At 38.9% G+C, this 115,343-nt stretch carries 76 protein-coding genes, 22 tRNA genes, 1 rRNA gene, 7 pseudogenes, 1 riboswitch and 1 other annotated feature; of the genes and pseudogenes, 38 read left to right on the top strand and 68 right to left on the bottom strand.

Annotated elements, in window-relative coordinates; all coding sequences use genetic code 11:
• Positions 1-508 precede the first annotated feature (508 nt).
• The 3 genes from BLR86_RS21370 to BLR86_RS21360 all read right to left on the bottom strand — a co-directional run bounded on the left by BLR86_RS21370 (position 509) and on the right by BLR86_RS21360 (position 8,953).
• A complete protein-coding gene (locus BLR86_RS21370; protein ID WP_090766446.1) occupies positions 509-6,394 on the bottom strand; it encodes a cadherin-like beta sandwich domain-containing protein in 5,886 nt (1,961 codons plus the stop codon).
• 93 nt (positions 6,395-6,487) lie between these two features.
• A complete protein-coding gene (locus tag BLR86_RS26255; protein WP_090766443.1) occupies positions 6,488-6,673 on the bottom strand; it encodes a hypothetical protein in 186 nt (61 codons plus the stop codon).
• A gap of 348 nt (positions 6,674-7,021) precedes the next feature.
• Complete coding sequence (locus BLR86_RS21360; RefSeq protein ID WP_090766525.1) at positions 7,022-8,953, bottom strand: heavy metal translocating P-type ATPase; 1,932 nt, start codon at positions 8,951-8,953, stop codon at positions 7,022-7,024.
• Positions 8,954-9,363: 410 nt separating this feature from the next.
• Here BLR86_RS21360 and BLR86_RS21355 point away from each other — a divergent pair, with 410 nt between their 5' ends.
• From BLR86_RS21355 to BLR86_RS21320, 8 genes are all read left to right on the top strand, one after another.
• The gene (locus BLR86_RS21355; protein ID WP_090766439.1) at positions 9,364-10,698 is read left to right on the top strand and encodes an Nramp family divalent metal transporter; all 1,335 of its coding nucleotides are present in this window, start codon (positions 9,364-9,366) and stop codon (positions 10,696-10,698) included.
• 288 nt (positions 10,699-10,986) lie between these two features.
• Complete coding sequence (locus BLR86_RS21350; protein WP_090766436.1) at positions 10,987-11,475, top strand: sigma-70 family RNA polymerase sigma factor; 489 nt, start codon at positions 10,987-10,989, stop codon at positions 11,473-11,475.
• A 391-nt stretch (positions 11,476-11,866) separates the two neighbouring features.
• Complete coding sequence (locus tag BLR86_RS21345) at positions 11,867-12,394, top strand: competence protein ComK (RefSeq protein ID WP_090766433.1); 528 nt, start codon at positions 11,867-11,869, stop codon at positions 12,392-12,394.
• Positions 12,395-12,753: 359 nt separating this feature from the next.
• Complete coding sequence (locus BLR86_RS21340; protein WP_139185684.1) at positions 12,754-12,945, top strand: hypothetical protein; 192 nt, start codon at positions 12,754-12,756, stop codon at positions 12,943-12,945.
• Complete coding sequence (locus tag BLR86_RS21335) at positions 12,938-13,162, top strand: helix-turn-helix domain-containing protein (protein WP_090766427.1); 225 nt, start codon at positions 12,938-12,940, stop codon at positions 13,160-13,162. The genes BLR86_RS21340 and BLR86_RS21335 overlap by 8 nt, the downstream gene beginning before the upstream one ends.
• Positions 13,163-13,520: 358 nt before the next feature.
• Entirely contained in the window at positions 13,521-14,621 is a 1,101-nt protein-coding gene (locus BLR86_RS21330; RefSeq protein WP_090766425.1) for a CotS family spore coat protein, read from the top strand.
• Positions 14,618-16,096 (top strand): glycosyltransferase family 4 protein, encoded by a 1,479-nt coding sequence (locus tag BLR86_RS21325; RefSeq protein ID WP_090766422.1) that lies wholly within the window; start codon positions 14,618-14,620, stop codon positions 16,094-16,096. Before BLR86_RS21330 ends, BLR86_RS21325 begins: the two co-directional genes overlap by 4 nt.
• Before the next feature lie 255 nt (positions 16,097-16,351).
• Positions 16,352-17,365, top strand: coding sequence for an NAD-dependent epimerase (locus BLR86_RS21320; RefSeq protein WP_090766419.1), 1,014 nt, complete (start codon positions 16,352-16,354; stop codon positions 17,363-17,365).
• 700 nt (positions 17,366-18,065) lie between these two features.
• Here the strand turns inward: BLR86_RS21320 and BLR86_RS21315 are convergent.
• Together BLR86_RS21315 and BLR86_RS21310 are read right to left on the bottom strand one after the other, a co-directional pair.
• Positions 18,066-19,310 carry a LysM peptidoglycan-binding domain-containing protein gene (locus tag BLR86_RS21315; protein WP_175492999.1) on the bottom strand — a complete coding sequence of 415 codons (1,245 nt, stop codon included), beginning with the start codon at positions 19,308-19,310 and terminating at the stop codon, positions 18,066-18,068.
• 403 nt (positions 19,311-19,713) lie between these two features.
• A pseudogene (locus BLR86_RS21310) lies at positions 19,714-20,130 on the bottom strand (exosporium protein C); the annotation flags it as partial.
• A gap of 1,410 nt (positions 20,131-21,540) precedes the next feature.
• On the opposite strand from BLR86_RS21310, the pseudogene BLR86_RS21305 reads away from it, so the two are divergent.
• A pseudogene (locus BLR86_RS21305) lies at positions 21,541-22,074 on the top strand (ROK family protein); the annotation flags it as partial.
• Between the two features lie 303 nt (positions 22,075-22,377).
• On the opposite strand, the gene BLR86_RS21300 reads toward BLR86_RS21305, so the two are convergent.
• The 3 genes from BLR86_RS21300 to BLR86_RS26250 form a co-directional block, all read right to left on the bottom strand.
• Positions 22,378-28,203: a lamin tail domain-containing protein gene (locus tag BLR86_RS21300; protein ID WP_090766406.1), complete on the bottom strand. Its 5,826-nt coding sequence runs from the start codon at positions 28,201-28,203 to the stop codon at positions 22,378-22,380.
• A gap of 1,169 nt (positions 28,204-29,372) precedes the next feature.
• Complete coding sequence (locus BLR86_RS21295) at positions 29,373-30,371, bottom strand: hypothetical protein (RefSeq protein ID WP_090766403.1); 999 nt, start codon at positions 30,369-30,371, stop codon at positions 29,373-29,375.
• 130 nt (positions 30,372-30,501) lie between these two features.
• Positions 30,502-30,675 carry a hypothetical protein gene (locus BLR86_RS26250; protein WP_175492998.1) on the bottom strand — a complete coding sequence of 58 codons (174 nt, stop codon included), beginning with the start codon at positions 30,673-30,675 and terminating at the stop codon, positions 30,502-30,504.
• Between the two features lie 563 nt (positions 30,676-31,238).
• On the opposite strand from BLR86_RS26250, the gene BLR86_RS21290 reads away from it, so the two are divergent.
• On the top strand, positions 31,239-35,054 hold the full coding sequence (locus BLR86_RS21290; RefSeq protein WP_139185682.1) for a cadherin-like beta sandwich domain-containing protein: 3,816 nt from the start codon (positions 31,239-31,241) through the stop codon (positions 35,052-35,054).
• 147 nt (positions 35,055-35,201) lie between these two features.
• Here the strand turns inward: BLR86_RS21290 and BLR86_RS25795 are convergent.
• The 9 genes and pseudogenes from BLR86_RS25795 to BLR86_RS21255 form a co-directional block, all read right to left on the bottom strand.
• Positions 35,202-35,339 (bottom strand): annotated as a pseudogene (locus tag BLR86_RS25795) (MBL fold metallo-hydrolase); the annotation flags it as partial.
• 107 nt (positions 35,340-35,446) lie between these two features.
• Entirely contained in the window at positions 35,447-36,673 is a 1,227-nt protein-coding gene (locus BLR86_RS21285) for an anaerobic sulfatase maturase (protein WP_175492997.1), read from the bottom strand.
• An 8-nt stretch (positions 36,674-36,681) separates the two neighbouring features.
• Positions 36,682-38,865, bottom strand: a complete 2,184-nt coding sequence (locus BLR86_RS21280) for an arylsulfatase (protein WP_090766394.1) — start codon at positions 38,863-38,865, stop codon at positions 36,682-36,684.
• A 679-nt stretch (positions 38,866-39,544) separates the two neighbouring features.
• A pseudogene (locus BLR86_RS21275) lies at positions 39,545-40,557 on the bottom strand (alpha-galactosidase); the annotation flags it as partial.
• 222 nt (positions 40,558-40,779) lie between these two features.
• Positions 40,780-41,646 carry an MBL fold metallo-hydrolase gene (locus BLR86_RS21270; protein ID WP_090766391.1) on the bottom strand — a complete coding sequence of 289 codons (867 nt, stop codon included), beginning with the start codon at positions 41,644-41,646 and terminating at the stop codon, positions 40,780-40,782.
• Positions 41,643-43,064, bottom strand: coding sequence for a Na+/H+ antiporter NhaC (gene nhaC / locus BLR86_RS21265; protein ID WP_090766388.1), 1,422 nt, complete (start codon positions 43,062-43,064; stop codon positions 41,643-41,645). The genes BLR86_RS21270 and nhaC overlap by 4 nt, the downstream gene beginning before the upstream one ends.
• 49 nt (positions 43,065-43,113) lie before the next feature.
• Positions 43,114-43,306 (bottom strand) — a binding site (T-box leader).
• A 173-nt stretch (positions 43,307-43,479) separates the two neighbouring features.
• Positions 43,480-44,280, bottom strand: coding sequence for an apurinic/apyrimidinic endonuclease family protein (locus tag BLR86_RS21260; protein ID WP_090766385.1), 801 nt, complete (start codon positions 44,278-44,280; stop codon positions 43,480-43,482).
• 722 nt (positions 44,281-45,002) lie between these two features.
• Positions 45,003-45,170: a hypothetical protein gene (locus tag BLR86_RS26510; protein WP_217642415.1), complete on the bottom strand. Its 168-nt coding sequence runs from the start codon at positions 45,168-45,170 to the stop codon at positions 45,003-45,005.
• 211 nt (positions 45,171-45,381) lie between these two features.
• Positions 45,382-46,134: a CPBP family intramembrane glutamic endopeptidase gene (locus tag BLR86_RS21255; RefSeq protein ID WP_090766382.1), complete on the bottom strand. Its 753-nt coding sequence runs from the start codon at positions 46,132-46,134 to the stop codon at positions 45,382-45,384.
• A gap of 425 nt (positions 46,135-46,559) precedes the next feature.
• Here BLR86_RS21255 and BLR86_RS21250 point away from each other — a divergent pair, with 425 nt between their 5' ends.
• From BLR86_RS21250 to BLR86_RS21240, 3 genes are all read left to right on the top strand, one after another.
• Positions 46,560-47,087 carry an NUDIX hydrolase gene (locus tag BLR86_RS21250; protein ID WP_090766379.1) on the top strand — a complete coding sequence of 176 codons (528 nt, stop codon included), beginning with the start codon at positions 46,560-46,562 and terminating at the stop codon, positions 47,085-47,087.
• A gap of 291 nt (positions 47,088-47,378) precedes the next feature.
• Positions 47,379-48,038: a thioredoxin domain-containing protein gene (locus tag BLR86_RS21245; protein WP_090766376.1), complete on the top strand. Its 660-nt coding sequence runs from the start codon at positions 47,379-47,381 to the stop codon at positions 48,036-48,038.
• Positions 48,038-48,463, top strand: coding sequence for a disulfide oxidoreductase (locus BLR86_RS21240; RefSeq protein WP_090766373.1), 426 nt, complete (start codon positions 48,038-48,040; stop codon positions 48,461-48,463). The genes BLR86_RS21245 and BLR86_RS21240 overlap by 1 nt, the downstream gene beginning before the upstream one ends.
• Before the next feature lie 410 nt (positions 48,464-48,873).
• On the opposite strand, the gene BLR86_RS26505 is transcribed toward BLR86_RS21240, so the two are convergent.
• Positions 48,874-49,035, bottom strand: a complete 162-nt coding sequence (locus BLR86_RS26505; protein ID WP_217642414.1) for a hypothetical protein — start codon at positions 49,033-49,035, stop codon at positions 48,874-48,876.
• Between the two features lie 107 nt (positions 49,036-49,142).
• Here BLR86_RS26505 and BLR86_RS21235 point away from each other — a divergent pair, with 107 nt between their 5' ends.
• A complete protein-coding gene (locus BLR86_RS21235; protein WP_090766370.1) occupies positions 49,143-49,358 on the top strand; it encodes a spore germination protein in 216 nt (71 codons plus the stop codon).
• Positions 49,359-49,488: 130 nt separating this feature from the next.
• Here BLR86_RS21235 and ndk read toward each other — a convergent pair whose 3' ends face one another.
• The 8 genes from ndk to BLR86_RS21195 all read right to left on the bottom strand — a co-directional run bounded on the left by ndk (position 49,489) and on the right by BLR86_RS21195 (position 59,090).
• The gene (gene ndk / locus BLR86_RS21230; RefSeq protein ID WP_090766522.1) at positions 49,489-49,944 is read right to left on the bottom strand and encodes a nucleoside-diphosphate kinase; all 456 of its coding nucleotides are present in this window, start codon (positions 49,942-49,944) and stop codon (positions 49,489-49,491) included.
• A 499-nt stretch (positions 49,945-50,443) separates the two neighbouring features.
• A complete protein-coding gene (locus BLR86_RS21225; protein ID WP_090766368.1) occupies positions 50,444-51,514 on the bottom strand; it encodes a Gfo/Idh/MocA family protein in 1,071 nt (356 codons plus the stop codon).
• Positions 51,515-51,649: 135 nt separating this feature from the next.
• Positions 51,650-52,786, bottom strand: coding sequence for a Gfo/Idh/MocA family protein (locus tag BLR86_RS21220; protein ID WP_090766365.1), 1,137 nt, complete (start codon positions 52,784-52,786; stop codon positions 51,650-51,652).
• A complete protein-coding gene (locus BLR86_RS21215; protein WP_090766362.1) occupies positions 52,779-53,630 on the bottom strand; it encodes a VOC family protein in 852 nt (283 codons plus the stop codon). The genes BLR86_RS21220 and BLR86_RS21215 overlap by 8 nt, the downstream gene beginning before the upstream one ends.
• 74 nt (positions 53,631-53,704) lie before the next feature.
• Positions 53,705-55,105: an MFS transporter gene (locus tag BLR86_RS21210; protein ID WP_090766359.1), complete on the bottom strand. Its 1,401-nt coding sequence runs from the start codon at positions 55,103-55,105 to the stop codon at positions 53,705-53,707.
• Between the two features lie 315 nt (positions 55,106-55,420).
• Positions 55,421-56,203 (bottom strand): helix-turn-helix domain-containing protein, encoded by a 783-nt coding sequence (locus tag BLR86_RS21205; protein ID WP_090766356.1) that lies wholly within the window; start codon positions 56,201-56,203, stop codon positions 55,421-55,423.
• A gap of 160 nt (positions 56,204-56,363) precedes the next feature.
• The gene (locus tag BLR86_RS26500; protein ID WP_217642413.1) at positions 56,364-56,513 is read right to left on the bottom strand and encodes a hypothetical protein; all 150 of its coding nucleotides are present in this window, start codon (positions 56,511-56,513) and stop codon (positions 56,364-56,366) included.
• 1,179 nt (positions 56,514-57,692) lie between these two features.
• Entirely contained in the window at positions 57,693-59,090 is a 1,398-nt protein-coding gene (locus BLR86_RS21195) for a MocR-like pyridoxine biosynthesis transcription factor PdxR (protein ID WP_090766354.1), read from the bottom strand.
• A gap of 142 nt (positions 59,091-59,232) precedes the next feature.
• On the opposite strand from BLR86_RS21195, the gene BLR86_RS21190 reads away from it, so the two are divergent.
• Positions 59,233-60,099, top strand: a complete 867-nt coding sequence (locus tag BLR86_RS21190) for a DMT family transporter (RefSeq protein WP_090766351.1) — start codon at positions 59,233-59,235, stop codon at positions 60,097-60,099.
• A 264-nt stretch (positions 60,100-60,363) separates the two neighbouring features.
• On the opposite strand, the gene BLR86_RS21185 is transcribed toward BLR86_RS21190, so the two are convergent.
• The 5 genes from BLR86_RS21185 to BLR86_RS21165 all read right to left on the bottom strand — a co-directional run bounded on the left by BLR86_RS21185 (position 60,364) and on the right by BLR86_RS21165 (position 65,778).
• A complete protein-coding gene (locus BLR86_RS21185; protein WP_090766348.1) occupies positions 60,364-61,524 on the bottom strand; it encodes an ABC transporter permease in 1,161 nt (386 codons plus the stop codon).
• A gap of 12 nt (positions 61,525-61,536) precedes the next feature.
• Entirely contained in the window at positions 61,537-62,757 is a 1,221-nt protein-coding gene (locus tag BLR86_RS21180) for an ABC transporter permease (protein WP_090766345.1), read from the bottom strand.
• Between the two features lie 13 nt (positions 62,758-62,770).
• Positions 62,771-63,700, bottom strand: coding sequence for an ABC transporter ATP-binding protein (locus tag BLR86_RS21175; RefSeq protein ID WP_090766342.1), 930 nt, complete (start codon positions 63,698-63,700; stop codon positions 62,771-62,773).
• Positions 63,701-63,838: 138 nt separating this feature from the next.
• Positions 63,839-64,528 carry a response regulator gene (locus tag BLR86_RS21170; RefSeq protein WP_090766339.1) on the bottom strand — a complete coding sequence of 230 codons (690 nt, stop codon included), beginning with the start codon at positions 64,526-64,528 and terminating at the stop codon, positions 63,839-63,841.
• Complete coding sequence (locus tag BLR86_RS21165; protein ID WP_090766336.1) at positions 64,525-65,778, bottom strand: sensor histidine kinase; 1,254 nt, start codon at positions 65,776-65,778, stop codon at positions 64,525-64,527. The genes BLR86_RS21170 and BLR86_RS21165 overlap by 4 nt, the downstream gene beginning before the upstream one ends.
• 336 nt (positions 65,779-66,114) lie before the next feature.
• Here BLR86_RS21165 and BLR86_RS21160 point away from each other — a divergent pair, with 336 nt between their 5' ends.
• From BLR86_RS21160 to BLR86_RS21145, 5 genes are all read left to right on the top strand, one after another.
• Complete coding sequence (locus tag BLR86_RS21160) at positions 66,115-67,323, top strand: YHYH domain-containing protein (protein ID WP_090766333.1); 1,209 nt, start codon at positions 66,115-66,117, stop codon at positions 67,321-67,323.
• A 15-nt stretch (positions 67,324-67,338) separates the two neighbouring features.
• Entirely contained in the window at positions 67,339-67,506 is a 168-nt protein-coding gene (locus tag BLR86_RS26245) for a hypothetical protein (RefSeq protein ID WP_175492996.1), read from the top strand.
• A gap of 436 nt (positions 67,507-67,942) precedes the next feature.
• Entirely contained in the window at positions 67,943-68,731 is a 789-nt protein-coding gene (locus tag BLR86_RS21155; protein ID WP_090766330.1) for a histidinol-phosphatase HisJ family protein, read from the top strand.
• An 830-nt stretch (positions 68,732-69,561) separates the two neighbouring features.
• The gene (locus BLR86_RS21150; protein WP_090766327.1) at positions 69,562-70,557 is read left to right on the top strand and encodes a metal-dependent hydrolase; all 996 of its coding nucleotides are present in this window, start codon (positions 69,562-69,564) and stop codon (positions 70,555-70,557) included.
• A gap of 4 nt (positions 70,558-70,561) precedes the next feature.
• Entirely contained in the window at positions 70,562-71,701 is a 1,140-nt protein-coding gene (locus tag BLR86_RS21145) for an MGDG synthase family glycosyltransferase (protein WP_090766324.1), read from the top strand.
• Between the two features lie 357 nt (positions 71,702-72,058).
• On the opposite strand, the gene BLR86_RS21140 is transcribed toward BLR86_RS21145, so the two are convergent.
• The gene (locus BLR86_RS21140; protein ID WP_090766516.1) at positions 72,059-72,298 is read right to left on the bottom strand and encodes a hypothetical protein; all 240 of its coding nucleotides are present in this window, start codon (positions 72,296-72,298) and stop codon (positions 72,059-72,061) included.
• A 188-nt stretch (positions 72,299-72,486) separates the two neighbouring features.
• Positions 72,487-72,714 (bottom strand): annotated as a pseudogene (locus BLR86_RS21135) (DUF1259 domain-containing protein); the annotation flags it as partial.
• A gap of 327 nt (positions 72,715-73,041) precedes the next feature.
• On the opposite strand from BLR86_RS21135, the gene BLR86_RS21130 reads away from it, so the two are divergent.
• The 3 genes from BLR86_RS21130 (at position 73,042) to BLR86_RS26240 (ending at position 75,226) form a co-directional block, all read left to right on the top strand.
• A complete protein-coding gene (locus tag BLR86_RS21130) occupies positions 73,042-73,527 on the top strand; it encodes a hypothetical protein (protein WP_217642412.1) in 486 nt (161 codons plus the stop codon).
• 86 nt (positions 73,528-73,613) lie between these two features.
• Positions 73,614-73,826 carry a DUF2922 domain-containing protein gene (locus BLR86_RS21125; protein ID WP_090766318.1) on the top strand — a complete coding sequence of 71 codons (213 nt, stop codon included), beginning with the start codon at positions 73,614-73,616 and terminating at the stop codon, positions 73,824-73,826.
• Positions 73,827-74,563: 737 nt separating this feature from the next.
• Positions 74,564-75,226: a hypothetical protein gene (locus tag BLR86_RS26240; RefSeq protein WP_090766316.1), complete on the top strand. Its 663-nt coding sequence runs from the start codon at positions 74,564-74,566 to the stop codon at positions 75,224-75,226.
• Positions 75,227-75,427: 201 nt separating this feature from the next.
• On the opposite strand, the gene BLR86_RS21115 is transcribed toward BLR86_RS26240, so the two are convergent.
• From BLR86_RS21115 to BLR86_RS21090, 6 genes are all read right to left on the bottom strand, one after another.
• On the bottom strand, positions 75,428-76,414 hold the full coding sequence (locus tag BLR86_RS21115) for a metallophosphoesterase (protein ID WP_139185680.1): 987 nt from the start codon (positions 76,412-76,414) through the stop codon (positions 75,428-75,430).
• Positions 76,392-78,314: an ABC transporter permease gene (locus BLR86_RS21110; protein WP_090766310.1), complete on the bottom strand. Its 1,923-nt coding sequence runs from the start codon at positions 78,312-78,314 to the stop codon at positions 76,392-76,394. Before BLR86_RS21110 ends, BLR86_RS21115 begins: the two co-directional genes overlap by 23 nt.
• Complete coding sequence (locus BLR86_RS21105; protein WP_090766307.1) at positions 78,314-79,072, bottom strand: ABC transporter ATP-binding protein; 759 nt, start codon at positions 79,070-79,072, stop codon at positions 78,314-78,316. Before BLR86_RS21105 ends, BLR86_RS21110 begins: the two co-directional genes overlap by 1 nt.
• Before the next feature lie 121 nt (positions 79,073-79,193).
• A complete protein-coding gene (locus BLR86_RS21100; protein ID WP_368086810.1) occupies positions 79,194-80,306 on the bottom strand; it encodes a sensor histidine kinase in 1,113 nt (370 codons plus the stop codon).
• Positions 80,293-80,991, bottom strand: a complete 699-nt coding sequence (gene vanR, locus BLR86_RS21095; protein WP_090766304.1) for a VanR-ABDEGLN family response regulator transcription factor — start codon at positions 80,989-80,991, stop codon at positions 80,293-80,295. Before vanR ends, BLR86_RS21100 begins: the two co-directional genes overlap by 14 nt.
• Entirely contained in the window at positions 80,984-81,202 is a 219-nt protein-coding gene (locus tag BLR86_RS21090) for a helix-turn-helix domain-containing protein (RefSeq protein ID WP_090766301.1), read from the bottom strand. Before BLR86_RS21090 ends, vanR begins: the two co-directional genes overlap by 8 nt.
• Before the next feature lie 193 nt (positions 81,203-81,395).
• Between BLR86_RS21090 and BLR86_RS26960 the strand changes: the two are divergent.
• From BLR86_RS26960 to BLR86_RS21080, 3 genes and pseudogenes are all read left to right on the top strand, one after another.
• Positions 81,396-81,524: pseudogene (locus tag BLR86_RS26960) on the top strand (N-acetyltransferase family protein); the annotation flags it as partial.
• Positions 81,525-82,286: 762 nt separating this feature from the next.
• The gene (locus BLR86_RS26495) at positions 82,287-82,445 is read left to right on the top strand and encodes a hypothetical protein (protein WP_217642411.1); all 159 of its coding nucleotides are present in this window, start codon (positions 82,287-82,289) and stop codon (positions 82,443-82,445) included.
• 732 nt (positions 82,446-83,177) lie between these two features.
• A complete protein-coding gene (locus BLR86_RS21080) occupies positions 83,178-84,023 on the top strand; it encodes a hypothetical protein (protein ID WP_254782400.1) in 846 nt (281 codons plus the stop codon).
• A gap of 168 nt (positions 84,024-84,191) precedes the next feature.
• Positions 84,192-84,281: riboswitch (cyclic di-GMP riboswitch) on the top strand.
• A 1,146-nt stretch (positions 84,282-85,427) separates the two neighbouring features.
• Here the strand turns inward: BLR86_RS21080 and BLR86_RS21075 are convergent.
• The 4 genes from BLR86_RS21075 to BLR86_RS26665 all read right to left on the bottom strand — a co-directional run bounded on the left by BLR86_RS21075 (position 85,428) and on the right by BLR86_RS26665 (position 97,374).
• On the bottom strand, positions 85,428-85,895 hold the full coding sequence (locus tag BLR86_RS21075; RefSeq protein WP_254782399.1) for a VanZ family protein: 468 nt from the start codon (positions 85,893-85,895) through the stop codon (positions 85,428-85,430).
• A 106-nt stretch (positions 85,896-86,001) separates the two neighbouring features.
• Complete coding sequence (gene galE / locus BLR86_RS21070; protein ID WP_090766291.1) at positions 86,002-87,033, bottom strand: UDP-glucose 4-epimerase GalE; 1,032 nt, start codon at positions 87,031-87,033, stop codon at positions 86,002-86,004.
• A 536-nt stretch (positions 87,034-87,569) separates the two neighbouring features.
• Entirely contained in the window at positions 87,570-92,318 is a 4,749-nt protein-coding gene (locus tag BLR86_RS21065) for an endonuclease (RefSeq protein WP_217642410.1), read from the bottom strand.
• A gap of 100 nt (positions 92,319-92,418) precedes the next feature.
• On the bottom strand, positions 92,419-97,374 hold the full coding sequence (locus tag BLR86_RS26665) for a 5'-nucleotidase C-terminal domain-containing protein (RefSeq protein ID WP_254782398.1): 4,956 nt from the start codon (positions 97,372-97,374) through the stop codon (positions 92,419-92,421).
• A gap of 250 nt (positions 97,375-97,624) precedes the next feature.
• On the opposite strand from BLR86_RS26665, the gene BLR86_RS21055 reads away from it, so the two are divergent.
• The 9 genes from BLR86_RS21055 to BLR86_RS21015 all read left to right on the top strand — a co-directional run bounded on the left by BLR86_RS21055 (position 97,625) and on the right by BLR86_RS21015 (position 107,683).
• Positions 97,625-97,975, top strand: a complete 351-nt coding sequence (locus BLR86_RS21055; protein ID WP_090766285.1) for a hypothetical protein — start codon at positions 97,625-97,627, stop codon at positions 97,973-97,975.
• Positions 97,976-98,087: 112 nt separating this feature from the next.
• The gene (locus BLR86_RS21050; protein ID WP_090766282.1) at positions 98,088-98,705 is read left to right on the top strand and encodes a sugar transferase; all 618 of its coding nucleotides are present in this window, start codon (positions 98,088-98,090) and stop codon (positions 98,703-98,705) included.
• Complete coding sequence (locus BLR86_RS21045; protein ID WP_090766278.1) at positions 98,677-99,549, top strand: NAD-dependent epimerase/dehydratase family protein; 873 nt, start codon at positions 98,677-98,679, stop codon at positions 99,547-99,549. Before BLR86_RS21050 ends, BLR86_RS21045 begins: the two co-directional genes overlap by 29 nt.
• Positions 99,550-99,582: 33 nt before the next feature.
• A complete protein-coding gene (locus BLR86_RS21040; protein WP_090766275.1) occupies positions 99,583-100,731 on the top strand; it encodes a glycosyltransferase family 4 protein in 1,149 nt (382 codons plus the stop codon).
• Between the two features lie 14 nt (positions 100,732-100,745).
• Positions 100,746-102,041, top strand: a complete 1,296-nt coding sequence (locus BLR86_RS21035; RefSeq protein WP_175492995.1) for a lipopolysaccharide biosynthesis protein — start codon at positions 100,746-100,748, stop codon at positions 102,039-102,041.
• Positions 102,034-103,152: a glycosyltransferase family 1 protein gene (locus BLR86_RS21030; RefSeq protein ID WP_175492994.1), complete on the top strand. Its 1,119-nt coding sequence runs from the start codon at positions 102,034-102,036 to the stop codon at positions 103,150-103,152. Before BLR86_RS21035 ends, BLR86_RS21030 begins: the two co-directional genes overlap by 8 nt.
• Positions 103,153-103,156: 4 nt before the next feature.
• On the top strand, positions 103,157-104,362 hold the full coding sequence (locus BLR86_RS21025; RefSeq protein WP_090766266.1) for an O-antigen ligase family protein: 1,206 nt from the start codon (positions 103,157-103,159) through the stop codon (positions 104,360-104,362).
• 93 nt (positions 104,363-104,455) lie between these two features.
• Positions 104,456-105,589, top strand: coding sequence for a glycosyltransferase family 4 protein (locus BLR86_RS21020; protein ID WP_090766264.1), 1,134 nt, complete (start codon positions 104,456-104,458; stop codon positions 105,587-105,589).
• A 267-nt stretch (positions 105,590-105,856) separates the two neighbouring features.
• Positions 105,857-107,683 carry a polysaccharide biosynthesis protein gene (locus tag BLR86_RS21015; RefSeq protein WP_090766261.1) on the top strand — a complete coding sequence of 609 codons (1,827 nt, stop codon included), beginning with the start codon at positions 105,857-105,859 and terminating at the stop codon, positions 107,681-107,683.
• Between the two features lie 10 nt (positions 107,684-107,693).
• Here BLR86_RS21015 and BLR86_RS21010 read toward each other — a convergent pair.
• A pseudogene (locus BLR86_RS21010) lies at positions 107,694-107,927 on the bottom strand (transposase); the annotation flags it as partial.
• A gap of 670 nt (positions 107,928-108,597) precedes the next feature.
• Between BLR86_RS21010 and BLR86_RS21000 the strand changes: the two are divergent.
• The 3 genes from BLR86_RS21000 to BLR86_RS20990 all read left to right on the top strand — a co-directional run bounded on the left by BLR86_RS21000 (position 108,598) and on the right by BLR86_RS20990 (position 111,734).
• Positions 108,598-110,154, top strand: coding sequence for an ABC-F family ATP-binding cassette domain-containing protein (locus BLR86_RS21000; RefSeq protein ID WP_090766257.1), 1,557 nt, complete (start codon positions 108,598-108,600; stop codon positions 110,152-110,154).
• A 783-nt stretch (positions 110,155-110,937) separates the two neighbouring features.
• Positions 110,938-111,120, top strand: a complete 183-nt coding sequence (locus tag BLR86_RS20995) for a sporulation protein Cse60 (RefSeq protein ID WP_090766254.1) — start codon at positions 110,938-110,940, stop codon at positions 111,118-111,120.
• Positions 111,121-111,239: 119 nt separating this feature from the next.
• On the top strand, positions 111,240-111,734 hold the full coding sequence (locus BLR86_RS20990; RefSeq protein ID WP_090766249.1) for a hypothetical protein: 495 nt from the start codon (positions 111,240-111,242) through the stop codon (positions 111,732-111,734).
• 783 nt (positions 111,735-112,517) lie between these two features.
• On the opposite strand, the gene BLR86_RS20985 is transcribed toward BLR86_RS20990, so the two are convergent.
• The 24 genes from BLR86_RS20985 to rrf form a co-directional block, all read right to left on the bottom strand.
• On the bottom strand, positions 112,518-112,661 hold the full coding sequence (locus BLR86_RS20985; RefSeq protein ID WP_254782397.1) for a hypothetical protein: 144 nt from the start codon (positions 112,659-112,661) through the stop codon (positions 112,518-112,520).
• Between the two features lie 143 nt (positions 112,662-112,804).
• A tRNA-Arg gene (locus BLR86_RS20980) sits at positions 112,805-112,878 on the bottom strand.
• Between the two features lie 126 nt (positions 112,879-113,004).
• Positions 113,005-113,081, bottom strand: a tRNA-Ile gene (locus BLR86_RS20970).
• A 3-nt stretch (positions 113,082-113,084) separates the two neighbouring features.
• Positions 113,085-113,158 (bottom strand) — tRNA-Gly (locus tag BLR86_RS20965).
• A gap of 12 nt (positions 113,159-113,170) precedes the next feature.
• Positions 113,171-113,244 (bottom strand) — tRNA-Cys (locus BLR86_RS20960).
• A gap of 4 nt (positions 113,245-113,248) precedes the next feature.
• Positions 113,249-113,320: transfer RNA gene (locus tag BLR86_RS20955), tRNA-Gln, on the bottom strand.
• Between the two features lie 17 nt (positions 113,321-113,337).
• A tRNA-His gene (locus BLR86_RS20950) sits at positions 113,338-113,413 on the bottom strand.
• Positions 113,414-113,428: 15 nt separating this feature from the next.
• Positions 113,429-113,502: transfer RNA gene (locus BLR86_RS20945), tRNA-Trp, on the bottom strand.
• Positions 113,503-113,536: 34 nt separating this feature from the next.
• Positions 113,537-113,621: transfer RNA gene (locus tag BLR86_RS20940), tRNA-Tyr, on the bottom strand.
• 29 nt (positions 113,622-113,650) lie between these two features.
• Positions 113,651-113,726 (bottom strand) — tRNA-Phe (locus BLR86_RS20935).
• Positions 113,727-113,770: 44 nt separating this feature from the next.
• Positions 113,771-113,847, bottom strand: a tRNA-Asp gene (locus tag BLR86_RS20930).
• A 3-nt stretch (positions 113,848-113,850) separates the two neighbouring features.
• Positions 113,851-113,924 (bottom strand) — tRNA-Met (locus BLR86_RS20925).
• Between the two features lie 160 nt (positions 113,925-114,084).
• Positions 114,085-114,177, bottom strand: a tRNA-Ser gene (locus BLR86_RS20920).
• Between the two features lie 9 nt (positions 114,178-114,186).
• A tRNA-Ala gene (locus BLR86_RS20915) sits at positions 114,187-114,259 on the bottom strand.
• 24 nt (positions 114,260-114,283) lie between these two features.
• A tRNA-Pro gene (locus BLR86_RS20910) sits at positions 114,284-114,360 on the bottom strand.
• Between the two features lie 9 nt (positions 114,361-114,369).
• Positions 114,370-114,446 (bottom strand) — tRNA-Arg (locus BLR86_RS20905).
• 43 nt (positions 114,447-114,489) lie between these two features.
• Positions 114,490-114,578, bottom strand: a tRNA-Leu gene (locus tag BLR86_RS20900).
• A 5-nt stretch (positions 114,579-114,583) separates the two neighbouring features.
• A tRNA-Gly gene (locus BLR86_RS20895) sits at positions 114,584-114,658 on the bottom strand.
• Positions 114,659-114,696: 38 nt separating this feature from the next.
• Positions 114,697-114,778 (bottom strand) — tRNA-Leu (locus BLR86_RS20890).
• Between the two features lie 34 nt (positions 114,779-114,812).
• Positions 114,813-114,888, bottom strand: a tRNA-Lys gene (locus tag BLR86_RS20885).
• 8 nt (positions 114,889-114,896) lie between these two features.
• Positions 114,897-114,972: transfer RNA gene (locus BLR86_RS20880), tRNA-Thr, on the bottom strand.
• 5 nt (positions 114,973-114,977) lie between these two features.
• Positions 114,978-115,053: transfer RNA gene (locus BLR86_RS20875), tRNA-Val, on the bottom strand.
• Between the two features lie 65 nt (positions 115,054-115,118).
• A tRNA-Glu gene (locus BLR86_RS20870) sits at positions 115,119-115,193 on the bottom strand.
• Between the two features lie 43 nt (positions 115,194-115,236).
• Positions 115,237-115,343 (bottom strand): 5S ribosomal RNA (gene rrf, locus BLR86_RS20865); the annotation flags it as partial.

Genomic DNA, 115,343 nt, shown 5'->3' with positions numbered 1-115,343 from the left:
ATTAAATGTCGGCAAAACCCTTTTAGTAAACGAACTCAGGCCAGTTGGTAAGAAAAATTCCTGTCGATGACAGGTCTCAATCTTCGATAACTCTCTTCAATATGAATCTATAAAAACCTCGAATCCACAAAAATTGACACGTTATGATACTGATCAAACGTTTGATTAAAAATACTCCCACCACTGATAACAAAGAGTTTCTATCATAAAATACGTCGAATGATGACACTCCAAAACACGGCGACAATCTTCTAACTTTGCACCGTAAAATGCGAAAAGACAAGGTGAACCGCTATTGAAAATCTCTTCGTTCAAATCCGTATATCTCACGGGCGATTTTTATTAATAAAGTTTCCGTTTGTTCTTTCAGCTTAGTGAATATGTAACATATGAAATCTTTGCATCAGGAGATTCTTTAGTACTTTCTAGTATGAAAAGAGCCTGTCACCCCCGAATAATGTCGATGAATTTGACAAAATACGGGTGGTAACAGGCACTTATTTGACACCTATTGTCTCTGTTTTATTCTTTGTTTAAACAAGACCGTTCCTCCAATGATTAGGAGAATGATTCCTGCAAATAGCCAGTTATACATGTTTGTTGCTGTATCTGGTAGTTGTACTTCTGTTGATGGATTCTCTTTTTTGTTTGTTGCTGTGTCCGGCTTTTGTACTCCTGTTGATGGAGTGTCTTTTATGTTAGTTGCTGTGTCTGGCAGTTGTACTCCTGTTGATGGATTATCTTTTGCCAGATCATTTGGACGGAAGACGCCATAAGTACTTAAGTGTTTCGTCATGGCTTTAATCTGGCCGTTTTCGTATGTGCCCCCGATTAATTCCCAATCCTTTTTATTTGGATTCCAATAAAATACTTTTAATTCTTCAGGATGACCGACTCCACTTACAGGGAAAACAAGCTGAATCTCATGATCAAAATTACTGATGATTTTATCTCCTTGTTTGATCGTGAAGTCATACACGGCCCCTGCTGCCAAATTGGATGAAGGAAGCTTTTCAGGGCTATTAGCGACTCTTTCCATGCTAATCACAAGGTTTCCCCCTTTTGCAAAGTTTGCCGCATGTACCAGAAGCTCCACATCATTTTTAACTATTTTAATTTTCGCCTGGCGATTGATGAGCGTTTCCAGCTGGCCAGCCGTAAATTGAATGGTTGTGACTCCGTCCAGACTCTCCTTTAATTCAACCACAAGTGTTCCTTCTTCATCCAATTGATTGATTTGGTCATCAGAAACGGTTGCACTGACTCCATCCTTTTTAGGTGTGACCTGTACTTCTGTTTGCAGACGAGTCAAAGCAATGGTATAAGTGGCCATCTGTCCATTTTGAGCGGATACTTCAATGATAATGTTGTTTTTTCCTTGCTCTAACGCGATTGGTTCACTTTCATGCCCGCTTGCTACTGGTTTCCCATTTATTTTTACCGACGCATTTGCATTTGCTGTCGTTGGAGTGAAGGTGACCGTTTGGATATTCGCACCTACTGCCATCGTATATTGGGTCGTGCCAGGTTCAAAAGCAGGATTTAACGCGCCGTGGCTGCTTGTTAATTGACTAAGTGTCACATCACTAGAGATCACATTTATGGTGATTGTTAGTGTTGTCTCATGCTGTCCATCACTTACCAGAATTGAAAGTGTGTAAACCGCTTTGGCCGCTGCATTTAACTGCGCTGCATCGGCAACCCTTATTTCTCCGGTCTTTTCATGAATAGTAAAAGTTCCTTCATTGTTCCCGGAAGAGATTTTGTATGTCATTGCATCACCATCGGCATCACTTGCCTTAACAGCACCGATCACTGTTCCAGTTGCAGTCTTCTCATCAATGGTAAAAGAGGCATCATCCGCAATCGGTGGGTTATTATTCAAATTATCTTCTACTGCCGTTTTCTTAATCGTGTAAGTATCGTACAAGTATGGCAATTTAGTGATTTCATTTTTAGTTTGGTCATACTTGTACGCATACGTATTAAAGGTTACAGAATTTGATGTTACCGTTACTGTCACATAAGCCGTCTCTTTTGCGATATCACTCTGCGGCCCATGAGGGTTTAACGGATCACCTGCTGGTTTAGCAGAATTTATATCAAGGAATTGATAATTTGTTGTTAGCGGATCACCAGACGAAACCGTATAATTTTTTTCACTATACCATTTCAACCCGCCAGCTGTAAGAGCCACCATATAGAAAGGTGAATTCTTCGGTTGTAGAGCTGTTGTTTCATCCAGCATTTCCGGAGTTGCATTGACACCCTGATCGCTTATGAAACCTCTTGAAAACACATGATCATGACCTTGTAGGACTGCATCAATATCCAATTCAGCAAATATTGGTGACCAATACTTTCTTAATTCGATGATATCATTATCCGTTATATGGCTGGCACCAGTGTATATAGCCTTGTGCATGCCGACAAAAATCCACTGCCCATTTTCTTTTGCTTTTTTAGTTTCTGTTCTTAATAGTGCTTCCTGTTCCTTTAATTGTGATTGTGAAGTATTTTGGGTATTAAGCATCACGAATTTTGCAGGACCGTAATCATAGGCATAAGCCCCACCTGATTCATTCGGTACGTTGATATGCCCATTAAAGGTAGCATTGTCATGATTCCCTTGAACGACAGAAATAAGGTTATTCTTCAAGAAGTCTGCCCCTGCAGTTGGAAATGCTCCACCATTATTAAAGAACAAGTTCCATTGCGTCTCATTAGATGCTGTATCAGTTAAGTCACCACCAATATAGGTAAAGGCAGAATCAGAAATCTTACTTAATTCATTAAAAGTGGCTCCTGCCGCGATTGAATTGACAGCATTGCTGATTTGTGGGTCCACTATATAGTTGAATGTAAAGCTATCTTTGTTTCCTGCTTCGGGTGCTGTTTTAAATGTTCCTGAAAGCTTGTTTGCACCCGCACCTGCTGTATATTCATACTCTGTACCAGGTGTTAATCCTGTTATTTCGACCTTGTGAAAGTATCTGCCTCCTGCACCTTGTGCATTGGTTCCATTAACTATCGTTGGCTGACTTTCACCTTTTTTATTTACTTTTAAGACCGTGTTCACTTGCTTATCTGTTGTCCATGCAAAATTCACACTAGTCGATGCATCTGTACCTACGTGCATGGTAAGCTGTTGTGGTGTCTTATCTGGATCAACCTGAATAGGATCGTCCGATAAAGGATAAACTTGTGTTAAAAGTGTCTTGTCATTTGCCGTAACGGCCGCATACCAACCCGTATCGCTGCTTTCCGGTGAATTCCATTGAGCGGCAGCTGTATTTCCGCTTTCCACGGACACTGTATTTCCGATTTTTACATCTTCTGTGACACCAGCAGTAAACGAAGCTGTAGATATCGTTCTTTTAGGATCCTGTAATGGAAGGTTTACAGTAAAGTCATCCTTTTCTGCTGAAAAAGCATTATATCTATCAAATACAGGAGAGTAGGTTTTATTAACCAGCTGTCCGTTGCTCAATTGAAGCGTGCGAAGAAAACCATCCCCGCCACGGTTATAATCCTGGTAATCACTCATGATTTCCTGTACGAAACGTGATGTGCCTGGAACCGTTCTGGTATTTCTGGATACTCCTGGATTATGTCCACTTAATACTAAAGCCACATTATGATTTGGTACAATTATTTTTTCAAATATCTGCTGACCACGTTGTGCGGTATCAAAGTTCCCGTTGGTTGCGAGGTACTCGTGCACTAAAATAATCGCACTGCGATTGCTGTATTCTTTAAGAACTGCATTTGCCCATGTAACCGTATCAGGTGTTACCTCAACTCCCATCCCAAGGTAAAGCATGATCAAGTCTTTTCCACCGATGGTAACGAGGTCATAATGATTGGTATTATTATTGTAGCTGCCGCCATACCATGGCTGCCCATTAAAACGATTCTCGCCGAAATAGGTGAAATACCCGCTCGTTTCATACCTTAGATTTGAATAGTCCCCTACGTCGTGATTTCCAGTAACAACACCGTTAGGAACGTTGGCATCATCCAACACTTTATGTGCAGCATCTGCAACCATCCATTGTGACGTATTGCCAACCGATTGAATGAGATCACCCGTATGGGCTACATAACCGATTTTATTTTGTAAATATTGATCTGCCAACCATTGAGTCATTTTTTTGTACGTATCATCTGCTGCATAAAATTTTGTATCTGTATAATACTGTGTATCCGTGAACCATCCAATTGTGTCACTGCCATTCGATACAAGATCCGGAACAATCATTGCCCGCAGCTTGCCTTGCGATGCAAATTCCGCAGTGTCCACTTTTGCAGTCAATGTAAAATCAGAACCCTTCGAACCGTGCCCTGAAGCTACTTTTACCCATTCTCCTTTTGTATGATTCCAAACAGCCAATGCTAACTTTTCACTACCTTGCGTATGTCCTGTAAACGAAAGAACGACTTTCCCAGTAGTTGTCCCGATATTCACATCATAGGCCTGATAGGGCATGCCTGTTTGCGAAGCAGTTGTAACATACCCGCTCACTTTTTCTCCGAGGCCAGTTTCTCCAGGATAGTCTTTGTTCTGAAGAACCGTGCTGTCTATCACATTGGAAGAACCTTGGATCTCGGTAATACTTGCAGCCTTATAAAAAGAGACATCCGCAACTCCACCACCAGGTACATTAGGAGTAATGAAGAGCTCTACATGATTTTCATCCCTTATAGACTGTGGATTGGTCACACTTAATTCAGTGCGTTCCACTGTAAAACTAACCGTTTTGGTGGTCGTATTGCCTGCCTTATCTGTTGCTGTGATGAGGAGGGTATGAGAGCCTGCCGATAAAGCAGAATCATACGGCAACGTGATGGTTGTACCATCGAGTTTAACCAATGTGGATGCAATACCTGCGGTTGCATCTGTTATGGACGCTTTTAAAACATCTGTAGAATGGATGATTGCGCCGTCCGTGACAGAAGGCTCGACAACCGGAGCTGTGTTGTCCGTAGTAATGGTTGCTGTTTTGACTACGGTACCGTTATCCAATAACTCAATGATATGATTTCCATCCACTAACGCGGTTGTATCGATTGAAAATAATTTAACCTTGTTATCCCATGATGTCAGGTCGAACAGGATATCAACCCTGTATGCCATGGATAAATCACTGCCGCCGGGGAATCCGTCACCCAGTCTATATTTATTTGTGTTCGAATAAGCTTCCTCCACTATATTTTTACTTTGAGATGCAGGTTTTGTAGCATCCAATGCATAATATAACTTTACACCTGTTGGTGCGATTTTATCGCCGTTTGGTAAAGCAATAGAAAAATCAAACACATTAAAATCATCATAATTTGTCGTATTGGGTGCAACATTAACATTATAGTCCCCAGCTGTATTCCCAATGGTAATACCGATGCTATTAACCTGTCCGGGAGTCAAGAGGCTTTGGTCAAGCGGTAATCTTTGCTGCGCATCATCTTTGGTAATATAAGAATTGAATTGATCGTTAATGTATGTAGCATTTTTAAAATTATTGCTTACCGATTGTATTCCGGAGGAACTAAAGTCTAGGAAAGCATTGCCGTTAGTAGTCAACCCCTCAATCGGGTTTCCATCTAATCTTAAAGACAGGTTGTCGTTGCCTGTTTTTGATGCTCCAGATACATTGAATTTTCCCTTGATTAGATCTCCATTGTTAATGTTCCATGAATAGCTAGTGTCGTCTACCATGGGAGGGTCATCCACTACAGGAGGATCTTCTACTACGGGAGGATCAACCACTGCAGGAAGTTGAACACCTTGAATCACGATATCATTGATGCGAGTATTTCCTGCCATGGCAGTTGCACCGTCATCACCATTTACCTTATAGTTGGAAGTCATGATCCATCGAAGGAAAACTTTATCCTGATCTTGCATTTCTTCCGGTAAGGCGAATGTATGGGAAGAATTACTTGTAGTTGTACTGTAACTGCTGTTTGATACGTCTATCCAGTTATTTCCGTCAGTACTGGAGATGACCTTAAAATCTCTCGGTCCTTGTGGAGAGGACGTAACCAGTGCCGTTAAATTCAGTTGTTCATAACCTTTAGTAGAAAGTTCAACCTGCCAATATTTTTTATCCATACCTCCAGCCCAATTACCACGATAGACAGAATCCTTATTGGCGTAGAGGCTGACGGTAGGAACAGCTCCCTCCCAATTAGAAAAAAGGGCGTTCTGTTCGTTTTTTCCGCCTGTCGCCGGAATGGATGCAGACATAGGTGTAGCAGCCGTCATATTCCATGCTGCAACGGTTTCTAGATTAGTAGATTCGTCTGCAGATACAAGGGGTACTCCCCCCCAACCACTCATAATCATGACGATTACCATCAGGATGGATAATAGGCTTTTTCCTGTTGCTTTCATCAAAAAGATCGCTCCTTCACAAAGTTATTTATTGTAGCAATAAATTGTTGAAATTGAATCCGCACTCACATACCAAACATGATTTTACTCCTCTTAAACCGATCTCCCACCTCCTAAGTTGCCGAGCATGATTCGACGGTCAAAAAGCTTGACCTTGTTTTTGACAAATACTCCATCTTTTACGGCAAATAAAGCGATTTTCTTTACTTCATTTGTAATGCCTCCACAACAAGTTTTTGGTGTCGTCAAAATATTAACAATATTTACAAATACTGACACACTTCTTCATGCTATCTGAACATTGTTAATTTACTGTCTATTATTTGTAAACTTTCTATTTATTTTTATCACACGTGGAAACATCGTGGTTACCGAAGCCAAAAGTGTCATTATTTAAAGTCTCGTAGGTTCTTTATCGATATGCAGATGCAGACAATATAAAGAAGCTAACTACCTACATATTGTAGATTGTTAGCTTCTTTTTCTCTTTAGACGGACTTTTTCAGTGACTCCGAACTAATAGGGTATCTTGTTTTACTTATCATCGTTAAGGTGTTATAAATAGTGTGAGGTTGAAAAATATACAAAAAAACTGATGAAGGAATAAACCCCTCCATCAGTTTTTTCTTATTTTAATAGCCTCAAACTATTCAAAATAACTAATATGGTACTTCCTTCATGCCCAATGACACCTAATGGTAAATCCACTGCTTGTAAAAAGTTTGAAGCGATCAGAAGGACGATGACACTGATGGAGAAAGCGACATTCTGTTTGACAATTCGATTCATCCTTTTAGACAAGTGAATCGCTTCGGAAATCTTCGGTAAATCGTTTTTCATCAGGATGATATCTGCTGTCTCAAGGGCCACGTCCGTTCCGCCCCCCATCGCAATTCCCACATTAGCGGTTGCAAGTGCAGGAGCATCATTGATCCCGTCGCCAACCATCGCAACATTCCCAAGTCTCCCTTTAAGCTGTTTCAAATGTTCTACCTTGTTTTCCGGCAAGCATTCAGCAATGTATTCATTCACATGACTTTCATCGGAAATCACTTTCGCTGTTTTGGCGTTATCCCCCGTCAACATGATCGTATAAATGCCTTGGGCTTTTAACTGATCAATGGCAAGTATCGTTTCTTTTCGAACCCGGTCCATCAGGCCGATACATGCCACTACTTTTCCAGCCTTTTGTACAAAGACAACCGTTTTCCCCTCATCAGCCAGCCTGCTAGCAGCTTGTTCAGCAAATCGTTCAGCCTCTTCTTCCCCAACAAATCCAGCTTTGCCGATTTTCCACTCATCTTGATCAATGGTCGCTTTCACTCCCCAGCCAGCAGCATCCTCAATACTTTCTGGGTAAAGAAGGTCATCCGCTAATTTTCCCTTTGCATACTTCACAATCGCATTGGCAAGTGGATGAGTGGAGTGGCTTTCAATCGAAGCCGTAATCCGTAAAATATCTTCATCATTAAGCCCATTTTGAACGATAAAATCTGTAACCTCCGGCTTTCCCTTTGTCAACGTACCCGTTTTGTCAAAAGCAATAGCTTTCAAATGGCTTAAATTCTCTAAGTGAACTCCACCTTTAAAAAGAATCCCGTGCCTGGCACCATTGGAAATCGCCGATAAGGTGGCCGGCATGATGGAAGCGACAAGGGCACATGGCGAAGCCACAACCAGTAAAACCATCGCCCGGTACAAGGTTTCTACCCAGCTCCAACCAAGTAGATAATGTGGAAGAAACATCATCACCGCTACTACAGCAAGCACTACTTTTACGTAAGTCCCTTCAAACTTTTCGATAAATAGCTGGGATGGCGCTTTTTCACTCTGTGCAGACTGAACTAACTCAATAATCTTTTGGAATAAGGTTTCGTTTGCAGGTCTGATGATTTCAACGGTAATCGAACCGTTTAAATTCACGGTTCCAGCAAACACCTCATCTTGATTTCCTTTCGAAACAGGGATGGATTCCCCCGTAATCGCCGCCTCATCAACGGTGGTCATTCCTTTGACAATTTTTCCATCGGAAGGCACTCGTTCCCCCGGTTTAATCAGAATGAAATCACCAATCTTTAGTTCTGATACATGAACGCGTTCCTCCATTCCATTCGTGACGCATAACGCCTCTTCAGGCTGAAGTTCCATTAATGAAGAAATTTCTTTATGACTTTTATTCATGGTATAGGTTTCAAGCGCCCCGCTTAAAGAAAAAATAAAAATGAGAATGGCCCCTTCAATCCAATAACCGATAATAGCCGATCCAATCGCTGCTAAAACCATTAGCATCTCAACATTAAGCTCTTTATTCGCAATCGTTTCTTCGATGCCTTCTTTTGCTTTCGCATAGCCCCCAATGACAAAAGCAAGGAGAAACAATAGAACAGACGGCACTTCAAACCCTTCCCGCTGAAGTAACCATCCAAGAAAAATGAATACTCCGCATACAATGGCTGCAATTAGTTCACCATTCGCTTTTATTCTTTCCCAGAGCTTTCCTTGTGGCTGTGGCTTTTTACTGTTCAGTACTTGTGTTTGTACTTGTGCTTCTGTCCTCATATTTTGTGTCAACCTCCATTTCCCCTCAACTATTTATTTATAATATTTTCCTTTTAATAATTATTATAATACGGATTATATTCAAATTTTATAAAGTTGTCAATCATAAATGAGAAAATAAATTTCCAATTGAGAATAATACTCAACACCAATTTAATTTTTATAGTAACTATCATTATTCTCTTATATTAATAATGATAATTATTATTATTTACTCTACGCCATTTATCGCAGCAAATAGCAATATATATTAACCTTACTCTAAAGAGTTGACCACAGGCAAAAATTATTTACAAATACAAGAAACAGAGTTAAAATCAGTTCATAAAATAATTCGTAGCTATTTATAAAGAAAAAGTTGGTCTAATGAAATTTTTTTTACTTACTACACCTTTTGGAGGGGTGATTACATGGATTCTAAGGGCTGGTTAAAGCAAAGCGCAAATGTGAGTTTAGAAGAGGTTAATAATACCGTGAGTATTCCAAGTAAAGGAGGATTTTGGCGGAAACTTCTTGCATTTATTGGGCCGGGATCATTGGTTGCCGTAGGGTATGTAGACCCCGGAAACTGGGCAACCTCCATCGCCGGCGGGTCACGTTTTGGTTACACGCTGTTAATTGTCATTTTACTTTCAAATTTAATCGCCATGCTCTTGCAAGCATTATCTTCAAAGCTTGGGATTGTTACAGGAAGAGATCTCGCCCAGGCAACGAGGGATGCAACAGGAAAGAAAACAGCCTTTGTCCTTTGGATATTAACCGAATTAGCCATTATTGCAACCGATTTAGCAGAGGTCATTGGTTCAGCCATTGCCCTAAATTTATTATTTGGCATTCCATTATTACTGGGTATTGCCATCACCACATTCGATGTGCTGCTTCTACTCTATTTGCAGAAGAAAAGCTTTCGTATTATTGAATCCATTGTCATCGTTTTAATGGTTACCATCTTTGTTGTCTTTGCATTTGAGGTCATTTTCTCAAAACCGGAAATGGCCGCTTTATTCGGCGGGTTTGTTCCCAAAGCTGAAATTGTCACAAATCCACAAATGCTCTTTATTTCATTAGGGATTTTAGGTGCAACGGTGATGCCGCATAATTTATATTTGCATTCTTCCATCGTGCAAACCAGACAATATAAAAGGACAACAGAAGGAAAAAGAGAAGCATTAAAATTTTCTCTTATTGATTCCACCTTTTCGTTAACCGTTGCATTTTTGATTAACTCCGCCATTTTGATTTTGGGAGCGGCCGCTTTTTATGGTACCAATTTAGATGTATCCGAAATCGAAGCAGCCTATGAATTACTTAGTCCTACGCTCGGAGTAGGGATAGCAAGTACGTTATTTGCAGTTGCCTTACTTGCATCCGGTCAAAACTCAACCATTACCGGAACGATTAGCGGGCAAATTGTGATGGAAGGATTTATTAACTTAAGAATTACACCATGGCTTCGCCGCTTGATCACACGTTTATTAGCCGTCGTTCCTGCGTTTATCGTGACCTGGGTGGCCGGCGCCAAAGGAACGGGTGAATTGCTGTTATGGAGTCAAGTCATTCTAAGCTTGGCACTTCCATTTGCTGTCATCCCTTTAGTACTCTTTACAAGCGATAAAAAGAAAATGGGTGAATTCGCCAACAAATTACCTGTGAAAATTTTAGCATGGGGATGTACCGGTGTAATCGTTGTATTGAATATTTTCCTCATTGTATATACCGTTATCACAGGTCAAAATTTAGGATAAAAGGGAAAAGCCTAATTTCTCCGTATTAAAAATAGAGAAATTAGGCCTATTTCAGTGACTTCGAACCGTCCCCCTGAATGCATTCACACATTTTTTTATCTTTACTACTTTCTCAAAAACAAATCCCATTCAAACATGCTTGTTCCAATTTGAATACAATTTTCCACTTTTGACCTGCTTTTTTACGTTAAATTCAATTTCCCCTGGTTCGATTCATTTATTTAATAGAGTTATGGTAAAGCTACCTAGGAATAAATCGGAAGCGCGCTGCCCTGAAGGGTTTTACCAGTGGAGAGCTTTGACGAATTAGTTGTTCAATATCAACCAATGATTCATAAGATTATCCAAACCTTAAACATTTATAAAAATCAAAATGAATTCTATCAGACGGGGTTAATCGGCCTTTGGGAGGCTTCACTGTCCTTTGATGAAGGAAAAGGCAGTTTTACAAACTATGCGTACATCTATATGAAAGGGAAAATGTTATCGCAAATGACTCAAAACAACCAACATAAAGAAAAACTTATCTATCCGGTGGAGGAATTCTGGGAAACGATTGAAAACCAGGAAGCCCCTCTATTGCTTGAGAAGGAAACGATTCAAACCTATTGCGACGGGCTAACGGAAAAAGAAGCAAAATGGGTAATCGCAGCATCGATCGAACAACTTTCTATTAAGGAGATTGCCGAAAAGGAGAAGGTGTCACCCTCTGCCGTTAAGCAATGGCGGTCAGGAGCTAAAAGAAAATTGAAAGAAAAGATTGCAATGGATAGCTAACCTTTTTATTTCACCCCGGGCAGTTGGCTACATATGCTGCCCGGGATCACAATGTATCATCGGCATTATTTGACAAAAGTGGACTATTTTCACAAAACATTCATGAATGGTACGTGTTAGTGATACTATACTATAGTAATATATGTTATTTTTTCATTAATGGTTTAATTTATCTTTAATTGCAGGAAAAACACACCTAGAAGTCGTTATCACAATATTATTCTGATTTCCTCATTAAATGATATGACCATGCGATCCTCTTTACTTTCATTATATCTTGAGCTACCCCACTTATAAATGATTGCTCACTCATCTTGTGTAAACATTCTTTTCAAACTAACTGTTTTTCGCATCAAAAAATCAAAATGATAACTATTTAGGAGTGAAGGATTTGGTTATTGAAAAGCATTATGTAATTAATCAGCATATGATGTACATGTTTGGGCTGCGTGATCGAAATGCAAAAGAATGTACCCTAGTCACAGAGTTCCACCGTGTTTTCATCGTAGATCGATCACCTTTGGAAATACTAGACGATAGCCTCCGATCGATTGGATTCGATTTAAAAGGAGCCATGGACACTGCCAAACTCATCATTGGGAAGAGCATGATGTGCCCTGTCATGATCAACCACATCCATAAGATTTGTGTCTTTCCCGATAAATCGCATAAGCACGAAGATACCATTTGGTTTAATCCCTTACATATCTTAAGAACGGATAGTTTTAAACGAAAAACAAACATAGAGTTTCGAAATAAGCTGATCCTCATGATTGATTCCAAACTTTATTCATTTAATAACAAATTGAAATCAGCGGAGCAGTTTAGCCAAATCACCATCGAAAACGCCACCAACCCAGTATCCTATATCATTGAACCACCGAAGAAAATCAGGAAAAGGAAAAGCAAAATTAAATAGAGTCTCACTGGATGACCAATATATATATAATATTTTCTTGAAATCTGACAAAAAACAAAAATCCAGATCCGACATGAATTTGCTTGATGGTGATAGTCCATCTAATAGCGTCTTTTAAAGCAGCCTGATGAATGATTCATCAGGCTGTTTCTTCAACTCACACATTCTATTATTTTCTACTAAAGAGATGGGAACGATTAATTATGGATAACACTCGGGTAGCATCTGGCAAGGATATTCACTTTGTGTCCTTTTTAGGAAGATATGAGACAAAATCTAAGATAGAGCCGTTTTCCGTACCACAGTACGTGGAGTAAATCTTAATGTCATTATGTAATGATCTAAAAGGGAGAATTGTTATGAACGAGTCCAAAGAAGAGAAAAACCCCATAATAATGAATAATTCACCATTTACCAAAATGGAATGTAAGCGCCAATCCTTTGTAAAAACAAATGCCTTTACTGGTACAGTTCAACGTACCATGTATAAAAATGATTATTTTAATTTTTTCTATAAAAAACGGAATGGGTGTTTGGAAAACGATGAATAGAATCGTCGAAATAAAATTAAAGGAACTACTTATGGAAAAGGGGATGACTATAAGAAAATTATCCCGACTAAGTGATGTCCGTCATGCGGCTTTATGTGAATTAGCTAACCAAAAGAGGATTAATGTCCATCTTCATCATCTAGCCCGAATTGCGGATGCACTAGATATTGATGATATGAATCAAATTATAACTTTCGAAAAAGTGAAGACGAAATGAGAATCTATAAGATGGAGCTTCATTCATTCGCCCGAGCCTGTGTTGGTAGGAACATATGAGGGAATGACAAAAAAGAATCGAACGAAACCTAGCAGCCTGATGAATGAATCAAGCTGCTTCTATTTTTCGTTACTTGGAACATTCTTTGATGGTATACATACCTTCTCGGGAAGTGACAGGTACGGATATCTATGAATGTTTTTTAACTCAAATCCGCTTACAGCCTGTACCTTCTTGCACAATAAGCATATTAATAATGTAAATAGGGTTTGCTTAAATAAAGTTTGTTATTTTTTTAATAACCTTTCATTAATAATCTGTAATGGGATAAGCTGCTCGGAAAAGGAGATGTGATACATTGGAGAATCAAGTGATTGTACCTTGGGAAGTGGATGAACTAACTCATGGTGAATTTTATGTTCCAGATTATATCAATGATATAGGATTAGAAGTTCTTAAACAATACAATTTAAAAGTTAATAGCATGCAAGTGATCACAACAAAGCCTGACAAGGGTGGGGCTATTTGGAAGCTGGAGACGAATTCAGGACCAGTAAGTTTTAAGCTTCTCCATCGAAGACCCACAAGAAGTATGTTTAGTCTTGGCGCCCAAAGATATTTGGTGGATGTAAAAAAAGCAAGGGTACCAGGGATTATCACAACCAAATCAGGAGAGGATTATGTCGAGGCCGGAGGAAAGCTGTGGTTTGCTGCGGAATGGATTGAGCCGCTAACTCCTGTAACAAAGGATTTAGTAGGTGCAAAACAACTTTGCTATGCACTTGGTGAATTTCACCGCCTAAGTCAGGGATATGTACCTCCAGCAGGATCTGAAATGGCATCGAGATTGCATAAATGGCCAAAAAGCTATCAAAAAACCGTAACGAAAATGGATTGGTTCCGAACTACCGCCAATGCATATAGTTCAATGCCTGCAAGTCAAGATCTATTAAATGTTGTCGGTCTATTTGAAGATCAAGCAAAAAGAAGTGTCGAAGCACTTAATCAGTCAAAATACTCGGAACTTGTAAAGCTAGGAAATACAAATTGGGGACTAGTGCACCAGGATTATGGTTGGTCTAATGGTCAAATGGGACCAAATGGGATGTGGATTATTGACCTAGATGGAGTAGCTTATGATCTTCCAATTCGTGATTTAAGGAAACTAATTACCGGTACCATGTCCGATTTATTTACGTGGGATGTAACGTGGATACGTGAAATGATTCAAGCTTATCACGAGGCAAATCCAATTAGTCCAGAACTATATGACATCTTAATGATTGACATGTCACTTCCTAATGAATTTTATAAAAATGTTAAAGAAGTACTATATGAACCTGAACTATTTTTAAATGAAACAACTTCTCAATTAATTCGAACAATTGTCGATACTGACCAATCCAAATGGCCGGCATTGCAAGAAGTTCAAAACGATTGGAGGAATAAGAAAGCATGAATATTTTAATGATTGCTACTGAAAAACTCCCTGTACCTCCTGTCCTAGGAGGGGCCATTCAAACGTATATTTCTGGAACCCTGCCATACCTAGCAAAGTCGAATAATATTACTGTTTTAGGAATAACGGACCCATCGCTTCCTAATGAAGAAATCAAAGACGGAATTAAATATGTCCGGGTGCCAGGAAAATTATTAGAACTCTATCAACAAGGAATCGTTCGGTTTTTAGCTACCACTTCTTTTGACATTATTCATATTTTTAATCGTCCTCGTCTTGTTATGCCAATTCGAAGTGTTGCACCTCAATCAAAAATTATCCTTAGCATGCACAATGATATGTTCAATCTGGAAAAAATCGAACCAAATGAAGCACATGCAGCAATAAATGAAGTCTCTATGATCATTACAATCAGTAACTATGTAGGGAATGTCATCCGAAACCTCTATCCCCAGGCATCAACAAAGCTCCAAACTATTTATTCAGGTGTTGATTCTGAGAGATTTTTACCTGGTAATCATTCCAAAATGCAATCGATTCGAAATCGCCTTCGCAAAGAACATGGCTTAGAAAATAAGACTGTAATCTTATTTGCAGGTAGACTTTCCGAAAACAAAGGAGTAGATCGTTTAATTCGTGCATTACCACTGCTTTCAAAAAGATTTAAAGACTTAGCCTTAGTAGTAGTAGGAGGTAACTGGTTTAGTCAGAACAAAGTAACCGATTATGTAGCCTATATTCGTTCTTTAACGAAGCAACAATCCGTTCCTGTTGTGACCACAGGATTTGTATCACAAGCTGAAATTCAAAATTGGTTTGCGGCCGCCGATTTATTTGTTTGTACTTCCCTTTGGCAAGAACCACTAGCACGCGTTCATTACGAAGCAATGGCTGCCGGCCTTCCTATTGTGACAACGGCAAGAGGAGGAAATGCAGAGGTTATTAAATTAGGGGAAAATGGCTTTGTAGTCGAAAATCCAGAAGACCCAGCAAATTTTGCAGAGAAGATTTCAGAAGTATTATCAAATAAATCATTAATGCAAAGTATGGGGAAAAGAGGAAGAGAACTCGCTTTAAGCAATTATAACTGGCCTCGAGTAGCACAAGAAATTATGGAAGTTTGGTGGCGTACGATGCAAATACCTCTTCCTACAGCTCTGCCTGATGGATATGTAGCTCCAGAGGTTGAAAGTTTCCAAAATATTATTCCTGTACAGGGCGGATCTAGTGAGATACACGTTAGTAACGTCGGGCAAACAATCACTCAATTTACAGATGAATCAAAGGTTCCTGAAAAAGAGAAAAAGAAGGATAAAGAGAAGTACAAAGATAAAGACAAAAAAGATAAACGCAATAAGAAGGATACGGAGAAGTACAAAGATAAAGACAAAAAAGATAAACGCAATAAGAAGGATACGGAGAAGTACAAAGATAAAGACAAAAAAGATAAACGCAATAAGAAGGATAAGGATTAAAAATCTAAGTGGAGTGAAGCAAACGGTAACAAAGATAAGAAGAAATAAAAAAACGACTGATCATAATAATAATTTAATCGATGTAGGTACGCGTTCAAAAAATCAAGGTGCAATTCAAATGGCACCTTGATTTTTTAGAAGTATCCTCATTATTTCAAGTAAATTTGTCCAAGCCATTTTAATTAACCGTAGTAATTTATATTAAAATGGAAGAAAACCCGGACACTTTGTCGAAAGGAGACGACTTATTTCCAAATGAACATTTTAGTGACAGGAGCGGCTGGTTTTATTGGGTTTCATCTTTCTAAACGATTGTTAGATGAAAACTATCATGTTATCGGTGTAGATAATCTTAATGAATATTACGATGCTCATTTAAAGAAAGATCGGTTAAATATACTGGAAAAAAACGTTAATTTCGAATTCTATAAAATAGATTTGGCAGATCAAGAATCACTAATACCAATATTTGAAAATAGATCAATCAATATTGTAATCAACTTGGCAGCTCAGGCTGGAGTCCGTTATAGTCTTGACAATCCTCATTCTTATGTTCATTCAAACTTATTTGGGTTTATAAATATTTTAGAGGCTTGCAGGCACTATCAAGTTGAGCACTTAATTTATGCATCTTCAAGTTCCGTTTATGGAGCAAATTCAAACATTCCATTCTCTACAAAAGACTCTGTTGATCATCCAATAAGTATCTATGCTGCTACAAAAAAAGCAAATGAATTAATGGCTCACTCGTATAGCCATTTATTTAATATTCCAACCACAGGCCTTCGTTTCTTTACAGTGTATGGCCCTTGGGGAAGACCCGATATGGCTTATTATTCTTTTACTAAAGCTATTGTAGAAGGAAATACTTTAAAAGTATTTAATAATGGCGATATGAGCAGAGACTTCACTTTTATTGATGATATTGTGGAGGGGATCATTAAATTACTAGATCATCCACCCAAAAACAATAACAATTGGGATAGAAAAAAACCTGACCCGAGTTCAAGTTATGCTCCCTACAAGATTTATAATATCGGCAACAATAATCCCGTCAAGTTAATGGAATTTATTCAGATATTAGAGAAGCTAATTGGCAAAAAGGCAAAAGTAGAATTATTACCTATGCAGCCAGGAGATGTTAAAGAAACCTATGCAGATATTACAAGTTTGCAGAAGGATGTAGGCTTCTCCCCTGCTATACCATTAGAAATAGGATTAGGTAAATTTGTAGATTGGTATAAAAAATATCATCTAAAGGAAAAATAATCTCCTCAATTTTTCAAAGGGACTATTTTCCAAAACTTTAATTAATATATGCAGAGACAAAAAGGGCTGTATACTAGTCAATAGAATAACCTTTTGGACAGCCCTTTATGACCAAGCATTCTATATTTTTATAAAGCAAAAACCTCATTTACTTATGATACAGTTCCCCGCACCTATTCAACCAGCATTTTATTTACAAAAATATACAATCTGGAAACGAATAAAAAAAAACAGTGCCTCCAACTCCCCGGATAATGTCGATGAGTTCGACAAAAAGCGGGTGGTGACCACTTTTTTAAATCCAGCAAGATTATGGTCACCAATAGCCCTCGTTGGTGACCACTTTTTCAATTCCAGCAAGATCATGGGTACCAATAGCTCTCGTTGGTTACCACTTTTTTAATTCCTGCAAGATTATGGTCACCAATCGCCCTCTTTGGTTACCACTTTTTTAATTCCAGCAAGATTATGGTCACCAACAGCCCTCTTTGGTTACCACTTTTTCCATTCCTGCAAGATTATGGTCACCAATCGCTCTCGTTGGTGACAACTTTTTCCATTCCCGCAAGATTATGGTCACCAATCGCTCTCTTTAGTGAACGGTTCTTATTAGCAAGATATCAAAATAGCAATTTACAAAGGCCATAGAAAAAGAGGTCGGTTTCTTATCGAAACTGGCCTCTTAATTCCAATATCTATTTTATTGAAGGGATACTAAGTTCAATAGTTGACCTCTCTTCCCTTCCAATGTCAGTATCGCTTTCTTTCCTTGATGGTTAAATAATTCATTGATCATGTTGCCTGATGCTTTTGCAGTATAGGTTGTACCTTCTTCTGTGATAAACCGAAACGTTCCGTTATCATCTACCCCACCTATTTGAGCTTCAATGATCATTTGATTGACAGTAGTCGAAGGAATCTTGATGTTTTGTCCAATTTTCAACTTTGTTGGTTCAACTCCTTGATTTAGTTCTTGAATCTGTGAAACAGAAACCCCTAATCTTTTAGCGATTTGGGTAAAAGTATCACCGCTTTTAATTACATAAGTGTTTGTTTTATTCACTGTAGGATTGCTTGTATTGTTTGGTTCATTTTTCGTTAAATAGGTTTCACTCACAAACGCTAGTTTGCCCTTAAATTGAATCTTAGCCCAACCATTAGAAGCGGATATCACGGACACATGATCGTTTAATTTTAAAGAGTCAATAATTGCACTCTTCGTCGAAGCTGCTTCTCTTACTCTCAACGATGTTGCCGTTACATACATGGTTTTGGTAGCTGGACTTGATTCAACCGCTTGTTTGGATGTAAGATAATTCGCACTCACAAAACAAACTCTTCCTTTAATTAAAATGCCCGCCCATCCGTCTTCTTCGAATACAACCTTAACCACATCACCTATTTTATATTTTCCGATAATACTACTTTCAGTGGTCGGTAGGGTTCGAACATTGAGTACAGTGGCGGTAACCATTCGATCTTCTACTTTTGGTAAGAGAATTTTCTTTCCATTAATGGAAGTTAGCCCATTGGCATTTAAGATTCCTTCTGCTGTTACCCCATGTTTCGCAGCGATTGCTTCAATTTTTTCACCACTTCTTACCTGATAGGTATATTCTTCTATCACAGTTGCGGCGCTCGAAGTTATCGAAGAAATACCAAGAACTACGGTAAAAATCCCCGTCACAACCAATCTTTTTACTGGATTTTTTTGAATCCATTGGCTCACCTGTGCTACATATGTATTCCAATTGGCACGAATATCATTTAAGAATCCTTTAACATCTAAGACATTCCGGATATCAAAATGATTTACGCCCTTGTTATATTCCCGTTTTTCCATCCTTGACGTGAAAACTGGTGAATTTTTGCGTTGCTTGCTTTTTCCATGCGCTTCTTTCCTGCTTACCTTTAATTCTCCATTTAAAAATAACTCTGTAGTCAAAATTACCGATTCTCCTATTCTCTCTAAGCTGAAAGTCATCCATACTATTTCCTATAAACAATACGATGGTTTATAATGTTTTTTGTCCCTTTTTGTCAAAAAAAGTAGAAATTAGTTTAATATGGTCCCACTTCCATAATCATGGCGAATATCCTGGCTTAACATCTTTTTGCTCTCCACCACATGGGAAAAAGCCCCTTCAGTGCCAAACTACACTGAAGGGGCCTTAATTTCATTATCCTAACTATTTAAACTTAGATTTCGACTATTCAAACCAACTTCTGCGGTTTCTATCTTGATCTCTATCATGATCCTTTTCATGATCTCTATCATGATCCTTTTCATGATCCTTTTCATGATCCTTTTCATGATCATGTTTGTTATCATCATCTTTACCAGAAGCTATTGCTAAACCACTAAAGGAAATAGGTCCTACCACAGCTGCTTCAGTACCCTTGGTACTATTTTCGACTGTAAATTGATAGCTGTGGGAACCCCCTCTCACATTCGTATCAATAGCTTGTATTGTTACAATATAGTTTACTTCTGATGTAGGATCTGATTCTACCCCTTCTTGAGACCGGAAGATTTCTTTTCCATCACGGAAGATCTTAAACAATAGTTGAGATGTGCCCGTAACTCCACGGACTCCAACTGTCCCAATTAATTCTACATGATTATGGTTAGCATCCCTTTGAGGAATCGTAATACGAATTTTAGCTAATACGGCTCTCCGTGGAGAATGAGGAATAGGAATGGGTCTAATTTGACCAACCTTACTAACTGGCTGTGTTGCTTGATAGTCAATAATTCGATCCATTAATGTCACCACCTTAATTTATTACTTTATCGTATGAAATTTATATGGAGAGGTTTGGACTATTTTTAATAAAGTAATAGTTAAAATGCTAAAAAACAAATAAATGTCAATGTCCCCATGGTCCTGACTCGGTTAGAGATTTAACAATTTCCACTAAACCTTACATTTCAAATTCGTGGGGAACATATCAAGATATTTGATTTTGCACTAACTTGTGCAAGGAGGGGTGCCAAGGGAGTTTAATTACAACCAAGGTGTATATGTAAAAAAGGAATTCTTACCAGGATGGTTCTAATGGTACGTTGTGATGGCGGCTTCTATGGCTAAGCAGGGATCGATCTTTATTTTCTAATACTACCACTTAAAAAACCGCACCATGATCTAGAAACAGACGGGACTTTACACTCTTTACTACCTATCCCTCTCTCGACAAACTTCCCTTCACCTAATTAACACAAACCCCTAGTTAACAACGGATAGGGCGGATCTAATCAAACGTTTGGTTAACACAAAAATAACTACACAAACGTTTGATTAGATGTGGGAAATCCCTTTTGTTAAACGAACGCATGTCAGTTTTGCAGAAAATTTATTGTCGATGAAACGTCGCAGTCTTTGATAATCATCTACAATAAAAATCAATAAAAACTAGCAATCAATAATGAGCGACACGTTTCAATGCCAATTAAACGTTTGTGTAAAACAGGCATAAACGTAGATAAATCAAGAGATTCTAGTAGAAATTAGGTAGAATAGTGTCGATGGATTTATCGAGTACAACTGGTAAAAAACTTGCAATTCACTAATGAACAGGCAGCAACAATAATAATTCTGATGTTCGACCATGATTAGACAATTGACTGCTGATCTTTTTAATTAGCAATTTCATATGCAAAAAAACAGGATAAATGGTTATAAACACTTCAATACCCATTAAAGAAGGGCAACGAAATTTTTGTGATCTGATACTCTTTTTGTGTTGTTATTTTAATGTTTTACTCGAAAATAGAGCCAGTTAGTCATAATGACAATCTTTTTTATTGGTAAACACAATCTCTAAAATGTTTACTCCACGTACAATTTGTGAAGGAATGCACTTAAAGCAACGGGTAGCTTTAGTTTAATCAGGTTGGTAACTATTACGGCAAAAAACGCTGCAGTTCAAAATCTGAGCGTTTTAATTTGTCATTCATATTGCTAATTTACTATTAAAACATATGTTAATTAGTTTGTTATTTGCATTGTTTTTAGCACTTTTCTCCCCATCAACCGAACCCGTTAATAAATCTGCGCTTGTTTTATGCTCACTTTCCCTAGTTGGAAGACAAAACCTAAAATAAAGTTCAGCGCCATTATTAATATGGAAATTCTCTGGATGGTGCCTGGCACCATAGCTAATATGTCAGCGCCGGCATTGGTATAGGTGTCGGTATCATTTTAAATGGAGAATTATATACCGGCATAAATGGATTTTCCGGCGAATATGGACATATGATTGTTCATATCGACGGCAAAACTTGCCACTGCGGTAGCAACGGATGCTGGGAGCTTTATGCATCTGAGCAGGCATTGTTGGAAGAAGCCGCAAAAATCATCCCTTCTGATGTTGCTGAACAGGATCTAACCATCGAGATGTTAATCGAACTTGCAAAGAATGGAAACGATGATGTGATACGTTTATTTAACAATATTGGAGAATACCTCGGTGTGGGTATTAACAATATCATTCACTCCTTTAACCCTGAGCAAATAATAATAGGAAGCCGCCTTATTATGGCAAAGGATTGGATTGAAAATCCAATTAAAAGGTTTGTGAAGCGTCACACGATGGAATACCATCAAAAAGGGTTAACAATAAGCTTTTCAGAGCTAAACACCCATGCAGCAGCCATCGGCGTTTCCGCTATATCGATTGAGGGATTTTTAAAAAATGCTGTACAGTGATTTCGGAAAGTTTCATGGTGCCAAAATCAAAATTACCTCGCAAACCGGTATTTTACAATAAGTAAAAAGAATCCATTTTGAAAAGGAAATTGACAAAATGGATTCTTATCTGTTTATGGCATTATTAAAATGGTTCTTACGATAATTTGGTGAAAAGTAAACGGAAATTAAGATAATATTATAAAACAATTTAATCAAATGAAAAAAAAGAGAGAGATCAAAAAGGGAACTATAATATGGTACCTATAGATGCAAAATTGCTCAGAGTTCAAAATACCCTGAGCAATTTTTTTATTCATGATCCTAAGAATTTCTTCTCTTTACATATCTTACTAAACCAATCCCCATACCTGCTAGTATCAGAATCAGCCCAGCAGCAAGCCAGTTATATTGGTTTGTAGCAGTATTTGGCAAATCACCGTTTTTTGAAACATGGACTTGAGAAGATCCCTTCTCCTTTACACTTACGCTGTCAGCCGTTCCATTATTGGTATCTTTTATCGGTTGATCGGTACTGCCAGGCTTATTATTTGTATGATCTGGCATAGTCCCGGTATCACCAGGTTTTTCCCCCGTATCATCAGGCTTATTCCCGGTATCACCAGGTTTTTCCCCTGTATCATCAGGTTCGCTTCCTGGTGACGGTGCAAAATCCGCCGTTGCAAAACGGTAAATTTCAGAACGTCTAACCGCCTCATTTTCATCCGTAATGTTCATGTACCAGTAATAGGTTTGGTTTGGCTGCAGCCCCTTCCACTCCGCTGCCGCCGTATCACCAGACGCTACGTTTTTATCTGTACCGATTACATTATCTGAATAGACATTAACACTGAAATAATCTGTGGCCACACGTTTATTAATATCAGTTAATTGGTAATCCGCCGTAAAGCTGTCCACACCTGGTTCATCAAAGAAGTTCATATCATCCAAAATAGGCGAATACGTTTGGATGCTAACTGTTTCATCAACTGGATTAAATGTCAACAAACGAACATATCCATCACCGCCGTTAGGACCTCCTTGATAATCCGAAAGCATTTCCAATACTTTTCTCGTTGAACCATCTTGATTTGGAATCTCGGAAACACGTGTTGCTACTCCGTGATAATGACCGCCCATTACCATTTTCACATTCTCGTTTGGCGTAATAATTTGATCGAACACATTTTGCGACATTTTAGACAAGGTGGCGCTGTATTCTAAATAAGCATGCATGACTAAAATCGCATTTCGATCCGAATGCTTTTGTAATACTTCATTTGCCCAAGCAATCGTTTCAGGTGTATCTTCTAACCCAAAACCAAGATAAACAACAACGAAATCATGACCGCCAAATGACATGAGGTCATAGTGATTGCGGTTATTATCCATTGACCCTCCGTACCATGGATTATTACTATATCTTTGTTCACCCACCCATTTGTGGTAATACGTATAGTCAATTCCATCGATGATGCTGTCATGATTTCCTGCAAGCACACCATATGGGACACCGGCATCATCCAATTTTTTCAAGTTGCGGTCCGCTACAGCCCATTGAACCTCATCGTTCGCAACATTCACAATATCCCCGGAATGAATCACATACTCAAAGGTTCCCTTGCTATATTCGTCCACAATCCAATCCCCTAACCCATCAAAAATAGAATGGTAAGTCTCGGCATAGTATTGTGTATCCGTAAACCATAGCATGCTAAAGGGAGCATTGGCATTTTTCACTTCGTCCTGTACCATGGCTTGAATTTTTCCATCTTTAATGAACACTTGCTTATCCACTTCGGCAGTCAGAACAATATCAGATTCATCAGCACCACCAATGGCTGTCTTGAGTGCTGTCCATTTTCCAGCATGATGATCCCATGCATAAAGCGTGACCTTACGATTTGGAAGTGTCTTCCCTTTCCAATAAAGTTCTACTTTATCCCCTGGTGTCAATTCATCTTCAACCGTTACTTCAAACCGGTGATAAGGGAATCCACTGGTTGAATCATTGACAAGGTATTCGCCATCTTCAAAAGCTAGCTTGGCTTGATCTGCCTCACTCAATTTATTTTCGCCAGCAGCGGCAACCGTTAACGGCGGTTCTCGATCCGCCACATTTCCAAACCCTTGGATGTCATCTCCTCTAGCAAAATCATACTTGCTTCCTTGGTAGAAGGTTACATCCATTTTATCGCCGCTTGGATCGGTTACCTTCGCTTTCAACGTAACATCATTACCAGCCTTTTCACCATCAGCAGCAGGCGTTACTTCAGACGGCAGATCAGGTGTTTCTGCATCAATCATAAACGCTACCGAGTACGAAGACATATTCCCGGCACCATCATAAACATTCACATGCAATTCATGATTTCCTGCATCCAGTTTGGCTGATGATGTTTCATATGGAAAAGTAACCTTTTTTCCATCGAGCGTCGCTTCTGCTTTAGAGATACCAGTCAATTGATCCTCTGCAACAGCAGCAAATGTCATCTTACCCTTGAGGCGGGCTCCCTCCGTAATCAACTTCCCGGCTGAGTAGGAAATGCCCTCAATCACTGGATCTGTATTATCAATCGTAATCGCAGTAGCATCAGCTTGAGCTCCATTTTTGTCTAGCACGAGCTGATACATTCCATCTACAAAAGCAGTCGTATCCACTTCCGCATATTCTGCCGTTAACTTTTCCTTTGGTATGTTAAAAATAAAGTCACTCTTCATCGGCTTTGTTAGGTTTGTATTCGTTGGAGCACTGCCATCACCTAATGGGTAAAACACATTTTCCCGATAAGGTAAGAGCGTTTGCTGTAAATTACCTAAATAGTTACGAACACTTTCAGGCTTGATCATCGTTCCATCTGGTAAAACAAGATGAACGTTAATGACTTCAAAATCATCAAAATTGGTTTTATTAAAATGTTCTTCATGAACATCCAAATCATAAGGGACATTTTCCCCGCCTGAATGGATCGATACGATCCGATCAGAAATCAAATATCTTGGAGAAACATCATAGGTATACCAGGCTCCATCCACATAGCTTGGTAGAATTCTAGTAAAGTATTCTCTCTCACCTGCGGGATTTTTTGCGCTAGCAGATGCTTGGTAAATATAGTCAATCCCTGATGCCTGGAATCCAAACTTCGCCTTTCCCGGTAACGCTGGGATGGTTTCAAGTCTTTGCCCGGCTAATGAAATGCCCAGCTGATCATGGGCTGTTTTTCCATAAGCGTATAAACCAACCTTGCCGCTAACCATATCCCCATCAGTCAGGGATAAGCCTGATTCAGGAAACTCCATTCCCAGTTCGTCTTCAATAACCGTGATTTGATTTCCGCGAGAATTATAAGGAACCTTTGTACCATTACCGCTGGCATCTTCCGTATTCACCATATAACGGTAGGCACCCAATTCAGCGATATTCAAATTCGCTTCGTACATGTATTTTCCATCCGCTTGCCCTTTTAAGCTCATGGCAGCATGATGCGTGAAATCCGTTAAAGCATTTCCAGCCGTCCCGTAGACTAATTCTGCTTTTGCCAATTGTTCTTGGCTGGTAATCGTGATCTTATAATCCCTTCCAGCCTGAATTTGGTAATAGGGCTGATCATGTTCAATCATTGGAGAGACAACATCCCGGCCAGCTACTGCAGGAACTTGTCCTTCGTCAATGCTGCCTGGATTGGAATAGGCTCTTGCACCTGTACGCTCCATTACTTTACCTGATTCAGGATACTTATAAAGGACAGCACTATTTCGGATATCGTTGACCATCCGGTCTGGGCTGCCAACACTTGATGCATCATACCATGCCTCGACAATTAGATCGTCGATTGATTCAGAACTTGAAATAGCAAAACCACGATTCAACGAGTTAGGTAGGTTAAAATCTGAAGCATTTTTATTATCATAAAAAATAATATCATTCTCATTCAGTGCTGAATTGAAATGAGTATTGAAATCTTTTGCTTTTGTATACCCTGCAGCTACGGCTTCTTTTGCAAACCAAATAATCGCAGTACTATATGGCTCGATTGCCGTATCCTGAGGAATGGTCCATTTTTTAGGTGCAGGCGAATTATTAGGATATAAGTAGAAGAGTGTATATCCTTTTAAATTCAATACCTCGTTAGAGTTATTATATATTTCCATAAACTCATATTGATTCCCGCTGCCCTTACGATAATCCCCTGCCGGATTCGGGGTCATTTCGGTAATTAATAGTTTCGGTGGTTTGGAATTTTCAGGATTATTTACAACCACTTCATAATTTTCAGATTGAACCTTTGATTCGCTGTCACTTGCTTCAATATAGTAGTGAATGGCCGCTCCAGAAACCAATGCACCGGGTATCGTATAAGAATAGCTACCCTTTGACTTGTCTTCCATTGCCGCTTCTGTGAATTCACCATAGGGATTGAAGCGATAAAATACTTTTACATGTAATGCTTCCCCGTCCGCATCTTCCACAACTGCTCCTATGGAATAATCTGTTCCTATTTGAATCGAAGCTGCAGGATTATGAGTAATAACTGGCTTAGCATTTGAAGATGGAACAAGCTGTTCAGCAGCAACCACACCAGGAGTTGGATCAGCCTTGCGAAGGTATGCCGCAACGGTTACTCCTTCTCGAGGTACTCGGGTGTGAAAGCTTTTTCCATCTGCTGTGTCGTCTCCCGTAAACCTTACTTCACTAATAATATTGTTATCATCATTTTTACTTGTAATATAGAAGCTCCGGTCACTGCTGTTTGGCAGTGCATCTTGATTCCGTACTTTATAAACCGGTATATGATCAGGAATCTGATGGTAGGCTCTAAAATCTGATTCCTTTAAATTAGCCGCATCCCCCGTTATGGCAGTACTAGTCCGTTCCACCCATAAAACGGCTGGACTGTTTGCAGCAATCTTCACATTCAAATCACTAGCATCATCCGCAGCGGTTACAGCTAAATCCTTCGTACCCGTCCTCCAGTCGTAGCGGATTTTATATAGACGATTAAAGTCTAATTCTTCATCGGTATGATTATAAATTTCGACAAATTCGAATAAATCATTTGAGCCTGCTCCCTTAATTTGACTATTGTCTTTATCGTTCGGATAGACTTCCGTAAAAAGAATAGGATATTTTACTTTTGGATTACTCTCTTCATCTGGTGGGGTAGATGAAAGAATCGCGACGGAAAAGGCTTCTGTTTGTGCAGTTTCCTTCCCATCACTAACAACTATGTAATAGTGAATAGACGATCCGCTCATTTCGGAGGCTGGGATCGTGTAGGAATAGTCAAGATCCGCTTTAGACATCACGGCTTCTTTATACGGTTCTGATGTCTGGCTACGATATAACAACGTAACAGCAAGTTCATCACCATCTGCATCCTCCACAGTTGCCGTTACCGTAAAATCTGTTCCCGCTTGAATAGATCCAACCGAATGATGGCTGATGTTTGGCAAATTACTGTTTGCCGGTGTAAGCTGTTCTGCTTGAACAACCCCTGCAGTTGGATGGCTTTTTTTCATAAAACTATCCACCGTTGTACCGCTTTGCGGAACTTTAGTTTGATAACTCAAGCCATCTCCAACATCCACACTAGAATAATGAACATCACTAATTATGGCATTCGAATCATCTTTTTTTGTAATGTAAAATCCTCTGTCGATATTATTCAAACCGTCCTGACCGCGCAGTTTAAAGACAGGGACTTCAGCTGGAATTTGATGATAGGCTCTGAAATCTGCTTCTGTTAACGCAGCTGCCGCACCGGTAATGTTTGAATTCGTGCGCTCCACCCATAAGACGGCTGGACTGTTTGCCGGAATAATGACACTTACATTCGTTTTGTCATCTGCAGCGGTCACGGATAAATCCTTAATGCTTGAAACATAATCATATCTGACTTTATAAAGACGATTAAAATCTAACTCACTATTGGTATGATTATAGATTTCAATAAATTCAAATAGATCATTCGTACCAGCACCTTCAATCTGACTATTCGATTTGTCATCAGGATAAACCTCCGTGATGACAACGGGCTGTTGATTACTTGTGCTGTTTGATTGAATCTCTGCACCTAGCACACTAGTCACAGGAACCAGTGGGTTTACAAAGATTAATAAACTCAAAATAATAGAAAGTCCTCGTTTCATTTTATTCCTCCTTGAAATTCTTCCATCCTAGAAAACATTTGCTAACTCCTACTTTCTTCGCATCACCTTGTCCTTGATTTTTTTCAAATTTTTCCTTTCCTTTAAAAATTATAAATTTCCTATATTAACAGAATGGTAAGTATTCATTGAGATTGTGTAAAACATTCGTAAAATTCAGCGAAATCTATCACAAAAATTAGCAGAATGCCAGTTTTCAGCCATTATTGATATCAATCAAACGATTGATTAGAACTAGAATAAACCCTTTTGAAAAACGAACCTTGGATGGTTTTTAAGAAAATTTATTGTCGTTAGATAGATTCCAGGTTTCTCTATAAATTTGCAAAACTATACATGAAAGACAATCTATGACAAAAAAGCAGGTTAATCAAACGATTAGGTAAATTTGAAGGGAATGAACGTCTCCTCCTAGTGACCACTTTTTCATTTCCAACAAGATTATGGTCATCAATAGCCCTCGTTGGTGACCACTTTTTCATTTCCAACAAGATTATGGTCACCAATAGCCCTCGTTGGTTACCACTTTTTCATTTCCAACAAGATTATGGTCACCAATAGCTCTCGTTGGTTACCACTTTTTTAAATCCAGCAAGATTATGGTCACCAATCGCCCTCCTTGGTTACCACTTTTTCTATTCCAGCAAGATTATGGTCACCAATCGCCCTCCTTGGTTACCACTTTTTCATTTCCAACAAGATTATGGTCACTAATAGCCCTCCTTGGTTACCACTTTTTCAATTTCAACAAGATTATGGTCACCAATAGCTCTCGTTGGTTACCACTTTTTTAATTCCAGCAAGATTATGGTCACCGATTGCCCTCGTTGGTTACCACTTTTTCCATTCCAACAAGATTATGGTCACCAATCGCCCTCCTTGGTGACCACTTTTTCTATTCCAGCAAGATTATGGTCACCAATAGCAATATTTCCTACTACAAGATTGATAGGTAATTAGATTTATTGTCCGTTTATGTAAAAAAAAGTAAAAATTAGTTTAATATGGTCTCACTTCCATATTCACAGAGAACCAATTGAGACGGTTTCAATAGAGGTTTCTCATGTAGCTTTGGGGAGTGGTAGGCACTGATAAGAGGAAGAGACTGGTCTCAATAGGAGCCAGTCTCTTTTTTCATTTAAATATGTAGTTTACTTGTTAATAGTTGCCATTTGAATAGATGGTTGATTTTTATATTTATTAATGAAATAGATTTCAATATGATCATCCGTTGCAAAAGGCACAAGGTTACTTGCGCTAAATCCACTAATTCCATAGGTTTCTATTCTTACTCTAGCCAGCTCATTTAAATTGTTATCTGTTTTTACCAACGTTACATTATCACGGTTCCCTGATTCTTCAATATAATAAACATTTCCATCAGAGTCTACTGTAAAGTTGTAAATATAATTATCATCAAAATTGATTACTTGTCCATTTACATCAAAGATTGGATCACCTGTTATGGTGTCAATTCCACCAAACTCTCTACTTGTTCCTGCAGTGGAGAAATATTTGTTACGGTCAGCGTCATAATAACCGTTATCATAATTAATTTCTCCCGTTAAGTTTATCTTTTCATCTGATTCCGGTAAAAAGATGAACTTTTCATCTTTCGCGCTAACTAAGAATCCATATCCTTTACTCGAATTTAGTTCAAAATAAGAACCAGGTTTCGTGATAGCGACTTCCTTTACTATTTCACCATTAGTATCGATGACATAAATGATTCCCTTTTGCTTAATTAAATTTCCATTTATTGTTTGAGTTTCATAGGGATTATCGATGACAATATTCAGTTCCTTATCTTTTATAAGCCATTGGCCACCTTTAGCAATTGACACCAAAATCTTATCTTTTAAATTTTGGTAAACATAAATAAAGTCACCTACTTTAAAAACCTTATCAGAAGCCATGCTGTATGCTTCAACAGCATAACCTTCCCCGCCATATTGAAGCACAAGGTTTGATGCCATTTGCAGCGGTTCTGGTACCTCTTCTTCCACCTCTCCATCATCATCCATTATTTCTAGTTCTACGTCTTCAACATCTGCTTGTTCAGGTTCTTTGGTTTCCTCATTTGTTTTACTTGAACAGCCAGTAATAAGGAATATTGCAACGCAAATAACCAATAATTTAGTAAATTTCAACAATTACCACTCCAATTAATAAAGTATATCTAAGATAGCATGTAAAAATAAGAAAACAATCTGAAACTAACTTACTATTAAATCAATCACCTTGCTGAATGTCTTTAATCATCTTTATGTCACATATCCGTTAGGATTTATTATGTATCAAGTCATTTGTAACTTGTTTTTGACTCCTCATCCCACCTTTCCCCCAACTGCGACAAGGATGATCATCAATACTACCCACATGTGTTTGATCCGTACCTGAATATCTCAAAGCTTCTGCTTCTTTTTCAAGTGCCATTCTTTCAATTTGTTTCATACGTGATTGTCGATTTTTATCTTAACATATAGATCTAAACTTATGCTTAATGAGTGATTTGAGTCCAGAACCGCACCTGTTTAAGTGGCAGTTTCCTTAGCCATAAAAAGTGAATTGGGTTAAAACGGGAAATGTTCCTTCTGTTGATTGAATATAGAATACCATCCCCCTGTTTCTCCCTTTCATAATATTAAAAACGAATTTCATTTCGAATGCTCTTGATATTTATTTTTTTAGTTGGCAAATAAATCACTCCCTATATGACGATTTGGTCATAGATTTCCCGAATTATTCGTGTCAACTATCATGGGCGCAATTCACTGTCACTCTCCGAAAAGTGTCTAAGCATCAAGTTATTTCGCCAAAACTCGAGTTGTGACAGGCACCTAATTCAAAAAGCTTAATGAAATATTTACCAAGATTTTACACCAATTATACACTCCAATGCTATTATTCTCTTAATATTACATATTTTTAAAACTGAAGGAGTGTGCATTTTGAACAAACATGCGTTAAGGCTTTTTAGGAAGATTTCATTGTGCCTCATTTTTCTAGTTAGCTCTTTGGGATTTGGACCACCTTACGATCCCCAAACAGCTGCTGCTAGTGAACTAGAAAAGAAGGCCGAACAGATCCATTATACGATTACAGGGCCTGACTCAGTAACTTTTGATTGGGTTTTCGGTCCTGACAGCATCCAATTCGGAGAGACAACTGCATATGGTCAAGTTGTCCAAGCTGGGGAGCCAATCGTTAAACCGAGGACTCCTATAGATGGAGTGTTTCGCGAGACGAAAATAACTGGTCTAAAACCGAATACAACTTACCATTACACAATCGATGATGGTCAAGATTATACGTTTCGCACAGCATCTCCTACAGGAAGTTCTGGTTTTACAGTCGTAACGGATGGAGATGCTGGATCTACTAGGAATTATCCTGCAGCTGGACCAATGAATGACTTAATTGCTGCTTTGAATCCTGATTTATTTATAGGATTAGGAGACTTTACATATGCTGATCAGCATGGTCTTCCATCAGTAGACACTCATTTCAATGATGTGATGAAATGGAGTATGGGAACGCCTTATATGCCTATTTGGGGAAATCATGAATGGCAAAGCTCAGCCGACGACTTAACAAATTATAAAGGGCGTTTTGACTTACCTAATCCACAAGTCTCTCCAGGGTTGGCAGGTAGACCTACGGATGGTATTCCTGGAGATTGGTACTGGCTTGATTATGGGAATACACGTTTTATAGGTTATCCCGAACCTTATTCAAATGCTACCTGGAAGAATTGGAGTAGCGAAGCCGACAAGATAATGAAAGACGCGGGAAGTAATAACGATATCAAGTTTATTGTCACTTATGGACATAGACCGACCTATTCAAGTGGTATGCATGGCGGTAATGATGACCTCGTCAAAATCATGGAGGATTTAGCGAAGAAACATCCGAAATTCGTTCTAAATCTGATGGCCCATGATCATCATTACGAGCGTACCGATCCCACCAAGACTTTTGGTGTGCACCACGTACTCGTAGGCTCAGGCGGATCCGTGCTGTACAGTGAAGATGGTTCAGAGTGTGGATTTAAAAACTGTACACCTCCGCCATGGTCTGCTTATCGCTTACTTCATATGGGCGCATTAAAGCTTGATTTTGAAGAGGATGAAATTAAAGCTGAATTTGTTTGTGGACCTTCTCATAGTACAGAAAGAATGCAATGTAATTTTGGAGAAGTAGTTGATACGTTTTCTATTAAATCCAGAGTACTTAAACCAGACCCTAGTGCAGTAATGGAGGGAGCTGGAACAGAGGATGATCCGTATATGATTATGACGGCTCAGGACCTTTATAACATTCGAAAGAATACAAGTGCTCATTACAAACTTGGGGCAAATATTGATTTAACGTATTTCGACGCAGGAGACGGCAAGGGCTGGCTGCCGATCGATAATACTGGTGGTTCCAATACTCGATTCCTGGGTGAGTTAGACGGTAATGGATTTATTATTAATGGGCTTACTATTAATCGACCTGATACCGATCACAATGCTCTCATTGGCTATACAGGTGCAAATGCGAAGATTAAAAACGTTGCACTGGAAAATGTGAATATCGTAGGGAAAAATTATACCGGTGCCTTAGTCTCCTATCAGAGCTCAGGTAGTGGATTGATCAAAAACAGCTACGCTACAGGTACTGTCAAAGGAGCTAGTTATGTAGGAGGATTAGCTGGACATGTTCAAAATCCGGTCTCCGATAGTTTTGCTCGCGTTGATGTAACTGGTAATGATAAAGTCGGAGGACTGTTTGGAAATGCCTCCTCATCCGTAAATAATACTTATTCTACTGGCAAAGTCACAGGAAGCACAAATGTTGGAGGTCTAATCGGCGTTAACTCAGCTAGTGCCAATGATTCTTATTGGGATCTTGATACATCTGGACAAGCAGCCAGCGCTGGTGGAATAGGCAAATCAACTGTTGAAATGAAAAAGAAAGCAACTTATGCGAATTGGGACTTTGCTTATACTTGGCAAATAGATGAAGGTAAGGATTACCCCTTGTTAAGCGGATCCGTGCCGCCTGCATCGTCTAATGCAAATTTAGCTGAGATCAAAATTAATGACGAGCTAGTAAGTGGTTTTTCACCTAATAAGGATCTGTATGAAGTAACAGTACCTTATAGCATCTCCCACGCTGACATTACGACCATCAAGATGGAAGATAAGGCTACAGTTGAAGTAAGGGGTAATCTTAACTTAAGTGTAGGACTTAATACAATTGTTATCACAGTGACTGCTGCTGACCAAATCACTACTCAAACTTACACACTCAAGATTAACCGTGCAAATCAACTTATGTCTGGTTCAGGTACGGTAGCAGATCCATATAAAATTAAAACACCAGATGATCTATACAACATGCGCTTAGATAGAAATGCTTATTTTGTATTAATGAATGATCTCGATTTAACTAATTTTAGCGACGAAGACGGAAAAGGTTGGAGACCGATTGGTGAGAATGATACTAGATTTGCTGGTGCATTTGATGGTCAAGGACATGTAATTAATGGTCTATGGATAAATCGACCTAATGAAGATTTTGCAAGTCTATTTGGTTATGCTATTTGGGGTTCATTAATCCAAAACATCGGTTTAACAAATGTGAACATTATCGGGAAAAACTACGCTGGTGGAATCGTAGGCTATATGAGTGGTAATGGATTTATTAAAAATAGCTTCGTTACTGGTCAGATCAGTGGATCAAGATATGTTGGTGGCATCGCTGGATCTACGGGAGTAAGTGTCTATAATTCCTATGTTCAGGCAGATGTAACGGGCAATGATAAGGTCGGTGGATTTGTCGGAAATCTTTTTAGCAGTTCCAGTTCAATCCCCGTTACCATTGATAAAACGTATTATACTGGTAATGTATCAGTAAAGAACGAAAACGGAATGGTTGGAGGCTTCATCGCCGACCTTACAACAGGAGATATTTTCAACTCTTACTGGAATATCGAAACGGCAGGACAAATACCTAAAGAGTGCGGTTATGGTAAATCAAACAATGATTGTGGAATGGCCATAACAACGGCAGAATTGATGCAAAAATCAACGTATGTCGACTGGGATTTTGATAATATTTGGGAAGTGGAGGAAGGAAATGACTATCCAAGATTAAAAGCGGTGGCATCACCAGAATTATCTTCCAACGCAAACGTAAGCAATTTAAAAGTGAACGATGAAATCTTAGTTGGATTTAATAATGGTTTGTTTGAATATCAAGTGAAACTACCAGAAGGAACATTAACTCTACCAATTGTCACTGCAACAGTGGAAGACCCCACTGCGAAAATTGTAATTACGCAAGTAAACGCATTACCAGGTACTGCAATAATCGAGGTTACTGCTGAAGATGGAAATACAAAGCAAACGTATTCCATTCATTTCACAACACAAGAAGCACCTCCTGAAGAGACAGATAACAGTAACGGTGGAACCAATAATGAGGAGGATGACCTGAACGGTGAGAATCCGGATGGTGACAATCCTTCTATTGTGGACGAAGATCAAACTGGTGGCAATCCTTCTACTGTGGATAAAGCTCAAACTGGTGACAATCCTTCTACTGTGGATAAAGATCAAACTGGTGACAATCCTTCTACTGTGGATAAAGATCAAGACTCAACAAAAGATACTGGGAAAAATACCGTTAACGCGAAAGGTGCTTCCAAACAGGGTACCGGGGAAGGCAATAAGTTACCGAATACGGCAACGCCATATTTTACTTGGATGTTAATTGGTTTCGGTTTAATAATGATCGTATTGAGCATGTGGTTGGTTGAACGAGTACGTAAAGCAAAACAATAATCAATTGTGTTTGTGTGATTTGTGTAAATGCCTAGCACCATAGCCATCAACCTAACTGAAAGTACAAAGGGGAATGAATTCCCTTTTGTACTTTTTAACTGTTTTTCTCCTTTTATTTCCTCATTTACCCATGACCCATCCTGAAATTGCATGGTCTTCCGAGTTGCCTGCATCAATCATTAATGTCTTGTTATTACCAACCACCATCCCTAGAATGGGCCGGCCCGTTTCCGATATTGGAGTGATATACCAAAAACTCTTTCCTATTTTGTTAATTGAGTGCATGACGTGCTGCCACCCTTCTTGTAAAAAAACCGCCCTCTATTTATGGTACGGTTCACCGTGATAAATCATAATGAGGTAAAGACCCCCTTTTAACATAAAATAATACTTTATTTCATAAGTATTTCTTTAATAAAGGAGGCTGGGCTCCCATCTTGCAGCAACTGCCTCATTAATTTCATATAAGGATCAATATGGTTAAAATATTTTTTATAGGATGCACATAAATAATTCAATCCTGGTTCATTGTCTTCGGAAACTAGAAATCTATGTTTCGGGCATTCACCGTGACAGGCAAATTGAACAGGGCAGCTTTTGCATACGGAAGGAAGTGTGTCACGTTTCTTCTGACCAAAGGCAAGCTGTGATGGCAGATTGATTATGTTTACTAGGCCGTCTTTTATATTTCCTAATCGATATTCCGGATAAACATAATGATCACAAGAATATAAATCTCCATTGTGTTCCATCACCACTGCCTGCCCGCACTCTTCTGCAAAAATACAAATAGGTGACGGAATCCCTACCCAGGAGGCTAATGCCCATTCAAAATTCATGACAAAAATAGATCCTACATCCTGCTGAACCCACTCATTAAAAATGTGAATTAGGAATTCCCCGTACATTTCCGGTTCTACCGTCCAAGGGGTTACGGTTTGTTGGGGTTCTTCCTTTAAAAGTGAAGGAGGGGTTGCATGATTTAGAGACAACTTTGTTGCTCCTTCATTCACTTCTCGTTCAACAATGGGGATAAACTGCATATATTCAATGCCTTGCTGCTTGAAAAAGCGATAAATTTCTATCGGCTTATAAGCGGAATATCTTGTAACACAGGTAAGAACGTTAAATTGTACATCATGTTTCTTTAACAAAGAAAGCCCCTTCATGACCAAGCCAAAAGTAGGTTTCCCACCGCGGTCAATCCGGTACTTGTCATGAATATGCTCTGGTCCATCTATGCTTATCCCTACTAAGAAACGTTCGGCCGAAAAGAATTCACACCATTGATCATTTAATAATGTTCCATTCGTTTGAATCGTATTGGTGATTAGTTTCCCGTTCGCATACTTTTTTTGCAATGCTACAGCTTTTGAGAAGAAATCCAAGCCCATTATAGTTGGCTCTCCTCCCTGCCAGGCAAAAACAATTTCTTGGGTATTTTGAGAGGCAATATACTGTTTAATATACGACTCTAAAACATCATCAGACATTTGAAAGGAGTGGTTTTTCGGATATAAAACCTCCTTTTCAGTGTAAAAACAGTAATTGCAATCAAGATTGCAGAGCGGACCGGTCGGCTTAGCTAGAATGTGGAAACTGTCCAAATGGACCGCCACCTTTCTATTTAAAGATATTGAATCGTTCCATTTATATTAATGCAAATTTCTCTCTTAAATTCCCTATAAAGTTCAATAACCGCTTTCTTGATTTGCCCGCTAAACGGAAATTCTGGCACTGGGTAGTTAGCACTTACAGCAGACAATCGATCCCGACCTATGTCCATTCCCTCAACAGAAATAACAAATGGCAATGTACGAGGCATAAGAAGTTTGCCCACCAGCTTGCCATTGATCGAAAGACTGCCCATACCACTTGTTCCTTGACCTCGCTTAAAGTGAAATTCAATAGTTGAATTTCCAATTGGTACTTGCACCGACGATTGAAGATGATAAACTGTGCCGACATAATTATATTCATAGAATAAGTAGTTATCTTTTATATAGAGGGAATATCCGCTTGAATGATTGCCATGGGCAATTAATACTCCTTGTTCTGCAGGATTAGAACGGAAGATTGGAATGCTAATTGAATAGGAAGAACGTGTTATAATCGGTGCGGCAGTCGATGGCAAATGAGCCATGCCTGGATAGAAAATGAAGGTAGTTCTTCCTTCCTGCAAGCCGAAATATCCTTTTCTGTATGGATTGTCATTTAGAGGCAGCACGTCGTACTTCATCGCTTCCTCCCACCATATTTGTTGAAGCTCTTTTAATTTTTTAGGGTACTTTTCAGCCAAATTATACTTTTGAGAAAAATCCTGATCTACTTGGTATAGTTCCCAGTGATCTTCCTCAAAAGGTACACCTCTTTCATGGTAAGTGACAGCTACCCACCCATCCTGCCAGATGGCACGATGTCCAAGCATTTCAAAATATTGAGTTTTTCTCTTTGACGGGGCTTGTGACTCTGTGAATGTATTCAACATACTGACACCATGTAGCGGCATTTGTGTCACACCATCATATATGGACGGGGCCTCAATTTGTAGAAGGTCAAGGATAGTAGGAGTAATATCGATTGCATGATAAAATTGGGAACGTATCGACCCAGGATCTGAAATCCTTTGAGGACATTGGATGATGAGGGGGACATGCGTTCCACCAAAAAATGTATTTTGTTTATAATATTTAAAAGGCGTGTTACTTACCTGCGACCATCCTTTAGGATAATTAGGGCTTGTCAAATGCCCTCCTATTTCCTCCAAATGTTCATACATTTCATTCACACTTTCCTCGATACCATTAAAATGGGCAGAATCATTAATCGAACCATTCCATCCTCCTTCCTGGCTCCCTCCATTATCAGAAAGTAAAACAATAATCGTATCTTCAAGCTTATTTTTTAATTTTAAAAAATTTAGCAGTCTTCCAATTTGCTGGTCTGTGTGAGTAAGAAATCCCGAATACGTCTCTTGGAATTTGATAAACAATTTTTTTTCTTTCGATGTTAAGTCGTCCCAAGATTTAATTCCTGGATTACGTTCAACAAGTTCCGTTTTTGATGGAATGATTTCCATCTTCTTTTGACGCTTAAAGCGCTCTTCCCTTATGTGGTCCCATCCCTTATCGTAAACACCCTTATATTTTTCAATGTATTCCTTTGGTACCTGATGGGGTTCATGCATCGCCCCGAAAGCTAAATATAGGAAAAATGGACGGTCCGGAGTAACAGAGAGGTGGTCAGTCAAAAACTCTAATGATTTATCAACAAGGTCCTCCGATAAATGATAATTAGATTTTTCAGGTTTCTGTACGCGATGATTATCATATACTAAATCCGGCGTATACTGATCTGTTTTCGCTATTAAAAAGCCATAATACCGTTCAAATCCTTTTGAAAGCGGCCAGTTTCCAAAGGGGCCGCTTGAAGCAGCTTCATGACCAGGGACAAGGTGCCACTTACCAACCATATAAGTAGCCATCCCATTTGATTTTAATATTTCAGCCAGAGTGGCAGCCGAATTTGAAATTCTCCCCCGTTTATTAGGATATTCAGGTCCCCAATCTATGTCCGAAATCATCCCCACACCCACCGAGTGACAGTTTCGCCCTGTCAGCAAACAGGCACGAGTAGGAGAACACAAAGGAGTAACAGTAAAGTTATTGTACCTAAGTCCATTTTCGGCTAACGAATTAATATAAGGTGTTTCAATCTCTGAACCATAGCAGCCTAAAGCTGAATAACCTACATCATCTAGAACGATATAGATGACATTAAGCTCAGCCTTCTTGTTTAAACTTTTAGGCATCTTCTCATCTCCTATATCATCTTTCCACACATATACATTGGCTTCAGACAAACGATGTATATTTAAAACTTTATGAAAGGGACAATTTTATTATGAATTGAATTGTAATATTAAGTGCTACATCTAAAAGACAGCAAATACCCATAAAGCGCCAAAAGACTAGGGAAGCTAAGGGCCGTTTTAATAGTAGAAGTTCCATTCAAAAACACCCAAAAGAGGTTAAAAAAACAAGAAACGGTTGGTCACTGGGAGTTGAACGGTTGCTTCATGCCACTGGAACATAGACAGCTTATTTCGTGTTTGTCCCAAAAGGAACCAGCTTAGCTAAGGTATCACAGAAAGAATCGAATAAGACGTTGACCTTATTCTATGAGAAAGGTTTAAATTGGAAAACTGCATACTCAGCGTTTCAGAAGGAATTGTCGCACTTAGATTGACCAACTTCTGAAAAAACCTCACTTACTTATGGTACGGTTCATCCTGGTTTATACGAAACGCTCTATTAATCTGCTCTCCCAAAATCAGTTTCATCCGTTAATAGATGGTGGTCATTTTTAAAAAGACAGCTGCTCATTTGATTTATTTACTACTTGATCACTTAAACCTAAATATCCTCTGATAATAAAGCTATCTCTAGAATCCCTCGGCAAAAAACTATTTAATTCTTCTCAACTAAACGTACTCCTAGGATATATTCATGAAATACCTTTCCTTGATTCTCTGCTGTCTTAGATGCAGAATAACATTCTGTAATATTGCGGTTCATATCCCATTTTACATAAGAAATCTTTGCTTCACTTAAGACCTTTTCCATTAACCCATAAATATAATCGACAACTTCACTTCTTGAAAAATCTAGTACATATTGATTTCTAGAAGCAGATGATCTTCGGCCAGGTGTTGCTAGAATCCAATCAGGATGGTTTCGATATAAATCGCTATCCTTATTCACCATCTCTGGTTCAAACCAAAGCCCAAATTTCATTCCCATTTCTTCTACTTTGTCTGCTAGGCCTGTAATGCCATCAGGTAATTTGTTAAAATTCGTCACATACCAATCGCCTAAACCAGCTTTATCATGATCCCGGCTGCCAACCAGCCATCATCCAAGACAAATAATTCCATGCCCAATTCTTTTCCTGGCTTTGCAATTCTTAAAACCTTTTCTTCGGTAAACTCCATATCTGTAGCTTCCCAATTGTTAATCAGAATCGGTCTTACCTGATCTCTCCATTGACCTCGTACCAATCTGGTCCGATACAACCGATGATACGTTTGACTCATTTTATTCATCCCGCTGTCTGAATAAACCATTACGGCTTCAGGTGTTTGAAACTCTTCGCCCTCATGTAGCGGCCATTCAAATGTATCCGGATGGATTCCCAAGATCACTCTTGTTTGATTATGTGAATCTACTTCTACTTGTTCAATATGATTTCCGCTATAGATCAAACTAAAACCATATACTTCCCCATTGAATTCATCGGTATTGGGTCTTTTTAAAGCAATAAATGGATTATGTTCCGCACTGCTGATCCCTTTCATACTGTAAATTCCTTGGATGCCTTGTTCCAATTTTCTTGTCTTCACATGACGTTCCCTGCTCCAAGCACCAGCCAAATGGATCATTTCATACTTACTATCAGGTAAATCCACACTCGCACTCATAGCTCGATTGAGAACAATTGTTTGCTTACATTGGGAAATTTCAACATTTTTCTTCGCGATTTTTTCTGAAACAGCCACGACAGTCATGGGGACTGTTCTTATAGGGGACAATCGGAAGTATTGCACGCAAAAAGGCACAACTAGTGATAATTGCTAGTTGTGCCTTTGCTCTTTTATCGGATAGGAGCAAAATTTTTGATTTCCCGAAAAGAATGAAGTTGTGCTCATGGTCCCCATGGTCACAGTTTATAACCTAATTTCCATTTCCTCTTCTGCAATTTTAAATCCTTTTGCCTCGATTTCTTGGCGAATGATTTGATCATTGTCAATGGCCGGATTGGAATGATTAAGATGGGTAAAATAAATCTCAGTCTGTTTCGTTAAATCTTGCAGCCGCTCCATCGTCTCCGTCATGAGCGGATGGGGAATTTCACGAATATCACGGCCAATATGCTCAAGATCTTTCGCAGAATGAAAAGTCCCATCCAGCAAACAGATGTCTGCTTCCTCGCAAACGCGATGAATGTCATAATTCCACTCATGCCAGCGATCAATATCCGGAACATAGAGAACTTTCTTATTCGGTCCCTTAATCCAAAAAGCAAAGGTCTCAGAAAATTCATTGCGATGCGGTACATTGACAGGCGTAACGGTGACAAGGGGAGATATACGTATGTCTTGTCCATCCCGGATTTCTTGTATATTGATATTGCCAAGCTTCGTTAATTGGCTCCAGGGAGCTTGTTCTTCTAATAACTGTTTCATTTTTTTCCCCGCCATCACGGGGATTCCGCTCGCACCGATGGCTTCTCGCCCCAAAAATAAAAGACCTGGGTAATGTCCCAAATGGGCATGTGTTAAAAAGATGTTCTCCATCATCTTTCCTTTCAGGTCGTACTGCATTTGCAGCCTTGCCATTTGCTCTTTCAAATCAGGAGTTGCATCAATCAAATGCCACATCTCTTCATCAGGCAGGATAATCGCTAATGATGCAGCGAGACGCTTAAACTGTGGATGGTTAATTGCTTCCGTACAATTTTTGCAAAAGCAATTTGGATGGGGCAGCCCGGCATCTTGCGCCGTTCCTAATACTCGTAATATGACCTCACTCATATGGCTACACTTCCTTTGTCATCCTTATTATTGGTTTCATGACTATAGTTTTTCTTTGTAATCGTCCAGCCAGTAAAACCGAATAAGATATTCATGAGCGGGACGAGGAAGGCAAAGAAGGCATACGGAATAAATTCACCTGGACTGACACCGAGAATACCCGCAGCAAATACGGCAGGTACGCTCCACGGAACGAGATTGATTCCAACCGTTCCCGCTGCTTCAACACATCTTGAAAGGTTCTTTGTGTCAATGCCCATTTGTTTATAATTTTTCACAAATGTTCTTGCTGGTAAAATAATCGCTAAAAATTGTGCCCCACTGGCAAATGCTACAACAAAGGTAGAAAGGATCGTGGTGCTGATTAAGGTTCCAGTCGACCGAACTTTGGACATCATTTTTTTCGTTAATACCTCAAAAGATCCCGTCTCCTCTAGAATTCCCCCGAGTGCCGTTGCGAGGATTAACAACCCAATCGTCCCGAGCATGGACATGAGTCCCCCGTTATTTAACAATGAATCCAATGCTTTTACGCCAGACTCGACGTGGAATCCATTTGTCATCACTTGAATAACAGAAGTCACGGTTGCTCCCTGTACAAAAATGGCCAGCAATCCGCCTAAAATACTGACGGTCATTAAAGCCGGGATTGCAGGTGTCCGTTTTATCATTAAAATGATAGTTAAGATTGGCATCAATAATAATAAGGGATGGATGACAAAAACATCATTCAAGCCTGTTTTCATTGCTTCAATCACATTGGTATCTGCACCGCTATTGGAAGCGGACGCTTGACCAACGAACCAATATAAAATGATGGAAAGAATGAATGCTGGAATCGTGTCCCAGAGCATGTGCTTCACATGACTAAATAAATCGGTTTCGGCCATCGCCGGAGCAATGTTAGTCGTATCAGAAAGGGGAGATAATTTATCACCAAAATAGGCACCGGAAATGACAGCCCCTGCTACAAGCCCAGGAGGGAAACCGAGTCCTTCACCAATTGCCATAAAAGCGAGTCCAATCGTCGCAATCGACGTAAACGAGCTTCCTAATGTAATCGAAATAATTCCAGTTACCAATGCCACAATAGGTACAAACATAGCGGGTTTAATAATGAAAAGTCCATAGTAAATCATGGTTGGGATCACACCGCTTGCAATCCACGTTCCTACAATAATTCCGATAATAAGTAAGATAAAAACGGCAGGTAAGGCACGCTCAACCCCTTTCACCATCATCTGCTGGACCTCATCCCAGCTCCAGCCGGCAGCAATGGAAACGACTGCGGCTGCAATGACACCAATCATTAACGGAACATGCATCCCCGCTTTCCATATAAAAATCGATAAGGCGGCAGCTCCAATCAATGCCAAAATGGGGATTAGCGACATCCCAATAGAAAGTTCCTTTTTCATTTACACCTACTCCTTTAAAAATATGAAATAAAAAAAAGCCCCCATCCCAAAAAGGGACGGAAGCTCTCCGCGGTACCACCCTAGTTAGCAGATTAAATTCTGCTCGCTTGTTAGATAACGGCCGAAACCGGAAAACAGCTCCTTATCTGTAATTCACCTTACCCCTTGCCTGTTTTGCAGCACCCAACAGGTCTCTGATTTCAATGATGGTAACAGCTACTTTAATAATTCAACGCTTTTACGCTTTTACGCTTTTACGCTTTTATGCTTTTATGCTTTTATGCTTTTATGCGGTTAAGTATAAAACAATAATAATCGAGTAGATCTTCATAAGTCAATCTTTTTTTCTTTTGGGGCTCACTATAAAGGTTCAACCTTTTACCTTATAGTTGTCTAGGCAAAGGAATGAATTTTATCAATTCATACACGAATGATTCTTTAATAAACGAACTAAATAAAGATGGCTTTCATACATTTCAACTGCATTCGTTTTATCTTTAAGAGCAATTTCATAGATATATGGTCTGTTCATTAAAAACGGAAGAATGGGTTCCCATTGAATCAAGCCCGTTCCTAGCTGCAATCCATCATGTTTCTGACCCTCGCTATCGACAACATGGAAATAATGAATATACGAATCTAATTTTTTTATCTGCTCTAACAAAAGTGAGTTATCACCTTTAAAGGAGATAAAGGCGTGGCTAATATCATAGGCTAATGGCAATTGTAACGGCTTGACGATTTCCTCGAACCAATTCGTGTTTTCGGCAGTAAATAGACCATGAATGGAATTCTCCCATAAAAAGACATCTTTTCCGTATGTTAAAATTTGTTTAATCTCATTGACCGTTTTATCTTTATTTTCTTTATTGATGGCTGAGGTGGCAGTTGGTAAATAGTGAGGGTGAATAACGCATTTTATCGAATGGGTTAAACAAATTTCAGCAAGAATCCGAGTAGATGAATGATAGAAAAGATAATCTTCTTTCTGTTCGTGGATAATATTTAAATATCTCCCATTGAATTTTATCGGGTGATGTAAATAGACATCATAACCTAGGCTTAAAAGCATGGAGATGGTATTTTCTAATTGTTTTCTTTTGTCTCTAAACAAATCGTCCTCATGTAAATGAAGTTCAATAATATCTGGCCTATATCGTAATCGATCATACAATTGTTCCGGATCATACGTACATTTTAAACCTAACTTCAGCATTACACATTACCCCTTTCATTAACTGCTGAAATGGAAAGAAATGTATTGTTTCTTCTATTATAGCAAATCAACAAGTATACGTTCGTTAACTTAAAGTAAACTTTTAAACCAGGATGCTCTTACATGATAGAAAACAGCTCTATCAACAATAGAAATTAACAGAGCTATTCTATTAAACAATCTTATATTCTCTTACATTGACCTCTAACTTCGTTCTTCCTTTGATTAAAGTCATTATGAACGCCTCCTCCTAGTGACCACTTTTTCTATTCCAGCAAGATTATGGTCACCAATAGCCCTCGTTGGTTACCACTTTTTCAATTTCAACAAGATTATGGTCACCAATAGCCCTCGTTGGTTACCACTTTTTTAAATCCAGCAAGATTATGGTCACCAATAGCCCTCGTTGGTTACCACTTTTTCAATTCCAACAAGATTATGGTCACCAATAGCCCTCGTTGGTTACCACTTTTTCATTTCCAGCAAGATTATGGTCACCAATAGCCCTCGTTGGTTACCACTTTTTCAATTCCAACAAGATTATGGTCACCAATAGCTCTCGTTGGTTACCACTTTTTCATTTCCAACAAGATTATGGTCACCAATAGCTCTCTTTAGTGAACGGTTCTTATTAGCAATATATCAAAATAGAAATTTACAAAGGAAATAGAAAAAGAGGCCGGTTTCTTATTGAAACTGGTCTCTTAATTCCGATATCTATTTTATTGAAGGGATACTAAGTTCAATAGTTGACCTCTCTTACCTTCCAATGATAGTGTTACTTTCTTTCCTTGAAGGTCAAATAATTCATTGATCAAGTTGCCTGATGCTTTAGCAGCATAGGTAGTACCATCTGTGGTGATAAAGCGAAAGGTTACTTGAGGGTCCACTCCACCGATTTGAGCTGTTCTATTATTTGATTGCCGTTCTATTTATTGGAAATTTTATTATTCAATACGTATTTTAGCGAAAAAGCTATCATCTGCAATCTAATGTAAGATTATAAAGGAAGGGAGGGTGATTTCCCCCCCATCCCTGTTAGGTGCTTATTTTTTTTACTATCTTGATGAGCGGAACTAAAATCGTCGGACTCATTTGTTTTCAAGACTTTTCTAACAAAAAAGACTTTCTCGTTAAAAATAGCACAAATAAAAGCAAGCCAAGAACCATTACGACATCCATCCATTCATAATAAGGCGACATGGCATTATTAATTGTTACGTTGACTATTTTAGAACTTGAGATTCCGCCATCGGCACCGAGGTAAAACCATGAAAAATCCCAAAACCAATGAATTCCTGCCACAAACCATAAGGATCGAGTCACGACATAACATATAGCAAAAAATAATCCAGCTAAGAAAAGATAGTAGATTCTAGAAATATCGGAATTTCCATCTATCAAATGCCCCAGAGTAAATACAATTGCACTAATGACAACAACAGACTTGGATGAATAAGGTAACACGCTTATAAGATAACCACGGAATACTATTTCTTCAGCAAAACCGATATATGCTGTTGAAATCAATAAGATAATAGTCGAAACAATGAGGGCATTCGTATCAACAGATAGGTTTTGTATCCTAATTGTACCTGTACTGTACATAACGCTAAATCGAAGTAATTGATAGACTATTCCTATTAAACAACCAAAAAGAAAATAACGTAACCAACCTTTTTTTACTTGTAAGCCTAATTGGGACAGTCCACCCAACCTAAGCCATTTGGATATAAAGTGCATGAAAATAATGGAGCACAAGGCAGAAATGACCCATATTATGTCGTTCTTTTGTAGGACAGTAAAGATGATTGTACCCCAAAGGAATAATAATCCTAAAAATCTAACTAACACAAGTTCCCTCCTTAATTTCAAATAAATATTATGACGGGAAAGTTATTGTCTATTCCATTATATTTTTTAAACATGAAAAAAATACTACACCCCTGCTCATATATTAAAAAAGACAATATCCCCACATCGAAGGATATTGCCATCATAGGTATCTCTATTAATCTGCTCTACCAAAATCAGTTTCACCAGTTAATGGATGGAGTTCAATACGCATGCGAAGATGTGGCTAGCGGTCAGACCTGTTCTTTAAGACAAGGTCTCAATAACTGTCAAGAATAGCTCTAATGAGGTCGTATTTAACTCATCCATAAGACACAAATTTTTTTTAAAAGTAAAATCCACCTATTACTTATTTGGCATAAAAGTTTTTCTACGTTTCACAATGGTTTAGAATAGATGTAGTCAGAAAATAAGAGGTGAAACATATGACTTGGAAGATAAATCGTTCTAATATAGAAAAAGTGGATCGTTTTCAGATTACGATTGATGAGGTGGTTCTACCCAATGGGGATGAAAAGTCTTTCTCCTATATAGACTTTGCCAAAGGGATTTGTGTTCTCCCCATCACAGCCAACGGAGAAGTACTTTGTATCAAACAATATCGACATGTGGTAAAAAGCTGGGAATGGGAACTTCCTGCTGGGATGATTGACCCAACAGATATCATGCCCCTCGATGCCGCAAAAAGAGAACTGGAAGAAGAAACAGGCTATACAGCAGAATATTGGCTAGAATTAGGGAGCTTTTATCCCTCACCAGGCTCCACAACGGAAGAAATCTTTTTATTTGCCGCAGCCGGTTTAATTCCTACCGAACAAAGATTAGAAAATAGCGAGCAGCTGGATCTACATAAGCTATCAATGGAAGAAGTGAAGACATTGATTCAAAAGGGCGAATTCAAACATGGCGCAGGTCTAGCAGCTATTTTACGATACAAGTTTATAACCGATTAACATTGAAAAAAGCGTAAAGGTGATCTTTTACGCCTTTTTCCTGTTATCTATATTTCGCTTTAATGCCTGTTTAGCAAGGATTTAAGCACCAATCATTTCAGCATCGTTCTACCATATATCTGTTAAAACAGTTTTCCCTAAGCGTTTACTTTAGCTTTTGAGTGGGGGTCTGACACCAAAATCGCTCCCACGGTTTTTGAATAGTTTCACAATTTATCCATACTATTTCTGTTTATCTCTCCTATAATTAAATTGTAAAGATATAAATAAAGAGAATTGAGGTAATGAATATTGAAATCTAGCAAGAGTAAAATTTTTGCATTAGCGATTGGCCTTGTAGCAATCATCGGTATGATAGTGGTATTTAGTTATACGCCTGAACCTGATAAAGAAAATGCTAAACCGCTTAATATGGAAGGACAACCGACGATTGGTGAAAAAGATGCTAAGGTTCAAATTGTGGAAATGGGAGATATAATGTGTCCGGCATGTAAAGTTTGGAGTCTTCAGTATTTTCCTTTCATAAAAGAAAAATATATTGATACGGGAAAAGTGAACTTCTCATTCACCAATGTCTTATTCCATGGAGATCCTTCAAAAATAGGAGCCCTAGCATTTGAATCAGTTTATGAATTATATCCAGATTATTTTTGGGATTATGTCCATAATCTCTACCAAGAGCAACCAGAATCCTCCAATCACGATGAGGTTTGGATAAGCGAAGATTTAGTTGTGGCGGTTGCAGGTGAAACCATCCCTAATTTTAATAAAGACGAATTTATTACAAAAATGTATAGCAAAGAAGCTCTTGATCAAATAAGTAAAGATGATGCACTAGTAGAAGAAATCGGTTTAAAATTAACACCTGGTATTTTTATTAACGGGGTTGAATTAACTGACCCATTTGATATGGACAAAATAGAAGAACTAATTCAAGAGGGGTTAGAGTAATGAGGCCTGCTACATCCACTTCCAATTACAATGTCTATTATTATGCCGCAGCTTGGTTAGTAGCAATTACCGCAACATTAGGAAGTTTATTTTACAGTGAAGTAAGGAATTTTATCCCATGTAATTTGTGCTGGTATCAAAGGATATTAATGTACCCACTTGCTATCATTCTAGGATTAGCCATGTACTATAATGAATATAGTATTAAAAAATATATTTTAGCACTTTCATTTATTGGCTGGTTTATTGCCCTTTATCATGTTTTGCTTCAAAAAATACCTGCGATGAAGGCACTTGAACCATGCAAGCAAGGTATTCCATGCTCCATGGATTATGTAAACTATTTTGGATTCATCACAATTCCAATAATGTCATTAACAGCTTTTACGTTAATTATTCTATTGGTTTGGCGTATAAAAAAGTAGCCTCGGCTGCTTTTTTATTTTTGTTTGAGATGGATCCGTAAATGGCCTGTCTATATGGCTGCAAAAATTCCCATGGCTGAGTTGTGGATCAGGTACACACCCGCACTGATAAATAGACGGAAGAATTCCGCTTAATTAGTAACTTTTATCAAAAAAGGCTTAAATAGACGGAGAAATTCCGTCTATTTACTAAAAAAACGTGAAAATGAGGGGTTTTCCGTTGCATAACCGGAAAACCTCCGCTTATTTACCCCAAATCGAGCTCTCTTCTGCACTTAACCGGAATCTCTCCTGTTATTTTACTTTCGCTGGTTACTCGATTAAAGAAATCTGCACCCACTTCACGCACAATTCCTTTACGAACTTCTCATAGAACTTCAAGAGGGATTCCATGATTATCACCCCCTTCCCTACTTTTCACTCATTTTTACAAATACCGCCTCTCGACAAACTCCTGATGATTTGATCATGGTTAGGAATCCCCACATACTAATTAACGGGAAGTACCACCATGGCTTTAAGGAAATAGAAAAAGGCAGAGAGCATTTATCTCCACCATCATTTTTGTACATTTCCGCTTTAAACTTTAGTTGAGTGGGGGACTGCCCCCACTGCTTCATAGCACCATATGTGGGAATTTTACATACATTGAACTATTAAACGGTAAAGGATGTTCTGTATGACCAATATTCCAGGGCACTTAAAGATTGATACCGTCAGTGGCGGTTTGATCAATTTTGGCAATTCGGTATTCATCTCCCCTAAAAGTTCGGCAAAAGCATTTGCTGGTTCCGGTTCCGATAACACAGGAATCCAAATCAACACCTTCACTGGACAAAGTTCAACCACCACCCTCGACTCCGACGTTGTCGATCAGCCTATTGTCAAAGAGTAAATGACTTGAATTAAGATCCACCCTAACTGCGAAAAAGCAGCCTGATTCAAACCGAATCAGGCTGCTTTTTACACATCATTTCAGGAGGAAGCAACGTTAAAATACCAGCCTATTAACTGGTACGTAAGAATCAACTAGATTGTCTGTCTTCGAATGGAAAATCTTCCTTTAAGGTATGTCTATTCAATAAACCAAAGAAGTTTTCAATTTCCCGTTCTGCACTTAAGCGAGAATCTGAACCATGGATTACATTTTCTTCTTTTGTAAACGCAAAGTCCCCACGGATCGTACCCGGCGCTGCTTCCAATGGACTTGTCTTCCCAATCATAAGCCGAGAAATTTCAATAATATTTTCTCCTTCCCAGACCATTGCAAAAACGGGTCCAGATGTAATAAATTCCACTAATTCACCGAAAAACGGCTTATCTTGATGTTCCATATAATGGTACTCAGCTTTTGTACGGTCCACAGTCATAAGCTCTGCGTTTAATAGGCTAAAACCCTTTTGCTCAAAGCGCTTTATGATTTCTCCTATTAACTGTCGTTTCACTCCATCAGGCTTTACCATAATGAATGTGCGCTGCATCGTCATAAAATCACCCCTAAGTAAATATTCAACCACCAACCTTAGAGGAAGTGGTACTCTCTTTGGAAGGTTGTTGATTCTATTAACCATTATGGCAATATATCACAGATTACAAACCTTTCATCAAAAAACTAGATACTTTGAAATATGTACTTAACAGGGAGGCAGTTCAACAGGTTATACACACGAGCTGATAAATAGACGGAAGAATTCCGCCTATTTGGTAATCATTACTAAAAAGGGCTAAAATAGACGGAGAGATTCCGTCTATTTACTAAAAAAACGTGAAAATGATAGGTTTTTCTTTGCATAACCGGAAAACCTCCCCTTATTTACCCCTAAATGAGATCTAATCTGCAGTTAACCGGAAACTCTCCGCTTATCCTACTAGTTCCTCGATTAAGGACTAGACACCTCGGTCATCAATTCGGCGAGACTTTACACTCTTTTCTACTCATCCCTTTTCTCGACAAACTTCCGAACCTTCCCTATGCCTAGCTCATATAATTACTGCTTGTTCCTGTGCTTTTAAACATAGTTCAGCAGCTTTAAATACGTGATCCTGTGTCATTGTATTTTCTGTGCGGTTCAGGCAATCCTTAATGAGTTCACCAAAGAAGGGGAAGCCTACTTTTCCTGATAATTTATAGTGCTTCTCCCCATCTTTATTGACTAAGAAAAGATGATCTCCTACTTCTTCACGAGCTACATCGATATATTTACGAAGTTCTATTGTTCCTTCCGTCCCGGTGATAAATGTACGTCCATCTCCCCATGTCCTTAGCCCTTCCGGGGTGAACCAGTCGACTTTAAAATAGAAAGTCGCACCATTCTCACCAATTAATGTGGCATCCCCATAATCTTCTAATTCTGGATATTCAGGATTATTATAGTTCCCTACCTTACTATGCAATACTTTTGCATCTTCATTTCCTGTATAATAGAGGAATTGTTCAATTTGGTGACTGCCAATATCACAGAGGATTCCACCATACTGTTCCTTTTTAAAGAACCAGTTCGGACGACTTGATGCGTTAAGACGATGGGGACCGAATCCAGTTACTTGAATAACTCTTCCAATGGCACCATCTTTAATAAGTTGACCGGCAAACACAGCACTTTCAACATGAAGACGTTCACTGAAATATACCATGTATTTTTGTCCAGTTTGTTTAACTACTTTTTTTGTCTCCTCTAATTGTTGGCTCGTGGTGAAAGGTGTTTTATCAGTGAAATAATCTTTACCTGCCTCCATGACTGTGTTCCCTAGAGCACTACGTTCTGAAGGAATGGCTGCAGCAGCAACTAACTTAATTTCAGGATCATTCAAAACGTGTTCCAATGATTCTGCAACTTGTACTTCAGGGAACTTTCCAAGAAATTGCTCTACTTTTTTAGGGTCAGGATCATAAACCCATTTTATTGTTGCACCTGCTTCTATTAGTCCATTGCACATCCCATAGATATGTCCATGGTCCAGGGCAACCGCAGCCATTTGAAATTCTCCTTCTTTTACAACTGGATTGGGTTTACCTGTTGGAGCATAATTCATTCCATCATTTTTTTCCATCTAATCTACTCCTCTTAAACAAATTAATATGTAACAATCTTGTAAATTGCTGTTCCGTTAAATGGAAATAGAAACCGGATTTTATACCGATTCCTATCCATCACATCTACCATATATCTGTTAAAACAGTTTTCCCTAAGCGTTTACTTTAGCTTTTGCTTTGTTTTTCTGTTCTTGCAAATGCTCGTAGAACAAATTCTCGTCTATCGGAAGATTCACCCAATTATCAGTCCATGTTGATAAGAGCATAGCATTGGATAACATGAGACTTTTGATTCCTTCTTCTCCCGAGGCAATGAGCTCAGTACCCTTCGCGATAGCATCGACCCAATTCTGAATAACGCCATCCCAATTATATTCGTTTATCTCACCTTCAATCGGTACATCTATTTTCTGGCATTCCGGCTGTTGAAAGCCCTTGCCCTTGAAGGTCAGATTAAATTCCGAAGTTGGCACGCTCAAACGCCAAAAAGTTATTTTCCCATCCTCCACGACAATTTTCCCGAGATCTCCGTTGATTTCCAGGCGGTTCGTTCCTGGGGCCTCTCCTGTTGACGTCACAAAAGTCCCTGTCGCACCATTTTCATATTCCACGTAGGCCGTGACGTCATCTTCCACTTCAATAGTGTGGTGTTTGCCAAAATGGCAAAAAGCACGCACTCGCTTCGGCATCATCCCGATCACCCATTGCCAAAGGTCAAGCTGGTGGGGATCCTGATTAATGAGTACCCCTCCGCCTTCGCCAGCCCATGTCGCGCGCCAGCCTGCTGAATCATAGTAGCTTTGTGCCCGAAACCAATTAGTAATGATCCAAGTGGTTCTTTTTATCTCACCAAGCTCGCCAGAGGCAATTATATCCCTCAGTTTGACGTACAAGGGATTTAAACGTTGATTGAACATCATACTGAACACTTTTCCAGATGCTGCAGCAGCTTCGTTCATAAGGCGTACTTCCTTCGTATGAACACCTGCAGGCTTTTCGACTAATACATGTAACCCATGCTTAAATGCTTTGATTGCAAGCTCAGTGTGAAAAGGATGCGGAGTCGCAATCATAACCCCATCAATGATATTCGAAGCCAAAAATTCATCTACATCTGTAAACAACTTGACATTCTCACCTAAATTCTCTTTCACCCACTGCCCCTTATCCGGGCTGCTATCGCATACTGCCGTCAGCTCCGCCCCTGTTATCGCACCATTTGCTATACTTTCGGCATGCCTACTGCCAATAAATCCAAGTCCAATAATACCAATACGTACCTTATTCATTAGATTGACCTCCTGTCGCATTTGAAATTAACTGTAATTCCTTTCCGTCTACCTCTTCAAGTTCCTGTAAAGCTACTCTATCCACTAATTCAATTTTCTCGCCGTCTGGACCGCTAAATTTCGCAGTCAAACCGCCTCCAAAAGCTGCTGCTTTCGGATATCCAGGATCTAATTCAACTCCATTGCTTTTAAGCTTCTCTGCCATGGCATTCACATCATCGACACGAAGCGCAATATGCAGGATGCGGTCTCCTTCATTCTCTGGATTACCAGGATGCATCAATTCTAGATTCTCTAATCCCTTATGAAGATGTGAAAAAGTTACATTATAGGCTTCCACATATTTTCGGCTTAAAGGATCCATGGAAATATCCTGGGTATAAAATTGTTCAGACACTTCCAGGTTATCTACCGCAATGCAAATATGGTCGAATTCCCGAATATCCCCTTGTTCTATAGTAGGAATACGGAATGTACTTTCGCGTTCAATTAACTCTACCTTCACGCCATTAGGGTCTGCAACGAAAGCGATTTTTCCATATCCTGTCATAGCCTTTTTAGGCTCCTGTATAGAAGCGTAACCTGCTCCAATAAGTCTTTGGTAATCATCGTCAATGCTGTCTGACATAAATGAAACATGTTCATAGCCGTATTTTGGTGCTTGATCGCCTATGCCGACAAGTTCCAGCATTCCGTGGGCTATTTGAATATACGTAATATGAAACGGTGTCCCTGCAACGATATAATCAAATACAACCTCAGCACCAAAATTTTCTTTATAAAATTTTACCGATTTTTCAAGATCCCGACACATTACTCCTACATGATTAAGTTCATAAATCATACTCTTTTCCACTCCTATTTAATGAATTTAGCAAGTCCTTTAAGGGACCTGTTTTTCTAATTAGGTGTAACTACTTATATGGCTTCAATTTTAGCTGAAGAATTATTTGCAGCAGAAGCCCTTCTAACCTCAAGCGTTTTATACATTTCTGCTGTCTTCTTATTATTTAGGTTAAAAATCAACCCAACTCCAACAAGCATAAATACAAAGGCAACAACTGGCACTAATACATATAATTTTGTAACATTTGCAGCTACTTCTGCTGTTTGTGATGAAGCTCCTGAAACAAATCCTGCCCATCCAAGTGCAAAGCTACCTACAGCAGCACCAAACCCCATTCCTATCTTTCTCGAAAAAGCATAAATGGCATATAGAGTACCATCATAACGTTTGCCAGTTTGGAGTTCTGAATAGTCCAAACAATCCGTTATGAGTGCCCAAACTGTCATGTTGAAGAAGAGTGCACCAACTGTCGCGATATTGTAAACGGCCATGAAGACGTATACATTTCCAATATCAAAAAATAAAAGTGAACTTGTAGCTACTAAACTAAATGTAGCAGTCGTAAGAATTAAATTCCTTTTTCCAAACTTTCCAACAAGTTTTGGTAAACTAACAAATAAGATGAGTGTAAGGACGATCATGATAGCTGAGTTAATGGCAAATGCACTGGGCATTTTATAATGTTCTGCAAAAACAATGGCGGCAAATTGGCCTGCACCATTAAGGATCGTTAGAGATCCAATCGAACCCAGCATCATCCCCAGTAAAGGTCTATTTTTCAATGCTGCTAGTAATGCATCCTTGAATTTATAATCAGATCTTACACCAGCTGGCCTATCATCACGAATACGTTCTATTGTTAACTTCTGTAGTCCTGTATAAGCTAAAAGAGAACAAACTGCAAATACAATTGCTAAGATAAGGAAAGCATTCGGTATTACTTCTCCTTCCTTGTTGTAAATAAACATCGGAACAAAGGACATCGCTCCATATGCAACAATCATGCCGCCGAGGGCACGAGAACGCGATAGCTTTGTACGTTCAACAGGCTTATCTGTAATAACCGCTGCAAGTGATCCATAAGGTATGGAGTCAGCAGTGTAAGCAATTCCAAAAAGGTTATAAACAACAACAACCCAGATATGAATTAAAGTTGAATTCCAGTTAGATACATCAACAAAACACAAGATTAGAGAAGCAGCCAGCAGCCATTTTGAAATACTGATATACGGAAGAAACTTATCCCCGCTTTTACCAAGTTTCCAACGGTCTGGAATCGTTCCCATAAACACATCGAGAAAAGCATCCAAAATGCGAGCGAATAAAAATAAGCTACCCATAAAATAAGGACTGACACCTAATACATAGGTACAAAAGATTAGGAAAAACGAGCCAATAAATATGTTAACAAAACCGCCACCGATATCCCCTAACATATAACCAAATTGATCTCTTACACCAAATTTCCTCACAAGTAACCCTCCAATTTAAAATAAGTGTATCTCCTTCTTTCATGCACTTTAAATCTAAGGTGAGTTTCTTTCCCCCTTTTTGGAATCGTTTCCAATTCTACTGTTAAAATTTCTGAACTACATTAAGTGGATTGCTAGATTAATTTCGTAAGCGCTTTATCTAGTATCTGAATATAAGTATATAATTTTTGAAAAAGTAACTTTTCGCTAGAATTGCATAATTTTTATAAAATTCTTGCACGTTTTTTTCTTAGCTGAATGGAAAAAAAACGCATAAATGGCTTATGCGCTCTATAACCTTTCCTTTTGTAGGAATCATTTATTCTTATTCCTCTTTTTAAATTCTACTGGAGTTAGGCCTTCTACCTCTTTAAAAAGTGTAGAAAAATATTGGGGATTTTTAAAACCAACCATTATGGCAATGTCAGTCATAGAAAGATTGGAGGATACGATTAGATCCTTAGCCTTTTTTGTTCTTTTAAGATTTCGATACTTACTAATGGTTATACCTTTTTCTTTTTTAAACACACGCATTAAATGAGAAGGATGAACATGTAATTTTTCTGCCATTTCCTCGGTAGAAATATCCTCAGCAAAATTCATCTCTATATAGTTTTCAGCTTGCTCGACTATGCTTAAGTTTTCGCTTTTCGTTATTCGGATTGTTGGGTCAGCATATTCATTTAGCATTTTCGTATGAATTTCTTCGAGTTGAGAGAGGTTCTCCGAATGCTCAATCATAACAGCATATTTCTCCGACAAAGTATGGGTCTGCCATGGACTTAATCCACCATTCTCAGCTTCACAGCTGTATAGTGTATTAAACGATAATAACATATTTTTATAGGCACGAACCTTATTATCGGGGACTCTCTTAAGAATGTTTAATTCATCCCCACCATCCCCACCTATTATTTGAGACACCCTTTTTCCCGCTTTCCTTACGAGATCCAAATCACCTAGCTGAATTCCGCGCTGTAAGTCTTTCCTTACTTTATGAAGGACATTAACATGATCAGGGGTAAGTTCATTTGTATCTAACTGAGTCGTTGGATCTTCAGGATTACAATCTTTCATCACAAATTTTATACCTTCCATGTTTCTTTCGTCCCCCTATCTTAAGGATTGATATATTAAGCTTACATTATTTCAATTTTATGTTCTAGATTTCTACTACTTTCTCTCTTTTATTCTTTCATAGTAACATGACGAAACCTCACAATTTAGCCATATTTCTAATTCTACTTTTCCCAACCTGTCAGAGGCGATGAATATTGCGTTTGCCATCCTCATGACCCAAGAGAAAAAAGCCATCGGAACCGCCCCCATGGTCCGCTAGCACCCGGTTTTCTTCGGCTGGAAACCTATCCAATTCATCTATCGGCAGCGAAACGGAGCCACTTTTCAACGGTTATTACAAAACCGCCTCTCGACAATCTTCTCTTCTCTACTGGAATAATTTTGTGTATAATGGACATATAATAAAAAAGAGAGAAGTGTTACAAGCACTCCTCTCCTGCAGCCTCTACCGTCAGGGTGGTGGTTGTCAAAGTAGTTTTATTTATGAGAACCACCCTTTTGCTTGCGACGGCGTAGGGTGGTTTTCTTGTTTTCTAGGATGTTCTTCCGAAAGAAATAAGCACTAACTTCGCGCAAGATTCCCTTTAGAATTTCTCGTAGGATTTCAAGAACAGTTTCCAGGTATATCACCTCCTCCCCTATTAAAAGGAAAAGAAGATCAACAACCGGCCACCCTCACAATATTGAGCTACAACCCCATTCTAGCATTATCTATTTAAATAAAGAACTAACAATCTCCGACAAAAATCGAGGAGTGACAGGTACGGGATTTTAATAAATACAAAGGAAAGATTCCGAGATCAAACTGGAAATTCTCTAGATGGTGCCTGGCAAATCTATTCAGGACTGCACGGGAGGATTCAATGATCACTTCCGACCATAAAGGCCATCAGAACCGTCAACCTTCACCATGGTGTCATATACCCTGTTCTTCGGCTGGAAACCTATCCAGTTCATCCATCGGCAGCGAAACGAAGCCACTTTTCAACGTTATTACAAAACCGCCTCTCGACAAACTTCTCTTCTCTAACATCATGCAAACCCCTCCACAACAACAAAAACAACAAATCCAATCAAACGTTTGATTAGCAGAAAATTTACTAACTAATCGTTTGATTAAATGTAGGCAAAACCCTTATAGTAAACGAACTCAGCCAAGTTATTTAGAAAAATCCCTGTCGATGACAAGCCTCAATCTTCGATAACTGTCTTCAATATGAATCCATAAAAACGTCAGATCTACACATATGGACACGTTTTGATACTATTCAAACGTTTGATTAAAAATACATCCACCACTGATAAACAAAGAGTTTCTAAAATAAAATGCGTCGAATGATGTCACCCCGAAACACGGCGATATACTTCTAACTTCGCACCATACGGCGCAAGAAGAAAAAACTCTGCCCTTCCATGATTTCTCTTTAAATAAGAGAAAAAAGCCACCAGAACCGTCTCCCTGTTAGAAAATTAAAAAACCACCCGAATAAGGGCGGCAGGAAATCTCTTATTTTAAACCCCAAGATTTACTCAGTAGATAAATCCCTCTTTTTATTTCTTCTTCTGATACTCCTGAAAATCCTAATGAAATTGTTTTAAATGCATAACCTTTTTTGTATGAATCAGATACAGGATAAACTCTTACACCATGATTTTCAGCTCTTTGTATGAGTTCTTGTTCACTTAACTCTAAATAAACATCAATGAGCATTCGTGGACCGGAATTTTCCCCATGAATTCTAACTTTATCACCTAACTCACTTATAACTGCTTCTAAAATGATTTTTCTTTTCTTACGGTAAAGCTTTCTCATTCTATTTAAGTGTTTTTGCCATTCTCCATTTTGTATAAACTCCGCAAGGGCATATTGATTATTTGAAGAAACCGTTTGTTTAAATAGCGAGGTAACCTCAGTTGCTTTCTTTAATAATGACTGTGGAAGAATCATATAGCTAATGCGTAGTGTAGGAAGAAAAGACTTTGAGAAAGACCCTAAATAGATAACACGATTTTCCTTATCAAGCGCTTGTAAGGAAGGAATAGGTTGACCACTGTATCTAAATTCACCATCATAATCATCCTCAATAATAAACGAATGATGATCAGCTGCCCATTTTATTAATTCTAGCCTTCTATTAATGGTCATAATTCTTCCTAAAGGAAATTGATGCGACGGTGTTACATAAATTAAGTCAGGGATGTTTTTCTTAACTGCATCCATACTTAAACCTTCACTATCTAGTGGTAAAGGGATGATTTCTTTTCGATTTAACTCAAAAATTTCTCTAGATCTTGGGTATCCAGGTTCTTCGAAGCCCACTTTTAAACTGGTGTTTAATATGTGACATAACATCTGCAGGAGGTAAGAGGTGCTTGCACCAATAATGATTTGATTTGGATCACAATTTACGCCTCTGGATTGGTAAAGGTACTCGGTTATTAGTGATCGAAGCTCAATCTCTCCTAAGACGTCACCAGGTCGACAAAGCTTTTCTGAATACTTATCTAAGCTAGCAACAACGCTCTTTCTCCAAGCCGAAAGAGGAAAAAAACTAGAATCAACGTGACCATAGTGAAAATCAATGATCTCATTTGTTATTACATTTAAATCTTGCACAGGTAATTCAGCAGTCTTTGGATCAGGGTGTATCAAAAATGACTCATCATAATCTGCAAAAAGTCCGCTCCTTGGCTTACTTAAAATATAGCCTTCTGCTAAGAGTTGATCGTATGCTCGTTCAACAGTTGTTTGACTAATAAGTTGTTTTTTGGCTAAATGTCTTTTTGAGGGAAGTTTCATCCCTTTTTTAATTCGCCCATCATGCATATTACTTTTAAAGAATTTAATAAGTTGTTGATACAATGGCATTTGGGAATCCCTGTCTAAAAACGGCGTTAAGTCCATTGATGGTACTCCTTCAAACTGACTTTGTAAAAAAATATAAAACTGGCCTTTTTCAAAAGGTCAATTTAAGCTTACGTTTATTATAATCAATATGATTATTTTGACCAGATAATTCAAAATATAGGATTCTGGAGTGATTATAGTGAATGTAATAACAAAAGGGTGGATTTATGGTTTTATAGGAGTACTTATATTTAGCGGTTCCCTTCCTGCAACTCGTGTTGCTGTCGGCGAGCTTGATCCATATTTTCTTACGGTATTTCGTGCCGCAATTGCTGGATTATTATCCGTGTTAGTCATATTGATTTTAAGAGCAAAACGACCAGAAAAATCTGATATAGTTTCACTAATTATTGTGGCGCTCGGAGTTGTTATTGGCTTCCCACTTCTTACAGCTTTGGCACTTGAGCATAATACTTCTGCTCATGCCATCGTCTTTTTAGGTCTTCTTCCATTGTCAAAAGCCATATTTGCTGTAATAAGAGGTGGCGAACGACCCAGCCCTGTTTTTTGGGTCTTCTCAGTAATAGGAAGCTTATTGGTTGCAGGGTTTGCTTTCTTTAAAGGAGGCGGGTCTTCGCTTCTTGGCGACTTTTATATGTTAATCTCGATAATAGTTTGTGGCTTGGGCTATGCAGAAGGGGCTAAATTATCTCGTAAATTAGGTAACTGGCAAGTAATTTCTTCTTGGGCACTTGTATTGTCCCTGCCCTTTATGGCCATACTCACAATTTATCTATTTCCAAGTTCATGGGAAGGAATTAGTATGGGAACATACATGAGTTTAGCCTATGTTTCCTTGTTTAGCATGTATATAGGATTTGTTTTCTGGTATAGGGGTCTTTCTCAAGGTGGCATAGCATCAGTGGGGCAGTTACAACTATTGCAACCATTCTTTGGACTCTTACTGGCAGCTGTTATTCTTCAAGAGGAAGTTGGCTTTTTACTCGTTCTAGTAAATGCCGGTGTGGTGTTTTGTGTTGCTGCGGCAAAACAATTTTCAAGGTAAAAGCATAATCTGAAATCTGTATTTGTTAGGGAGATTGCCCCTACTAAAGTTCCTCATCTGTCAAAAAGGGACTTTGCGATAATTAATGGACTAGCTGATTTGATATGATGATGATTTTAGACATTGACTGTTTCTAAAAAGGAACCTAAGGTTTCAAACCCAGGCTCCTCCACTTAATTTTTATCTCCAATTCATTACATTGCATTAATACTTTACCGCTTTAAACTTTAGTTGAGCGGGGGTCTGACCCCTATTTGACCCCTATTACTCATAACGTACTCTAGAAATGCCAACAGCCATAAATACCGCAGCAAATCCGAGCAATATTCCCACGGACCCAAGTACATCAAGTAAAGTTCCTCCATGAGCCATAACCGTTTTAAATCCTTCCATCGCCCAGTACTGTGGCACAAACAGAGCAATCTTTTGCATGAAATCAGGCACTAGCTCTATTGGCCAATAGACACCGCCAAGCATACAGGTTGGGGAGATAATGATGATTCCCATTAGCATTTGTTGCTCTGCTGTTTTCACGAATCCCGCAACCATTAATCCAAGTCCAATGGCACATAACAAGAGAGCAGATATTAAGCAGAACTGAGCCAACAAATTCCCCCATACGGTTCCGAATATAAAGTGCGAAGCTATCATTAATATGGCAATCTGCAACCATCCAATAATGAGAAAGGAGAGCATATAGCCACCCATGATGTTAAAGCGTGATGAAGGGGTAGAGAGCAAACGGTACCATACACCGATTTTTCTGGCTTCCAAGATTTTACCTGTTACGATCGTCAATGTGATCATGAGAAACAAGATTACAAATCCTACTAATCTCTCGGATTGATTGTTAGAACGATTAAGTGAACTGCTTGTTGAAATGTTCTTAGCGTCGACCGTTATTAAATCTGTCCCTAATGCAGCAGACATGCTTTGATAGCTCGCTGTCAACTCTGCCCCCGTACTATTTGGACTCACCAAGTGAGCAGCTTTTACTTTAATTGATTCCTGTGCCATGGCATTATCAATCATGTGACGAATGGAACCCGCTATACCTAAATCTGGTCCATGCCGGAAGGCAACTTCTGGTTTCTCACCATTGAAAAACTGCTCTGCAAATCCTGATGGAATCGTGATCATTCCGGAGATGCTTTTATTACTTAATTGTTTCTCTGCCTTGCTTAGTTCAATTAACTTGATGTCTAACCATTCTTCCTGCTCCATCTTCTTCACGAGTTCCTGTGAGATTGCCGTTTTATCTTGATCGACCAAGGCAATTTTGAACGAAGTGGCAGCATTATTTCCACCTACTCCAGCAAATAAAAAAGTGAAGATGAGTGGCATAACGAACATGAGTATATAGGATGAAGGTTTCTGATATACACGTGCGATTTCGAATGTACAAATTGACCATATACGTCCCATTTTATTCTCCTCCTACTGATAACGTAAACGCAAAGTTCCAATGAGCAGTGTTCCCGTTCCGATAGCTAGTAATACCACAATGGGCAGCAGCAATGCTTGCCAGGTAGTACCGCTCATAATATCGATAAAGCCATTTAATGCCCAAGTATTTGGTGCGATATGTGCAATCTTACGCATGAATTCCGGGAATACGGCGATCGGCACCATAGAACCACCTAGCGCAGCGAGAATTTGTACACCAAGTCCCGAGATCGTCTCGACCGCTTGCTCATTTGTGATTATAGCCGCGATCATCATCGACAAACCAGATACAGCAATGGCATACATCAAGCCTAAGACAATGCTTTGCAGCACATTTTCTCCCCAGTTAACTCCAAATGCAGCATTCGTAGCACTCATAAAGATCAGCAGTTGAAGAATGGAGAAGGCAAGTGTTCCTACATATTTCCCTAGCAAAATGCTCGTTTTGCTTGTCGGTGTGTTCATTAACCGTGCCAATGTCTCTGTAGAGCGTTCATTAATGATCATTTTTGCTCCAACGGTTGCATTATAAAGAAGGAACATAGCTAACATCGCGGCAGCATAGTACTGCATGCTGGAAACTGCTTTTTTTCCAATCGGCTGGTCTACGACAAATGTCTGTTCACTACGTGCTGCGTCACCTAATTGACCCAGTACTTCTGCTGCAAGTGAATCAAAATTCACAGAAACCGCTACGGCTGTTTGCTTTGGATTGGTCAACTGAGTCGTGACCTCTTTAGACGCTTGAGCTATAGCTCCCACACGATTTGTATATGAGGTAACAATCGAGCGTACAATTTGCGAAATCAATGGTTTTCCTTGATCCTGTAGTACTTCCAGCTGCGTAGATTCTGCTGCCCAAATTTTTCGGCTAAAATCTTGAGGGATGATCAATCCCACATCATTTTTTTCTCCGATAATTTGTGATTCTACTTCTTCTTTACTTGTAAACGAATGAATCGTTATATATGGTGCTAATTGTTCGTTCTGCAGCACATCTTCAATAAGGCGAGCGCCTATTTCTCCTGCATCGGCATTGTATACCGCAATCGTCATTTTTGGCATGGAATTAGTATCATCAGCCAGCACACCTTTCAGCGCTGTACCTAAAATCGCTGTAAGCAGGATAGGCAGGAATAAGAAGAGCACAATTCCTTTCCGATCCTTCAATCGAATTTTTATATCTTTCCACGCAATAATCCATACTTTCATTATTGACTCCTCCTTAGTCTCTTAACGTGCGTCCAGTTAATTGCAGGAAAACAGTTTCTAAGTTCGGTTCCTGAACTTCAACGGATAATACTTGTAGTCCCGATTGTACGACGATGGCGACCACATCACCTAAAGCTTGTCGTGCATCTGAGGCATAGATGGTAATCAGTTCGCCATCAGCTTTCACGCTTTGCACATTTTGAATGGTTCCTAATAGATTGATTAGGTCTGGACTGCTTGCATTTACTTTAACTTGAATGGAAGTCGCTCCCATTAATCGATTGCAAAGATCAGCTTTTGTACCAGATGCAATGACCAGGCCTTGGTCAACGATTGCAATTCGCTCGCACAAGTACTCGACTTCCTCCATGTAGTGGCTCGTATAAATGACCGTCATACCTTCTTGGTTGAGCTTCTTTACAGTTTCTAGAATATGATTTCTTGATTGTGGATCGATTCCAACGGTGGGTTCATCCATAATCAGTAACTCTGGTTTATGCATGAGAGCCGCTCCGATATTAATACGTCGTTTCATACCGCCCGAGTAATTTTCAATTTTCTCTTTAGCTCGGTCCTGTAAGCCTACGATTTCCAATACCTCTTCCGTGCGCTTCTTTGCTTCCCCTCTGCTCAGGCCATACATCCGACCCCAGAAGTACAAATTCTCTCTTGCAGAGATCGTCGGATACAAAGCAATATCTTGTGGAACAACTCCGATCTTACGTTTGACTTCCATCGGATTCTGCTTAATGGATACTCCGCCAATGGTTACATCTCCACTGCTGCTCGCAATCAGTCCGCAAATCATCGAGATGGTCGTTGATTTTCCTGCACCGTTCGGACCCAGCAATCCAAAAGATTCACCTTTGTTAACTGAAAATGTAACACCACGAACAACTTCACGATTTCCAAAGCTTTTCTTTAAATTTTCTACTTTTAACAATGTCAGCACCTCTTTTTTCCTGTTTTGTTAAGTTCAGTCTACCTTATTCAACCGCTGCTTCCATCTATCGGAAGGGAGATTTTGACCATGCAAAAAAGCGATCTTTTAAGATCGCTTCGGATGTGACTATGCTAAAAGTCATGTATCAAAAGTGGTGATACCATGTCGGACGGCAAAGATGGCCGCTTGTGTTCGGTCGCGTAAACCAAGCTTCGTGATGAGATTAGATACGTGGTTCTTTACCGTTCCTTCCGATATATATAGGAGCTCTCCAATTTCACGATTGCTTCGCCCATACCCAAGCTGCTTTAACACCTCCATTTCACGTTCTGTCAGCCCCTCTGGGATTTGAATGGATAACGGAATTAGACTAGCGCTAGATGAAGCAGCTTCTCCCTGCCCTTCGGTTCTTCGTTTCAGTTCGGCAAATACTTGTGCTGTTAAGTCGGGAGGCAGCACGACACCCCCTGCTTGTACGGTCATAATCGCTTGCACGATCATTTCAGCCGGCATATCTTTTAGCAGATATCCACTTGCTCCTTCGTTTAACGCATCGAAGATCAAGTCACTATCATTAAATGTTGTCAAGATAAGCACCTTGGTTTCTGGCAGATGTTCACGAATGAGACGTGTCCCCGCCACACCATCAACTCCAGGCATACGAATATCCATCAATACGAGATCCGGCTTTTCACGTTTTGCAACTTCCAGAGCCTCAGCACCGTTCGATGCTGTACCGACTACCTCTATCTCCTTCGTTAGACTCAGGATAGTTTTCAAGCCATCTCGCATCAATTGTTGGTCATCTGTAATAATAATTCGAATCATGACTCTGCTCCTCCATACGTCCAAGTTTTCGTTTGTATTGGAATTGTGATCTGCACACGAAACCCCTGGCCCTCTACACTTTCAAATTGGATCGATCCGCTATGTTCCTGCAGGCGTTCCCGCATATTGATGAGACCAAATCCTGGTACAACTTCCGCTGCTCCACAGCCATTATCTAAGATCATAATATCAATCTGATCATCATTTGTTTGCAATGTCACCACAGCTTCTGATGCATCGCCATGACGTTTGGCATTGGTCAACGCTTCTTGAATAAGGCGGAAAATCATTGGTTGCAACGAAGTCGAAATCCGCGTGAGATCACCTTGTATCCGTAGAGACGTTACCATACCAGTCATGTCTGAAAAGTCTTTAATTAACGTCCTTAGCGTATCTGTGAGCGTGAGATGGATTCCACCTTCGTCACGAAGTGCGCGAACAGACAAGCGTACTTCCTGTAACGCGGACCTGGCTAGCGCTTCACAGCGAGTTAATGTATCACCCGCCTGTTTGAGATCGGATTGTTGCAGCATTCGTGCCGCTTGGAGCTGGACAATCAGGGCAGTCATTGTATGTCCAACGGTATCATGGATTTCACGAGCAATTTTGTTCCGCTCACTCGTAGCGGTCAGTTCCTCCACTTGCTTTGCATAACTCCTAAGCTGATTATGTGTATCTTCAAGCTCGGAATGAGAATGAACCAATTTTTCATATTGCTCAGCAATTTTTTCTCTAGCTTTAAATAAGTAGCCTACCATAATTCCTACAAAACTAGAATTCAACACAAAGCCGAGATTAATTAACATATCCATAAAACGGAAATGCCCTGTGTGCAAATAATTGAGAGTCCAGAGATACGTCCAAACGATTGCAAACAATAAGCTGGCGATTAGAATTATTCTTCGGTTATTTGTAAAGATTAGCAGCGTAATTCCAATAATCCCAAAATTTATTTGATAGAGTGTCAGACTTGGAAAGACGATCCCAAAAGCGATTGTTACTACAAAATCAATACTTGTCCACAGAAGGTAATACTTCGTCGTTCGCTTATTAAAATGAAGGAAGTGCGTAAGTGTGTAGCCAAGCATTACAGCTATTACGAAAACGATTTTCCAGTATGTAATAGCTTCGTTCGTGAAAATATAGCTTCCCCCTATGAGAAGCAACATAATTAACCGTAATTCCCGCATTAAATAAAAGGTAATCGGGACATCTTTCCGTTGCGCTTGTTTGAATTCCCACAATCTCATAATCTCATCTCCTCAACTAGTAGCCTGTTGCTTCGACACCTGGAAATAAGCGCACCGCTTGTTTGAAGTCAACCGTCCGATGGATATTCCGTCAATTCTTTCTTTATTCGATAGTCGCTTGGCATTTCCCTTTTTTTAAATGGGGTCAGTCCCCCATCTTATAAAAGCGTGACAGCAGCGGGGGTCTGACCCCTGTTTAATTCTATTGGAAATTCCCAGGAAACTGATATTATTAAGTTAAGTAATATGAAAATATACCCAATATCAAACTATGGAAAGGTTTTTTTATGCACCGTATTGATTTTCACAAGAATAATAGAGAATAAGAGGGAGAAAATGAAAAAGAAGGTATTTTTGTTTACGTTACTATTTATATTGTTGTCCGGAACGTTCGCTTCAGCACATTCAGGGAGAACTGATTCTAGCGGTGGGCACAATTGCAGCGAGAAGTCTAAAGCCAAAGGACTTTGTACAGGCTATCACTATCATAACGGAGGTGGAGGATCAACAAGTAGCAGCACCCCCATCGTCAATACGGATAAAGATTGTACCGACTTTGCTAGTTATGATGAAGTTGTTGAGTATTGGAATAAAAAGGGATATTCCGCAACGAATGACCCAGAAAATTTGGACGGTTGGGGCAAGGGGGTTGTTGACGACGGGATACCTTGCGAAGCCCCAAGCGGCTACGACAAGACAAAGATAAATAATAGTGCCGAACAAATTCAACATAATCAAGATCAACAAGACCGAGCAAGTGGTGAAAAGGCAGGATATCCAAATGGATTGAACGATGGATATCAAGAAATCGCTAGTAATTCTGTTTCTTCTACAGGTTCAGCAGCATATAAATCAGGATACGCAATTGGTTACAATAAAGGGTACGATGAAGGAAAAACGAAAATAACCGATGAAAAAACACAAGCTACCAGCGATGGGTATGCACTGGGACAAATACAAGATACCATCGAAATTCCAACGGCTTATACAAACCATGCAGGATTAAAGCAATCCTTTGAAGCTGGTTTTACTAAAGCAGTGACAGAGCGAGTAGCCGCTAAGAAAAAAGAATACAAGGATTTGGGTTACAGTGACGGAAAAAAAGATGTCAACAATGTTCCTAAAGACATCGGTGAAGACTATGTCAAAGCATACCAGGAAGGTTTCAATACAGCACAAGGAGAACTAAAGGACGAGTATATGAAACAAGGATTTGAAGCTGCGTTTACCATATTGAACTATACGGATCCTAATTTAGGTAACGAGAAATTTATTGGTTGGTATAAGGAAGGTTTTGAGTCCAATACACAAATTAAACAAATAGGTGCTGCAGGACTTGCTTTAGGAAAGACAGGAGACTCCTACAACCTACCTTCAAAATATAAAAGCGGCGAAGTCATCTTTAAACATTACTATGAACTAGGATTGAAGGAATACGAAGAGCAACAAAGTAATAATCAAAAAGCGGCTGCTAGTGGTGTCGGAGCACTTTCATTAGCTTGGTTGGGCCGAAGATTTTATGTTGCCAAAAAAATGTTAGGTTAATAGAGGGGGATACGAATGGGTTTATACCGAACCATTAGTTATAAAGTAGAAGATGTATTCATTAAGATATTGTCAAAAAAACAAGACTCTAAAATGATCAAAGAAAAGGTTACCACGTACCGTACAAGAAACGAAGAAGTCCGCAATCAAAAGAAAATGAATAAGAAAAACAAAGCGATTTAAATACTGCATTTATACCTTTAATGGATTTTTGAATTACTATTGTTTTGAATAAGAAAGATACTTCCCTAAAAAGTATTTTTCTTATTTTTCTTTGTTACAACATATTGTTGCATAGCTACTTCGAATACACCCTTCCTTTCCTGTCAATCCAAGAAAAGCATCCAACACTTTATTTACTACACTGCACCAATCAAATTTGCGAGACTTTACACTCTTTTCTCCCTATCTCTCTCTCGACAAATATCCGGTAGTGACAGGCACCGATTTTTAAGCATATAATAAACCGCCTTCAAACAGTTGACTGATTGGGAACAATTACTGTTTGAACAATCTAACAAAATTGTGCTCATCTCGCTGTCAGACCAATTTTTGCTCCATTATAGACATTTGTGAAAGATTTCACTATAGTAAGTTTAAAAAAGCAGGTGAAACAACGATGTATCTAATGGATTACCATCATCACACCAATCATTCCTTTGACTCCACTGCTAGTATGGTAGAAGTATGTAAAAAGGCAATAGAAAACGAGATTCAGGAAATTTGCTTTACTGAGCATTTTTCCGTTAATCCACTTGCACCAACCTATGGTCACATCGTTTTTGAAAAATATTTAAATGAGATTCGTGATTGTCAAGAACAATTTTACACCCAATTAACCATAAAGGCAGGAATTGAACTTTGCGAGCCTCATCTTTTAATAGATCAATATGATGAATTACTGCAGCCGCTAAACTTAGACTTCATCCTGGGTTCTGTTCATAATCTCAACAACCAGAAGCTTCGCCTCGCCCTCAAAGAAGGTTATCCAACTGCCTATGAACGGTATTTTAATGAACTCTTGTCTATGGTAACAACAGCAGATATTGATATAATCGCACATTTCGATTTAATGAAACGATATGCCTATAAGGAGCATGGCCTTTATGATTTTCATCAATATCAAGAAATCATCGAGCAAATTTTGAAAAAAGCGATTGATAGAAATATAGGAATTGAAATAAATACCTCTGGACTTAGAACAGGATTAAAACAAACATTACCATCGCTCGAGGTCATCCAACTGTATAAAGAGCTAGGCGGAGAAATTTTGACGATTGGTTCAGACTCTCACACTGCTGAGGCTGTTGGTGCTAACCTCAAAGATGCACTTTCTTTAGCGAAGGGCTGTGGCTTTAACTATATTTATAAATTTGATAAAAGAAAGCCGATACCGGTAAAAATATAGACACAAATTGTACGCAAACCTTCTATCTAAGTCACGTTCTAAATCGGAATCTGGAGGAGACCAAGGCGCAGAGGACATTTTGCTCACTCCTTTTCTTTTAATTATGGCTCTGTTATTATTCATTGTTGATTTTCGTGTAGAAAAATTTTTAAGCGGAGAATTTCCGGCTAATGTCGATAGTGGAGGCTTAAGAAGCAGATATAAGCGGAGATATTCCGACTAACTGTTCACAATAAGACAAAAGCCATCATTTTGGAACGTATAACCGGAAAAACTCCGCTTATTTTAAGGGAAATATGGGAATTTCCCGAAATAAACGGAATTTCTCCGCCTATTTTTCAAATTGAGTGAAATCAACATTTACCTTTAACACAGCCTTAATTATATCAATCTAGTATTGAAAAAATCTCTCACCAAATCCTCGTAAGAACCACTTTCCAACGGTTATTACAAAACCGCCTCTCGACAAACTTCTCTTCACTAAACTCAATCAAACCCCTTCACAACAGCCAAAACAACAAATCCAATCAAACGTTTGATTAGCGGTTAAGTGGGGGTCTGACCCCCAAAATCTGGAGTAAATACTAAGGATCCCCTCACCAAACCCATATTTCAAATTATGAAGAACCAATACCAATATACAGAATCTATACATAATCTTTACATTAAATTATGAATGAAAGAACAAACACCAAATATAATTAAGAGGAATTACACATCTCCAAAGTGGTTTTATCAATATTCTTTGGATAAATAGCACCCTATAAATATTAATATCAATTGTACATTTGTTTCGAACCAAAAAATCAGTTCTATAAGGGAGTGATTGTATGGATACGAGTTCTCACATCATTATGGGTTTCGGATTAGCTGCCCTTGCTCAAATTGATCCAGTTGTCGCTAATCATTCTGCCCTGTCACAAGCCGTTATGTTCGGTACAGTAATTGGTTCGAATGCCCCTGATTTTGACTTCATCTATCGAATGAAAGGAAAGGGCAGCTATATTCGAAATCACCGTGCCTTGTCTCATTCCTTTCTGGCATTGCCTCTATGGAGTATCGCCGTTTCAGGTATTATTTATTCCTTTTTTCCGACGTCACCTTTTCTCCATTTATTTTTATGGACATTCATTGCTGTTATTCTACATGTATTTTTTGATCTATTTAATGTACATGGAACTCAAGTTTTACTTCCCTTCTCAAAAAAATGGATTGCGTTTGATTCGCTCCCATTAGTGGACCCTATTATTCTATTGGTACATTTGCTGGGTTTTTTCCTTCTTCCATTTTTCCAAATGAGTAAAGTTTTTTTCATCATATATATTTTTATTTTTCTTTACCTTGCTGTCCGGACTCTATCGACAGTGGTAACAAAGAGAAATTTGCTTCTCCATTTTCACAATTCGATCCGAATAAAATTGATCCCACGTATTTTCTTGTTTCATTGGGACGTAATCATTGAGACGAAAGAAGATTATTTATTTGGCGTTTTCTCAAAAGGCAGACTAAAGATCGATCATTCTCTTTTAAAGAAAATAGACTTTCCTCAACTAGTCTCTGACAGTAAAAGACACCCTTTTGTATCTGATTTTCTTTCTAGTACCCATTATGCTTATCCATTTGTTCACATAAGAAAACATGGCTATTTAATCTATTGGAAGGACCTTCGTTTTCGTACCAATAAGTTTTTTCCCAATCTCGCCATCGTCGCTGTATCGTCCGATTACAAGATTAAGAATTGTTTTATCGGTACATTACACTCCTTAAAACAATACAAGCAAGTAATAAGACAATTGAAAAATACTGCAATCCTAAAAAGGGGCTGATTTTATGGAAAAGAAATTACTGATTATTTCTTCCGATATTACAGGGCACGGGCATAAAAGTATCACAGAATCTCTGTGTGAGGAAGTCCAAAACTATAATGAAGTAAAAATTTTTGTAGTAGATGGGTTTTCTCTTGGTAAACGATTGCTATTAAAAATTGGCCAATCCTACGGTCCCATCATCAGAAATTCGGAAAATCTTTGGAAAATGATTTGGAAACTATCTGCTTTGAAACCCCACTTAGTAGACAATTTTATTGAATCACTGATAAAGGATAACTTTTTAAAATTACTGGAAGAAGTGAAACCAGATATGATTTTATCTGTTCATCCTAATTTTAATGGCTCCATCTTAAACATTTTAGAAAAGCAAAATATCCATATCCCTTTCTTTACTCTAATTGCTGATCTTGTAAACATTTTTCCTCTTTGGGCAGACAAGAGGGCCAATTACATTATTAGCCCTACTTTCGAAGCCCAAACTAAGTGTATTGCATTTGGGATTCCAAATGAGAAAATAAAGGTTTCCGGTTTTCCAGTCCGATCCCGATTTTTCCCGAAGAGCAATAATCAACGGAAATTTTATAGTACGGGTCAATCTTTAACATGCTTGATCATGAGTGGTGGTGAAGGTGTAGGAAATATGAAGAAAATAGCCGAAAATCTACTGAATCATTTTGATTGTACAGTCAAAATAGTAGCTGGAAAAAATGTAAATCTTAAAACCAAGCTGGAAATGTCCCTAAAGACTAAATATGGTGATCGAGTAGAGATTTATGGCTTCACCCAAAATATCCAAGATTTAATGCTAACTTCTGATATTGCCTTTACCAGAGGCAGTCCCAATGTCATGTTTGAGGCAATAGCTACCAATACACCGCTAATCATTACTGGGGCTTTGCCAGGTCAGGAAGAGGATAATCCAACTTTTGCCGAGAATTTCAATTTGGGAGTGGTATGCAAAAATCCAAAGGAAATTAAATATACAATAACCGATTTGCTCGAAAATAATGGCGAAAAAATAAATGAAATGATAATCAGTCAACGGAATTTTATAAATACAAATGCAGCAGAGGACATTCTGAAATTCATTCTAAAGGTTGGAGATCCTTACTATGAAGAGGCAAAAGAAAAACACGCTTAAATGGCATCTATAAGAATGAGCTAACTAAAAAGGTCCTTGATGAACCACTTTTTTAAGTTAGCTTTTTTCCTTTTTCCTTCACGCCTAAAACATCATCGTTCATTTTACCTCCCTAATTTCTAAAAATAATGTGATTATAAAGTTATTACTAATCCAATTTACCTTTAATAAAGAAAAAAATGTTAACTACACCATCATTTATTATGTTGGTTATAAAAGCTAATCCCCTTTCATCCGTACTTCTCTATTATATTTCTGTTACTCACAGGCTTTTATATGGATATGTAAATATTTTCAAACAGAAAATGAGGCTGCTTCAAAGTTTTCACTTTGGAACAGCCTCTTAGGAAAATTGGGTTATTTGAAAAATTTTAAAAATGATCCAACTTGTCTAAGCGTATTAATCCCGCTTCTAACGGTTCCCACGTGTCCCATCATCGCTTTTAATCCTTGGAATCTAGAAGTAGGTGCTTGTTGATTTTGATTTGGAACATTAAAAGGACGAGGCCGTCGCCCCATTTGATTAGACGGTCCAAACCTTTGTCTATTGCCCGGGGGGAATGGTCTCCTTCCTGGGTTTGGCGGATAAAAAGGCATGTTTTTTCACCCCCTGTTTGCTTTTCAAATCTCTTAACGTTCTTAACTATCATATGTCCGGTACTTTCCAATTGATTAGACCTTAAGAAAGGTTGTTTAAAAATAAGCTTTATACCTACCAACAGCAAACATATTATTTGATGACAATGATCCTGAAATGACTTTTTTTCCGAAGTGGGATTCCTTTTTAATGTGGAAAAAGAATGGGCTATTTTCCTAGCAAAATCTATTGGCGGCTCCACAGATTGTATATGAAGGTACAAAATAGCAGGCTCTGTAAAGATTCAATGATTGTGCAACGCACTGACAATCATTCCTTGTTTCATGACAGATGGGACAAATGTGGGGATTTCTTCTTGAAGTAGTGTAATTTCTGCTAAATTTAATGCTACTCCATTCTCATCTAACGATTCAAAAATGAACAAGATAACCAAAAAGTTAGTGGTGGATTATTTAGATTGGATTGAGGATAAGCGGCAGTGCACCAACGGGGTCAAACCCCATTGATTCATTCAAAAAATTGTTGTTTTTTCTTTAATTTCCCTTTATATAAAAGGGAATACATATCCACGGATGGGGTCAGACTCCAAAAAGATTGACCATCCATAAATTTCTAAGTAAAAGGAGGTTTCACCGAGTGGGGGTCTGACCCCAAAATTCCAATCTTTCCCCTGTTTACTATTAGTAAAGTTTTCATTATATTATACTAGTAAACAACTTTGTTTAAGCATCATAGAAAAGGATTGGTGAACGATACAATGTATTCAAGAAAAGAGACCCATAGCCAGAAAATGGGTAACAAAGGTATCTCTAAAAAAGTGAAGGGGTCAATTACTGCAACTGGTATTATTGTATTACTTGCCACTGGTACAGTTTTCGGTGCAACAGACCTTGGGGCTATCATTAAAAACTACGCAGCAAACATATTAGGTATCGAAAAAGCAGCCATCAATGGTATTGATACTGTTCAAAAAGAAGCTGAATTAAACTCTCATTTACAATCTGCTCAAAAAAACATCGACCACACTATCACTGAAAAGGGTACTTCGGAGGCAGTACGTGTTGAAATGGAAATTCAGAAAGAATTTAAACGAATCAAAGATGAAGTTTCAAATCTAGAACAAGAAGAAATCCTAACTGCTAACACAGAACTAGAAAGTGTTGCTAACACTAAAATTCAAGACGCTAAAGCTGCTTTAGACGCTGTTACTCAAAAATACTTCAAGTAACCGAAACATCAAGTCAATAATTTCGAATCCGACCTCTTGGGTAGCCTATAACGGCTGCCTTTTTTATGCATAAAATAGGGAAACCAATGGACGTAATCGTGCAGCTGAGTGGGGATCTGACCCAAAAATACCGACTTAGCATTGATAACCCGAAGGAGCCAATTGAAGAAGCTGCAATTAAGCAAACGATGGAAGAAATTATTGCGGCTGAAGTATTCTTCACAACTGGCGGAAAATTCGTCTCTGCCAAAGGAGCACGAGCCATCGAACGCAATGTAACCGATTATGAACTTGTTTAATAGAAGTAGAGTCCGGATTCATTGATGGAGCCGGTCTCTTTCTACACTAACGAAAGGTGGGCAACAAAGCCCAACCACTTTTCACTCATTATTACAAACCAGCCACTCGACAAAATTCTCACATCGAAAATCACCCTTACCCCTATATAACAACAAAAACAACAAAAACAACAAATCCAATCAAACGTTTGATTAACAGAAAATTTACTAACCAATCGTTTGATTAAATGTCGGCAAAACCCTTTTATTATACGAACTCTTGCCAGTTGGTAAGAAAAATCCCTGTCGATGACAGGTCTCAATCTTCGATAACTCTCTTCAATATGAATCTATAAAAACGTCCAATCTACACACATTGACACGTTTTGATACTAATCAAACGTTTGATTAAAAATACATCCACCACTGATAAACAAAGAGTTTCTAAAATAAAATGCGTCGAATGATGTCACCCGGAAACACGGCGACATACTTCTAACTTCACGCTGTACGGTGCGAGAAGAAAAAAACTCTGTCCTTTATGCTTTCTCTTTAAATAAGGGAAAAAAGCCACCAGAACCGCCCCTGGTACGACACAATTTTGTAACAATTCCCTGCGAATCACCCTGTCCTTTTGCCCTCTGGATTCCTATATAGAGGGTAGAAAGGGTGGTGCATTTATATGAATTTAAAATCAGGCAGAATTGAAGGGTTCGAACAATATTCTCAGTTTAAGAGTGTGAAGGAGTTTAATACATATGGAAATGTGGTTAGCGGTGAAGAAGCAGGCGTTCTCAAAGGGGGAGCTTGTCGGTTTGAAACGGCTGGTTCGTTTTTCTGCAAAAGTTCCTGGGGTTTCGAATGCAAAGATTGGGACTGTGCTAAAAGCCATTAATGAAGAATATCAAGGAAATGGAATCTCCCGCTCTACGTTTAAACGTATGACCCTTAAAGCCAAAGAATTAGGGATCCTCACCATCCATGAAACAGAACGAAAAAATGGATCACAGTCTAGTAACCTATATAGCTTTAATCGTTTTCCACAAAGTGAACCACCCAAAGCGAAAAAATTGGACCACCCTAAAGAAACTAATAATCTTTTAAAAACTAATAATCAAGAGAGTAAAAAACGTAACGAAGCGCCGATTGAAATTGATCACACTTTTGTTAGTGATAAAGTTCCTCAAGCATTTGTCCAGCTCGTAAGATACTTCTTCTCCGATGCAAAGACAATTGAAGAATACTGGCATATGGTCCAAATCGCTGCTTTTCGATTTGATTATGAACAAAATACAGAGGACGTTCTCGCCATTGCGGGTGAAACTGAAAAAGCAGGACCCTCTTCTTTGATGATGGCTGCAGCCGACGGCAATAAGGCTGCTTTTAGCATAAACATGGATATAACATTTGATAGATTTTAACATGTAAGCTGATGAGTTATAAATGCAAACTCACCAGCTTTTTTTATTGTGAGGTCTAATAACTTAAAAAATTCACTCCATTAAATGGCCCTTCGTATTATAAGGTCAGCCAGATTATGAAGTGACCCCATAAATCTAAAATTGCTAATTTCCCATATGCTCACCTCCCAAATTTTAATTTATTGGGCTCATTATTTAGGGCTATTTGTTTGTCTTTTGCAGAGTAATTAACCCGATACTTGGTGTATTAAATACTCGAAAGCGAGCAAAAGTGGGACCGCTGGCACCAAGCCCAGGAGAAACATATTGAGTATGTCCGTTTTCAGTGTGGACACCTCGCACATTCACAGAACCGGGAAATAGACCGTAATTAGGTGCATAAATCGGACCGATAATGGGCAGGTAGAATTGTCCGCCATGAGTATGTCCGTTTATGCTTAAATCCCAGTCAATCCATTCATCGTCTGTCTCTCCAAGTATGCGTGTACGATAATCATGTATGTTTTCGTCCTCATAATCGATTTCTGTTGGCCTATGAGATACCTCGATAGTAAACGGATCATTTTCAGCAGCATACTGGGTATCAAATTCATTTTTATCGTTTTCAAGTTCGGACGGAGTTTCTCGCCAGATTTCTACCACACTGACATATGGATTCGTTTTTAACCAGATAGATTCATTATCCTTTGTAATCTTCTTTCCGGGATATAATGGGGTAACGCCGTATTTTTGGAATAAATCGTAAAAGCGATTCCCTGGAGTAAGCGTAGCAACAGAATTGTCCTCGTCCGAATTACCTAAAATGAAATACATCTCTTTCTCCTTCGGCATACCTTTCAGCAAATCTTCCAGAGGTTTCAGATTTTCACTTTCATCGGAAATATAATCGCCAGTGAACAAAACTATGTCATAATCCTGTTTTTCGATGAGTCGGATTAACTTGCTCTGCTCATTACCGAACTCTTTTTCGTGCAAATCGGTGATCTGCAAAATGCGATAGCCGTCAAAGGCATCCGGTAAATCGGAGTGGTTCAAAGTTACCTTATCAACTGTCACACGATTGTTGTCCCAAGCTGTATATCCAATCATTCCACAGGCAAGAAGCAGAATTGCCAGCGGAATCGTCCATTTTTTGTAATATATTTTTTTCATAAAATATTCTCCTTTACTTTTTATTTGGATAAACAATTTTTTTGTAAGCCCCTTCTGTCAAAACAAAAACTACACCGTAAACCAGTAGGAAAATAACAATGCAGCTAAGACCGCTTATGGCGATTACAACAGGGCTATCTAAAAATGCAATTTTCAGCAGGTTTGCAATCATAGACAAGGCAACCAGCATATGCAGGACGGCAACCGCCAAGGGAGAAAAGAATACAATCAGCGTTTGCTTGCGTATTGTCTGCCGGATTTCTTTTTGACTCATACCCACCTTGCCGAGAATTTCGAATCGTTTTTTATCATCATAGCCCTCTGATACCTGCTTATAAAAAACACACAAGGCAGTCTGGGCAAACAAGACTACGCTAATTAGAATTCCGAGAAAGAGAAGCCCTCCAAAACGAACCAGCGAATTGTCGCGCTCAATGGCTTTGGCTTCAACACCACGCTGACCATGTTGTTCGTCCCATTCGTAAAGCGCATACTCGAACGCTTTTTTATCAACTTCGGCGCCTTCCAGATCAAATTCCAGATAAAACTCCGCAAATCCTTCTATTGTATCGTAATCCTGTGTAAGCTCGCTGTCATTGCTTGTCACAAGATACCACCATCTGTTTCCGTAAATGTGGCCAAAGTTATTTTTTATAGGGAAATCCCCCAGTTGTTCTTTTACATTGATCAAATTCCCGTACAGGTTAACCGTATCGCCGGTCTTTTCATCTCCGGAAAAAACCAGGACCTCGTTTTCCTTCAACTCTACATTCCTGGCGGTCAGACGGTTATAATCCTTTAGAGGCATAAGAAAAACGAATTCTTCGGTTCCGTTTTGGTCCAAATCTTCCTTGGTTTTACTGCCTGAATAAAGCGTTTCATTTTCCAATGACACAGAGTACCTTTCGGATGTTTCGGCTAAAAAGTTCTGCAATGCGTCGTGATTTGTACCGTTTTCTGAAATATAAACCTCATGGTTAAAGCTGTTTTGAATGACATTCTCAATGCCCAAATACAAGGAAACGGTTGTGGTCATAACAAAAAGCGTTGCGGTACAAAGGATGCAGATATTGGCAAGCCCTACACCGTTTTGCTTCATGCGGTACAGCATCCCGGAAATCAAATTGAAATTCTTTGACCTGTAATAAATGTTATCCTGGCTCTTTAAGAATTTTAATACTGCAATACTGACGGCGATAAACAGAAGATAGGTAGCGGCTGCGACACATAGGATCGCAGCAATAATTCTTGTGAAATTCTCATTGGGGTTCGTTGCAGTTAGGGCAAGGAAATACCCAACAGCCAAAATGCCAGCTCCAAGTATAACCAAAATGGTATTTGCCTTTGGCTCTTTTTGACCAAACGAAGAAGCATGAAGCAGCTCAAGCGGATTTGCCCGACGCACCTGCCGGATATTATAGCGGTGAAGAATAAAAAACAGCACCGCAAACAGTAACCCTGTTTTCAAAAGTGCGATTGGTGGAACTGCGACTGAAAATATGGTTGCCTGCCCAATTATTTTGGAAAGTACAAAGAACATTATCGGATTCAAGGCCATCCCCAAAAGCAGGCCGATAAAAATAACCGCCGTCGAGGAAATCAGGTTTTCGTATTTCATCACCTTGTAAATGTGCCGCTTCTCTAACCCTAAAATATGATACAGCCCCAGTTCTTTCTGGCGGCGCCTCATAATGAAGATGTTTGTGTAATACAGAAACAACACCGCCATCAGCGCAAATAATCGCTGTCCCAGCTTCATTACATCAATGGTAAAATTACCACCGGAGATATTTTTCAGGCCGGGGGCTTCAACCAGTGCGTTGACTACACAAAGCAGTGCGATGACGATCAGGCAGCTCATATAATACGGCAACAGCATGGAGCGATTTCGCCTTAGGTTGGAGGATGCCAGACGGAGAAACATTGTTTTGTTCATTACATCCGACCTCCTTTGCCCATTGTAGACAGCACATCAAAAATCTGCTCTGTCATATCCTCCTCTGCAAACTTTTTGCTTAATTCACAGATGATTTTTCCGTCTTTGAGAAACATGACCCGCTTTGCTCGCGCCGCAGCCTGTACGCTGTGCGTTACCATGATAATGGTTTGCCCTTCGCTGTTGAAGGCGGAAAACAGGTTTAGAAGTTCTTCAGAAGAATGAGAATCCAATGCGCCGGTAGGCTCGTCCGCCAAAATCAAGCTGGGCTGTGTAATCAGGGCTCTTGCCACGGCAGCCCGCTGCTTTTGTCCCCCTGAAACTTCGTAAGGATATTTTTCAAGCAGATTTTCAATTCCCAGCTTTTCCACCAGCGGCATAAGCCGCTGCTTCATTTCTTTTTTTTGACGATTGGAGAGTACCAGCGGTAGCAGAATATTGTCCTTGATGCTGAAAGTATCCAGCAAATTAAAATCCTGAAAAACAAAGCCGAGATTGTCCCGGCGAAATGCGGACATTTCTTCATCCTGAATTTCCGCATAGCTTTTGCCGTTCAGCATGACAGTTCCCTCTGTCGGTATATCTAAAGATGCCAGAATGTTGAGCAGCGTCGTTTTCCCGGAACCGGATTCACCCATAATCGCCGTGTATTCTCCCGGTTGAACCGTAAAGCTGACACCCGAAAGGGCTTCTACCTGATTTCCACCGAAACGAGTTTTATATAATTTTTTTAGATTTTTAACTTGTAAAAGATTCATAACAATAACCTCCATATTGTAAAACTAAAGCACCCTTGCTCCGGTATATAGAATACCAAGAACAAGGGTGCTGTTTATTCGGAGATTAAAACAGGAATTCTCTTTTTTTATACGGAATTTCTTACGATTTTCCTACGGACGCATTATCAATGAAGGGAAGCGTTATGATAAAGCGAATCTCTTCGTTTTCGCTTTCTACGGAAATCGTTCCGTGGTGCAGTTCGACGATTTGCTTTGCAATGGCAAGCCCAAGACCGGAGCCTCCGGTTTTGGAGGAACGGGAATAATCCAATCGATAGAACTGGTCAAAAATGCGATTCAGTTTCTCTTTTGGAATGGTATTTCCATGATTGGTAAAGGTCAGCGTAATATTCTCTGTCACTTGGGCAGCAATATGAATCTTCGTTCCGGCATGGCTGTAATTGATTGCATTGCGAAGAAGATTATCAAAGACACGCTCGATTTTATCTGCATCGCAATGCAGCTCAATTTTGGAGGGTATTTCAAGGGAGCAGGACAATCCTTTTTCTGCAAGCAGAGGTTTGAACTCAAAAACAAGCTGCTCCAACAAGCGCGTCAAATCGATCTTGCTGTATTCCAATGTGATGTGAGAAAGGTTGAACCGGGTGATCTCAAAAAACTCATTGATTAAATCGTCTAACCGTTCAGAATTGCCCAACACAGTTTCTACATAGCGATCATGCAACTCCGGCGAAAGCTGTTTTTCATCACGCAGTAGCGTCAAATACCCGATGATAGATGCAATCGGCGTTTTCAAATCATGGGCGAGGTAGACCACCAAATCGTTTTTGCGCTGCTCCGCTTCTCTGGCGGCATTTTCTTTTTGACGGATATTTTCTGTTACTGTATGGATAGCATCCTGGGTTTCTCTTAAAACAGCAGGAAGCTCCGCATGTCTGGTGCTGTTTCCAATGGATGAAACTACACCGGAAAGCTCTGCAAGATAAGAAATAAGTTGACTGCGCTGAACAAGCGCAATAATAAAGAGTGAAAGACAGAATAAAGCCACGCTAATGATAACAAGGTGTTCCACACTACCCGCCCAAAAACGGACGAAGCCTATTTCTTTCATTTTGGGAATACTCTCGTACAGCGACACAATCATAACATCTACGGTGATAATCGCTAAAGCACAAATAGCCGCTACTATGATGAAGCGGAACGCCATTCGTTTTGCCAATGACCTTTCTATTTTCTTCTTATTCAACTTTATATCCAACTCCCCATACAGTTTTGATAAACTTCGGCTTTCTGGCAGGCTCTTTCAGTTTTTCCCGCAGACGCCCAATATGTGCCATTACGGTATTATTGTTGTCTAAATACTTTTCCCCCCATACAGCCTCATACAATTCCTCGGAGGGAACAACCGTACCTTTTCGTTCACAAAGATACCACAGAATAGAAAATTCAATAGGCGTTAGTGCCAGCTCTTTTCCATAAAGAAGGCATTTGTGCGTAGCTTTGTTGATAACGAGTCCGTGAATATCGTATTCTGTTTCATCCTTTTCTACTGCCTGAATCTGTTGATTATATTTTCCGGAGCGACGAAACTGGGTTTTGATTCTCGCCATTAGTTCCAAAGGATTAAAAGGCTTCGTAATATAATCATCGGCACCTAATGTCAGTCCCATAATCTTGTCGGAATCTTCAACCTTTGCAGTCAGCATGATAATCGGGAAGAACTGCGTTTCCCTGATTTTACGGCAGATATGAAAGCCGTCAATATCCGGGAGCATAACGTCCAAAATAGCCAAATCTATTTTGGTACTTTCTAAACACTTCAAAGCGTCGGTTCCGTTATTAAACTTATGGACGGTATATCCATCGTTTCTCAAATACACCTCAATCAAATCGGCAATTTGTTCCTCATCGTCAACCAGCAAAATATTTTCATTCATGTTGATTCCCACACTCCTTTTGCCGAGCGTAAAGACCGGCATCCATTTTAAGCCTTTTATCAATGGGCTTTTCTGCACTTTTTGGAATAAGCCACATCCGACTAAACTTTGTAATACCCGGTATCCGTTTTTCTTCACAAAGTTTCTGTACCCTTCTTTCAGAAATGCCCCATTTTTTTGCCGCTTCAGGGGCAGACATATATTCTGTCATGTGCGCACACCCTTCCAAAACTTATGCGATAATTATATACGGCTATCCGAACAAAACAAAGGTGCTATTTGTAAATAATCAACCTGCAAGAGAGTCGATTAGCGGGTTCAAGTTAACTTGCAAGCAATGCAAGCTTGTACAAGTTTGTTTGTTTTTCAGATTTTCCCTATAGGGAAAACCCAAAAAATTAAGTTCTATCTATATTTTAAAAGAGTATCAGGGACAAGGGATAGAAAAATTACTCTTTGAATTAGTAATCAGAAAACTTGAAGATATGGGTATTAACACAATGCCCGTTTTTGTATTAGAAGATAGCCAATAGAAGAATCATGAAACTTTTGAAAAAGTGCAATGTCTATCGTTTTATTATAAAAATCTTTAAGTCTAGCTCTACAATTCTAACTGTAATGGCTGAACACGGAGAAAAGCAACATTTCACTAACGAAAGAATATTAAAAATTGTACGTAACATTGAGCAGGATTACTATGATGTTTAAAGTAATTGGATACGAAGGAGCAATCAATCCACCTTATAAATTGATTACGATGACTATCCGTATTCCAAGTACCATATAAAGTAATCTACTATCAAAGTAAATTAATCACTTCTTGAAGCAAGAAGAACAAAGCCGTCTAATTGACAGCTTTGTTCTTCTGCTCCTGCACCCGATAGTTTAAGTACAATTCTTCCAAATATGTATTATAAAATATGGTTTTACGTTCCTCAACAATCTGGCCCGATTGTGGAAGACTGATCTTATTGAAAATCAATCAATTTTGGATAACAACTATAACATTTTTGTTTCTCAAAACTATGTTTTCTATCTTTTATCCACCAGAAGGTTTCAAGTGGTAAACAACCTGTCATTCTTTGGTAAACTTTTTGTCATTCAGTGGTAAAAACTATATCAAGGATGGTACATTTCATTGGCTGTAATCATTATAGTTTAGATTTATACAATTGCAGGCTAGAAATGACATGAATGGGTTTACTCAAACGTTTGATTCGTTTGTGGAGGAATACGGAAATTCTCTGATGGTGCCTGTCACCGGTTTTTGCTCAATCTTCGATAAAACTCGGGGAGTGACACAGATATTTAGAACATGTGTACCACTAGATTTTGCAGACAAGCCTGCCAACATTCCGACAGGATCTAAGAGAAATCCACCAACTAAACCTCGACCAACTGCACTGGATGCACTTTTTCAGATGATTGATGCACAATCTCGTATTCCGCAATAGTCGTTTTATCAAGGAAGAGGGTTTTAGCGAAACCAGTAACCAATTGTATTGTACCAAGTGATATCATAATACCCTTTCCGACGTAAACAATTCTCACAAGTAAAATATCTCAGCTGGAAACCTATCCGGTTCATCTATCGGTAGCGAAACGGAGCCACTTTTCAACGGTAATTACAAAACCGCCTCTCGACAAACTTCTCTTCTCTAAACTCAATCAAACCCCTCCACAACAGCCAAAACAGCAAATATAATCAAACGTTTAATTAACAAAGAATTCACTAACCAATCGTTTGATTAAATGTGAGCAAAACCCTTATAGTAAACGAACTCGGGCCAGTTGGTAAGAAAAATCCCTGTCGATGACAGGTCTCAATCATCGATAACTGTCTTCAATATGAATCTATAAAAACGTCAATTCTACACACATTGACACATTTTGATACTAATCAAACGTTTGATTAAAAATACATCCACCACCGATAAACAAAGGATTTCTAAACTAAAATACGTCGAATGATGTCACCCCGAAACACGGCGACATACTTCTAACTTCGCACCGTACAGTGCGAGAAGAAAAAACTCTGTCCTTCATGCTTTCTCTTTAAATAAGGGAATAAAAACACGAGACCCGCCCCCTCGGTCTTCACAAATTTGTAACAACTTTCCGCGAATCACCATGTCCTTTTGCCCTCTGGATTCCTATATAGAGGGTAGAAAGGGTGGTGCATTTATATGAATTTAAAATCAGGCAGAATTGAAGGGTTCGAACAATATTCTCAGTTTAAGAGTGTGAAGGAGTTTAATACACATATGGAAATGTGGTTAGCGGTGAAGAAGCAGGAGTTCTCAAAGGGGGAGCTTGTCGGTTTGAAACGGCTGGTTCGTTTTTCTGCAAAAGTTCCTGGTGTTTCGAATGCAAAAATTGGGACTGTGCTAAAAGCCATTAATGAAGAATATCAAGGAAACGGAATCTCCCGCTCTACATTTAAACGGATGACCCTTAAAGCCAAAGAATTGGGCATCCTCACCATTCATGAAACAGAACGAAAAAATGGTTCACAGTCTAGTAACCTATATAGCTTTAATCGTTTTCCACAAAGTGAACCACCCAAGGCGGAAAAATTGGACCACCCTAAAGAAACTAATAATCTTTTAAAAACTAATAATCAAGAGAATAAAAAACGTAACGAAGCGCCGATTGAACTCGATCACACTTTTGTTAGTGATAAAATTCCTCAAACATTTGTCCAGCTCGTAAAATACTTCTTCTCCGATGCGAAGACAATTGAAGAATACTGGCATATGGTCCAAATCGCTGCTTTTCGATTTGATTATGACCAAAATACAGAGGACGTTCTCGCCATTGCGATTCAGTCATTCAAACAGCTGGTTCGTAAGTTGAAATCTACCAAGCAGATAGTTAAACCGATTGCCTTCTTTTATGGCATTTTAACCAACAAATTAAAAGAGCTCTATCTCGATCAATTACCAGAAAACAGCTATGAGAGTAAGCCATTTCGCTATGTACTCGGAAACGGTGAAGTCATGTACTATGATTGGCTGCACACGGATTCATGATGTTGTGAAGTGAAGCTATTGCCTTCGACAAGAGTCTAATAACCATATTTCCAATCAATCGTTTGAGTAAAACAGCCTAGCTTAGTGGAGGTCTGACCCCGAAATAGGACAAAAGACCTATAAAATTTCCATGAAGATTATCCGATATTATTTGTATATCCATAAATCGTACGATAAAGGCAAAATCATTGAAAAATGATGACGCAAAACTATAGGGGCTAACATCATGTTGGATGATAATGCTCGCCAGTTTCCGAATACGGTCTCTTACGATTTATGAAAAAATTAAAGGAGACATATGTGATGAAGATCAAAACGAATATAACAAATCTTAGAATTAAGTGGCATACAATAAGAAAAAACTATTTAGAGCTATTATTAGATAGCTGTCTGAATGCAATGATTCAAACAAAATTGAAGCAAAAAATAACCTACCATAATAATAGAATATTTGATCTTGTGTAACCGGGTACTTTACGAGCGGCTTTTAACACTGGATAGTGCCTGTGAGATTGGTTTCTGACCCCGAATCATGGGAGCACAGGCACTGATATTTAGATTTAAAAAGGTTTAGTATGGAGTCGTTTTTTACTGAATTTTATATTCTACCCTTTATTACTCTCATACTTTGTTCCACAATCAGGACATTGAATACGACCACAGCTTTTACAATTATTCGGCATCCCAAAATCAAGAGTCCTAAAGCATTTCAAACAATGGGTTTGATTGAAGAACTTAAATTCCCAGGACCAGTAAACATTGTTCCCTGTTCTAATGGATTGGTGATAATCACAAAAGACTTTACGCTTATTTTACTTTCGCTAGTTACTCGATTAAGGAAATATGCACCTACTTCCCTACTTTCCATTCTTTTTTACAAATTCCCCTCTCGACAATCATCTCTTATCTTTTAGTAAGAAAAACCCTAGTTAACAACTGAAATGGCGGATCTAATCAAACGTTTGATTACCACAAAAATGACTAAACAAACGTTTGATTAGATGTGAGAAAAACCCTTTTGTTAAACGAACTCATGTCAGTTTAGAAGAGGAATTTTTGTCGATGAAATGTCCCAGTCCTTGATAATCATCTACAATAATAACCAATAAAAACTAGAAATCTATCAAGAGTGACACGTTTCGATGCTAATTAAACGTTTGTGTAAACAGCTACCCACAGTAGATAAATCAAGAGATTTCGGCTGAAATTGGGCAGAATCTTGTCGATGGATTGTTCTAGTTTTAATGTCTCCTGTATATCACCAGGGCAAGTCTTACGATTTGCTAATGAACTGGAAATTAACTGGATGGTGCCTAGCACCCGGTTTTTGTTTTTTAAATTCACAGAAAGTTACAGGCAGCAGTATTAACTAGTTTCCCTTAATTAACAACTAGCTTGCTTTCCTCATTCTTGTGACCTTTGCTTTTTTCTAACCACTATTAAATAAATCACAATCCCAAACAATGATCCCAAACTATCAATGAATACATCCTTTACCTGACCACCTCTCCCTGGTACAACTAATTGATGTATTTCATCGGAGATAGCGTAAAGGATACAGATCCCTAGTGCTAAAGTAAAGTTCCTTAAACGCCATCCTCCACTTTTACTCAATGCATTCATTATTAATATAGCAAGTACAAGATAGATGAAGAAATGAGCATTTTTTCTTACTAAGTGGTTGAATGTATCTAATCTGAAATCGAATTCAGGAACAACTTTTTCTACCGTTTTAACAATTGTTTCCGTTACCGCACTACTGAGTTCTTTTGATTGAGATGCTGGCTGTGCTGATAATCTATTGATGAGCATCATCCATATGACTACTAACAGCCATGTAAAAATAACCTTGAATTTTCGATTGCTAAACATTGGAACCATCCTTATATGTAACTATACCTATTTGATTCTACCCTAAATAAAAGTAATGAACAGGGGGATCCTAACTAGATTCAGCCTGTTCATTATCTATTTTATCTTATGATTTTATTAAAACTTTACTTTCATACCCATTCGGATTCTTTTTCTGCCATCTCCAAGAATCTCGACACATTTCTTCAATTCCTCTTGCTGCCGTCCAGCCTAATTCACTTTTGGCTTTAGATGTGTCTGCATAGCAAACCCCTACATCTCCAGGTCTTCTATCAACAATTCGATAAGGAACCTTCATACCAGATGCCATTTCAAATGCTGCAACCATTTCTAACACACTATATCCGGTACCTGTCCCTAGATTATAGGCTTCTACACCTTTAGAAGTCATAACTTTCTCTAGTGCCTTTAAATGTCCTGAAGCAAGGTCCACTACATGGATATAATCTCTTACTCCTGTCCCATCAATGGTTGGGTAATCATTCCCAAACACTTGTAGTTCTTTTAATTTGCCAACGGCTACCTGTGTAATATAGGGCATTAAATTATTGGGAATACCGTTTGGATCCTCTCCAATCATACCGCTCTTATGTGCTCCAATTGGATTAAAGTAACGCAATAGAGCAATGCTCCATCTATTATCAGAAACAAATAAATCTCGTGAAATCTCTTCTATCATTAGTTTCGTCCGACCATAAGGATTGGTTGCACCAAGTGGGAAATCCTCTTTAATTGGTACTCGATCAGGCATACCATATACTGTAGCAGACGAACTAAACACCAAATTCTTTACCCCGTACTTCTGCATCACATCACAAAGAATGAGTGTTCCAGTGATATTATTATGATAATAATGAAGCGGAATCGTTACAGACTCTCCAACTGCTTTCAAGCCTGCAAAGTGAATAACAGCCTCGATGTCGTTGTTTGAAAACACATCCTCCAGCCCCATTCGATCAAGCAAGTCAACCTCATAAACCTTAAATCCTTTTTCTGTAATCTCTTTGACTCTATTTAATGCTTCCGGTTTACTATTTGAAAAATTATCTAAAATGATTATTTCATTGCCGGCATTCAGGAGTTCTACACACGTATGGCTGCCAATATAACCGGCTCCCCCCGTAATCAGTATAGCCATTTGATTCAACACTCCCTTTTTATTTTTAGCTCTGTTATTATTCATTGTTGATTTTCGTGTAGAAAAATTTTTAAGCGGAGAATTTCCGGCTAATGTCGATAGTGGAGGCTTAAGGAGCAGATATAAGCGGAGATATTCCGACTAACTGTTCACAATAAGACAAAAGCCATCGTTTTGGAACGTATAACCGGAAAAACTCCGCTTATTTTAAGGGAAATATGGGAATTTCCTGAAATAAACGGAATTCCTCCGCCTATTTTTCAAATTGAGTGAAATCTACATTTACCTTTAACACAGCCTTATTTTTAATAAAAATGGGGAAAATAGTAGACTATCTTCTCTCCCTAATTCTGTATTCTATTAATCAACAAATTACTTAAGGTGCTAAATATCCGCTTTATTGATGAAACCTTGTGGAACAATTCTATGAAACAAGAATATTCGGGGAGTGACAGGCACCGATATTTTGGTCTTTGCCAAGCGCAGAAAAAACCAAGAAAAGGTGCTCCTTTTCTTGGTTTAACAAAGTATAATTACTAGCTTGCTGGCCAAATTAGGTCTGCCCATTCTGGGTGATCGATAAATGGATTACGATTTCCTTGAATGGATTGAATGACATTGTTTCTGTTCATTTCAAATGCATCAACTGGATCTTGCTTGTGCCATTGAAGTAGAACAGATTTCTTGCCGTGTGTAGGTGATGGATACGTATTTACTTTGTCAGCTAGCTCAAGATCAAGCTCGCCGCCTTCACCTTCATAACGAACATCCATATACATTAGCATTCTAGCGACATCGCCTTTAACGCGATTTGGTGGCTCCCAAGAATCACTATCGAAATAGCAATCCGCACACTCACCTTGCGATTTACCGCCATTATCAAAATCCAAATGGCCACGAGAGCTGTTAACAGATACATCCGTTGGTCGTAAATGATGAATATCCGTTCCCGGACCAACACTTGTTCCAAAGTTTCCATGAGATTTTGCCCAAACATGCTCACGGTTCCAATCATTTACATTACCACCGTTTGTTGTTTTCGCTTGTGAACGGCCTGTGTAAAGTAAGATGACGTTATTAGGATTATTGGGATCTTCATCTGTTTGCTTTAACGCATCCCATACTTGAGCGTACGTTAACTTCTTTTGAACGCTAATAATATCGTTTAAAGCGTCCTTTAAGGCTTCACCCGTTTTTCCAGCTGCTGGTGCATAATAGGCATCAACAGGACTGGTTTCAGCTGCTGCCGTTACCGTAATGGTAAAGGTTGCATTTACTGTTTGCTTACCATCATTTGCCGTAACGGTTACTGCAATTGTACCTTCAACAGTAGTAGGGACCGTTAACGTAGTACCAGAAACAGTTCCAGCTGTTGTTGTGTAAGTTAGAACATCACCGTCTGGATCAGCAAAATGGTTGTTTAGGTTAACCGTAACAGGTGTACCAGCTTTAACAGAAACATCTGCTAAAGCTGTACCCACTACTGGCGCTTGGTTAACAGGTGCTGGTGCTACTGGAGAAGGAAGAACCTTTCCACCAACATCTGTGAACTTGACAGCAGAAGGATCGACGCCATCTTTAACTGTCCATTTTTGAACGCCTTCAATGCCTCTTACTTGGCTAAGGTTAGCATTGTCAATTACTACTTCTTTAACCACTGCACCAGTGAGGTCAATCACTGCACCAGCTGCTGCCGGGCTAAGAATTACAGTCGTATTCTTTAAGCCATCACCTTTAAACTTCGCATAAGAACCTTTTACCACAATACCCTCTGTAATAACAGAGTTTGCACTCAACGTAATGTCTGCACCGGCATTGGTTACGGTAAGTTTCTTTGTTTTGAAGTTATTTAGGTTGTAAACCTTCGTTCCAGCTGGCGGTGTTACTGGTGGTAACACTTCTCCACCTGCTGCTTTTAGAGCTGTTTGGATGATAATTGGATCATGGTCACTTGCGCGGCCATGCTCTTCCATGAAACCCGAGTTAATATTTAGAATATCAACAGTAGTGTTAGCTACCATGTTGTTTGTTACTAATACATGGTCTAATACTTGCGCATTGCCTTGGTAAGAGTAGTTATAACGCTCATTTGCAGGAACCTTTTCAACCATATTTGTTAATTCTTTTCCTTTAGCGATTTCTAATGTCTTAGTGAACTCAAAATCATTGAAGTCCCCTAATTGAACAACATTTGCATTAGGATTTTTTGTTTTAATGTCTTTCACAAAGCTATTGGTAATCGCTGCAATCTTATGACGTTGAATTTCACTGCTTAATACTGGCGGTTGGTTTTTACCCATTAATGGTTGGTCTCCGCCTTTAGAGTTAAAGTGGTTCGCAATCACAATGATGCTTTCACCTTGGAAATCGAACTGTGCTGCTAATGGCTTACGGCTTGAACTAAACGCAGCATTTGTTGGGTCAATACGTCCTGGGTTTAATGTAAGCTTTCCATTTTCATACCCTACTGATTGTGTTGCTGAACCTTTTGATGCTCCCGGAGTTAAAGATACACGAGCTGCATTGTAAAGGAATGCCACACGAATGTTAGCGCCTGGTGCTCCACCATCTTGGTTATTAGACGGTGCAATCTCAGTGTACGCATATGTTGGTCCACCAAGAGCTTTTACTTTATCAATAATCTTTTGTGCACTTTGTGCTCCGTCAACAACACCATTATTTGTTTCCCCGTTGTTATCTTGAATTTCATTTAAACCGATAATGTCAGGGCTCTTCATTTTCGTTACAATTGCGTCAGCAATTTTTGTTACTTTTGCATCTGGAGTGCTTACTGTAAAGTTCTCTACATTATAAGTTGCAATCGTTAACTTATCTGCTGCTGGTTCGATACTTGTTGGTTCGCGCAGAATTGGAGTTTCCGTTAATTTCGGAAGCGTTGGTTCTTGTGCCATTAATTTAAAGTTACCGTAACCGTAGTGGATAACCCCTTTAATTGCACCTGTAAAATAATCACCCATTTTCGCACGGTAAGATTTATTCGCTGTTGAACCGTTACGAACATCTACACCAATACGATCTGGATTATAATCATCTGCTGTAATACGTAAACCACCAGGATTTACATTCGTTGGATAATGGCCAGGTACTACCCATACTAAGCCGTCTTTTTGAAGAGCAACAACTTTTGCATCATCAACCTGAACATACATTCCTTCGATACTTTCCCAAAAGTCGATTGCATCTTCTTCTGGATCAAAAATAGCAAATGAGTCATTATCAATAATTTTTTCTGGAGCAATACGATCTACTCCAAGCTTAATTGGTGCAGGTAGTTTTGCTGTACCAATCTTCGTAATGGTAGAAGCTGAGATTTGTGTAGCTGCTAAATCTGTTTCACCTTTTTCAGCATAACCTTCACCAACAAACTCAGAAACGGTACCAGTAACCTTTACATGATCACCAATTTGCATTCCATGGCTAGATTTGAAAACTTGTATACCGTCAGAAGTCTTGTCATCACCATCGCCTTGAAGATCTTGCATGAAGAAACGGCTTGTTCCATCAATATACGTAACAACACCTTCCACATCTGTTACGTTCTTACCATTTAAAAGAGAAGTATGTGATTTACCTTGGATGTCAAAAATGCGAACGGCACCATCTTGGATTAGATAATCGAAAGTAGCAACCGCACTATTTTTCATTCCCGCTTTCACTGCTACAGCTTTAACCGTTGTTGCTTTATTGATCACGATTGGCTGTGCAAATATAGGGCTTGCAGTAGTTGGTTGACTGCCATCAAGTGTGTAGTGAATAACTGCATCTGCTGTACCAGTTGTTAATGTTACTGCTGTTCCTGCTTTCACCAATCCAGCACCCGGAGTAGCGATAATCGATTGAACAATGCTTGAATCTTGTAAAATATCGCCTTCATCCCGTGGGATTAATTGGTATACACCATTAAACGCACTTAGAACTCCAGTAATTGCTTCATAGGTTGTACCAGTTGTTAACATGGTTGAGCTTGGCGGGCGAATTTGGAAGCTTGTACCCGCTGCATCTGTTGCTGTATAGTTACCGCCAGAGAACGCACCTACAGTAACATTTTGAACTTTTACTAATTTTGCTTCTTTGTCTTCTTGTAATTGCGCTGCAGTTACCACTTCTGCTGCAGGGACTGCCTCTGTACCGATAATTTCAATGTTTTCATGATTTGCTTCAATTTCAAGCAATGTTGAATATTCAACTAATTTACCAGAAACCTTAATTTTATGTCCTGGTTGGATTGTCGTGCTATCTGTTGGTGTGTAGGCAACAATTGAGCTTGTAGCATCTTGGAAGTAAATTGCTCTTCCTAAAACAGCTGTTACGACACCGCTTGTTTGAACAGTTGATTCCAGAGCCATTGCTCGAACTTCCGCAATTGTGCTTTCAGAAACAATGGTATAGGCAAGTGTAACAACATCACTGTTATCTAAGCCTGCTTTAACCGCAATCGCTTTGATCGTTTTCGCAGCATCAATTACGATTGGTGCTGTGTATTCAGTGCTAGCTGCTGTTGGCTCACTGCCATCAGTAGTGTAGTAAATTTTTGCATCTGCTGTTGCAGTAGCTAGTGTTACTGCTGTTCCAGCTGTTACACCACCAGCTGCTGGTGAAGCTGTTACATTTTCAACCTTTGTTTCTACAGGTGTTGAACCACCATCCATTGTGTGAGAACCAAGGAAAGTAAATACGTCTTTACCCTTGTTATCCCATTCAACTGCAGGGTCAAATGCATCACTTGGATTACTGTCCCCTTTAGTAATTGAACTTTTACGGACAAGTGTTTGATCAACTGTTTTTACTGTTGATCCCCAGTTTAAGCGTTCGCCAACTTTTCCGATAACGTCAATAATTGTTCCGTTGTGTTTTAGAACAACTGCGTCATCACCATTAAAGTTGATAACGGTTTTTGCTGATTCTAAAAGGTCCGCTTTTGCAACGATAGCTGCATCGGCATCACTACGTGAAATGACAAATGTTTTTCCATTTGCAAGTGTAGCAGAAGAATCAGTTGACAATTTCATTGTGAAAGTAGTCGTTGTTGCACCATTGCTATAATGTTCAAGTGTGTACTCACTTAAATTAACAGATTTGCCTGTTCCATTGTAAAGTTCAATGGCTTTGTTAAAGCTGCTTCCTTCAATATATTCAGAAATGAATAGATCGTTTGCTAGTGTAGCAGCATGGGCTGGTTTCATTTGAATACTTGGTAACACCAAACTAATTACCATAATCGCTACTAATAAAATATTAAGAAATCTTTTACGACTTTTAGTCAAAACTGCACCTCCCGGTAGCATAAATCCTGATTAATTTTAATAGGCAGTAAACTCTCCCAGCTAGAACTAGGAGAATTTACTTTTTTAAAAAAGTTCGTGATTAATCTTCAAAAATAGTATCGCCTTCGACTTCGATGTTTACTAACTCAACATCTGTGCCGCCTTTAAGGATTAGGTTTCCTTTTACAAGGGCATTCTCAAGTTTTGATACGCCTGTAACATCCACAATAACGCTGCTAGTGTACACTTTTGGGCTAGCAACGGTTCCGCTAAATGTAGCAGCAGGAACGACTTGTGGTGCCACGTTTACGATACGTCCTTCAACTTGAGCATTAACCGTTTTATTTGGTTGTGCTGCAATAAAGTCTCTGAACATTTCCCAATCTACAAATCCAGGCTCACTTACGCGGCCTTCTTCATAAGCTTTTGCCAACATTGTATATCCGTCGCCGCCTTTAGCAGTAAAGATGTTGGTTGCAACAGGATAAATGGTAGCAAGATCTAGATTTGTGTAATTCCCATCAAGACCTTTTACTAAGACAGTTTGAACCTTTTCACCTGCAGGTTTTGAGCTGTCATAAGTAAATTTCAAACCAGCTACTTGTAAAAATGCACCGTTTGCAGTAGCTGGAGCAGTTTTTACACCAAGCTCAAGTGCTTCTTTAATTTCAGATCCCTTTAAATTCATAATCGCTAATGAGTTTCCAAAAGGCAGGACAGTGAATACATCCGCTAATGTAATGTTTCCAGCTTTAAGAGTTGTACGAACGCCGCCGCCATTTTGAAGGGCGATTAACGTATTTGGATTGATTGTTTTAGCTTTTGCAAGCATACCGTCAGCAACGAAGTTACCTAGGTTTGTTTCAGCTACACGTGCAGCAGGATTTCCACCTACTAAATCAACTGTTGCAGTACCAACCACTTGAGCCTTCATTGCTTCAATTGTTGGCTTATATTTTGTGTTTAAGATTTGAGCTGTTGCTGCATCTTCTGTGAATGTAGCGATGTCAAGAAGACTTCCAGTTGTTTCGCCAGTAATAACTTTACCAGCTGCATCAAATTTCACATCTACTGTTCCAAGGAATTTGTTATATTCATTCGCTTGAACGATGACAGTCGGCTCATCGCCAGTTGTTTCAAACACAGGAGCATCAAGCTTCACATGTGTATGGCCGCCAATGATTACGTCAATTCCTTCAACTTTAGCTGCTAGTTCAAGATCATTGTCCCAATCTAAAGAATCATTGTATCCAAGGTGAGACAAAGCAACGATTTTGTTAACGCCTAGAGCTTTAAAGGCATCAACTGATTTTTGTGCTTCTGTAATGTAGTTTTCAAATACAACATCTGCTCCAGGACTAGAGATTGTTGGAGTTTCAGCAGTTGTTAAACCGAAAATACCAATTTTCTCACCATTAACAACCTTAACCATACCGTTATAAATCTTACCGTTGGCAGGATTTGATGTCATAGTGTCATTGAATAGAGCTTGTAAATTTGCATCTTTTGAAAAATCAACGTTAGCACTTAGTAAAGGAAACTCTGCGTCTTTAACAAAGTTAGCTAATGTTGCCGTACCGTTGTCGAACTCGTGATTTCCGAAAGTCATAGCGTCATAACCAGCAAGATTCATAAACTCTAAATCTGCTAAACCTTTAAACTCGTTATAGTACAATGTTCCGGAGAACACGTCACCTGCATCAAGTAATAATGCATCTGGCTTTGCTGCACGGACTGACTTAATCGCACTCATTTTCTTAGCTACATTATCAAGGTTTGCGTGTGTATCATTTGTGTGCATTAAATTTAATGTGAATGTTTGTACGGCTTGAGTAATACGGCCTTCAACTTGTGGGTTAACCGTTTTGTTTGGCTGGGCTTCAATGTATTCGTTGAACATTTCCCAATCCACAAATCCTGGTTCACTTACACGGCCTTCTTCGTAAGCTTTCGCAAACATTGTGTAGCCATCTCCACCTTTAGCAGTAAAGATGTTGGTTGCTACTGCATAATTCTTAGTAAGATCAAGTGCCTTATAAGTACCACTTTCATTTACTTGGATAGAATGTACTTTTTCGCCTGCTGGCTTTGTGCTGTCATAAGAGAACTTCATACCAGCAACTTGCAAGAATGCTCCATTAGCTGTTGCAGGAGCTGTTTTAACACTGTGCTCTAATGCTTCTTTAATTTCAGTACCCTTCAGGTCCATGATTGCTAACGCATTACCAAATGGAAGTACTTGGAAAACATTTGCTAATGTGATATCTCCAGCTGGTAGAGTTACACGCACTCCGCCACCATTTTGGAATGCCATTGCTGTGTCAGGGTTGATTGTTTTTGCTTTTGCAAGCATACCGTCAGCAATGAAGTTACCTAGGTTTGTTTCTCCAACACGTGCTGCTGGATTTCCACCTACTAATTCAACTGCTGCAGTACCAACTACTTGTGCTTTCTTTGCATCGATTGCAGGCTTATATTTTGTGTTTAAGATTTCAGCAATAGCTTTATCTTCAGCAAAAGTAGCGATGTCAAGCAGCTTGCCAGTTGTTTTATCTGCAATGACTTTACCAGCTGCATCAAACGCTATATCAACCGTTCCAAGGAACTTGTTATATTCATTTGCTTGAACGATTACGGTAGGCTCATCGCCAGTTGTTTCAAACACAGGAGCATCAAGCTTCACATGTGTGTGACCGCCTACAATTACGTCAATTCCTTCAACTTTAGCTGCTAACTCAAGATCATTGTCCCATGTTAGAGAATCATTGTATCCAAGGTGAGTCAAAGCAACGATTTTGTTAACGCCTAGAGCTTTAAAGGCATCAACTGATTTTTGTGCTTCTTCAATATAATTTTCGAATACTACATCTGCTCCAGGGCTTGAAATCGTTGGAGTTTCTGCAGTTGTTAAACCGAAAATACCAATTTTTTCTCCATTTACAACTTTAATCATACCGTTGTAAATTTGACCGCCAACAGCCTTATCTGTAATCGAGTCATTGAAACGAGATTGTAAATTTTTATCTTGTGCAAAGTTTACGTTCGCACTTAATAGTGGGAATGCAGCATCTTTAACAAAGTTCGCTAAAACGCCAGTACCCAAATCAAATTCATGGTTACCGAAAGTCATAGCATCATAACCAGCAAGATTCATAAACTCTAAATCTGCTAAACCTTTATACTCATTAAAGTACAATGTTCCAGAGAAAACATCCCCTGCATCAAGCAATAAAGCATCTGGCTTTTCTGCACGGACTGTCTTAATTGCAGTTGCCTTTTTAGCAACGTTATCAAGGTTTGCATGAGTATCATTTGTGTGCATGATATTCAATGTGTAATTTTGATCTGCTGGCTTAGCTAACACATCAATATCCAACACAAAATTACCAGTAACAGTAAATTCCTTTTGTAAGACATACCAGTGATTTTCTGCACCATGCCAAATACCTTCTAGCATATAGCTTCCATTTGGCAATGTTGCACTGAAAGCACCGTTTGCATCACTTGTCAGGTTATACCATTGCACATCACCAGTAGTAGTGCGTACGCTGAACTCAATATTTGGAAGAACCTCGGTACCTTTCTTCACTTTACCTGTGAAGTTTGGCGGAATGACATCCGATAACACATCGATGTCCAATTGTAATGAACCATCAACGGTGAAATTCTTTTTCATTTCATACCATTTGTTAATTTTTCCATCCCAAATACCTTCAATAGTATAAGTGCCATTTGGCAATCTTAAGCTATAGGTACCATTTGCATCTGTGGTTGCATTAAACCACTGTACTTCTCCAGCAGCTGTACGGATGCTAAATCCAGTATCACTTAACGGAGTTGTACCTGCTTTTACTGTTCCAGACAAATTGTCAGCAACAGGAGCGACGTCAATTAGCAGGTTAGCTGCTCCTACGAGTTTCCCTGCAGTTACTGTGAAAGTTTGGTTAAGCTCGTACCATTTTTTTGCAGTACCGTCCCAAATACCATCTACTTGGTAGCTGCCGTCAGGTAATTGCAATTTAAAATTACCATCTTTATCAGTTGAAGCATCATACCAGTTTCCTTCGGTATTATGTAAACTAAATGTTAGCTTTGCAAATGCCGAAGTACCATTCTTAACACTTCCCGTTACATTCCATGTTCCTTCAGGTGGATTTAATCCATCTAATACGAATGCATGTAGGCCATCTACTAAACCATTGGTAATAGTGATTGTAATGCCTAGTGGGTACCAAGTTGGAGCAACCCATAGACCTTCTACCTTATATGTGCCATCTGCTAGATTGTGAGTAAAAACACCATCTTTGTCAGTAGTAAAGTCAAACCATTGATTTGTAACTGTATTTTTTAGAGCAAAAGGAAGATTTGCTAAAGGTTCTTCACCTAATACAAGTGTTCCTTGACCTGCAACCGCATCCGGATCTGGTTGAGGTGTTGTAGCTAGCTCTGTTCCTTTGAACTCGATTAGACCGATACGGTTTGTACCAGCTGTAGCAACTGTTCCGCCGTTTACTGCAGTTGTCGAAGCTACAATCCATCTAACATAAACTACATCTTGATTGTTTACCTCATTTGGTAAAACAAGGTCTGTTAAAACACCACTAACAAAATTATCATTAGCTACTTTAATAGCAGAGTTTGGAACATCAACCCAAGTAGAGTTATTCAAACTATACTGGATTTTGAAATCCCTTGGCCCTGTATTTGAGCTTTTTTGTTTTGAAGATAGTGTAATATCTTTATAGTTTTTCGTTGACAGAGAAACCATCCAATATGATGCAACATTCCATCCTTCAGCGGTTGGAACATTAATCCCTGTGGTTGGCCCTGCCGAAGGTGCCTTCGAAATTGCGTCCCCACCTAAAGACAATTCATTGTCTAGGTTTTCATTTATACCAGTTGTTGGAAGTGAATCCCCCTTACTAAAGTCCCACTTCGCCAAAGATACAGGATCACTAGCTGCTTGGACATTTTGTGGTACTATCAAAGCTAATAGCAATATTGCCGTTAAAGCTAGGCTTATCCACTTTTTAGAGCTGATTAGTGCTTTTCTCACTGATAAATTCCCTCCTACTCTATTTCTAATGCTTAGAAATAAAAACCTACTGAATAGCATTTCCAAAAGCATCCAGTAGGTATTTATCACCATTGCTAGTTTATCTCGAATTTTTCCATAATTCTACATAATATCTTGGAATATACTAAATTTTACATAAACAATACAAAATTTACAATTAAGTTAAATACGATAGTGATAAGATATTATTATAGTAAAAAATCCCTAAATATTATGGAGGTTTATCATAGTGAAGACATTTGGAAAATTAATATTGATGCTACTGTTATCTTTAGCTTTAGTTGGATTAAGTGGTTGTGCTGGAAAAGAAAAAGCTACAGGTGAAGAGCAAAAGAAGACTGAAGAGGTAAAAGAAAACGTGGCAGCAGCTGCGGATTCAAAGAATGATGAAGAGGAAGTTCATGATTTTGTTCTGAAAAATACAAAACTGGTGCAGATTAGTAATATTAGCACACGAGTTAAGGAACAGCACCCAGACCTAGGTCCTTTCTTTGTCATTCGTGGAATGGATGAAAGAGGACAAAAAAGCGAACTTTGGATAAAAGATATGCAAATATATGAAATGATAGATTCGAATTAATCACTCTATGGAATGGGAGCTTCAAACTCTAGAATTTGGCGAGTTTTTGAAGGTATCTAATAATAAATAATGAAAATAGGCCATAGATGTTTCATAACAGAGGGAGTATTTTATGGGTATTTATTCAAGTGGAAAACGGATTTTTGATTTTACAATAGCATTTATAGTTTTACTCATACTGTGGCCAGTGTTTCTGTGTATTGCTATTTTTATTAAACTAGACTCTAAAGGCCCCGTTTTCTTTAAACAAAGGCGAATTGGCAAGGATAAACAAGAGTTTTCCATTATAAAATTTAGGACAATGAAAATAGAAACGCCAAAAGAAGTACCAACCCATCTATTAGAAAACCCGGACGTATATATCACTAGGGTTGGAAAACTGCTTAGAAAGACAAGCCTAGATGAGCTGCCACAAGTATTCAATATTCTTAAAGGTGATATGAGTATGGTTGGACCTAGACCTGCTCTGTGGAATCAGTTTGATTTAATCACAGAAAGAGATAAATATGGCTGTAATCAGCTCTATCCAGGCTTAACCGGTTGGGCACAGGTGAATGGCCGGGATGAACTATCTATAGAAGAAAAGGCTAATTTTGATGGGGAATATGTAAATAATATTAGCCTTTTATTTGATATAAACATACTCTTTTTAACTGTCATTCGTGTTGTTAGAAGAAGAGGGGTTAAAGAAGGTAAGCTATATGAGATTATTAATTACAGGAAAGAATAGCTATGTTGGACTAAGCCTAAAAGCTTGGTTGAGTAAATGGCCTAGTCAGTATGATGTAGAAACCATCAGTTTAAGAAGCAATGAATGGAAGCAAATCGATTTGTCGAACTATGACGTGATTTTCCATACTGCAGCCATCGTACATGAAAAGGAAACCCCCGAATCTGAAAATTTATATTATGAGATTAATAGGGATTTGACCATTGAATTGGCTAGGAAGGCAAAAGCTTCAGGGGTTAAAAAGTTTATTTTCATGAGCAGTATGTCGGTCTATGGTCTAGAGGGTGCAATCGGTGAGCAAGTAATGATAAACGAAAATACACCGAGTAGCCCTGCTACATATTATGGGAAAAGTAAAATGCAAGCTGAACAGGAACTAGTAAAATTAAAGGATAGCAAATTTTCCATTGCCATTATTCGCTCCCCCATCATCTATGGACCAAACTGTCCGGGAAACTACCAAAAATTAAAGAGGCTTGTTCTGAAATTCGGTGTATTGCCAAAGATTCAAAATCAAAGAAGCATGATTTATGTGGATAATCATAGCGAGTTTATTCGACTTCTATTAGAAGATCCTAAAGTTGAAAAGACCATTTATTGCCCTCAGGATGAAAAATATGTATCCACAATGGAATTAGGAGCAGAGATTGCGAAATATCATAAACGAAGGTTCTTTGCAGTAGGTGGGATGCAGGGAGTTATCAAGCTGTTTTTATCTAACCACAATGTGGCTAACAAGGCTTTCGGTAATCTAGTATATGATGCCAATATGTCAAACGATTATAGTGGTCGCTATCAACTCACCTCATTTAAGGATGCTATTGCACGTACAGAAATTGACTGAAAGATGAGAGTATGAACGGATGTGTAAACAAAATTGAAGAAAATCTGCACAGTATCTACATTATCCTATCAAATTAATACATTTTTAATTACACCATTACTCTATCTCCAAAGCCATGGATATGAGATTTCTATTGTTTGTGGTAAAGATGATGAGTTCAGCAAAACACTAAATTCAGACACAAAGTATTATCCTGTCCAAATTAAGAGGGGCATAAGCATAGTGAACGCACTAACGAGTATTTGGACTTTATATACATTGTTTCGAAAAGAAAACTATCATATTGTACAATATACGACTACAAATGCCGCACTCTACTCGGCTATTGCGGCATGGATGGCTAAAGTTCCGGTTCGAATTTATAAACAGTGGGGAATAAGATATGTCGGTTTTACTGGCCTTAAAAGACATATTTTTCGTGTGCTTGAAAAGATCATTTGCCTTCTTTCAACAGATATTCAACCAGATAGTTTTGGGAATTTAGACCTTTCAGTATCTGAAGGGCTTTATCCGAAAAATAAAGGTAAGGTCATTTGGAATGGCAGTGCAAGCGGGGTTAACTTAGATAAATTCAATATCGAAAAAAAGAAGGATTGGCGTCAGGAAATTAGAGCTAAGCTCATGCTAAAGCCTTCGGAACTGGTTATTGGATTTGTAGGCAGGATTACACCGGAAAAAGGGATCAATGAATTGCTTTCCGCCATGAAAAAGCTACTTAAAGAGGAAGAAAATAGTAAACTCCTCATTGTTGGCTGGGCGGACCAAGCAGACCAATTAGATCAAGACCTGTTGAATTGGGCTAAAAATTCAAACCATGTACTATTTTGCGACTCAACAACCAAAGTGGAACAATATTTCTCAGCTATGGATATCTTTGTATTGCCTAGTTATCGTGAAGGGTTTGGAAGTGTCGTGATTGAAGCCGAAGCCATGGAATTACCAGTCATCGTGACAGATATTCCAGGTCCAAGGGAAGCTGTAGTTTCTGGTGAACGCGGTTTGCTCGTAAAGCCAAAGTCTGTTGAGTCTTTGTATGAGGCCCTGAAGAAACTATTGAACGATGAACCAACGAGAATCTATATGGGCAAAAATGGCCGTGAGTTTGTTAAAAATAACTTTGACCAGCGTGAGCTATTTAAAAAAATGTTAGAGCTTTATAATGGCTATTTCAATAAGAAATAATGGAGTTGTATTTCATGAAGCTGCGTTCCATACAGGCGTTATCACTTCGAAGGAATTTTTCTCACATGCTGATTGGAAATGCAACTTATTCTTTATCGCAATGGGGAATTCTCATCTCACTAGCGAAGCTTAGTTCTACGGAAGCAGTAGGAGTATATACCCTAGGTATCGCCGTAACTGCACCCATTATACTGTTAACCGACCTTCAGTTGCGAACGATTCTTGCAACAGATGCGAAGAAGGATTATTCGTTTGAGAACTATTTAAGTTTACGAGTTTTTATGAGCATGATTGCCTTTTTGATTATTATTTTCCTATTATTGATGGGGGGATATGATTCACACGTATCTCTCATTATCCTATTAATGGGAATGACTAAGATTATCGAAACATATTGTGAAATCCACTATGGATTTTTTCAAAAGCATGAAAGAATGGACTTAATTTCTCGATCTCTCATTATAAGGGGTTTATTGTCTTTTCTCTCTGTAAGTTTTTGTATTTGGGTGTTGGATAGTTTAGTCAGTGCTGTTATTGGAATAGGCTTGAGCTGGTTGTTTGTCTATTTGATCGTAGATCGCCCCAGTTTAGTAGCGTTTCGTCAAAATACAAAAATTAGGTATGATAAGGGCTTAAAAAAGTTACTCATTACGGCTTTTCCCCTTGGGATTGTCATGATGCTATCGTCGCTAACCACAAACATACCTAGATATTTTATTGAACATTATGCAGGCTTAGAGCAGTTAGCCTATTTTTCAGCTTTAATTTATATCTTATTTGCTGGTAATATTGTTATCAATGCCTTTGGGCAATCCGCAAGCCCTCGTTTAGCCTCCTTTTATATAAATGGAGACTTTAAAAAATTCCTTAGGTTAGTTTTCATGCTTCTTTCCATTGGCTTGTTCTGTGGAGTTATTGGCTATGTGATTGCATCAATATGGGGGAAACAGCTGTTAACAATCATTTATAGTTCTGAATATGCTGCGTATCAATCTGTTTTTACGTTACTCATGTTCGCTAGTATTCTTTTATATACGAGTTCTTTTTTAGGGTACATCTTAACCTCGATGAGGAAATTTAAAATCCAGCCTTTTCTTTCCCTATTCTGGATTGTCATCACGATCGCGGTTTCTGCCTTGCTCATTCCGAAATTTGGAATTAATGGTGCAGCATATGTGACGATAGCCACCGCTGCAGCTCAGTGCCTTTCTTTAGCAACGGTGATTATTTATGAGGTCTCTAAAGCACAAAAAGCAACTTCCATCCGCTACTTACAAAAAAGAAATATAGGGGGTGATGTTAGTGGTTAATAGAGTTCTTCATATCTTTGCTGTCATGAATCCCGGCGGTGCAGAGACAATGATTATGAATATTTATCGAAAACTCGATCGGTCCAAGGTTCAATTTGACTTTCTCGTACATGGTGCAGAAAAGGGCTATTATGAACAAGAAATTATCGACTTAGGCGGAAGAATTTATCGAGTGTCATACTCTGGAGCGAAACATTTACTACGTTTCCGTCAAGAACTATATGCCATCTTAAAACAGAATAGCTTCCGAGCCGTTCATAGTCATGTTCATCATTTTAGTGGAGCGATACTTCCTGTTGCAAAAAAGGCAGGGGTTCCCGTTAGAATTGCCCATAGCCATACCATTAGCGATGGAAAGAAATTAACCTTCCACAGGCAAATGTATGAAGGGTATATGAAATATAAGATTTTACAAAGTGCCACACATCTTATGGCATGCACAGAAGCAGCAGCTAAAGCCCTTTACTCATATAAAAGTAGTCATTCCATTGTGATTCGAAATAGTATTGACCTATCTACTTATGCTCGGCTTGATAACGGAAATAAGAGGAAAAGTCGGGAAAGAATTGGCGTGCCTATTGAGAAAACAATCATTGGACATGTCGGTCGTTTTGATCCGGTAAAGAATCATGAATATCTTCTTCACACTTTCTATCACTATCATAAAAAGAATCCGAATTCCTTTCTCGTTTTAGTCGGGGAGGGCTCTGAAGAGAATAAAATCAACTCGCTTGCTAAGAAACTGGGCATAGACTCATCGGTAAAAATGTTAGGGAACCGGTCAGATATACCAGAAGTAATGAATTCTTTCGATTATTTTCTGTTCCCTTCTTTGTTTGAAGGACTTGGTAATGTACTGATAGAGGCACAGGCTGCGGGAATTCCGTGTTTGGTATCGAGTAGTATCCCTAAAGAAGCGGACCTGGGTCTAGGGTTACTTACCTTTAAAGTCCTTACGGATGGAGCAGAAAGTTGGGCAGAGTCTATCAATTTACTGGAGCCAGATAGAAGTGCTTCGGACTGGACTACCCGTAAAAGGCAATTGAAAGTGAATGGGTATGATTCGGAAGATCAAGCTAAGATTATAGAAGATATATATATAGGGGGATAGAAGCTTGGAAAAGGAGAAAAATTCATCAAGAGTCCATAAAGAACAAACATTAATATTTCTCCTATTTATCCTGATTTATGGTAGCTCCTCCATTGTCATTATGGGATCAGCCTATCGGCCCCTCGATCCTTTTTTAAATGTATTACGGTATATTCTTGTAGGGGTAGGATTTTTTCTGCTTTTCTACCATTTCTTAAGGAGAAAACAACAATGGCCTAAATTCAGGTCCTATTTGTCTTTTTACTTATTTTTTATTTGGATATTGTTTGGCAGTACCATCTTTATTTCAGAAATGACCCACCATTCTATTCCCATCCAAGGGTTGTTCTTATTGGTTTTTGTCCCAATCATCTATTTTTGGGTCATGCCTGGAAGCGGAAAAATGTTTGAATTAGTCGTACTATGCGGGTTATTTTTTAGTAATTTTTTCTATATTGTCTGTTCCTATATTCGTGTACCAATTACTATCTTTCCCTATTATGGGTTAGCAGGAAATCCAAATGGGTTCGGTCAACTATCCACATTGTCCTTTATAACTGCCATTTATCTTTTGATTGTAAAAAGTAACGGGAAGCGTCCACTGCAGAAGCTGAAAAAGCCACTTCTCTTTTGTGCACTTTCCATTTCATTTATAAGTGTCATTCTTTCACAAAGTAGAACATCACTGGTTGTGATGGGGGCAATCACTTTATTTTTGCTTTTTATTTATATAATTAATCATACTAGTTGGAAACCCCTTCTATTTATTTTTACCATAGTGACTATATTCCTGCTATTCATTCCTAAGGAAACTTTACTTTCTGGTTTAATAGATAAGTTTTCAACCTCCCATTCTCAAGGTGATCTATTAAATGGACGAGAAGAAATTTGGGGGAAAGTAATAAACGAAGCAGTCCTTTTGGGGAATGGGTCAAGTTACTTTGATGGGTTTACAGAGGGTGCACATAATAGTATCATCTGGATTTTAGGGGTATATGGCTATTTAGCAGCGCTATTATTTGCGATATTCTTACTCTTTGCTTTGATCGTGTCTATCCAATTTATTTTTAAAAAAGGGAATAATCATCTAGTTAAATTCCTCCCGTTTATTATTACGTTAACATTTATTTTGTTTAGTATGACTGAATCGATGTTTGGGTTAATTGGGACAGGAATCACCATTGCCTTTTATAATGTTGTAGGTTATTTATTATTCTATTCAAAAAAATAAAATTGCCGCGTTTCCTGGAAATTTCTTACTGGTATAGGAATTTGAAAAATGATTTTGAGACAAGATAAATCGTGAGCAAAAAAGGTGGAACAGATGAAAAAAATTTTATTTTATCAGAGCCGTCCCGAATGGGGAGGCGCTCAAAAATGTGAATTAGAGTTATTAGTAGGACTAGAGGACCACACTATTAAGACTCACTTTCTTAGCTCAACGTCAGGACCAATGATCGATAGAGTAAGAAGTAGAAATAAAGAAGTTACCATTATTCCAATCAATGGTGGGGTAGATCGTGCAAGGAAAGATCAGCTTCAAAAGGGAATTTTGTCCCATCTTACGAAAGCTTTCTTACTCCTTCCTCATTTCTATAGAGTTCTGTTATTCATCATAAAAAACAATATAGACATTATTTATACTAGTCAATTTCGTTCTCAGTTAGTGATCGGATGGTTGGGGAAGCTACTGGGAAAAAAGGTTATTTGGCATATCCATGGAGAAGAGAATTTAAATAATCTACTTGGTAAAATCTGTCTTACATTTACAGATAAAATTGTCGTAGTATCTGATGAGATTGCAAAAAGGTATAAAGACCATTTTAGTAAGCACAGTCAAAAGTTTGTTGCAGTGCATAACGGACTTGATATTCAAGTGGAAGAAATTCATAAGATAAAACAAACCAAAACCAAATTTTCCATTGTGACTGTTGGTTTTTTAATAGAGGGAAAACGGCAGGATTTAGTGTTACAGGCCTGCGCTCGATTGAAACAAATGGGTTGTGATGTTGAGGTAAAGATCATCGGAGTAAAACCTAGTTGGACTACAAATGAATATAAAAATTATTTACATACATTAGTGGAAGATCTTCAACTAACAGACAGCGTCCATTTTTTAGGCTGGATAGAAAATCCATTACCTATGATGAATGATTCCGATGTGTTTGTCCTGCCATCCGACACGGAAGGGCTTCCGTTAGCCATTATCGAAGCCATGGGTTTGGGTTTACCCTGTATTGCAACAAACGTCGGGGGAATACCAGAATTAATTGTGCATGGTAAAAATGGCTATTTAATAGAAAAAGATAATGCTGAAGCACTAGTTGAGGGGATTAAACATTTAATAGACGATCCTGAACTCTTACAACAAATGAGCAAGCTTTCAAGAGAGCGCTATGAACAAGAATTTACTCGAGAGGCCTTTTTGAGCGGGGTAAAAAAGGTCTTAGAAATCTAAGATAGGGAATTTCATTCGATCCAATCCCCCCTAAAAATTGTACTTATGGGAATCAAAGAGAGCTGTTAAACAAAAACAACTAATTTAATGCTGATTAGAATGTGATCTGCCCTTCTAGTTTACTATGAAAATGATAGACTTTTTTGCCCTATTAGATTACTTTCCATTCTTTTTTACAAATTCGCCTCTCGACAAAATTCTCTGGATGGTGCCTGGCACCCGGATCTCGAGCCCCATAAAAATTTAAAGAAAAGGGGGAATGGAGCGGTGACTTACAAGAAAAGATTGACCACGCTTGCGATTTTGGATTCGATTATTGTGTTAACAGCAATCTACATAAGCTATTGGACGCTTAATCCTTGGGTTCACATTTTTAATGTGCCAATGCTGCCTGTCACGGCCTTAACCTTATTAGTTAGCCATCATTTATTTGCTTCCATTTATCATCTATATAATAAGGCCTGGCAATATGCGAGTGTTGGGGAACTGATTGCAATTGTTAAAGCGGTCACGTTTTCCATTATGGCGACATCTGTGATGCAAATGCTAGTGTTTGGAAATACGTATGTACGAGCGTTAATGATTACCTGGATGTTGCATGTGCTGCTGATTGGCGGTTCAAGGTTTTCGTGGCGGATGTTCCGAGACAACTTTATGAATAAACAAAAGAATATTAAAAAAACACTGATCATTGGTGCTGGTTCAGGCGGAACGATGGTAGCACGACAGTTACTGCACAACCATGAAATTGACCTTAAGCCTGTAGCGTTTATTGATGATGATCCGAATAAATATAAATTGGATATTCTTGGTATACCGGTTGTTGGTGCTTCAGACTGTATTGCAAAAACGGTTGAAAAATACGAAATTGATAATATTATGATTGCGATTCCTTCTTTAAAACAAAATGAACTAAATCGAATCTTTGAGGAATGTTCAAAAACAAAGGCAAAGACGCAAATTATTCCAAAGCTTGAGGATTTAATGACTGGTAAAATATCGGTCAACCAATTCCGTGAAGTTCAGGTAGAGGATTTACTAGGAAGAGATCCGGTAGAATTAGATATTGGCAGTATTTCAGAAAAAATATCTGGAAAAACAGTGCTGGTGACAGGTGCAGGTGGATCGATTGGGTCGGAAATTTGCCGTCAGATATGTAGATTCAATCCTAGTAAAATTGTTTTAGTTGGTCATGGCGAGAATAGTATTTATCAGATTGATATGGAAATCAGCAAATTGTATAAAGGGCAAATGGAGATTGTTCCGGTGATTGGTAATATTCAAGACCGGGCAAGAATGTTTGAAGTGATGGAGGAACATCGACCATTTGTTGTTTATCATGCTGCAGCACATAAGCATGTTCCGTTGATGGAATACAATCCGCGAGAAGCAGTGAAGAATAATATTTTTGGGACGAAGAATGTGGCGGAGGCGGCGGACACCTTTGGTGTACATACTTTTGTTTTGATTTCTTCGGATAAGGCTGTTAATCCGCCGAATGTTATGGGGGCAACGAAGCGGTTTGCGGAGATGGTTATTCAGAGTCTGGCGCAAAATAGTAACACCAAATTTGTTGCGGTGCGGTTTGGTAATGTTTTGGGGAGTCGAGGAAGTGTAATTCCGTTATTTAAGAAGCAGATTCAAGCCGGCGGGCCGATTACGGTTACGCATCAGGATATGACACGGTATTTTATGACGATACCGGAGGCATCAAGGCTTGTAATCCAGGCAGGCTCGTTGGCGCGCGGTGGCGAGGTGTTTGTATTGGAAATGGGCGAACCTGTTAAGATTGTTGACCTAGCGAAAAATGTAATTAAACTTTCAGGCTTTACTATAGAAGAAATCGGAATTCGTTTCACAGGACTTCGTCCTGGGGAGAAGATGTATGAAGAGCTGTTGAATGAAAATGAAGTACATCCAGAGAAGGTATTTCCAAAGATTCGTATTGGTAAGGCGAATGTGCTTGAGGATGAGGTGCTAGGTCGGTTGATTGGTGGACTTTTGGAGATGTCTGAGGTGGAGATGCATGATACTTTGATTGCGGTGGCTAATAATAGGTTTGAGTATTCACCTGTTATGGCTACGGCGAAGTAGGCTGCTCCATTTGTTCCTGTCTCCGTACATGATCTAAGACTTCATTCACCAATTTCATTACATGGAATTTGTCAAAAGTGATATGGGCCTTGGGAAACTCAGATTCAACGCCTTTTATGAAGGCCGGTGATCGGCGTGGCCAATCCACGATGACTGTCCTAATTTTTCCACATTGGTCGCACTTGGCGCGCGGATGTCTTGCGTGCAGATAGGTCGTAAATTGCCAGAAATTCAGGTGTCGCCATTGCGATTCAGTCATTCAAGCAGCTGGTCCGTAAGTTAAAATCTACCAAGCAGGTAGTAAAACCAATTGCCTTCTTTTATGGCATTTTAACCAACAAATTAAAAGAGCTCTATCTCGAGCAATTACCTGAAAACAGCTATGAGAGTAAGCCGTTTCGCTATGTACTCGGAAACGGTGAAGTCATGTACTATGATTGGCTGCACACGGACTCCTAATGTTGGGAAGTGAAGTTATTGCCTTCGACAAGAGACTATTTGTTATATTTCCAATCAATCGTTTGATTAAAACAGACTTAGACCCTTTGTTTAAACAAAATTCAGGCTTTTTAATATTTATTTGTCGAGGATTAGAACTGTTCCTTAAAATTTAGGGGAGTGTTGTTGCCCCATGCATAAATACGATGATAGGAACGAGGGATCCATTGACTTCTCCCGTAAACCCCAGCATGATGAACTATTTCTGTATGAGATTGTATTTTCCATTCCACTGCTTCTTTTAAAGAGCTATCAGTTATTTCCCTTTAAAGTAAGATCAATGGATTTACAATATAAACCATTCAAGTTTTCCATTATCTGTGTTATAGTCAAATACTGACTTCTAACAATTCAATGAACGAATATAAAAATATTTCCTAAACAAAATAAAATGAAATTTAAATGAGGTCGAACATATGAGTATATTAACGGTTAGAGACCTAAACCACGGATTTGGCGATCGTACTATCTTTGATAATGTTTCCTTCCGCTTGTTAAAAGGAGAGCATATCGCTTTAATTGGGGCTAACGGTGAGGGTAAATCGACGTTTATGAATATCATTACAGGACAACTTCAGCCTGATGAGGGAAAAGTAGAGTGGGCTAAGAATCAACGAGTTGGTTATCTTGATCAACACACTGTCCTACAACAGGGACTAACAATCCGTGACGTACTAAATACAGCTTTTCAATATCTATTTGACGTCGAATCGAATATTAATACCATTTATGAAAAATTAGCTGACGTTACACCTGAAGAAATGGAAAAGTTGTTAGATGAAGTTGGTACATTACAGGAAGTATTAACAAATAATGATTTTTATATTATTGATTCTAAAGTAGAAGAAGTGGCACGGGGACTTGGTCTTGATGATGTAGGATTAGAAAAAGATGTTCATGATTTAAGCGGTGGGCAAAGAACAAAGGTTTTATTAGCCAAGCTTTTACTGGAGAAGCCAGATATTCTTCTTTTAGATGAGCCTACAAACTATTTAGACGAACAACATATTGAGTGGTTAAGACGTTACCTACAAGAATACGAGAATGCTTTTTTACTGATTTCTCATGACATGCCATTTCTTAATAGCGTAGTAAATGTCATCTACCATTTGGAAAATAAAGAATTAAATCGTTACATCGGTGATTACAACAATTTCCTTATTGTCTATGAAGCTAAAAAAATACAAGTTGAAGCTGCTTTTAAGCGACAACAATCAGAGATTTCTAATTTAAAGGATTTTGTAGCCCGTAATAAAGCAAGGGCCTCTACTAGTAGCTTGGCCATGTCCAGACAGAAAAAACTCGATAAAATGGATGTTATTGAATTAGCACAGGAACGACCAAAACCTGATTTCAACTTTAAAGAAGCAAGAACCTCTGGTAAATTAATTTTTGAGACAAAAGAATTTGTCATTGGTTACGAAGAGCCGCTATCAAAACCGTTAAATCTTTATATAGAGCGTGGACAAAAAGTGGCCTTAGTTGGTGCCAATGGAATCGGTAAGACGACACTCCTTCGTAGCATGCTTGGAGAAATAAGATCCCTTTCTGGTACACTTGAACGTGGTGAACACCAGTATATTGGTTATTTTGAACAAGAAGTGAAAACGGAAAATCAAAACACGTGCATCGAAGAAATATCGAATGAGTTTCCTCATTTAAGTCAAGGACAGGTACGCGCTGCTCTTGCAAGATGTGGTTTAACTAGAAAACACATTGAAAGTAAAATATCGGTTTTAAGTGGTGGAGAAAAATCGAAAGTCCGGTTATGCAAGCTACTTAACCAAGAAAGCAATATCCTAATTTTCGATGAGCCAACCAACCATTTGGATATAGATGCAAAAGCTGAGCTTAAACGAGCTTTGAAATCGTATAAGGGAAGCATGCTCCTTATCTCTCATGAACCTGAGTTCTACCAAGACGTGGTAACAGATATTTGGGACGTAGAATCATGGACAACTAAAGCTTTATAGATAAAAGGGGGCTTTTACTTGCCAGTCAGCCCCTTTAAGATCCTTCCTCTAGATAGTCATTAAACCAAAAGAATGTATTCTCTTGACTTCTCCCCCTGCATAAATGCAGGGGATTCTTTTTTAAACCTTCATCAAAGCCGCCCTTAAGCCGCTGCAACCATTAGGCTAACCTGAGCACTCGGATCCCCTTACAACAGTATAGAATATCCAGTTATTGAATAATTGGATATTCACTGGATGGTGCCTGGCACCGATTTCACTAGACACATTATTCATGACTCCTACCACTGGACGGAGAGATTTCTATGCGTAAGCGTCACGGATTAGCTAGGTAAATGTAAAAGCTGATTAGTTGTCCCATTCTTTGACGAACTAAATTTATCAAAAAAAGCCCTAAAAGATTAGTAAGGTCTTAATCTGAAGGGCTTTTTTGATCCTCTGGTAAACGCATTGGCGATAAGTGGTAAAATTCAGTGGCTGTAATCACTGGCACCATTTCCCCTGGTCAGCCCCACTTCCCTTTGATTTGTGTGGGATTTCCGAGTATGGATTAACTTGAAATTCTCTGGATGGCACTGGTAATTGGATGTTCGAGGAGGAATTTCACCCATGGGATAACTGGAAATTCGCTGAAAGGTGCCTGGCACCAGGTTTTTGCATATATTAAATTACTTGCTTAAAGCATCCTTAGGGTGCATTTTTATTGTCATAATTTGACGAACGATAGTATTTGTCCATATATTTCCTTTCGCTATAATAATTAGCGTAGGGAGGGATTATAAAATGAATAGGGTAAAAATATTTGATTATGAAAATGTAGAGAAATTAGAGGATGCAGTAAATGGTTTTTTAGAAACTATGGAATGTGATTCATCGTTCAAACTGATTGATATTAAGTTCAACAGTTATGCATATGGAGAAGATAGAACAGATTACCATTCAGCAATGGTTATTTACAAAATTTAATTTATTAAAATTAAGCATCCTTTCGAGGGTGCTTTTTATGTTAGAAAGAATGAGGAAAGGAGAATGAAATAGTATTGCCAATTATTGACTAATCGCCTATATTTAAATGGGTGAAGATAATGAGTAGATCAAAAGAAGTTAAGTTTAGAAATAACATTCTGAACCAACAAGATAAGTATGAAAAATTAAGAAAAACTGCTTTTAAAGAATTAAAAATACTTGAAGAATATTTTGGAAAACGAACTGTAGATCAGATACAAATTTATAGGAATATTTTAAAACATTTAGAGGCTACCCAAAAAGAAATTTCGTATAATGGCGTAAGAGGAGTCACGTTAGGAATATTGACTACAGTACTTGTATATATTTTTAACACTGGTGTTATTGCTAGTCTCTTAAAAATGAAAATATCTTTAGGTAGTTGGATAATAGAAGCTATTGCGATGATTATTGCTACTTTTATATTATTTGTATATTTCTTGGTTATGTATTTTTTTGGTGCGAGCTCGTTTTTTATTGAAGATATGAAGAGAAGAAAACAAATTTATATAAATGAGTTTTTGATAAAAACGATTGAAGAAAAGCTCGAGGAAATCAAGGATAATCAGAAATAATAAAGTCAAACGTTAGCGCCTAGTCAAATTAGGTGCTTTTTATTTTGGAGTAAGAATGAAGCTGTGAGGAAGAAATAATTATAAAATGGTATACGGGAAAAGCCCTTCATAATACGTATTTAATAGGAGAATCTTCCCATAAGGAGATGAGACAACCTGAGTATGTTTTTACAAATTCGCCTATCGACAATCTTCTCTTATCTTTTAGTAAGCAAACCCCTAGTTAACAACTGAAATGGCGGATCTAATCAAACGTTTGAGTAACACAAAAATTCCTACACAAACGTTTGATTAGATGTGAGAAAAGCCCTTTTGTTAAACGAACTCATGTCAGTTTAGAAGAAGATTTTTTGTCGATGACACGTCTCAGTCCTTGATAAGGATCTACAATAAGAAGCTATAAAAACTAGATACCTACACAGAGCGACACATTTTGATGCCAATTAAACGTTTGATTGAAACAGTCACGAACGTAGATAGTTCAAGAGATTCTAGTAGAAATTGGGTAGAAAATTGTCGTTGGATTTATCTAGTTCTCATTTTTCCTGTATACCCCCTAGACAAATCTTACGATTTGCTACCGAACTGGCAGCAACGTTTCAAAAATAGTAAAATAATCAAGCTGAGCGGGGGTCTGATCCCATAGCCATCTCTTTGAACTCTCTGTTAACCAAGATAGGGAACACTTTGAAACTTTACTTTTTGCCGCCCTATAAAGGGATTATCTGATTTAAGGTTTCCTCTTTGATCGGTAAGCTTCTTGCACTCCTCAAACTTTTTTACCTAATTCTTTAACTGGGTTGAACTGCGAAGCCCCAAATCGGCAGATAGAGAATTGTAACTTCCTTCACCATTAATGTACATTTCAATTGCTTTCAACTTAATTTCTTCTGCATAGTTTTGAAACCTCTGTCCCTTTACAGCCATATAAAAATCCCCTCCAAGTAGTAGTGTAACACCCAAGTTAATGTCTTGGGCTTTTTACACTGTCTACTTAAAGGGGATAATACCAAAAAGAGTGGGCTTATTTTTCGTAAAGTAATGAAAATATCCAATTGTTTTTACATTTACGCGCCTTAGAGGTTTCGAACCTCTGACCGTACGCTTAGAAGGCGTATGCTCTATCCAGCTGAGCTAAAGGCGCATGATATTAATTTATCTGGCGGTGAAGGAGGGACTCGAACCATCGACCGATCGGTTAACAGCCGATTGCTCTACCACTGAGCTACTGCGGAACAAAGGAAAATTATTTTGCTTTCGCAAAAAATTCTGGTGGGCCTAAATGGACTCGAACCATCGACCTCACGCTTATCAGGCGTGCGCTCTAACCAGCTGAGCTATAGGCCCATATGGAGCGGGTGATGAGAATCGAACTCACAACATCAGCTTGGAAGGCTGAGGTTTTACCACTAAACTACACCCGCATTTTCTAAAATTGGAGGCAACACCCGGATTTGAACCGGGGATAAAGGTTTTGCAGACCTCTGCCTTACCACTTGGCTATGCTGCCATGACTGGGCTAGCTGGATCTGAGCCAACGCATGTCGCAGACAAAGTGCGATGCCCTACCGCTTGGCTATAGCCCAATAATTTATAAAATAAATGGGGCGACTGATGGGAATCGAACCCACGAATGCCTGAACCACAATCAGGTGCGTTAACCACTTCGCCACAATCGCCATATTCTCTTTCTCTGGCAGGGGTAGTAGGAATTGAACCCACACCAAAGGTTTTGGAGACCTTCGTTCTACCTTTAAACTATACCCCTATAAAGGAAAGTTATTTTACTTCGTAAAAAACCTTGGTGGAGGGGGACGGATTCGAACCGCCGAACCCGGAGGGAGCGGATTTACAGTCCGCCGCGTTTAGCCACTTCGCTACCCCTCCACATAAAAGTATTATTAAAAAGTGAAAAATGGTGGCTCAGGACGGAATCGAACCGCCGACACAAGGATTTTCAGTCCTTTGCTCTACCGACTGAGCTACTGAGCCACACAATCTATATCAACAGTAGTTACAAACTACCAGGATAAAAATGGCGGTCCGGACGGGACTCGAACCCGCGACCTCCTGCGTGACAGGCAGGCATTCTAACCAACTGAACTACCGGACCAAATTGCGGGGACAGGATTTGAACCTGCGACCTTCGGGTTATGAGCCCGACGAGCTACCGAACTGCTCCACCCCGCGATAATAATAATTAAAACATTTTGTTCATGCCCAAAACTTGTATGGACTGTATCAATCTCTGTAAGCTTATTCAAGCAGCTGTTCGATTGATACAACTCGCAGATTATTCTATGAAGTAACGCTTGTTGCTCCACCCCGCGACGATAAATTATAAAATTAATGGAGGAGGAAGAGGGATTTGAACCCCCGCGCGGTTTGACCCGCCTGTCGGTTTTCAAGACCGATCCCTTCAGCCAGACTTGGGTATTCCTCCAAATAAAAATGGAGCCTAGCGGGATCGAACCGCTGACCTCCTGCGTGCAAAGCAGGCGCTCTCCCAGCTGAGCTAAGGCCCCAAATTGTTAATTTACACATTCGACTGGTCGGGAAGACAGGATTCGAACCTGCGACCCCTTGGTCCCAAACCAAGTGCTCTACCAAGCTGAGCTACTTCCCGAAATAATGATGGCGCGCCCGAAAGGAGTCGAACCCATAACCTTCTGATCCGTAGTCAGACACTCTATCCAATTGAGCTACGGGCGCATTATTTTAATTGTAAGTTATTTTCACTATCGCAAAAAAACTCTGGTGCCGAGGACCGGAATCGAACCGGTACGGTAGTCACCTACCGCAGGATTTTAAGTCCTGTGCGTCTGCCAGTTCCGCCACCCCGGCAACATTGGAGCGGAAGACGGGATTCGAACCCGCGACCCCCACCTTGGCAAGGTGGTGTTCTACCACTGAACTACTTCCGCATATATGGTAAGATATTTTGCTTTGCAAAAATCTTTGATGCGGGTGAAGGGAGTCGAACCCCCACGCCTTGCGGCGCCAGATCCTAAGTCTGGTGCGTCTGCCAATTCCGCCACACCCGCATAATGAAATTTATTTTGCTAGCACAAAAAAATCTGGTGAGCCATGAAGGACTCGAACCTTCGACCCTCTGATTAAAAGTCAGATGCTCTACCAACTGAGCTAATGGCTCAAAAAAACTGGTGCCGGCGAGAGGACTTGAACCCCCAACCTACTGATTACAAGTCAGTTGCTCTACCAATTGAGCTACCCCGGCGCATATGGTGGAGGATGACGGGCTCGAACCGCCGACCCTCTGCTTGTAAGGCAGATGCTCTCCCAGCTGAGCTAATCCTCCATATATAGAAAGTTATTTTCACTTAAACGAATTGAATGTTATTTTTCGCTATCGCGAAAAAACATTGGTGACCCCTACGGGACTCGAACCCGTGTTACCTCCGTGAAAGGGAGGTGTCTTAACCGCTTGACCAAGGGGCCAACTATAAAAATTAGGCAAAATAATAGCCCCTAAAGGGGCTTAGCCTGGCAACGTCCTACTCTCACAGGGACAAAGTCCCAACTACCATCGGCGCAAAGAAGCTTAACTTCCGTGTTCGGTATGGGAACGGGTGTGACCTTCTTGCCATA

The sequence above is a fragment of the Bacillus sp. OK048 genome, from assembly GCF_900103525.1.
In the GTDB taxonomy this organism is placed as follows: domain Bacteria; phylum Bacillota; class Bacilli; order Bacillales; family Cytobacillaceae; genus Neobacillus.
The sequence above is the reverse complement of the archived record's forward strand: the minus strand, read 5'-3'. Positions and strand labels throughout refer to the sequence as shown.

Excerpts from the sequence above, each read along its gene's own strand:
- BLR86_RS21370 (WP_090766446.1), bottom strand. The coding sequence starts at position 6,394 with ATGAAAGCAACAGGAAAAAGCCTATTATCCATCCTGATGGTAATCGTC.
- BLR86_RS21360 (WP_090766525.1), bottom strand. The coding sequence starts at position 8,953 with ATGAGGACAGAAGCACAAGTACAAACACAAGTACTGAACAGTAAAAAG.
- BLR86_RS21355 (WP_090766439.1), top strand. The coding sequence starts at position 9,364 with ATGGATTCTAAGGGCTGGTTAAAGCAAAGCGCAAATGTGAGTTTAGAA.
- BLR86_RS21340 (WP_139185684.1), top strand. The coding sequence starts at position 12,754 with ATGAACGAGTCCAAAGAAGAGAAAAACCCCATAATAATGAATAATTCA.
- BLR86_RS21335 (WP_090766427.1), top strand. The coding sequence starts at position 12,938 with ATGAATAGAATCGTCGAAATAAAATTAAAGGAACTACTTATGGAAAAG.
- BLR86_RS21325 (WP_090766422.1), top strand. The coding sequence starts at position 14,618 with ATGAATATTTTAATGATTGCTACTGAAAAACTCCCTGTACCTCCTGTC.
- BLR86_RS21320 (WP_090766419.1), top strand. The coding sequence starts at position 16,352 with ATGAACATTTTAGTGACAGGAGCGGCTGGTTTTATTGGGTTTCATCTT.
- BLR86_RS21300 (WP_090766406.1), bottom strand. The coding sequence starts at position 28,203 with ATGAAACGAGGACTTTCTATTATTTTGAGTTTATTAATCTTTGTAAAC.
- BLR86_RS26250 (WP_175492998.1), bottom strand. The coding sequence starts at position 30,675 with ATGAAACAAATTGAAAGAATGGCACTTGAAAAAGAAGCAGAAGCTTTG.
- BLR86_RS21280 (WP_090766394.1), bottom strand. The coding sequence starts at position 38,865 with ATGCCTAAAAGTTTAAACAAGAAGGCTGAGCTTAATGTCATCTATATC.
- BLR86_RS21270 (WP_090766391.1), bottom strand. The coding sequence starts at position 41,646 with ATGAGTGAGGTCATATTACGAGTATTAGGAACGGCGCAAGATGCCGGG.
- nhaC (WP_090766388.1), bottom strand. The coding sequence starts at position 43,064 with ATGAAAAAGGAACTTTCTATTGGGATGTCGCTAATCCCCATTTTGGCA.
- BLR86_RS21260 (WP_090766385.1), bottom strand. The coding sequence starts at position 44,280 with ATGCTGAAGTTAGGTTTAAAATGTACGTATGATCCGGAACAATTGTAT.
- BLR86_RS21250 (WP_090766379.1), top strand. The coding sequence starts at position 46,560 with ATGACTTGGAAGATAAATCGTTCTAATATAGAAAAAGTGGATCGTTTT.
- BLR86_RS21240 (WP_090766373.1), top strand. The coding sequence starts at position 48,038 with ATGAGGCCTGCTACATCCACTTCCAATTACAATGTCTATTATTATGCC.
- BLR86_RS26505 (WP_217642414.1), bottom strand. The coding sequence starts at position 49,035 with ATGTACAAAAATGATGGTGGAGATAAATGCTCTCTGCCTTTTTCTATT.
- BLR86_RS21235 (WP_090766370.1), top strand. The coding sequence starts at position 49,143 with ATGACCAATATTCCAGGGCACTTAAAGATTGATACCGTCAGTGGCGGT.
- ndk (WP_090766522.1), bottom strand. The coding sequence starts at position 49,944 with ATGCAGCGCACATTCATTATGGTAAAGCCTGATGGAGTGAAACGACAG.
- BLR86_RS21225 (WP_090766368.1), bottom strand. The coding sequence starts at position 51,514 with ATGGAAAAAAATGATGGAATGAATTATGCTCCAACAGGTAAACCCAAT.
- BLR86_RS21220 (WP_090766365.1), bottom strand. The coding sequence starts at position 52,786 with ATGAATAAGGTACGTATTGGTATTATTGGACTTGGATTTATTGGCAGT.
- BLR86_RS21215 (WP_090766362.1), bottom strand. The coding sequence starts at position 53,630 with ATGATTTATGAACTTAATCATGTAGGAGTAATGTGTCGGGATCTTGAA.
- BLR86_RS21205 (WP_090766356.1), bottom strand. The coding sequence starts at position 56,203 with ATGGAAGGTATAAAATTTGTGATGAAAGATTGTAATCCTGAAGATCCA.
- BLR86_RS21195 (WP_090766354.1), bottom strand. The coding sequence starts at position 59,090 with ATGGACTTAACGCCGTTTTTAGACAGGGATTCCCAAATGCCATTGTAT.
- BLR86_RS21185 (WP_090766348.1), bottom strand. The coding sequence starts at position 61,524 with ATGGGACGTATATGGTCAATTTGTACATTCGAAATCGCACGTGTATAT.
- BLR86_RS21180 (WP_090766345.1), bottom strand. The coding sequence starts at position 62,757 with ATGAAAGTATGGATTATTGCGTGGAAAGATATAAAAATTCGATTGAAG.
- BLR86_RS21170 (WP_090766339.1), bottom strand. The coding sequence starts at position 64,528 with ATGATTCGAATTATTATTACAGATGACCAACAATTGATGCGAGATGGC.
- BLR86_RS21165 (WP_090766336.1), bottom strand. The coding sequence starts at position 65,778 with ATGAGATTGTGGGAATTCAAACAAGCGCAACGGAAAGATGTCCCGATT.
- BLR86_RS21160 (WP_090766333.1), top strand. The coding sequence starts at position 66,115 with ATGAAAAAGAAGGTATTTTTGTTTACGTTACTATTTATATTGTTGTCC.
- BLR86_RS26245 (WP_175492996.1), top strand. The coding sequence starts at position 67,339 with ATGGGTTTATACCGAACCATTAGTTATAAAGTAGAAGATGTATTCATT.
- BLR86_RS21155 (WP_090766330.1), top strand. The coding sequence starts at position 67,943 with ATGTATCTAATGGATTACCATCATCACACCAATCATTCCTTTGACTCC.
- BLR86_RS21150 (WP_090766327.1), top strand. The coding sequence starts at position 69,562 with ATGGATACGAGTTCTCACATCATTATGGGTTTCGGATTAGCTGCCCTT.
- BLR86_RS21145 (WP_090766324.1), top strand. The coding sequence starts at position 70,562 with ATGGAAAAGAAATTACTGATTATTTCTTCCGATATTACAGGGCACGGG.
- BLR86_RS21140 (WP_090766516.1), bottom strand. The coding sequence starts at position 72,298 with ATGCCTTTTTATCCGCCAAACCCAGGAAGGAGACCATTCCCCCCGGGC.
- BLR86_RS21125 (WP_090766318.1), top strand. The coding sequence starts at position 73,614 with ATGGACGTAATCGTGCAGCTGAGTGGGGATCTGACCCAAAAATACCGA.
- BLR86_RS26240 (WP_090766316.1), top strand. The coding sequence starts at position 74,564 with ATGGAAATGTGGTTAGCGGTGAAGAAGCAGGCGTTCTCAAAGGGGGAG.
- BLR86_RS21110 (WP_090766310.1), bottom strand. The coding sequence starts at position 78,314 with ATGAACAAAACAATGTTTCTCCGTCTGGCATCCTCCAACCTAAGGCGA.
- BLR86_RS21105 (WP_090766307.1), bottom strand. The coding sequence starts at position 79,072 with ATGAATCTTTTACAAGTTAAAAATCTAAAAAAATTATATAAAACTCGT.
- vanR (WP_090766304.1), bottom strand. The coding sequence starts at position 80,991 with ATGAATGAAAATATTTTGCTGGTTGACGATGAGGAACAAATTGCCGAT.
- BLR86_RS21090 (WP_090766301.1), bottom strand. The coding sequence starts at position 81,202 with ATGACAGAATATATGTCTGCCCCTGAAGCGGCAAAAAAATGGGGCATT.
- BLR86_RS21080 (WP_254782400.1), top strand. The coding sequence starts at position 83,178 with ATGAATTTAAAATCAGGCAGAATTGAAGGGTTCGAACAATATTCTCAG.
- BLR86_RS21075 (WP_254782399.1), bottom strand. The coding sequence starts at position 85,895 with ATGTTTAGCAATCGAAAATTCAAGGTTATTTTTACATGGCTGTTAGTA.
- galE (WP_090766291.1), bottom strand. The coding sequence starts at position 87,033 with ATGGCTATACTGATTACGGGGGGAGCCGGTTATATTGGCAGCCATACG.
- BLR86_RS21050 (WP_090766282.1), top strand. The coding sequence starts at position 98,088 with ATGGGTATTTATTCAAGTGGAAAACGGATTTTTGATTTTACAATAGCA.
- BLR86_RS21045 (WP_090766278.1), top strand. The coding sequence starts at position 98,677 with ATGAGATTATTAATTACAGGAAAGAATAGCTATGTTGGACTAAGCCTA.
- BLR86_RS21035 (WP_175492995.1), top strand. The coding sequence starts at position 100,746 with ATGAAGCTGCGTTCCATACAGGCGTTATCACTTCGAAGGAATTTTTCT.
- BLR86_RS21020 (WP_090766264.1), top strand. The coding sequence starts at position 104,456 with ATGAAAAAAATTTTATTTTATCAGAGCCGTCCCGAATGGGGAGGCGCT.
- BLR86_RS21000 (WP_090766257.1), top strand. The coding sequence starts at position 108,598 with ATGAGTATATTAACGGTTAGAGACCTAAACCACGGATTTGGCGATCGT.
- BLR86_RS20995 (WP_090766254.1), top strand. The coding sequence starts at position 110,938 with ATGAATAGGGTAAAAATATTTGATTATGAAAATGTAGAGAAATTAGAG.
- BLR86_RS20990 (WP_090766249.1), top strand. The coding sequence starts at position 111,240 with ATGAGTAGATCAAAAGAAGTTAAGTTTAGAAATAACATTCTGAACCAA.
- BLR86_RS20985 (WP_254782397.1), bottom strand. The coding sequence starts at position 112,661 with ATGGCTGTAAAGGGACAGAGGTTTCAAAACTATGCAGAAGAAATTAAG.